Consider the following 115,343-nt stretch of genomic DNA (forward strand, 5'->3'; position numbering starts at 1 on the left):
CCGTCATCGGCGCACCGTCGGCAATATTTCCGACCGAAAATGCAAGCAAACCCGCCTGGGGCAACCAGAGCAGAGCCGGCAGGACATGCAGCAGGGCGACCGATCTTCCTACCGCGGGTGCCTTCGCGATTTCCGCCATACCGACACCCTTGTCATTGGTGGATTTACCGAAGAAGCGCCGCCGCGCCTTATCGGGAGAAACCGCCGCTGGAACTGGACAGTCTGCATCATCGCCATTGGCGGATTGCCGGATTTCTGCGGACATGCTCACGGACGATCTCCTCACCTGTCCTTCTTGGCACGGGGTCTGGCAAGAGAGACGATCTTGTCCTTGGCCTCCAGAAGCTTCGTGACCTTCGAGCCGAGTGCCAGAAGCGAAGCCAACCGCTCCGTCTCCAGCTTCTTCACATCGTCATACCAGCCGGTGAGCTGCTCGATCAGCGTTTTCATCTCATCGATGCGCTTCTGCGCATGCCGCTCCTCTTCGTTTTCCGGCTTCTCCATCAGGATTTCACGAAGCACGCTGAGTGTCGGGTCGATCTCGCGCTTCTTGCGCTCTTCGGCAAGGGTGCGCAGAATTTGCCACACATCCTCCGGCGTCGTGAAAAAATCGCGCCGGTCGCCGGGGAAATGCTTGAGAATTGCAAGGTTCCACGCCTGAAGCTCCTTCAGGCTCATCGACACATTGGAACGGGAAATGCCGAGCGACTCGACAATGTCGTCCGCGCAGAGCGGCTTCGGCGAGATGTAAAGCAAAGCATAGACCTGGCCGACCGTGCGGTTGATGCCCCAGCGGCTGCCCATCTCGCCGAAATGCAGCACGAAGGACTGAACGAGCGGAGAAAGATTGGTGGGCATTTCTTTGCTTCCTGTATTTTCAGTAATTTCTGAAATTTCGATAAAGCAAAAAATGGCAATCGGCAAATCACCTTTTTGACCTGCGTCAATATGTGCAAATCAGAAGAGGCAGCGTCTGCCGGGAATCAGGGCTGCGCCCTCTGGCACACTTTCCCGGCCCGCGACGCACGAAATGATATCGATAACATCAAAGACGTCATGTTGTAGATGGAAGCGCGCGCATGAAAAATCGGCGGGGATTAATCCACCGCCGATCAAGACGTCGACAAACCGGCGTGCGCAACAGGCGCTTACGAAAAAGCGATCTGCACCTTCATGGCACGGCTGCGGTCGGAGGCAAATTCGAAGGCCGAGATGGCGTCATCGAGGTCCACCGTCTGGGTGATGAACGGCTTGACGTCGATCAGGCCTTTGCGCATCAGTTCGACGCCCGTCGCGAATTCCTCGTGGAACCGGAAAGAGCCGCGCAGATCGAGTTCCTTGGCAGTAATCACCATCATCGGCAGGCTCATATCGCCACCAAGGCCAAGCTGGACGATGATGCCGCGCGGACGCAACGCCGTAATCCCGCCCGCAAGTGCAACGGCGGCACCGGAGCATTCATAGAGAACGTCGAAGGTTCCCTTGTTCGCGCCGTACGCCGCCAGCGCATCAGGCTCATCCTTGCTGTTTATGACGCGGTCCGCGCCCGCTTCCCGCGCCTTGGCAAGCGTGAAGTCCGAAAGATCGGTCGCGACGATTTCAGCGGCACCGGCACGGCGGGCAGACAGGATGGAGAGAATGCCGATGGGGCCGCAGCCGGTTACGAGCACGCGTTTTCCGAGCAAATCGCCGGCGCGGCGGGTGGCATGGAGTGTTACCGCCAGCGGTTCCGCCATAGCTGCCTCACCGGCACTCAAACCGTCGGCCGGAACGCATTGCAGGGCATCCGCGATGAGAACCTCGCGGAAAGCGCCCTGAATATGCGGAAACGGCATGGCGCTGCCATAAAAGCGCATGTTGAGGCACTGATTGTGCAGGCCTTCCTGGCAAAAGCGGCAGGTCCTGCACGGACGGGACGGCGAAACCGCGACCAGACCGCCAACCTTCAGCCCCTCGACGCCCTCGCCCAGCTCCTCAACAATGGCGGAGACCTCATGTCCCAGCACCATTGGTTCGCGAAGCCGTACCGCGCCGAAACCGCCGTGATTGTAATAGTGAAGATCGCTGCCGCAAATCCCGCCCCGAGCCAGACGAAGACGCACTTCTCCTGCCCCCGGCGCCTCCTCCGGCCGCTCCTCGATGCGCACATCCTTTGCCCCGTGGGCGACAATCGCTCTCATAAATATCTCCCGTTCGATATCGCGCCTTAAACGGCGCAACAAAATAATCCCTATCCCAATCATTGCCGCCGGCCGCGTCTCCGCCGCCCTGCAGCCTCCCCGCGCGCATGTTGCGTACCGGAAACAGGCGTTTAAGCCTTGACATCCACGTCTGAAAGGGATGAATGTTATCGATAACATAAACCGGCATGAAAGCAATGTCGAGAGACTGGAGGAAACAGTGGGCCTTAATTTGTTCGATCTTTCCGGCCGCCGCGCCCTGATCACCGGCTCGTCGCAGGGCATCGGCTTTGCGCTGGCGCAGGGCCTGGTGGAGGCGGGAGCCGAAGTGGTGCTGAACGGCCGCGACGAGGCAAAGCTGAAAGCAGCCGCCGCAGGCATCAAGGGTGCCAAGACGCTCGCCTTCGATGCCACCGATCATGACGCGGTGCGCAAGGCCATCGACGGTTTCGAGGCGGAAGTCGGCCCCATCGATATTCTGGTCAACAATGCCGGCATGCAGCACCGCACACCGCTGGAGGATTTTCCGGCCGACGCCTTCGAGCGCCTGTTACAGACAAACATCGCCTCGGTGTTCCACGCAGGGCAAGCCGTCGCGCGTCATATGATCAGCCGTGGACGTGGCAAGATCATCAACATCGCCAGCGTCCAGACCGCTCTCGCCCGCCCCGGTATCGCGCCGTACACCGCCACCAAGGGCGCCGTCGGCAATCTGACGAAGGGCATGGCGACGGACTGGGCGAAATATGGCCTGCAGTGCAACGCCATTGCGCCGGGCTATTTCGACACGCCGCTCAACGCGGCCCTGGTGGCAGACGAGACGTTTTCAGCATGGCTTGAAAAACGCACGCCCGCCGGCCGCTGGGGCAAGGTCGAAGAGCTTGTCGGCGCCTGCATTTTCCTGTCGTCCGATGCCTCGTCTTTCGTGAACGGACATATTCTTTACGTCGACGGCGGCATTACCGCCTCGCTTTGAAGAAGCCGTAACCACGACGCTTTGGGAGGAGACCGTGAGCACCATGACCGAGAAGAACAAAATCGCCCTCATTGGCGCTGGCGCGATGGGCGGCGCGATCGGTACGCGGCTGATCGAGACCGGCAATCACCTGACGGTTTTCGATCTGGACGCGGAAAAGGTGGCGGCTTTGACCAGCCTTGGTGCGCATAGCGCCGAGACGGCGGCGCAAGCGGCTTCGCTCTCCGATGTCGTGATCCTCAGCCTCAATTCGCCGAAAATCGTCCGCGCCGCCGTTTTCGGCAAAGATGGCGTGGCGGCGGGGGCCAGGCCCGGCACGCTGATCATCGACATGTCCTCCATCGATCCGGAAGCGACAAAAGAACTGGCGGCGGATGCGGCTGAAAAGGGGCTGCGCTGGGTGGACAGCCCGCTTTCCGGCGGCGCGCCGAAGGCACTCGTCGGGCAACTGACCCTGATGGCCGGCGGCACCGAAAAGGATGTGGCCGATGCCCATCGCGTGCTGCGGCACGTGGCCAGCAACTACACCCATATGGGTCCAAGCGGCGCAGGCCAGACGACGAAGCTCATCAATCAGGTTCTTTGCGGGCTGAACTTCCTTGCCGTAGCGGAAGCAACGCAGCTTGCGCTGGATGCCGGCGTCGATGCCGCCAAAATTCCGCAGGCGCTGAAAGGCGGCCGCGCCGACAGCGCAATCCTTCAGGAATATATGCCACGTTACGTGGCGAAGGATTACCGCCGCACTGGCCGCATCGACAATATGGTCAAGGACCTGAACGGCGCGCAGGATCTGGCTCGACGCACCAACACGGCCATGCCGCTGACGGCGGTTTGCGCCGAGGTGCACCGCATGCTGACAGCGGCGGGACTTGGCGGCCAGGATCAGGCCGCCCTAATGGAATTTTTCACCGGCGCGAAACGCACCTTCACGGAATGATTTGCGCCATGGCCAGGGCAATAAAACCTTAGAGGCCGAGCTGACGCGAGGTCATTAAGGTGTGCCACCGTCATGGCCATTGCGAAATGTCTCCGCAGCGAAGATGATCGGGCGAATCGGCGGCGCAATCGGCCCGACGGCCGCAGACGCTTGCATGAAGGACAATTTCCCGATGACCACTTCCGCAACAGGCACGGGGATTGCCAGCCTGACCGTTTCCGGAAACGGCTTCAGCGCCGAGATCGCTTATGAGGGCGCGACCCTTCTGAGCTGGCGGCCACGACTTGCCGATGGCAATGAAAAAAACCTTGTCGACGGCTATTCGTCGCTTCAGGAATTGCAGTCGCAGAACGGCGTGAGAAACGGCATTCTCGCCCCCTTCACCAATCGCATTCCTCAGGGCCAATTTAAATTTGGCGGGGAGATGCACCGTATCGAGCCGGTGCTTGCCCACGAGGACCTCGTCTTCCACGGATTTGCCCGTGCCCTGCCCTTCGCCCTCGACCGATCTTTCGAGGAAAACGACGCGCACATTATCGTCTTTCGTGCCGAGATATTGCCGGCCGAATTCAAGGGCTATCCCTACCATCTCGCCATCGAGGTGGAATACCGGTTTGCCGGCCATGCGGTTACCATCGATATACGCGGCATCAATGGCGACGACCGGCCTTTGCCCTTTGCGGCCGGCTGGCATCCCTATTTCCGTCTGCCCGGCATATCCTCCATCGACGATCTCCTTCTCACCCTACCGTCGCGAACAGCGATCGAAACGGACGAGAATTTGATACCACTCACCGACAGTGAGACGGGCATTCTCAAACGGGACGATGCAGCGTTTCTTTCTGCCGCGCCGCTCGCAGGCCATGTGCTGGATGTCTGCTTTACCGATCTGATCCCATCCGCAAACGGGCTTTACGAGACTAGGATCGAAAACCGGAACGATGGTTCGAGCCTGACCGTTTGGCAGGAGCGCGGCCACATGCATGTCTTTACCGGCGATACGCTTGCCCGCGACAGGCGAAAATCCATCGCGCTCGAACCTGTGGAAACACCGACAAACGCTTTCAACCAGCCGCAACTTGAAGCGGACATCACCCTTCAACCGGGCGAGACCCGAAGTTTCCGCTTTGGTTTCCGTTTTGAAGCCGAGCGCTGAAAAAAGACCAAATATTGCGATCAGATATGCGTCGTCGGGAGTGAAGACGACAGCTTCACCGTCTCCATGGAGATATAGGCGGACATGTCGTAAAGCTCGACCCGCCGGAGGATCTGTTTGTAGATGGTGTCGTAATATTCGACATTTGGAAGCACGAGTTTCAGAATATAATCGAAATTTCCGGTCAGCCGGTGCACCTCGACGATCTCCGGTATGGTGCTGACGGCGGCATGGAACCGGTCCAGCCAGTCCTCCGCATGCAGGCCGGTTCTCACGAGCAGGAAAACCGTGGTCGGCAGGTTGATTTTCCGCCGGTCGAGCAGCGCCATCGTGCCGGTCACATATCCTTCCGCACGCAGACGCGTGATACGGCGGGAACAGGCGGAAAGCGATAACGACACCTCATCCGCGATATCGGCGAGAGGTGTTTCTGCATTCTCCTGGAGAATTGCAAGGATTCGGCGGTCACGGTCGTCAATCATTGTTTCAGAATGCACCGGTTAACGTAGTGGCGCAAGAAATTTGCGAGCTGAGCATAATGCACGCCCATAATTTGCAATCTGTCTTCTAAATCCCTGAAAAAACGCATGCCGTTTTCATCGCGGCAATGGCATTCTTGTCATCAATCAAACTTTTATAAGGGAACGTCTATGAAACGGATCGGTCTGATCGGCGGCATGAGCTGGGAATCCACCGCAACCTATTATCGCATGATCAACGAGGCCGTTCGTGACAGCCGCGGTGGGCTCGTATCGGCCGATATCGTCATGCATTCGCTCGATTTTTCCGAGGTTGTCGCCCTTCAGAAGGCCGACCGCTGGGATGAGGCCGGCGCGCTTTTGGGCGCTGCGGGTGCGCGTCTTGCCAATGCGGGTGCCGATTGTGTGCTGATCTGCACCAACACCATGCACCTCGTTGCGGAAACCGTTGAAAAAATGTCGGGCGTCACTCTCATCGACATCATTGACGAAACTGCCACCGCATTGAAGGCGGATGGACGCCGCAAGCCGCTTCTGCTCGCCACGCGCTACACGATGGAACATGGCTTCTACACCGACCGCATGCGCCGCCACGGCGTCGATGTGGTCGTGCCGGATGAGGAAGACAGGGCCGCCATCCACGACATCATTTTTGGCGAATTGTGCCAGGGCGAGATCAAGTCGTGCTCGCGCGAGCGCTACATGTCGGTCATCGAGAAAGCCCGTGCGCTCGGCGTCGATTCCGTCATTCTCGGCTGCACCGAAATTTCCCTGCTGATCGATCCCGATGCCCTGCCTTTGCCGGGTTACGATTCGACCGCCATTCACGCCCAGGCCGCTGTCGGCTTCGCGCTCGGAAACAAGGCCCTGAACAGAGCTGCATGAATGTGCCGCCTTTTTGCCTATTCCGGTAAACCGGTCTGGCTCGACAGTCTTCTGATCGAGCCGGAAGCGTCGCTGGTCAGCCAGTCCATGGCCGCAAGGGAAGCTAAAACCGTCGTCAATGGCGACGGTTGCGGTCTTGGCTGGTATGGCGAGCGCGGAACGCCCGGCGTTTTTCGCGACACCAGACCCGCCTGGTCCGACGCCAATCTGGCCGCCCTTTGCCACCAGCTTCGCTCGGGCATGTTCATGGCCCACGTCCGCTCCGCCACATCAGGCGAAGTATCCCGTGCCAATTGCCACCCCTTTGCGCATGGTCAATATCTGTTCATGCATAACGGCCAGATCGGCGGCTACGAGCAGATCAGGCGCGACATTGATTCCCTCATACCCGATGATATTTATTCCGCCCGGCGCGGCACCGGCGACAGCGAAGCCATCTTCCTGATTGCCGCCGGCCACGGCCTTGATGCGGACCCGGTTCGGGCCATTTCCACCGCGCTGCGCCTCTGCCTGGAAAAGATGATCGCGGCGGGTGTTTCTTCCGCGTTGCGGTTCAGCGCCGTGTTGATGGATGGCGATTGCCTGCACGCCTTCCGCTGGTCAAGCGACGACAAGCCGCCAACGCTTTACTGGCGCGGGCTTGAAGAGGGCATCGCGCTAAGCTCGGAACCCTTTTCCTTCGATTGCACCCCGTGGTGTGCGGTGCCGCCAAATACCCGGGTGACGATCCGCGCCGGCGGTATGACCACTGAACCTTTTTCCCTGCCGTAAACGTCGCATTTCATGACGACCGAGGCCATTTTTTTCAGTTTGGCCGCCACCGGTGGGCGCGGCTGCGGCAGCGTCGTGTTTATTTTCATTGAATTATCTCCGCCGCGAAGGCTAGTGTGTGATCCGATAGACCGAAACAGATTTCAGGACCGGTGAACCATTTCAGAAGTGTTGCAGCCCCTCTCCCTTTCTTGAACGATGCCCTGCATCGCAAGGACCATGCAAACCCGTTCATGAATGACGGACAATGGGCAGGCAATGCCTTTGGCGATCCTCGGGACGCTGAAGAAAAAGTGTTATTTTTCATTACCCTAAGCTGTTCAAATTTCCACAAAAAATGCTGTTGCCACGCCTCCATATCGATGCATAAACTGGCATCAGTAAAGGCAAACCGGATCGACCTCATCAGACCCTCTCCTCCCACCAAGGTGCTGACCGACCAATGATCAATAATCTAAACGCCGCCGATCTTCCCCGTCCCGCCCCGCGCAGTTCCAACCCGGAAATCATGGCAGCGGAAATCATCGAGCGCCTCACCTACCGTATCGGCAAGGACGTAAAAGTTGCCAAGCCGCATGACTGGCTGACCGCGACCATTCTCGTCGTCCGTGACCGCATCATCGACAAGTGGATGGCCTCCACCCGCAAGGCCTATGCCAACAATTCCAAGCGCGTTTATTACCTGTCGCTCGAGTTTCTGATCGGTCGCCTGATGCGCGATGCGATCTCCAATATCGGGCTGATGCACGAAATCAGGGACGCGCTTTCTTCGCTCGGCGTCGATCTCGATGTCATTGCCGGACTGGAACCGGATGCGGCACTTGGCAATGGCGGCCTTGGCCGTCTCGCTGCCTGTTTCATGGAATCGATGGCAACCGTCGATATTCCCGCCTATGGCTACGGCATCCGTTATGTGCACGGCCTTTTCCGCCAGCAGATGGCGGACGGATGGCAGGTGGAATTGCCGGAGACGTGGCTGGCGCACGGCAATCCCTGGGAATTCGAACGTCGCGAAAGCTCGTATGAAATCGGCTTTGGCGGATCGGTGGAAACCATCGGTGGATATGAGGAGCCGCAGCGCTTCGTCTGGAAACCGGCCGAACGCGTCATTGCCATGGCTTACGACACGCCTGTCGTCGGCTGGCGCGGCACCCGCGTCAACACCTTGCGCCTATGGTCGGCGCAGCCTATCGACCCCATTCTGCTTGCCGCCTTCAATGCCGGCGACCACATCGGCGCGCTGCGGGAAAGCAACAAGGCCGAAAGCCTGACGCGCGTTCTCTACCCCGCCGATGCGACCCCGGCCGGCCAGGAATTGCGTCTGCGGCAGGAGTTTTTCTTCTCCTCCGCCTCCCTGCAGGACATTCTGCGCCGTCACCTGCAGCAATATCCGGATTTCACCTCGCTGCCCGACAAGGTTTCGATCCAGCTCAACGACACGCATCCGGCCATTTCCATCTGCGAAATGATGCGCCTGCTATGCGATGTCCACGGCCTTGAATTCGACGAAGCCTGGAAGATCACGCAGGGCACCTTCTCCTACACCAACCACACGCTTTTGCCCGAAGCGCTGGAAAGCTGGCCCGTCCCGCTGCTCGAGCGGCTTTTGCCGAGGCACATGCAGATCGTCTATGCGATCAATGCCAATACGCTGGTATACGCCCGCAAGGAAAAGAAGATGCCGGATCAGCAGATCCGGTCCATCTCGCTGATCGACGAAAACGGTGAGCGGCGCGTGCGCATGGGCAATCTCGCCTTCATCGGCTCGCATTCCATCAACGGTGTCTCGGCACTTCATACCGAACTGATGAAGGAAACGGTCTTTGCCGACCTGCACAGCCTTTATCCCGAGCGCATCAACAACAAGACCAACGGCATCACCCCGCGCCGCTGGCTGATGCAGTGCAACCCCGGCCTGACCGGATTGATCCGGGAAGCGATCGGCGACGATTTCCTCGACGATGCGGAAAAGCTGACAGCGCTCGACCGCTTCGCCGACGATGCCGGTTTCCGCGAAAAATTTGCCGAAGTGAAGCGTCTGAACAAGGTGCGGCTTGCCAATACGGTGGCGCAACGCATGGGCATCCGTGTCGATCCCTCGGCCATGTTCGACATCCAGATCAAGCGCATCCATGAGTATAAGCGCCAGCTTCTGAACCTTATCGAAACGGTGGCGCTTTACGACCAGATCCGTTCTCACCCGGAACTGGATTGGGTACCGCGCGTTAAGTTCTTCGCAGGCAAGGCAGCGCCGAGTTATCACAACGCGAAGCTGATCATAAAACTTGCCAACGATATTGCCCGGGTCATCAACAACGATCCGGCCGTGCGCGGGCTTCTGAAAGTGGTGTTTATTCCGAACTACAACGTCTCGCTTGCGGAAATCATGGTTCCGGCCGCCGATCTGTCCGAACAGATCTCGACGGCTGGCATGGAAGCCTCGGGCACCGGCAACATGAAGTTTGCGCTGAACGGCGCGCTCACCATCGGCACGCTGGATGGTGCGAACGTCGAAATGCTCGAACATGTCGGCGAGGATAACATCGTCATCTTCGGCATGACGGCGGAAGAGGTGTCGAAAGCGCGCGCCGAGGGCCACAACCCCCGCGCGATTATTGAACAGTCGGTGGAACTGTCGCAGGCGCTGTCATCCATCGCCTCCGGCGTATTCTCACCCGACGACCGCTCCCGCTTTGCCGGGCTGATCGACGGCATTTACAACAGCGACTGGTTCATGGTCGCGGCCGACTTCGACGCCTACGCCGAAGCGCAGCGCAAGGTGGATGCGATCTGGAGCGATCCGGAAAGCTGGTATGCGAAAACAGTCCGTAACACGGCGCGTATGGGCTGGTTCTCGTCCGACAGGACGATCCGGCAATACGCCGCCGATATCTGGAGAGCCTGATGAAAAAACCGCTCAATTCGGCCGAAGAGAAAAAGACTGGCGAAATCACGAAGGCTGAAATCGAGGCGATCAAGAGCGGTTTGCATTCCAACCCCTTTGCACTTCTCGGCGTTCACGAAACGCCGGGAGGTTTTTCTGCACGGTGTTTCATTCCGGGGGCTGAAGAAGTATCTGTCCTCACACTGGACGGATCTTTCGTCGGCGAACTGAAGCAGCTCGATCCGGAGGGTTTTTTCGAAGGCCCGGTCGATCTCACCTCGCGTCAGCCGGTGCGTTATCGCGCCTGTCGCGACGATGCGGAATGGGCAGTGACCGACCCCTACAGCTTTGGTCCGGTTCTTGGACCGATGGACGATTATTTCGTCCGCGAGGGATCGCATCTGCGACTGTTCGACAAGATGGGCGCTCATCCGCTCAAGCTTGAAGGCGTCGAAGGTTTCCACTTCGCCGTCTGGGCTCCCAATGCGCGGCGCGTCTCCGTCGTCGGCGATTTCAACAATTGGGATGGCCGACGACATGTGATGCGCTTCCGCAAGGATACCGGCATCTGGGAAATTTTCGCACCTGACGTCTATGCCGGCTGCGCCTATAAATTCGAGATTCTCGGCGCAAACGGCGAGCTTATGCCGCTGAAGGCCGACCCCTATGCACGGCGTGGTGAACTTCGGCCGAAGAACGCCTCCGTCACCGCACCAGAACTGGCGCAGAAATGGGAAGATCAGGCCCACCGGGAACATTGGGCGCAAGTGGACCAGCGCCGGCAGCCGATCAGCATTTACGAGGTGCACGCCGGTTCCTGGCGGCGTCGCGAGGACGGCACCTTCCTCAGCTGGGACGAAATGGCCACCCAGCTCATTCCCTATTGCACGGATATGGGCTTCACCCATATCGAGTTTCTGCCGATCACCGAACATCCCTACGATCCGTCCTGGGGTTACCAGACGACCGGGCTTTATGCCCCGACAGCCCGTTTCGGCGATCCGGAAGGTTTCGCCCGCTTCGTCAACGGCGCCCACAAGGTCGGCATCGGCGTGATCCTCGACTGGGTTCCTGCGCATTTTCCAACCGACGAGCACGGCCTGGGCCTGTTTGACGGGACAGCGCTTTACGAACATGCCGACCCGCGTCAGGGTTTTCATCCCGACTGGAACACGGCCATCTACAATTTCGGGCGCATCGAGGTATTGTCCTACCTCGTCAACAACGCGCTTTATTGGGCCGAAAAATTCCATCTCGATGGATTGCGCGTCGATGCCGTCGCCTCGATGCTCTATCTCGATTATTCCCGCAAGGAAGGCGAGTGGATCCCCAACGAATATGGCGGGCGCGAGAACCTGGAATCCGTCCGCTTCCTGCAGAAAATGAACTCGCTCGTCTACGGCACCCATCCGGGCGTCATGACCATTGCTGAAGAATCTACCTCCTGGCCGAAAGTGTCGCAGCCGGTTCACGAGGGCGGCCTCGGTTTCGGCTTCAAATGGAATATGGGTTTCATGCACGACACGCTGAGCTATTTCTCACGTGAGCCGGTGCACCGCAAGTTCCACCATCAGGAACTGACATTCGGCCTTCTTTATGCCTTCACCGAAAATTTCGTGCTGCCGCTTTCCCATGACGAAGTAGTGCACGGCAAGGGATCGTTGATCGCCAAGATGTCCGGCGACGACTGGCAGAAATTTGCCAATCTCCGGTCCTATTACGGCTTCATGTGGGGTTATCCCGGCAAGAAGCTGCTGTTCATGGGGCAGGAGTTCGCCCAGTGGAGCGAATGGAGCGAAAAGGGATCGCTCGACTGGAACCTTCGCCAATATCCGATGCATGAGGGTATGCGCCGCCTCGTGCGCGATCTCAACCTCACCTACCGTTCGAAAGCCGCTCTGCACGCCCGTGACTGCGAACCCGAAGGTTTCCAGTGGCTGGTGGTCGATGATCACGAAAACTCGGTCTTCGCCTGGCTGCGCTCGGCGCCCGGCGAAAAACCGGTTGCGGTTATCTGCAATCTGACCCCGGTCTACCGGGAAAACTATTATGTGCCGCTTCCTGTTGCGGGGCGGTGGCGGGAGATTCTCAACACCGATGCCGAAATTTATGGCGGCAGCGGCAAGGGAAATGGCGGACGCGTTCAGGCGGTCAATGCCGGTGGGGAGATAGGGGCGATGCTCGTCCTGCCGCCCTTGGCAACGATCATGCTCGAACCGGAAAACTGACAGACAGAACGGGAGGACAACCATGTCGGAAAAAAGAGTTCAGCCCCTGGCGCGTGATGCAATGGCCTATGTTCTCGCGGGCGGTAGAGGAAGCCGTTTGAAGGAATTGACGGACCGCCGGGCAAAACCAGCGGTTTATTTTGGCGGTAAGGCCCGCATCATCGATTTTGCACTTTCGAACGCGCTGAATTCCGGCATTCGCCGCATCGGCGTCGCCACGCAATACAAGGCTCACTCCCTCATCCGCCACCTGCAACGCGGCTGGGACTTCTTCCGTCCAGAGCGTAACGAAAGCTTTGACATTCTGCCGGCCTCGCAGCGCGTGTCCGAAACGCAATGGTACGAAGGCACCGCCGACGCCGTTTACCAGAACATCGACATTATCGAGCCCTATGCGCCCGAATATATGGTCATTCTGGCCGGCGACCATATTTACAAGATGGACTACGAATACATGCTGCAACAGCATGTCGATTCCGGCGCGGATGTAACGATCGGTTGCCTTGAAGTGCCACGCAAGGAAGCGTCGGGCTTCGGCGTGATGCATGTGAACGAAAAAGACGAGATCATCGACTTCATCGAAAAGCCGGCCGATCCGCCCGGCATTCCCGGCAATGAGAATTTCGCGCTTGCCTCGATGGGGATCTACGTCTTCCATACGAAATTCCTGATGGAAGCGCTGCGTCGCGATGCCGCCGACCCAACCTCCAGCCGCGACTTCGGCAAGGACATCATTCCCTATATTGTCCAGCACGGCAAAGCCGTCGCCCACCGTTTCGCGGACTCCTGCGTGCGTTCGGATTTCGAGCACGGACCATACTGGCGCGATGTCGGAACCATCGATGCCTATTGGCAGGCCAATATCGACCTGACGGATGTGGTGCCTGACCTCGATATCTATGACAAGTCCTGGCCGATCTGGACCTATGCGGAAATCACTCCGCCGGCGAAATTCGTGCATGACGATGAGGACCGCCGCGGTTCTGCCGTGTCGTCGGTTGTGTCAGGCGATTGCATCATTTCCGGCGCCGCCCTCAACCGTAGCCTTCTGTTCACAGGCGTGCGCGCCAATTCATACTCCCGCCTTGAGAATGCCGTAGTACTGCCGAGTGTAAAGATCGGGCGCCACGCCCAGCTCAGCAACGTCGTCATCGACCATGGAGTGGTCATTCCGGAAGGACTGATTGTAGGAGAAGACCCCGAACTGGATGCCAAACGTTTCCGGCGCACGGAAAACGGCATTTGCCTTATCACCCAATCGATGATCGACAAGCTGGACCTGTAGAGCCCATGAATGTCCTTTCGGTTTCATCCGAAATTTATCCCCTGATCAAGACCGGAGGGCTCGCCGACGTTACCGGCGCCCTCCCCATCGCGCTCGAAGCCTATGGCGTGAGAACGCGCACATTGATACCCGGATATCCGGCGGTGAAAGCCGCCGTGACGGACCCCGTCAAATGTTTTGAGTTCACCGATCTGCTTGGCGAAAAGGCCGATCTGCTCGAAGTCCAACATGAGGGGCTAGACCTTCTGATCCTTGACGCGCCCGCCTATTACGAGCGTTCCGGCGGCCCCTATCTCGGCCAGACCGGCAAGGATTATCCTGATAACTGGAAGCGCTTTGCGGCGCTCTCGCTGGCAGCGGCACGAATCGGCGCCGGTGTGCTTCCCGGCTGGCGGCCGGATATGGTGCACGCCCATGACTGGCAGGCAGCGATGACCCCGGTCTATATGCGTTATGCCGAAACGCCGGAGATTCCGAGCCTTCTCACCATCCACAACATTGCTTTTCAGGGTCAGTTCGGGGCCAACATCTTCAGCAAGCTCGAATTGCCCGCCCACGCCTTCGGCATGGAAGGCATCGAATATTATAACGATGTCAGCTTCCTCAAGGGCGGCTTGCAGACGGCAACCGCGCTCAGCACGGTCAGCCCATCCTATGCGGAAGAAATCCTGACCGCGGAATTCGGCATGGGGCTGCAAGGGGTGATCGGCAGCCGCGCCCATGTGCTGCACGGTATCGTCAACGGCATTGACGCCGATGTCTGGAACCCGGCCACCGACCATCTGATCCACGACAACTATTCCGCCACCAATCTCAAGAACCGCGCGCTGAACAAGAAGGCCGTCGCAGAACATTTCCGCATCGACCAGGATGACAGCCCGCTTTTCTGCGTCATATCCCGCCTCACCTGGCAGAAGGGCATCGATCTGATGGCGGAAGCCGTGGACGAGATCGTTTCCCTCGGCGGCCGTCTGGTTGTGCTGGGCGCCGGCGATGTGGCATTGGAAGGCGCGCTACTGGCGGCGGCATCCCGCCACCATGGCCGCGTCGGTGTCGCCATCGGTTATAATGAGCCGCTATCGCATCTGATGCAGGCGGGTTGCGATGCGATCATCATCCCCTCACGCTTCGAGCCCTGCGGCCTCACCCAGCTTTACGCGCTGCGTTATGGCTGCGTTCCCGTGGTTGCCCGAACCGGCGGCCTTGCCGATACGGTGATCGACGCCAACCATGCCGCCATCGCCAATAAATCGGCGACCGGTGTACAATTCTCACCCGTCACGCTCGACGGTCTGAAACAGGCGATCCGCCGGACCGTGCGTTATTATCACGACCCGAAACTTTGGACACAAATGCAGAAACTCGGCATGAAATCCGATGTTTCCTGGGAAAAAAGCGCTGCGCTCTACGCCGCGCTTTACAGCCAGCTTATTTCGAGAGGCCATTGAAACAATGATCAAGACCGTTCAGACGACACCCTTTCAGGATCAGAAGCCGGGCACATCCGGCCTGCGCAAGAAGGTGCCCGTCTTCGCCCAGGAAAATTATGCCGAAAACTTCATCCAGTCGATCTTCGACTCGCTTGAGGGCTTTCAGGGCCAGACGCTGGTGATCGGCGGCGATGGCCGTTATTACAACCGCGAAGTCATCCAGAAGGCGATCAAGATGGCGGCCGCCGCCGGTTTCGGCAAGGTGCTGGTCGGTCAGGGCGGCATTCTCTCCACCCCCGCCGCCTCCAATATCATCCGCAAATACAAAGCCTTCGGCGGCATCGTGCTTTCCGCCAGCCATAATCCTGGTGGCCCGACCGAAGATTTCGGCATCAAATACAATATCGGCAATGGCGGCCCAGCGCCGGAGAAGATCACCGACGCGATCTATGCCCGCTCGAAGGTCATCGACAGCTACAAGATTTCCGACGCTGCCGACGTCGATCTCGACAAGGTGGGCAGCTTCAAGGTGGATGAACTGACGGTCGACGTCATCGATCCGGTCGCCGATTATGCCGCTTTGATGGAAGAACTGTTCGATTTTGCCGCCATTCGCGCCCTGATTGCCGGCGGCTTCAAGGTTGTCGTCGATTCCATGAGTGCCGTCACCGGCCCCTATGCCGTGGAAATCATCGAAAAGCGTCTCGGCGCGCCGAAGGGCTCCGTCCGCAACGCAACGCCTCTGCCCGATTTCGGCGGCCACCATCCCGACCCCAACCTGGTGCACGCCAAGGAGCTTTATGACGATGTCATGAGCCCGGAAGGTCCCGATTTCGGCGCGGCGTCGGATGGCGACGGCGACCGCAACATGGTGGTCGGCAAGGGCATGTTTGTCACCCCGTCCGACAGCCTGGCGATCATCGCCGCCAATGCGCGGCTCGCGCCCGGTTATGCCGCCGGCATTTCCGGCATCGCCCGTTCCATGCCGACAAGTGCCGCAGCCGACCGCGTCGCCGAAAAGCTTGGGCTTGGCATGTACGAGACGCCAACCGGCTGGAAATTTTTCGGCAACCTCATGGATGCCGGCAAGGTTACAATCTGCGGTGAGGAAAGCTTCGGCACCGGCTCCAACCACGTGCGCGAAAAGGATGGCCTGTGGGCCGTGCTCTACTGGCTGAACATTGTCGCCGCCCGCAAGGAAAGCGTGAAGGACATCGTTACCAAGCACTGGGCCGAATATGGGCGCAACTATTATTCCCGCCACGATTATGAGGAAGTGGATTCGGACGCAGCAAACACTCTGGTGGCCATCCTGCGCGAAAAACTCGCAACACTTCCCGGCACCAGCTACGGCAATCTTAAGGTCGCAGCTGCTGATGATTTCGCCTATCTCGACCCGGTCGACCAGTCCGTCAGCAAGAACCAGGGTATCCGCATCCTGTTCGAAGGTGGTTCGCGCATCGTGCTGCGCCTTTCCGGCACGGGCACTGCGGGCGCAACGCTCAGACTTTACGTCGAGCGCTATGAGCCGGATGCGGCCCGTCACGGCATCGAAACGCAGGCGGCGCTTGCCGACCTTATTTCCGTTGCCGATACGATCGCCGGCATCAAGGCCCATACCGGCCGCAACGAACCGACCGTCATCACGTAAGGTTTTGCATTGCACGCACCGTTTCCGGCAACGGGCATAGCGAAAAACTTGGCAGGCGGCCATGAGGCCGCCTGAGGTTACTGACTAACCTCCCCGCCAGACTCGATATCATCATCTTCCGGAGAGAGAGACCATGCAGAAACCAGCCGTTTTCCCCAAAGGCGTAACCCAGACGGAAAACGGAACGGAATTTGCGGTCTATTCCCGGCACGCCTCACAAATCGACCTTTGCCTTTTTGATGCGACGGGCGAAAAAGAGACGGCGCGTTTGCCAATGAGGCGCGATGAGAATGACATTCACCGGCTGACAGTTGCCGAGACCGGCCCCGGTGCGCGATATGGCTACCGCGCCGACGGCATTTATGCCCCCGAACATGGCTTGTGGTTCGACCCCGCAAAACTGCTGCTCGACCCCTATGCCACGGAGATAGACCGGCCATTCCGGCATGATGCCGCGCTTTTGGCCTATGGCGAAGACACGGGCGCGATCATGCCAAAGGCGATCCTGTCGCAATATGAGCAGGTCAGGCGCCAGCCGCCACGCTTTGCCGAAGGCGGACTGATTTACGAACTCGCGGTTAAATCCTTCACCAAATTGCATCCTGCCGTGCCGGAAGAGCTGAGAGGCACGGTGGCAGCGCTGGCTCATCCTGCCATTATCGCGCATTTGAAAAAAATCGGTGTCGATGCGGTGGAGCTGATGCCGATCACCGCCTGGATCGACGAGCGCCACCTGCCGCCGCTTGGCCTTTCGAATGCATGGGGATACAATCCCGTCGGCTTCATGGCGCTCGATCCGCGCCTCTGCCCCGGCGGAGTGCGGGAGCTGCGCGACACGGTTGCAGCCCTGCACGCGCAAGGCATTGGCGTCATTCTCGATCTGGTCTTCAACCATACGGGTGAAAGCGACAGCGAAGGCTCCATCCTGTCTTTGCGCGGACTGGACAATCTCACCGCTTTCCGTCACCCGGAAGGAAAGCCGGGCGTGCTGGTCAATGACACCGGCACCGGCAACACGGTGGCCTGCGATCATCCCTATGTGCGCCAGCTCATTATCGATTCCCTGAGGCATTTCGTTCTCAATGCCGGTATCGATGGCTTCCGTTTCGATCTCGCGCCCATATTGGGACGAACGGCTAGTGGCTTCGACATGGCCAGCGAAACGCTTGCCGCCATGCACTCTGACCCGGTACTATACGACCGCGTGCTGATCGCCGAACCATGGGATATCGGCCCCGGCGGCTATCAGCTCGGCAATTTTCCGGAGAGCTTTCTGGAATGGAACGACCGCGCCCGCGACGACATGCGCCGGTTCTGGCGCGGCGATGCGGGAACGACCGGGGCGCTGGCCAATGCGCTTTCCGGCTCTTCGCCGATCTTTTCCCGCCATGGACGTTCGAAAAGCCGCAGCGTCAATTTCCTTGCCGCCCATGACGGTTTCACCCTGTTCGATCTCGTCAGCCACGAACACAAGCACAATGAGAAAAACGGCGAGAACAATCGCGACGGGCATAATGAAAATCATTCCTGGAACAATGGTTTGGAGGGATTGACGGACGATCCTGCCGTCGTGGCCGCCCGCCACGCGGATGTGAAAGCGCTGCTTTCCACGCTCTTCGTCAGTCGCGGCACGTTGATGCTGACCGCCGGCGATGAGGGTGGCCGCAGCCAGTATGGCAATAACAATGCCTATTGCCAGGACAACGAGATAACGTGGGTCGACTGGTCGTCGCTCTCCCAGGAGCTGACTGACCACACGGCATTTCTTGCCGCACTTCGCAAACGCTTCGGCGTGTTTTCGCAAACCGAGTTTTTCTCCGGCAACGGCGATGTGGCATGGCTTGCCCCCGGCGGAGAACCGATGACGGTCGCGGAATGGGAAAGGCCGGACATGCCGGCTTTCGCCATGGTGCTTGCCACGCCGGACCACGAGACCGAAAACGACGCGGAGCTTGCCGTGCTCATCAACCGCAGCCATGAGATCGTGCCCTTCACCCTGCCGGGCGACGACTGGCAAGCGATGGGCACGGATTTCGGCAATCCGGCCTTCCTGCCTGCCCGCTCGGTGGTGTTTTATCTGCGCGGTTGATCGCTTGGCCCCGGCACCTTTATAAGTTCCGAAAGGCAATCGAGAAGAGGTAACATGGCAAAGGAAATAGCGCTGGCGGAAATGAAAAATTTCGTCGGCACGGAGCTGGGCGTTTCCGACTGGATCACCGTCGACCAGACAATGATCGACGCCTTCGCAAAAGCGACGCTGGACGAACAGTTCATCCACACCGACCCGGAACGCGCCAAGGCGGAAAGCCCCTTTGGCGGCACCATCGCGCATGGGTTCCTGACGCTCTCGCTGCTTTCGGCTCTGAATTACGATGCCCTGCCCCGCATTCGCGAAACGACCATGGGCATCAACTACGGCTTTGACGCCGTCCGCTTCGTCACGCCGGTCAAAAGCGGAGCACGGGTGCGTGGCCGTTTCACTTTGGCCGAGGCGCGGTTTCGCGGCGCCGCCATGCTGGTGACGACCTATGATGTTACGGTGGAGATAGAAAACGAGAAAAAACCGGCGCTCACTGCCCGCTGGACAACCATCACCCAGTTCAACCCCGAGGACAGGCCGCAAGACGCCTGATGGCGAAGTAAATCCCAATTTGAGATCGGAGTGTCTGTGAGATTCGCATATTTGATAGAACCTCCGTTCAACTACAGGAACGAATGCGGCGATGTGACCGGGTGCGATGTGGAGTTGGCGCGAGTCATTCTAGCCATGATCGGTATTCATGACATTGAATTCATCGAAGCCGAATTCTCGCAATTGTTGCCTGGGCTGAACGAAAACCTTTGGGATATGACTACTGGCCTCTTCGATACCGCTGAACGCAGAAAGATCGTGACGTTCAGCCATCCCATCTGGGCGTTGCCTGATGGACTGTTGGTGAGGAAGGGCAACCTCAGAGATCTGGACGGATACGCATCGGCAGCAAAAAATCCGGAATGTACGCTGGTCGCGATCCGTGATCAGATCCAACATCGCGCAATTATGGAAGCGGGCGTGCCCGATGACCGCATTCTCATTTGCGAGACCTACGACGAGGCCGCTCAGGCCGTATTGGATGGGCGTGCCGACGCCTATGCCAGCGTGGCCATGGCCCATCTCGGTTTTATGCAGCAAAATCCAGAGCTCGATTTGGAAGTTGTCTCCGTTTTACCGAAAGAGAGACCAGCAGCCTCAGGCGCATTTGCTTTCCGCCAATCCGACCGGGAACTCCAGAGCGCGGTCGATGCGGCGCTCCTTTGTTATATCGGATCAGACGAGCACCGTGTGCTGATGCGCAATTTTGGTTTTGATGATCAAGCCCTCGTCAACCGCGAGGCCAGTCTGGCAAAGTAACGCCAGACTGCGCAAAGGAGACGGCCCAATGCATGATGAAGCCGTAAGAGACGCGTTTCTCGCACAGGCAAGAGCCTGCGACAGCCTCGGTTCGCCCTTTACCGCACGGCTTTGCCGCGCGGTGGCGGCGCGGCTGGATCGCCAGACGGACGTTGGCGAGATGATTTTGTCCTGGCCTGGCGATGTCGGCCCGTCCGGCGATTCCGTCCCACTGCGGCTTGCCGGTGCCCTGCATGCGCTTGTCATCGAGGACAAGATCACTCCTCTTGTCGATATAGCACCCGAAGACGAGAATGCGCTCTGGCAGGCTTGCGCAAGTGCCTTGCGCTTCCATTCGGGCTTCATCCTCGAAAGACTGAAATCGCCGCCGCAGACCAACGAAGTCCGCCGTTCCGCTGTGCTGCTGCCGGGTTTTCTTTCCATTGCGGAGCTTTTTGGCAAGCCGATGGTCCTTTCAGAGGTCGGCGCCAGCGCCGGTCTGAACCTGCAATTTGACCGCTACCAGTATCGTCTTGGCGATCTTGCCTGGGGCAGGCAATCCGAAGTGTCCATGTCGCCGGAATGGCGCGGAGACACCCCGCCCGACAAGCGGATAGAGGTCATCGAGCGCGCCGGCTGCGATCTTAACCCACTCGATCCGTCGTCTGCCGAGGACCGGTTGCGGCTGATGTCATATGTCTGGGCCGATCAGACCGACAGGCTGGAGCGCACGGCGGCCGCCCTGCGTATTGCGGTGGAGAACGGCTTGCACGTTGAAAAGGCTGACGCAATTGACTGGCTGCAACGCCGCCTTGCCGCGCAACATTCGGGCGCTGCCCATGTGGTCTACCATTCTGTCGCCTGGCAATATCTTCCCGATGCGCTGAAAGAGGCCGGCGAAACGCTGATCGCCGAGGCTGGAAGCCGTGCCACCCCTGAGGCTCCGCTTGCCCGCCTGCAGATGGAGGCAGATACGACGCCGGGAAGCGCCGCAATCACCCTGCAAATCTGGCCGACCGGTAAGAAACAGGAAATCGGCCGCGCCGATTTCCATGGGCGATGGGTGGAATGGCAGGGGTGGAAAAGCTAGACCGCCACATCCTGCGCCGCTTCCTGCAACAGGCCGCCGACATATTCGGCGAAGGAGCGCCAGCACTCTACCCGGAACGTATCGTCAGCCACGCGCAGCAGCACCACTTCCGCCTTGCCGAAAACCGTTCGCGAGCAGGCGCCGATCGGGAACTGTGCGATAGACAGATCCTGCGGGCAACCGGCGTTCAGGGCTACCTCCGCGCCGGGGCCGGAAACGATGACAGCCGTGTTGCGGTGGGAAACGTCGGTCGCCGAAAACAGGCCGGGAACGGTGGCGAGCGCCGCCATCAGGTCGCTTTCGCCCTGATCGATCACCAGCCATTCGTCCGGACCAAGCCAGAGAGCGGAGCGCAAACCCGATGTGACAGAGCTTTTCGGGCTGTTGGGCAATAACAGGCCGAGTGCATCCGAGAGGGCCGGCAGTGCGCTTTCCCTTGCGCGCAGCGACAGCCGCGACGCCGAGGCGGCGGGCTTCAGCGAGACGAAGGGCGAACCACCGTGGAAATCCTCGAGTACGGATTTGCGTTTTGCGTGAAGTGTGTCAGCCATTGAGACGGGCTCCTTCCTTGTCGAGGAAGACCATGTCGGTCACTTCGACGGCAATTGTTTTATCGGCAAGCGGGATGTAGAGCGTTTCGCCCATGCGCGCCCTGCCATCCGCCACCAGCGCAAAGGCGATGGAGTGGCCGAGATTTTCCGACCAGTAGGCGGAAGTGACATGGCCGAGCATGGTCATGGGTTTCGGCTGGTTTGGATCAGCAACGATCTGGCCACCCTCTTCGGGAACAGTCAGCCGGTCCTTCGTCTTGAGGCCCACAAGCTGCTTTCGACCGGAGCGCATGAGATCCGGGCGTTTCAGACCGCGAATACCGACGAAATCCGTCTTCTTCTTGGAAACGGCCCAGGCAAGCCCGGCATCGTCAGGCGTCACGGTGCCGTCGGTATCCTGTCCGACGATGATGTAACCCTTTTCGGCACGCAGGATGTGCATGGTCTCGGTGCCATAAAGGCATCCGCCCACCGCTTCGGCCCGTTCACGGATCGCGGTCCAGACGGCAGCGCCGTAATCGGCCGGAACGTTGATTTCGAAACCAAGCTCACCCGTGAATGATACACGGAAGAGACGCGTGGGCACACCGCAGAAGGTGCCTTCCGCGACCGCCATATGCGGGAAGGCTTCGGGCGAAATATCGATACCCTCGACGAAAGGCGCGATCACCTCGCGCGCTTTCGGTCCCTGCACCGCAATCACCGCCCATTGTTCGGTCGCCGATGTCAGCCAGACATTCAGCTCGGGGAATTCGGTCTGGAGATAATCCTCCATGTGCTGGAGAACGCGCGGTGCGCCGCCCGTCGTCGTCGTCACATGGAAACGGTCCTCGGAAAGACGACCGACAACACCGTCATCGTAAACGAAACCGTCCTCGCGCGTCATGATGCCATAGCGGCAACGGCCGGGTTTCAGTGTGTCCCAGGCATTTGTGTAGATGAGGTTCAGGAACTTAGCCGCATCGGGGCCGACCACCTCGATCTTGCCGAGCGTGGAGGCATCGAACACGCCGACGCTTGTCCGCACCGTCTTGCATTCGCGGTTGAGCGCCTCGTGCATATCCTCACCGCCGCGCGGGAAGAACCATGCGCGCTTCCAGTTGCCGACATCCTCGAAAAGGGCGCCTGCCGCAGCCTCTTCGTCATGCATCGGCGTCTTTCGGGTCGGGTCGAACAGCGCACCGCGCGAATGGTTGATGAGCGTGCCGAAGGTGACCGGCGTATAGGGTTGGCGGAAAGTGGTGAGACCGACCTTCGGCAGATCCCGCCCAAGCGCTTCCGAGGCAATGGCAAGGCCATGCATGTTGGACATCTTGCCCTGATCGGACGCCATGCCATTGGTGGTGAAGCGCTTGATATGCTCGACCGAATGCATGCCTTCACGCACGGCCAGGCGAATATCCTTGGCGCAGACATCGTGCTGGAAATCGATGAAGGCCTTGACGCCGGTGCCTTCGCCTGCCCCTTCCGCAGCGCCGATCATGCCGCCGGTCCAGGCGCGCGCATTCTCACCGGAGAATTCCGCTGCACCGCCACCTGCGGCAGCAGCCTCGGCGATCAATGCGGCGAGATCGTCCGTGCCGTTGCAGGCGCCGACTGACACACAATTCTGCACATGGATGTCAGGCAGGAACCGCTGGTTTGCCGCGTCAAACTTCAGCTTGCCGCGCGATTGCGAGAAGAGATGCACCGAAGGCGTCCAGCCCGCCGAAACGACGAGCGCGTCGATGGCGATCTTGCGCTTGTTAGAGCCGCCATTGCGGCCAACGCTCATGGAAGAAACGCGCAGCCGCCCTGACGTATCGTAAACACTGTGACCCGCCAGTACCTCGATGCCCAGCGCCCGCGCCTCGTCCAGCAGCCGCCGATCGGGGTTCTCGCGGCAATCCACGATAGCGGCGATCTTCACACCCGCTTTCTTGAGATCGAATGCCGTCTCATAGGCAGAATCATGGGCTGTGTAGACACCGACATTATTGCCGACGGTCACGCCGTAATGGTTCAGATAGATGCGCGCAGCAGAAGCCAGCATGATGCCGGGACGATCATTATTGGCAAAGACCATGTGCCGCTCGATCGCGCCTGCCGCCAGAACGACCTTCTTGGAGCGGACCTGCCACAGTCTTTCACGTGGCTGGTGTTTGGCCGGCGTGGCGAGGTGATCGGTCACACGCTCGGCCAGCGCCACGAAATTGTGGTTGTAATAACCGAACGCTGTCGTGCGGGTCAGAACACGCACATTGGGCAGCGATTTCAGTTCAGTGAAAACTTTTTGCGCCCAGTCATATCCGGACAGGCCGTCGATGACCGCACCGGTATCAAAACGCAGCGCGCCGCCAACTTCGGCATTCTCATCAACCAGAATGACGCTGGCGCCAGTTTTTGCAGCGGCGAGCGCCGCTGTCAGCCCGGCCACACCGCCACCGGCCACCAGCACGTCGCAATGGGCATAACGGCCGGAATAATGATCCGCATCCGGCTCGGTCGGCGCCTTGCCGAGACCGGCTGCGCGACGGATGATCGGTTCATAAATCTTGTGCCACGCGGCCTTCGGCCACATGAAGGTCTTATAGTAGAAACCAGCCGCAAACATCGGCGACAGGAAATCGTTGATCGCACTGATATCGAAGGACAGCGACGGAAAGCGGTTCTGCGAGGCGATGATAGCGCCATCGAACACATCCTGCACCGTGGCGCGCACATTCGGCTGCTTGCGCAGGCTGTCACGCGATACGTCGATCAGCGCATTCGGCTCCTCCGGGCCGGCGGAAAGGAAACCACGCGGGCGGTGATATTTGAACGAACGGCCAATCAGATGCACGCCATTCGCTAGAAGTGCGGATGCAACCGTGTCGCCTTCCAGCGCCTGATAGATCTTGCCGTCGAAGGTGAAGCGTGCCGCTCTGGCAGGTGTCAGGCGACCGGCGCCCTTGATACGATAATCGCCGCTCATTGCGCAGCTCCCTTTTGGGCGGAAAGAACCGCGTCGGCATCCGGTTTCGGCTCGCCTGCCTTGTAGGTCATCAGGAATTTATCGCTGACGGAATCGCGGGCGGCGTTGAAAAAGCGGCCGCAACCGTGAATGTGGCGCCAGCGCTCGAAAACGAGGCCTTTGTCATTGTCGCGAATGAAGAAATATTCGGCAAAGGCCTCGTCCGAAATATCGGCAATGTTTTCCGGCCGGGCGATATGGGCTTCGCCCGCCCAGCGAAATTCGAGTTCGGAACGGTCTTCCCGGCAATAAGGGCAATGGATCAGAAGCATCGTGGCTCCACCTTCAAAGAGAACTTTCCGGAAGCATGCTTCCGGCGGGTTGGTCACACAGCCGCTTTCCCATCGCAACGAAGGGGGAAAGCCGCTTCAAGAGCTGCTCGAAATTATCGAATGGTTTCAGCGCCGAGGCCCGACCCATATTGATGATGGCAACCGCCATCATGTCGGTGTCGATCGCGAAGGGCTCGTCCTGCGCACCATTTTCCTTCTCGCCGACGAAATAGACCAGCTTGTCCGCCAGACTCGGCGCGCAGAGCAAAAGGCCTTTTTCCGCCACGAAAGGCCAGTCGCGTTCACCCTGCATTCTCTGGATTTTCTGGCTACGAAAATCCCCCATCTCGGGGATGAGATTGCCCGCCGGCACGACCGCCGCCGCAACACCCATGTTTGCCGAAAGCATAACCGCCGCCAGCATCAGTGCGCCACGGCGGCGGCAGCGGCCTCGTCGATGAGGCGTCCGGTGCGGAAACGATCGAGCGTCAGCCCCGCCGCCAGACGGTGCGGTTCGCCGCGCGCGATGAGATGCGCAAACAGATTGGCCGAGCCCGGCGTCGCCTTGAAACCGCCCGTGCCCCAGCCGCAATTGACAAAGAGATTTGGCACCGGCGTCACACTCTGAATGGCGGAGCGATCGGGTGTGTTGTCGGTAATGCCGCCCCATTGGCGCATCATCTTGACGCGGCGGAAAATCGGGAACAGCTCGCAGATGGCGTCAAGCGTATGCGTGATGATCTGCAGGCCGCCAGTCTGGGAGTAGGAATTATACTGGTCGGTGCCAGCACCGATGACCAGCTCGCCCTTGTCCGACTGGGAGATATAGGCATGCACCGTATTGGACATGACGACACAGGGGAAGATCGGCTTCAGCGGCTCTGATACCAGCGCCTGCAACGGGTTGGAATGCAGAGGCACACGCACATCCGCCATTTTCATCAGAACGGAGGAGTGGCCGGCGGCGGAAACGCCGATTTTCTTTGCGCCAATGAAACCGCGATTGGTCTCGACGCCCGTGACCGCGCCATCAGGTCCGCGCCTGATGGCCGTGACTTCGCAATTTTGGATGATGTGCACGCCGCGATCGGAAGCCGCACGCGCATATCCCCAGGCCACCGCATCGTGACGCGCCGTGCCGCCGCGCCGCTGGAGAGCAGCACCGTTGATCGGATAACGCGCATTGCCGGAAATCTCGAGCGGCGGGCAATAGGCCTTGGCCTGTTCCGGCGTCAGCCATTCATTGTCTATTCCATAGAGACGGTTGGCATTGATATGGCGCTTGAAGGACTGCTGGTCGTGAATGTTGTGCGACAGCATCATAACGCCGCGCGCCGAATACATTACGTTATAATTGAGATCCTGGCTCAGGCCTTCCCATAATTTCAGGGAATGCTCGTAAATATCCATGCTCTCTTCATAGAGATAATTGGAGCGGATGATGGTGGTGTTGCGGCCGGTATTGCCGCCGCCTAGCCAGCCCTTTTCCAGCACCGCTATATTGGTAATGCCGTGTTCCTTGGCAAGATAATAGGCGGCCCCAAGACCGTGGCCGCCGCCACCGATGATGATGACGTCATATTCCTTGCGCGGCTCGGGTGACGCCCATTGCGCATCCCACCCCTTATGACCCCGCAACGCCTCGCGCGCCACGGCAAAAACGGAATATTTGCGCATTCGCAGTCTGCTCCTCAAGAACCGGCCAGAAGCCGAAAGCATAGCTCCGGCACATATTATACACATGGCAAATCGGCATCGGAGGCAATATCCATTTTGCGACGCCGCAATGCTTTTGTTTCGACATTGCAGGCAGAATGCCGGGATAGCTGGATTTTGGCTGTTGAATATGCGGTACCGTATGGACTTGCTGCAAATGTTCTGATATTGCACGTCACCAATCGCTAGGCTCGACGGCCGAACGAACGATTTTATTTGCGTGCGAATGCCTTTATTCTCACAGCAAGACAACCAAACAAAAGGAACGGGTTTCACGTGCAGGTACTAGTCCGCGACAATAACGTTGATCAGGCGCTTCGCGCTCTCAAGAAAAAGATGCAGCGCGAAGGCATTTTCCGTGAAATGAAAATGCGTGATTATTACGAAAAGCCTTCCCAGAAGCGCGCCCGCGAAAAGGCTGAAGCTGTTCGTCGCGTTCGCAAGCTGGCACGCAAGCGCGCACAGCGCGAAGGTCTGGTTGCAGCTCCGCGCGCAGGCCGTTAATAGGCCGTCTTTTGGACGTTTTTGAATGCTTGTTGGGCGGGGGCGATCAATTCGCCGCCGCTCTTTGTGTTTGTGGCCGGAGAATGATCTTGAGACCGGCCTGCGAGGGAACCCCCACCGAATGACCGCTGTTGATGCCTGTGTTGTGAAAAACTCCGATGCCTCCACGCGCCGGGTGCTCCTGAAAAACAACAAGAGATTCCGTGTTTCCCTTGTCGTCTGTACCGTCCTTGCCGGTCTTTCCGGCTGCGCTACGTCCAACCAGACTGACGATGTCTTCAGGATCGACCGTGCCCAGGGCTCGCAGGAAAACATTGCCTCGCTCACCTCGGTCATCAACGCCAATCCGCAGGATCCGGAAGGCTATAACGTCCGTGGCTCCGCTTACGGCCGCGCCGGCGATTCGCGCCGCGCTATCGAGGATTTCAACAAGGCGCTGCAACTGAACCCGCGCTTTTATCAGGCCTACGCCAACCGCGCCCTCGTCTACCGCAATTCCGGCCAGCAGCAGCAGGCCTTGCAGGATTACAACGCCGCTTTGCAGATCAATGCGAGCTATGACGTAGCCCTGATCGGCCGTGGCAATCTTTACCGCCAGTCCGGCCGCGTCAACGAAGCTTTCAACGACTTCTCCCGCGCCATCGAACTCGAAACCACCGATGGCCGCGCGTGGCACAATCGTGGCCTGATCTACCAGCTGCGTAACCAGCATGCCCAGGCCATCGAGGACTTCTCCAAGGCCATCTCGCTGTCTTCAACCTCGCCGGAACCCTATAACGGCCGTGGCCTTTCCTATGTAGCGCTGAACGACGACGAAAACGCTTTCGCCGATTTCAACCACGCCATTTCGCTTGATGGCAACGTCGCAGAATCATGGGCCAACCAGGCACTGGTCTATGAACGCCGCGGCGAGATGGCGAAAGCCGCAAAGTCCTATTCACATGCGGCACGGCTTGATCCGAAATATAAGCCGGCGCTCGACGGCATTGCCCGCACGCGCGGTGCCGGCGCATCCTGATCAAAAACAGATACGAACAGAAAAGCCGGCGGTGCGACACCTGCCGGCTTTTTTATGGGAAACTTTTAAGGCCTCAATGGCTGTCGCGGCGCGCCTCGGGCGTGGCATCCCCCGCCCACAACTCCGCCTGCACCGCATTTTGAAACTCCATGACCTCGCGCCGCATGGCGGCGTCCTCATAGCCGAGGCCCGTCAGATAGGCGGCCAGTTCACGGCACTCCCTGCGCCAGAAATCATTCGCCTCCACACCATGCAGCCGGTCGAGCATGGTTGCGCACCGTTTTACGTTGGCAATACGGTTCTTTGCCGGAAAGGCGATTACTTCCGAATTCGTCGTCACGCGGGCACCTTGCTCTTCGAGGAATCAATACCGACTTTTTAAAGGCTGGATGGTTAACGAAGTCTGCTACGCAGGAGAGAAGGCCGCTAACGCCTTGCAGGGACGGGTTCTGCAGCCTGTCAGACGCAAGAATCTGCGCTGCCGGAGGACACCGATTCGCGCAAATCGCCGATTACCAAGGAATTTACCAATCAAGATTACCGAAATTTCATGCCGTGGGAGATAGAAGAAGTATATGTGTGTTGAAACAACACCGGTCTCATCGTATATTCTTGCAAAGAAAAAAAATGCCGCAGCGCAGCCAAAAACGGAGAAATCGTTCTCGGGAGGAGAGCACCATGTATGCACCTCGTGTATTTTTCAGCATGATTGGTGCATTGCTTGCCTTTGCGGTCGCTACATATTTCATCCACGGGTCGTTCTATACGGCGTTCATCCAGACCCTCATCTGCGCCGTCATTCTGCAAACCGGTTATTTTATTGCACTTCTGGTTCTGGTCGCCCGGGAGAAACGCCGGATGCGCGAAACCTTCGCGCTTGATCGCAGCGCCGAGATCATGACGCCGGACACGGTAAGCAGCGCCCCGCCACATGGCGCGAAGCTGACCGATATGTGACCTCTCACGCACATTCTTTTATTGCGCCGCAAAAAAAATCACTTGCATCCACACCCCTGACACTTTCTGCTGACCAAATCCTGACGGTTCGTCACAGCAGAAGGACAACACATGGTGAGCGGTTCACAGCCCATTTGCGTCATCATCGCTGCGAAAAATGCATCTGATACGATAGATATCGCCATCCGCTCCGCCCTTGTGGAGCCGGAGGTCGCCGAAGTCATGGTGATCGACGATGGCTCCACCGATACGACCAGCGATGTCGCACATGCGGCGGATGACGGTACCGGCCGTTTGCGGGTCGTGCGATTCGACGTCAATCGTGGCCCTTCGGCCGCCCGCAATCATGCGATCTCGATTTCATCCGCACCGCTCATCAGCATTCTCGATGCGGACGACTTTTTTTTCAGAGGCCGTTTTGCCGCCATGCTGGAAAATGACGACTGGGATCTGGTGGCCGACAATATCGCCTTCATCCAGCAATCGGTTCCGGGTGCGTCGTCCATGCAGCCGGCCCGCTTCGAACCACAGGCCCGGTTTCTGTCGCTGACGGAGTTCGTGGAAGGCAATATTTCCAGACCCGGCGTGGAACGCGGGGAAACCGGCTTTCTGAAACCGGTGATCCGCCGCGCCTTTCTGGACAAACATGCGTTGCGTTACGACGAGCGCCTGCGTCTCGGCGAAGACTACGAACTTTATACCCGCGCGCTTGCCGCCGGTGCCCGTTACAAGGTCATCCGTCATTGCGGTTACGGGGCGATTGTCCGCGGCAATTCGTTGAGCGGCCGTCACAGCACGGAAGATCTTCGCCGTTTATACGAAGCGGACCGGGACATTCTCACCAGCTGCAAGCTGTCGGCCAGCGAGACGGCGATCCTGCTCGAGCACGAAAAGCACATCCGCGCGAAATTCGAGCTTCGCCATTTTCTCGATGCGAAAAAGCAGAAAGGGATGGGCGGCGCGTTGAGCCACGCTCTTGCGCGCCTGCCTGCCCTGCCGGCCATCACGCGCGGCATCTGGACCGACAAGACCGCCCGTTTTCGCAAACCGGCGCCGGTTCGGGATATTCGTTATCTGCTGGACGGTACGCCGGTTTCCTGAGGCAAAACCTCCAGCGGCGAGGATGATGGCAAGTTCGATATTCTCTCATTCGTCATGCCGCACTAGATCCGGCATCCAGTCATGGCGCGTCTGCGCCATGAAGAGAGTCTTTTGCGATCAAGGACTTGAGCGCGCTGGACCCCGGACCCAGGCCGGGGTGACTGTGTCCGGAATTGCTGAGGCAACCCGCCTTCAGAGATAATCGCGTTTGACCGTTTCCAGAACAGCGGAAAAACGCTCCTTGCGTTCCTCCAGCCTGCCATCCGGGCTGAGACGCGGTTCGGCACGGCTTGCCTGCCAGAGCGCCAGCGTGGAAGGTGCTGCCAGCACTTGCTTGGCCAGTTTGCGCAGCGACAGGGATTGGCTTGCCTGCGGCCGCACCAGCACATCGCCCTCATGCGCCGGACCGGATCCAGCCTCGGCAATGACGGGGGCTGGCGGCGGCGGGAAGCTCATACCCCAGAAACGCGATCCCTTTTTCGCCGCCTCGGCGCGGGTGGAGACTGGCACGTAACGCGGCTGATACTCCACACCGACCGTGCCTGCCCAATCGCTCCACTTGAAACTGTTGATCGAGGGAGATGTGCTCACCGCCACCCATGGCACGCGGAACGCATCGGCAAGAATGGCGCCATGCATGGATTCGGCCACGATAAATTCAGATTGGGCGATGGCGCGGATGACCGACATCGCCTCGCCGCGCGGGTCGAGATAGGTCAGTCCCGCCGGTTCGCAAACCGTTTCCCACATGCCGAATTCCGCCGATTCCCAATGGGGAACAAAGGTTTTCTTGTAGAGTTTCTGCAGGCCTTTGAACTCCGGCATCTCGGTCACCATCACGGCGGGATCGACAATGCCCTTTTCGGGAGAAAGTCCCAATTTGGCTGCGGTTTTTTCGCCGCGCACGCAGCGAATGTCCCAAAATCCGGTGCTTGTATCCGGCACCGCGCCGTAGCCATAACCGCTGCCGATCACAAGCTTGCGCTGCTTTGCGGGCAACAATGTATCATTGAGAACCGTGCCGACACCGACGAGCATCACATCGTCATGCACGTCCCGCAGCCCGGGCAGCAGAAAGTCCCACAGCCACAGATTGAGATCGTCGCCAAAATTTCCGTGATGCGATTCCCAGTGGTAAGGTTTCATGAAGTCACTCCTGGGTGAAAAACATATAAATTCTTGCAGGCAAGAATTCGATCATCTTGTCCGCACTATTTTGCCTGCGCCGAGCTCAAAAGCCGCTCGCAGGAGTGCCGGATCGCGCATCGCCCACTTCAGCAGCAGTCCGAATTCGGGCACCTTGCGCCGTTTCAGATTGCCCGCCTGGCTCCAGAGCGCCTGTTTGCGCGCCGTATTTTTATAGGAAGCGATCGAGGCCACATCGTCCGGCCGCCGCGAAAATCGCCCCTCCAGCGTATCGAGCGCAACCCAGGTATTGAACTGCTGGCGCAGGAATTCCGGCGAGGTATTGTCGATGCTGTGGAAGATATTGACGCCCATTCCGCGCATGGCACCGGCATCGTCACACAGAAGCGTGCGCTTGGATGCGAGGATGGAATCGCAGAAAAACAGCACATCTTCCGCCGCAAGCCGGAGCGCCGGATCGAAGCGTATCTTTTCAAAAAGCGGGCGGCCGATCACCATGCAGGAGAGATGCAAGAAGCTCCAGTTGCGCAGCATCACGCTCGCCAGATCCGGCAGCTCGATCACCAGAGGCCGCTCGGAAAGCCTTGCGGCGCCCTCGTTCTTCTCCAGCTCGGAAATGGCGAAATGATAATAAAATTCGTCACTTGCCTGCATGGATGCCCAATAGCACTCACCGCCAAATGTCTTCAGCGCGAAGGCCGCATTCTGGAGATGATCGGGCGTCCAGATGTCGTCCGAGTCAAGAAATGCGACGTAATCGCTGCCAGCAGGAACGTGGTCGAGACCGGTATTGCGCGCACCACCCGGCCCGCCATTGGCCTGCTTAATGACGAGAATCCGCTCTTTCTGCGCTTGCGAAAGTTCTGCAAGCTCATTGTCTATCGGATATGGCGATTCGTCATCGACGATGACAAGATCGAAATCCTGGTAAGTCTGCGCAAAAACCGATGCGAGCGCACGTCCAAGAATTCCGTGCTGCTTTTGGTAATAGGGAATGACGACAGTAAATCTTGCCATTGTTTCGCCCCTTGCGTTGATCAAGAAGTGTCGGGCCCGATCCTAAAAGCGGCCCCGATGGTATCGGCAACTCCCCACCGGCGTTCCTCCCCGCCGGCCTCCAGAAACAGGATGCTTGTATGCCCCCAGCTCCAAATGTAAAGACCATCACCACGAATGTCGGCTGGAGCGTCTTGTCTAAGACAGGGACATTCGGGCTTAAATTTGTCACCGTTCCCATTCTTGCACGACTGCTGACACCGGAAGAATTTGGTGTGGTTGCAGTCGGCTTAACGGTTGTACAATTCCTGACCATGATAGCCGGAGCGGGGCTGACCTCGGCGCTGATCGTCGAGAAAGAAGAGGATATGGATACAATCCATACCGTTTTCTGGGCAAATCTGGCGATTTCCTGCACCATGGCCGCTGCGCTCTACATTTTCGCGGAGTTCTTCGGTGGGCTTCTGGGTGCGGTGGAAAGTGCCTATCTGCTGCGTATCATGGCCTTTCTCATTCCGTTGCAACTTGCGGGTGATGTCGCCTATTCACTGCTTGCCCGGCGCATGAACTTCAGCCAGGATGCGCTGTGGAGCATGGCGTCTGAAAGCATCGCGGCGGTTGTCGCCGTGGCTATGGCGCTTCTCGGCTTCGGCGTCTGGGCGCTCATCATCCAGCTTTTCGCCGCCGCACTCATCAGGCTTGTCGGGCTATATGCCGTTTCCCGCTATTGCCCGCGTTTCGTCATGAAACCGCGCCGTCTGGTGCCGCTTCTCGGTTTCAGCTCCGGCCTGATGGGATCGGAAATCGCCAATTTCGTCACCTTCCAGTCGCCGATGGTGGTGATCGCCCGGCATCTCGGCCTTGCCGATGCGGGCGCCTATTCCGCCTCCAACCGTTTTGCCAGCATTCCCAATCAGGTCGTGCTGTCGGCCGTCATGGGCGTGCTGTTTCCCGCCTTCAGCCGTATGATGGACGATCCGCAGCGCCGGCGTGATGCCCTGATGTTCAGCACGCAGGTTCTGACCGTCCTGCTTGCGCCGATGATGTTCGGCCTCTGGGCGGTGGCCGAACCGGCCATGCTGGTGATTTTCGGGCAGAACTGGGCTTATGCCTGGCCGGTTCTCGGTCTCCTTGCCCTCTCGAAAGCCATTCTGACCCCATGCAGCACCTTTATCCCCTATCTCAAGGGTGCCGGCTATGGGCGTGTTCTGTTCTGGTCGGCCACGATCCGCGCCATCGTCACCACAGTTGCCGTCTGGGCTGCAGCCGTCTACGGCAGCCTGATCGACGCGATGATTTGGCTCTGCATCGTCAATGCGGTGACGCTGGTTGCCTACTCATGGGCGGTGTTCAAGGCAAGCGATACACCCTTTCTCAGCGGCCTCTATGTCAGCAGCAGACCGATGATTGCAGCGCTGGTCATGGCCGTTTCGGTGCGTTACCTGCTTCACATCATTGCCGAACGCATCCCCAGCGCAACGCTTCAGGTGCTCGTTGGCGCCGCAGTCGGCGGCGTCATCTATGCGGCGCTGATTTTGCTGACCGAACGCGCCCTGCTTGGAAAAATCCTCGGGATGGTCAAATCGCGGCGAATGCGTGAAAACGCAACCCAAGGTTAGTGTCTCGTAACCGAAAGCGCCTCATTTCGGCCGTTAACAGGTCTCACCCGTCACGGATATGTGTTTCGTGACGGCATGGCAAAGCCATTTTTTTGCGGTGCAATATCGCGTACAATGATAATATCGCTTCCTTTGGCGATTTTTAGTGACGACTTAAATCTAGAAAAAATTAAATATTTTCAGTTGCTTAATTTTTTAAAGTCGCACGGAATGCCGGAACGCCAGACAATCACCCGCAATATCTAAGCTTGTGTTTTTCCCGCGTCGCCACATTTTACCCTAAAGTCGAAACCAGACTTACGAGTGCGGGCTTAAGTTCGCTCTGGTTGCAACGCGGCGTGGGTGGACGCCGCCCAATAGGGGTGACTGATGTGACTGTCGATCAGAACCTATCCTCCCGTATCAATTTGATGCGTATATTGCTGATCTCTGGAATCGTGTTCGTCCATGTGCCGCACGATGCCGAAACCAGCCCTTTTCTTGGCCTTTACGGCTTCTTCGACTGGCTGCGTGTTTTTCTGGGCGACGCCCTGTTTCGCATCGGTGTGCCCTGTCTCAGCGCGATATCCGGCTATCTGCTGTTTCGTCGCGGCATGAGCGGGTTCGATTATCCGGCGACGATCCGTTCGAAGTCGAAAACGGTGCTGCTGCCCTTCCTGCTGTGGAATGGCGCGTTGTTTGCCGCAATTTTGCTTATCCAGCTGTTTGACGTTGGTGTGGGTTATTTCCCGGACCTCTGGAACGCCAGCCCGCGTGAAATCATCAGCCATGGCACGGCGCTCGAAGAACTGCCGGTAAACGTGCCGCTTTATTTCCTGCGCGACCTGTTCGTCTGCATCCTGCTGTCGCCGGTGCTCGCATTTCTCATGCGCCGCTTTGCGCTGCCAACGCTCGCTATCCTGCTCTTCATAACCGCCATGCCTGATCTGACGATCTTCATAGTCCAGAAGAAATCGATCCTGTTCAGCTTCTCACTGGGCATCGCACTTGCGCTGCACCGCGTCGATGTCAAGGCACTCGATCCCTACGCCTTCCCGATCATGGCGCTGACCTTTGTCGCTGCGGCCATGCTGGCAACAGGCCTCTATTTCACCGGCCCGGAGTTTACCTTCTGGCTGAACATGTCTCGCAATTTGCTCGCTGTTTTCGGCGCGCTCGGTTTCTGGGCGTCGTCGGCGCTTTTGATCCGCAGCAGGCTCGGCAAGCGGCTTTCCGAAACCGGAAGCCTCAGCTTCTGGATATTCTGCGCTCACTATCCGTTGCTCGTCATCATGTGGATGGTCTGGAACAAGGGCGGACCCGATTTCTACCCCGCCTTCTATGTCATCGCCACGCTGTCCGCCTTTGTCATTCTGGTGGTGAGCAATGCACAAACCCGCAAATACCTGCCGGCCGTCTATGCCGTGCTGACCGGAAGCCGGAACGGCAAACGCAAGACAACGTCCGAATTCGCTGCAAAACGGGCCTCCATGATCGGCCCGCCCACATCCGAAACACTTTATTCGCAACGACAGAGGTGAACCAATGACAACATTTGTCACCCGCGTTCAGACACGCATTCTTCTCGCCGCCGCCCTGCTGGCGACACCCTTCACGACACCGAGCCAGGCACAAGAAGGCAACGGTGCATCCTTCATCGAGAATTTCGATCAGATGGACCGGTCGTTCTGGTACGTCTCCGACGGCTGGAACAACGGTGCGCATCAGAACTGCACCTGGTCGAAGAAACTGGCCACGGTGGAAAACGGCCAGCTGACGCTTGGTTTTGAGGAAGCAAAGTCCGGCGACCGCAACTTCGCCTGCGGTGAAATCCAGACCAAGGGGCGTTATCGCTACGGCACCTATGAAGCACGGATGAAAGCCGCTACCGGCTCCGGATTGAACTCCGCCTTCTTCACCTATATCGGCCCGACCGACAAAAAGCCCCATGATGAAATCGACTTCGAGGTTTTGGGCAAGAATACGGGCAAGGTACAGCTGAACCAGTATATTTCCGCCAAGGGCGGCAATGAGAAACTGGTGCCGGTAGAAGGCGGAGCTGATGCTGGCTTCAACGATTACGCCTTCGTGTGGGAGCCTCAGCGCCTGCGTTACTACGTCAACGGCAAGCTCGTTCACGAAGTCACGGATGAGACCAAGATTCCGCAGAATGCCCAGAAGATTTTCTTCAGCCTGTGGGGAACCGACACGTTGAAGGACTGGATGGGTGCCTTTTCCTATTCCGGCGCAACACAGATGATTGTTGACCGCTTCGCCTTCACGGCGCTCGGCGACAAATGCCAGTTTCCCGAATCCATCGCCTGCGCCCTTAACTGATTGCTTTTTTAAACCTGAGCCTCGGCGTCCTTGACGTATGAAACCAACCGGAACCCATGCATGATCCATGTTCTTTATCTCGCGCATGATCTGTCGGACCCCGCCATTCGCCGGCGGGTGTTGACCTTGCTTGCGGGCGGCGCGCGGGTCACGCTGGCGGGCTTCCGGCGCGGACAGAACCGGCTTGCAGAGATCGAGGGCGTGGTGCCGGTCATTCTCGGAGAAACCGCCGATGGGCGGTTTCTTCAGCGCATGGCAGCCGTCGCCAAAGCCAGCCTCTCGCTCGGCAAAACATTACGCGGCATCCCCATGCCCGACGTCATTCTTGCCAGAAACCTGGAAATGCTGGCTCTCGCAAAACGGGCCATGTCGCTTTACGACCGCCAGCCGGCACTGGTTTACGAATGTCTCGACATTCACCGCCTGCTTCTCAATGAGGGCAAGCCGGGGCAGCTTCTCAATGCGGCCCAGCGCTATTTCGCCCGGGATGCCAAGCTGCTGGTGACGAGTTCTCCAGCTTTCGTCGAGCATTATTTCAAACCCGTTTCCGGCCTGAACCTTCCCGTGCTGTTGCAGGAAAACAGGGTGCTGGCGCTTGATGCCGCTGTAGCAGCCACCCCACAACCGCGCCCACCTGCCCCCGGCGAACCGTGGAAAATCGGCTGGTTTGGGGCGCTTCGCTGCCGCAAATCGCTCGAAATCCTCGCCGATTTTGCAAGGCGCATGGATGGCAAGGTCGAAATCATCCTGCGCGGCCGGCCGGCCTATTCGGAATTTGCGGATTTCGATGGTTTCGTGGCTGCCGCGCCGCATGTGCATTTCCACGGGGCCTACAAAAACCCTGAAGATCTGGCCACCATCTATAATGAAGTGCAGTTCACCTGGGCGATCGACTTCTTCGAGGAAGGCCAGAATTCAAGCTGGCTGCTGCCCAATCGGCTCTATGAGGGATGCCTTTACGGCACCCTGCCGATTGCACTTGCAGGCACGGAAACGGCTCGTTTCATCGAAAAGCGCAATATCGGTTTTGTTCTGCAAAATGCCGGTGCAGATGATCTGGCCGCTCTTTTCAACACTATGACTCCACAAACGTATACGGACGCCTTCGACGCCCTCTCGGCACTCGATAAGAAACAATGGCTGACCGACCGCGACGATTGCCGTCAGCTGGTCCAGCAATTGTCCTCTCTTACAAAATCCGCTTCCGGCCATGCCCGTGAAGCTGCGTTTTCACCCGTGTAGTGCGTAGGGGGCAAATCATGGAAGGTCTTGGTCATTCCGGCATCAGAACTCTGATCGTCATTCCCTGCCTCAACGAGGCAAAGACGATCGAGGCGTTGCTGCGAAAATTCACCGGCGCGATGGATGGGCGTATTTTCCGCATCGTTGTTGCCGATGGCGGCAGCACGGACGGCACGCGCGACATCGTTTCCGCCTTCGCCGTAACGGATGACCGCGTTACGCTCCTTCCCAATCCCAAGCGCATCCAGAGCGCCGGCATAAACCTGGCCGTATCCACTTTCGGCGAGGATTTCGACTACCTCATCCGCATCGACGCCCATGGCGATTATCCGGATGATTATTGCCAGCGGCTGATTGAAGACGCGGATCGCACCGGCGCGGATTCCGTCGTGGTCGCCATGGATACGGTCGGGCACGGCCTGTTCCAGAAGGCGACGGCGATTGCGCAGAATTCCAAACTCGGCAATGGCGGCTCAAAGCACCGCGAAGGCGCCAAGGGACACTGGATCGACCATGGCCACCACGCGTTGATGCGGATCGCCGCCTTCGACGCGGTCGGTGGTTACGATGAAAGCTTCAGCCACAACGAGGATGCCGAACTGGATTTCCGGCTGCGCAAATCCGGTTTCCGTATCTGGATGACCGACAAGATCCGCATGACCTATTATCCGCGCGCTAGCGTCATGCCTCTGTTCAGGCAATATCTCGCCTATGGCCGTGGCCGGGCAAAGAACCTGCTGAAACATCGCTCGATCCCGAAGATCCGTCAGATGATTCCGCTGGCTGTCCTGCCGGTCTTCGTGCTTGCCCTGCTGTCGCTTGTGCATTGGGCAGCACTTATTCCGCTTGGCCTCTGGATCGCCGCATGTGTGGGTTATGGCTTGTGGATGGCAATAGGTCAGAAAAACCCATACGGCCCGCTCGCCGCCTTTTCCGCAATGGTGATGCATCTGGCGTGGTCCACCGGCTTCTGGCTGGAACTCCTGAAATTCCGGGGAAAAAAGGCTGTCTCATGACCGACCTCATCGTCACCGAACCACACAATTCAAAGACCGTCGATATCGGCATCTGTACCTACAGACGTCCGGCGCTGGTCGCCACACTTCTGTCACTGTTCGAACTGGAAGTGCCCGAAGGCGTGACAGTTCGCCTGATCGTTGCCGACAATGATGAGGAACCAAGTGCCAAGGCAAGTGTGGATCGGCTGCGCGAAACTTCGCCTTTCGAGATCGCCTATGTCCATTGCCCGAAATCGAATATCTCGATTGCCCGCAACGCCTGCCTCTCTGAGAGCCGGGCGGACTATCTGGCCTTTATCGACGATGATGAGACCGCCCCGCCGCACTGGCTGGCCGCACTTATGGAAAAGGCAGGCGAAACCGGCGCGGATGTCGTTCTTGGCCCAGTGACGGCGGTTTACCGTGAGAATGCGCCGGGCTGGATGAAACGTGGCGATTTTCACTCGACCGTGCCCGTCTGGGTGAATGGCGAGATCATCACCGGCTACACCTGCAACACGCTTCTCAAGATGGACGCCCCATCGGTAAAGGACCGGCGTTTTGCGCTGGCGCTCGGCCAGAGCGGCGGTGAGGACACGCATTTCTTCTCGCATCTCCATGCTTCGGGCGGTCGCATCGTCTTTGCGCAAAAGGCCGTGCTCTCCGAGCCGGTGCCGGAAAACCGCGCCCGTTTCATGTGGCTTGCCAAACGTCGCTTCCGCTCCGGCCAGACCCATGGCCGTGTGCTTGCCGAAAAGAAACCCGGCGCAAGACGCGTGATGCAGGTGCTGAAGGCAGGATCGAAAGTTCTCTATTGCGCCGTCTTTGCCGCGCTGAACGGTTTCAACGCCGTGCGCCGCAACCGCTATGCCCTGCGCGGCGCCTTGCATCTCGGCTCGGTAAGCGGCGCCTTCGGAGTGCGCGAAATCCGCCAATACGGCGCGGTGGAGGCAACCTGATGGAGAACCTTAACCCTCAGCCCGATATCAGCTTCGTCATTGCCGCCTATAATGCCGCAGAGACGATCGAAGCCGCCATTCAAAGTGCGCTTGAACAGCAGGGCGTGACACTGGAGGTGATCGTCGTGGACGACCGCTCCGCCGACGAGACGATCTCGCTCGTCGAGGCCATTGCGGCCAACGATCCGCGTGTCCGGCTGCTTGCGCTTGAACAGAACCTCGGACCGGGAGGCGCGCGCAATGCCGGTATCGACGCAGCAACCGGACGCTTTATCGCAGTTCTCGATTCGGACGACGTCATCCGCCCCGACCGTTCCGCCTGCATGATGTGCCGGGCAGATGCGGCCAATGCGGTGATCGCTGTCGACAATCTCGATGTCGCCTATACGGACGGCAGGCCGATGGAAACGATGTTCGCAGAGGAGTTTCTGGAGGAAAGACCCGTCCTTACCCTTGAGGACTTCATTTCCTCCAACATCCTTTTCCGCTCCACCTTCAACTTCGGCTACATGAAGCCGATGTTCCGGCGCGATTTCCTAAATAGCGAGGGATTGCGTTTTCGCGAGGACATCCGCATCGGCGAGGATTACATCCTGCTTGCCTCGGCGCTTGCCGCCGGCGGCCTTTGCGTCATCGAGCCGAAACCGGGCTACATCTATAATATTCGCGAGGGTTCGATCTCGCGCGTCCTCGAAATCCACCACGTCGAAGGAATGATGCGGGCGGACCAGGAGTTTCTGAGCCACTACGCGCTGTTGCCCGCCGCCATGGATGCGCAGCAGGCCAGAAGCCGTAGCCTGCAACTGGCCCGTAACTTCCTGACATTGGTGGAAGACATCAAGCGCCGCTCGATTATCGGCGCGCTGAAGACAACGATCAGAGATCCCGCCGTGCTGGGGCATTTGAGAATGCCCATTGCCGTGCGGCTGAAGAGGTTGCGGAACGCGATGTTTGCGCCCGCGGCAAATACTGGGGTGAAAAGGCAGATTTCGTAAAATTTGTGAGCGGACAAATCTGTACGCGAAAAATCTGCAAGCGGACTGGGGACAGATCAAACCTTGATGAAGGAGAACGCGATGGACCTGAACAAAACTGTCAGAAAAGCCGTCATTCCCGTAGCCGGCAACGGCACGCGGTTTTTGCCCGCCACCAAGGCGATGCCGAAGGAAATGCTCACGATCGTCGACCGGCCGGTCGTGCAATATGCCGTCGATGAGGCCATGCAGGCCGGCATCGAGCACATTATTTTCGTAACCAGCCGTAACAAGACCGCCATCGAAGACTATTTCGACAGCGCGCCCGAGCTTATCAACACGCTCACCCGCTCCGGCAAGACGGTGCAGGTGCTGCAGCTTGAAAAGATGCTGCCAGTCGCAGGCACAGTCAGCTACACCCGCCAGCAGGTGCCGCTCGGCCTCGGCCACGCGGTTTGGTGCGCGCGCGAACTGGTGGGCAAGGAGCCTTTTGCGCTGCTTTTGCCTGATATGGTTTCCTATGGCGCACGCGGCTGCATTGCCGGGTTGATGGAACTCTACGACGAAGTCGGCGGCAATATCCTCGGTGTTGAGGAATGCCTGCCGGAAGAAGTGTCATCCTACGGCGTCGTTGGTGTCGGCCAGAAGGTCAATCACGGCTTTGCGGTGACCGAAATGGTCGAGAAGCCGGAACCATCCAGGGCGCCTTCGAATTATTATCTCAACGGCCGTTATATTCTGCAGCCGGAAATCTTCGACATTCTCGCCAAACAGGAGCGTGGCGCGGGCAACGAAATCCAGCTGACTGACGGCATGAAGCGGCTCGCTGAGAAGCAGGCCTTCCATGCGCAGAAGTACAGCGGTCGCACATTCGACTGCGGCAGCAAGCAGGGCTTCATCGCCGCCAATGTCGCTTTCTCGCTGATGCGTGCCGACATGGAGGCGCAGGTTCTCGCTTCCGTCAAGGAACTCGTCGCAAACCATGAAAGCCGCGTTCAGGCGGCCTGACTTTAATCGTGCTGCCGGGGAGGCGGTCGGCACATCAATAACGGGGGGCGGGAAGCCGAGCGTTGCTCGGCTTCCCGCGTACCATTTTTAATTCACAAGGTAGGTCCATGCACCACAAGACCTTTAAATCCAGCATCGGTTTTCCGGATCCCGGCAAGGATGCCGACACATTTATTGACCTCGATCGCCTCTGGGCAGCCGTGGTGCGCCGCGCCAATGTCATTGCCGCCTCGGTCATCGCCGCTGTGGTTCTGGCCGGCCTTTATCTGGTGCTTGCAACCCCCGTTTACACCGCGATGACTCAGGTGCTTCTGGATGAAAGCCTTTCCCGTTACGCGGAAGAGGAATCGCCGGTACCTGCCGCCCAGATCGTCGACAACCGTATCGCCAGTGCTGTGGAAATTCTGAAATCCAAGGAAATGGCGCTGACCGTGGTCGACAAGGCCAAGCTCGACGAGAACGACACCATCGTCAATCCGTCGCTGTCGCCGGTCGATCTCGTGAAATCTTCCGTGCGCGGTATCGTCGATCTCATCCTGCCCGGAGATCCGCCGGCCTCCGAAGCGGCAATCCGCGCCGGACGCCGCGAAAAGGCAGCCGCCGTGCTGCAACAATCGCTGATCGTAGAGCGTGTCGGCCGCAGTTCGGTCATCGCCATTTCCACCCGTTCGACGGATCGGCAGCTTGCCGCGCTCATCGCCAAGACCTATGCGCAGGCCTATCTGACCGAACAGCTGAACGCCAATTTCGACGCCAGCGAGCGCGCTTCTGTGTGGCTTCAGGAGCGCATGAGCGACCTGAACCAGCGTGCGCAGGCCGCCCAGCTTGCCGTCGAAAAATTCAAGACGGACAATAATATCGTTTCTTCGCGCGGCGAGCTCATGTCGGAAGGCCAGTTGGCCGATCTCAACGGCCAGCTGATTGCCGCGCAGGCGGATGTCGCGACGGCTGCTGCACGTTATGGCCAGTACAAATCCATCATCGACCGGGGACCGGATGCAGCGGTTGACAATGCAGTCGTTTCCGCACGGGATGCCGATAACTCGGTCATTCAGGACCTTCGCAAGCGCTACATCACGATCTCTGACCGATTGCAGGGCGTCGTCCAGCAATTCGGCGCCGACCACCCTCAGGCGGTAGCGCTGGAGAGTGAGAAGAAAGAAATTGCAAGGCAGATATTCCAGGAACTGCAGCAGGTTACGGGCAGCCTGAAGAACGAATACGACGTCTCCAATTCCCGTGTGCAATCGCTTCGCGACAATATCGACCGCGTGGCGGGCCGCAATTCGCAAGCCAATATCACTATGGTGCAATTGCGTGAGCTGGAGCAGCGGGCAACCGCTCTGCGCACACTCTACCAGTCCTACCTCGGCCGCTTCGAAGAAGCATCCCAGAAGCAGTCGCTGCCGATCGCCAAGGCCCGCATCATCTCCGAAGCGGGTCTGCCGACAGCTCCGTCCAGCCCGAAAAAGACGATGACCATGGCGCTTTCCGTCATTCTCGGCCTTATGCTGGGCGGCGGCATCGCAGCGCTTCTTGAGTTCCGGGATCGCTTTTTCCACACCGGCAACGATGTGCGCGACAATCTGCGCATGCGTTTTCTGGGCTACCTGCCCTTTATCGGGGAACGGGGTGCAGAAACCGCAAAGTCGGGTACCCCTGCCGCCACCCCCGGCAGCGAGAGCACGACCATCGACGAAAACGGTCAGGTCTCGTTCCAGAAAATGCTGCGCCTTGCCGTCGACAGCCCGCGCTCAAGCTTTGCCGAGACGCTGCGCAACGTGAAGCTAACGGCTGATGTCGTTATCCAGGAACGCCAGTGCCGGGTAATCGGCGTCATCTCATGCCTGCCGAACGAGGGTAAATCGGTCGTGGCGCTCAATCTCGCCGGTCTGATCGCCTCCACCGGCAAGCGCACGCTTGTGGTGGATGCCGACATCCGCAACCCCGGCCTCAGCCGCATGCTGACAACGCGGCAATCCGCCGGTCTGGTGGAGGTCGTGCTTGACGAGATACCGTGGACGCAGGCAGTGAAGGTCGATACCCGCACGAAAATGGGCATCCTGCCGGTTTCCACCAGCAACCAGTTTGCCCATTCAAGCGAGCTTCTTGCCTCCTCCGGCATGCGCAAATTCATCGAATCGGCGCGTGAGGCCTGCGACTACATCATTGTCGACCTTGCACCCGTCGTTCCCGTCATCGACGCTAAAGCCTTCGCACCGCAGGTCGATGGTTTCGTCTTCGTTACGGAATGGGGCAAGACGCCGATCCAGATGGTGCAGAACCTGATGGCCAACGAACCGCAGATTGCCAACAAGACGTTGGGGATCGTGCTCAACAAGACCGATATGACGGAATTGCAGCGTTATGCAGGCCCCGGTGGTTCTGAGCACTATCACGAGACATTCGCGGCCTATTACGGCGACGCCAAACCGCCGGTGAAGGAAAACGCCTGAATGGTGTAGCGGCCCGGTGCAAACCGGGCCGCTTTTTTTTGCAGCTCAAATTTTGCTATCCAGCCTATGGCGTTGCCCGCAAAATTACGCATTGATGGCGACCAACCAATCGCCAGCAAGCAGGACCAGTTTCATGCCATCACCCATCGCCCTTGTTTCGCGGATGAATGCGCAAGCGGAAGCCATCTGGAAGCAAGCGCTTCGCGACGCCATGCCGGAAGAGGAAATCCTCTCCTTTTCCGAATTAAGCGGGGAGCAGAAACGCGCGGTGGACTTCGCCATCGTCGCCAATCCCGATCCAGCCGATATTGCAGCCTTGCCGGGTCTTTCGTGGATTCACAGCCTGTGGGCGGGTGTCGAACGGCTCGTTCTGGAACTGGGAGACAAGGCGCCGCCGATCGTGCGGCTGAAAGACCCGGAGCTTTCACGCGTGATGGCGGAAGCCGTGCTGGCATGGACATATTACCTGCAACGCGACATGCCGGCCTATCGCGTAAACCAGCAAAAAGCCCTCTGGCAGGAACTCGATTATCGGCATCCGGGCGAGATGACCGTCGGCCTCCTCGGCCTCGGCGCGCTCGGAACGGCTGCGGCGCAACGCCTGCTTCATGCAGGCTTCAACGTTTCCGGCTGGAGCCGCTCGGCCAAGGCAATCGAGGGAGTGGCAACGCTGACGGGCGATGACGGGCTGGGGGACTTGCTGGAAAAAAGCGACATTCTCGTCTGTCTGGTGCCGCTGACCGATGCGACGCGCGGCCTTCTGAATGCCGACCGTCTCGGCGCCATGAAAAAGGGAGTCGCACTCATCAATTTCGCCCGCGGAGCCGTCGTCGTCGCCGATGACCTGATCGCGGCGCTTGATTCCGGCCAGCTTTCGCATGCGGTTCTCGATGTCTTCGAACAGGAGCCGCTACCTCACGCTTCCGCATTCTGGCAGCACCCGAAAGTGACCGTCCTGCCACATATTTCCGCGCCGACAAGCCGGGAAAGTTCAGCGAAAATAGTGGCAGGCAATGTCAAGACATGGCGTGAAACAGGTACGCTGCCGGAAACGGTCGATATGACGCGCGGTTATTGAGACAGGATGGCGGGCGGTTTATTCGCCCGCCATCGTGTTTGCCGTATGGGCCAGTTCGACAGCTGAGACGATCTGCTGTTCGTCATAGGGCTTGGTCAAAAGCACTGCCGTTTCCGGCGCCCCGTTCGGCAGTTGGTTGTCTCCCGTGGCAAACACGATGGCTAGTCCCGGTTTCCGGCGCAATGCCTCAACCGCCAGCTCGCCGCCCTTCATGTCCGGCAGGCCTATGTCGGTAACGAGAACATCGATCTCTTCCGTCTCGATCGCCTTTAGCGCCTGCACAGCATTTCCGGCCTCGACGACGGCAAAGCCGTTATCGGCCAGCATCTCGGTCGAATTCATCCGGATCAACTCGTCATCCTCAACAAGAAGCACGCAAACCGATCTGGTCTCGTCTCCGACGACCTGCGCGGATTCGGGGGTTTTGGAATGACGCGGTGATGATACCGGCCTCGTCTTGGCGAGAGAAACCTGCTTGCGATTGGCGATGACATGGCGGATGCGCCGCGCCAGCGCTTCGCGCGTGTAAGGCTTGGAGAGCAGTTCCACCCCGGAATCCAGCTTGCCGCCATGCACGATGGAGTTTTCCGTATAACCGGATGTGAAGAGAACGGCGAGATTAGGCAACCTTTCCTGCGCCCGGCGCGCCATTTCCCGGCTTTTCAAAGGTCCCGGCATCACCACATCGGTGAAGATTACGTCAATCGGAATGCCGCTTTCGACCACCGTCAAACCAGCCTGCGCATCGCGGGCAGTGAGCACGCGGTAACCGAGATCGCTCAGTGTCTCGACGACGGTGCTGCGCACCTCCTCGTCATCCTCCACCACAAGGATCGTTTCCGTGCCACCCTCGACGGGGCCGGTCGGTATCACCACTTCCCTGTCCTCGTCGGCGGCGGATCGCGGTAGATACATCTTCACCGTCGTGCCCTGCCCCACCTCGCTATAGATGTTGACATGGCCACTGGACTGTTTTGCAAAACCGTAAACCATCGAAAGGCCGAGACCGGTGCCCTTGCCTTCCGGTTTCGTCGAAAAGAACGGCTCGAACACCTTTTCCAGAATGTCCGGCGACATGCCCGATCCGGTATCGGTAACAGCCAGCATGACATATTGCCCCGGCGAGACTTCCGAATGCTTGCGCGCGTAATCGCGATCGAGAACCGCATTGCCGACCTCGATTGTCAGCTTGCCGTGCCCTTCCATGGCATCACGCGCATTGATCGCCAGATTAAGGAGAGCGTTTTCCACCTGGTTGGGGTCGGCATAGGTATTCCACAGGCCGCCGGAGGTGATGACCTCAACCTCGATCGCCTCACCAAGCGAACGGCGCAGGAGATCGTCCATGCCGGTAACGAAGCGGGAGATGTTGATAACGCGCGGTTCCAGCGCCTGACGACGGCCAAAGGCCAGAAGCTGGCTTGCAAGCTTGGCACCGCGATGAACGCCGGCCAGCGCATTTTCCAGCCGCCGTTCGGCACGCTCGTTGCCAATCACGTCCTTTGACAGCAATTGCAGATTGCCCGCGATTACCTGAAGAAGATTGTTGAAATCATGCGCGACGCCACCGGTCAACTGGCCGATGGATTCCATTTTCTGCGCCTGCTGCAACGCTCTTTCGGTCTGGCGGCGCTCGGCGATTTCCGTCTCGACCCGCGCTTCCAGCCCTTCATTCAATTGGCGAAGCTGCTCTTCCGCTCTTATGCGGTGGCGAATCTCGCGTTCCAGATTGCTGGCATGTTCTTTAAGCGTGTTCTCGGCCAGCCGCTGTTCGGTGATATCCGTGTGGACACCCACCCATTCCGCAATATCACCGGAATTGTCGAAAATCGGAACGCCACGGATCGCAAATGTGCGGTAGACGCCGTCATGGCGGCGAACGCGATGCTCCCAAATATAGGTCGCCCGCGCGGAAACGGCTTTTGTCCAGCTTTCCAGCGAATGGTCCCTGTCTTCGGGATGAACCGCTTCGACCCAGCCGAACCCCTGATACTCGTCGAAGCTCTGCCCGGTAAGTGCACCCCACGCAGGCTGCTCACCCAGCATCATGCCGTCGGCGGTATTGGTCCAAAGCACGCCGTGGACCGCATCAACAGCGGCGCGGAAACGGTTATTGCTAAGCACGATTTCGTGCTCGGAACGTTTCCGGTCCTCGATATCGATGATCAGCACATAAATGCCGTCAACCGAACCATCTGCGATATAGCGGGGAACATAACGGATTTCGGCGGCTCGCTTGCTGCCATCCGGTCTGCTGATCACCGTATCCGAAACGATCTTTTCGCCGCCGAGCGCACGATCGAGATAGGCCCTGCGCGAACTGAAGAACGCGTCTCCAACAATTTCCGGAACGCTACGGCCGATCACCTCCTCGGCGCTGCGGCCGAACCACTCCAGATAACCGTCATTGGCGAATTTATAGACATAGTCGCGATCGACATATCCCACCAGGATTGGCAGGGCATTGGTAAGCCGGCTCAGCTCCTTGCGGCTCTGCTCCAGCGCCTCCACGGCCTTCACCTTTTCGGTGTTTTCAAGCACCGTGCACAGGACGCCGTCCACCGCGCCGCCATCATTGTAGATCGGCGTATAGAACAGATCGAAGATCACCTCTTCCGGCTGACCGTGCCGCATCAGCGTCATCGGCTGGTCGCGATAAGCCATGACCTCGCCACGAAAGCCAGCCTCCAGAATGCGGCTGTTCCAGTCCCAGATCTCGGGCCAGATACCTGGCACCGTTCCGCCCAGCGCCCGCGGGTGATAATTGCCGGCAATTTCCGCATAGCCGTCATTGTAGATCATCACATGATCCGCACCCCACATCAGCACCTGCGGAATGGGAGAGTTGACGACGGAATTGGCCTTCTGCCTCAAATTCTGCGGCCAGTCGCTAATCGGACCGAGCGATGTCTTCGACCAGTCGAAGCCACGCACAAGCTCACCCGTTTCACCGCCGCCGATCGGCCATACCGGGGCAGCACGAAGATTGGTCATTCAATATCACCACAAAAAAGAGACGAAATTTTCCGTAGTACAGAACGGAATAAATGTCCAAGAAAACAGAAACTTCTGCTTGTTGTTCACGGCTTTTCAGAAGCGCGACCGGCAAGACTGGGGAATTCGCACGCCGCAAATTTCGCAGAAGCACCCCACAAGCGTGATGATTGATTGACGATTGCCATCCTCAATACGCCAAAAACTGCCGCAAACGGAACGGCAACAAAGTAATTATTAACGCTCAATGCGGGTGCTGGCGGTCGCGGTGCCGTCAGCGCCCGGGTCTTCGCACACCGCGACCAGAGGGAACAAAAATGAAAATACTTTTGGGTGCCACAATTCTTTCCGCCGGCTTCGCCCTTACAGGCGGTGCAGCCTTTGCTGCGGACTGTGGAAACGTCACGATCGCCAGCATGAACTGGCAATCCGCTGAAGTCGCCGCCAATCTCGACAAGATCATTCTGGAAAAGGGTTACGGTTGCAGCGCTGAAATCGTCACAGGCGACACCGTACCGACATTGACCTCCATGGCCGAAAAGGGCCAGCCTGATATCGCGCCGGAGGCCTGGGTCAGCCTGCAGCCGGAAATCGTCAAACAGGGACTTGAGGGCGGCAAGGTCGTGGCGGCCGCCAAGATTCTGTCGGACGGCGCTGTGCAGGGATGGTGGATCCCGAAATATGTCGCCGATGCCAACCCCGATCTCAAGACCATTCCTGATCTCTTCAAACATCCCGAGCTCTTCCCCTCGCCTGAAGACAAGGCAAAGGGCGCCGTCTTCAACGGCCCGCAGGGCTGGGGCGGCACCGTCGTCACCGCCCAGCTTTTCAAGGCTTTTGGTGGTGAAAAGGCCGGCTTCACCCTGGTGGACACCGGTTCCGCCGCAGGTCTCGACGGCTCGGTCGCCAAGGCTTACGAAGCGAAACAGCCGTGGGTAGGCTATTACTGGGCTCCGACCTCGCTGCTCGGCAAATATGAGATGGTGAAGCTCGGCTTCGGCACGGAATATGACTCTGCCGAATGGAAGCGCTGCACCTCGGTTGCCGATTGCGCGGACCCGAAGCCCAATGCATGGCAGGTTGACGACGTGCAGACGCTGGTCAGCAAGACCTTTGCCGACCGCGCCGGCCCGGCCATGGACTATCTGAACAAACGCGCCTGGACCAACGACACCGTCAACAAGCTGATCGCCTGGATGACCGACAATCAGGCAACCGGCGAAGATGGCGCGAAACACTTCCTGAAGGAAAACGAGGCTCTGTGGACGGGCTGGGTTTCCCCCGACGTCGCGCAAAAGGTCAAGGCTGCCCTCTAAAAGGGTGGCACGACATATGTGGTCGACAGCTTGGCCCGCCAATGGCGGCGCCCGGCCGTTTTTAAGTTCCGGAGCGCGGCGGATATTGCCCGCCGGCCCCGGTTCGTCGTGGAGAACAGGATATGGATTGGCTTTTCAAATTTCCGACCATGAATGACGATGCCCTGCGTGCGCTGAAGAAAGTGATCGACGAGGGGTTTCGGGGTTTCACCAGAGCCTATGGCGGCACGATAGAGGGGCTGTTCACACCGCTCCAAAGCTTCCTCATCTGGGCGGAAAGGCTTTTGATCGGCACCCCCTGGCCGGTCGTTATTCTTATTGTCGGCGTACTCGCCTGGTTTGCCAGCCGCAGCGCCACCATTGTTGGACTATGTTGCGGTATTCTCTTTGCCATCGGCTGGTTCGGCATGTGGGAAGACACGATGAAGACGATCTCGATGATCTTCGTCTGCGCCGTGCTCTCGATCGTGATCGGTTTGCCGATTGGCATCGCCATGGCGCGGTCCAACCGCCTGCAGAGTATCGTGAACCCCGTTCTCGACGTCATGCAGACGATGCCGAGTTTCGTCTATCTCATTCCCGTCGTCATGCTGCTCGGCATCGGCCGTGTCCCGGGCGTCATCGCCGTGGTGATCTACGCCATTCCGCCGATGATCCGGCTTACCAATCTCGGCATCCGCATGGTTGACCGGGACGTGCTGGAAGCGGCAGACGCTTACGGTTCCTCGAAGCGCCAGAAGCTTTTCAAGGTGCAGCTGCCGCTTGCACTCCCCACCATCATGGCGGGCATCAACCAGACAATCATGATGGCGCTCGCCATGGTCGTCATCGCCTCCATGATAGGTGTTCAGGGCCTTGGCCAGCCGGTTCTGAAGGCCATCGCCAACCAGTATTTCACGCTCGGTGTGTTCAACGGCCTGGCAATCGTCGGCATCGCCATCATCTTCGACCGCATCAGCCAGGCCTACGGCCTTCGCCTGCAAAAACACCGGGAAGTGGCGCATGGCTAGTCAATCGATCGAAATCCGCAGCCTTTACAAGATTTTCGGCTCCAAGGCGGAGAACTACATCGACGCCGTGAAGGGCGGCATGTCCAAGGCGGAACTGAACGCCAAGCACGGCCATGTGCTCGGCCTAAGCGACATCAACATCACCATGCCGGGCGGGCAGATCACCGTGATCATGGGCCTTTCCGGCTCGGGAAAATCGACGCTGATCCGCCACGTCAACCGCCTGATCGACCCGACAGCGGGAGAAATCCTTTATGGCGGAACGGATGTCTGTCGCCTCAACGAAGCGGAACTTCTGGAATTCCGCCGCCACAAGACGGCGATGGTATTCCAGAAATTCGGCCTGCTGCCGCACCGCAACGTGCTGCAAAACGTCGTCTATGGCCTTGAGGTGCAGGGCGTCGACAAGGGCGAGCGGGAAGAAAAAGCCGACGTCTGGATCAAGCGGGTGGGGCTGGAAGGCTTTTCGAGCCATTATCCGAACCAGCTTTCAGGCGGCATGCAGCAGCGCGTGGGTCTCGCCCGCGCGCTGACCAACAACGCCGAAATCCTGCTGATGGACGAGGCCTATTCGGCACTTGATCCACTCATCCGCGTCGACATGCAGACAGTGCTGCTGGAATTGCAGAAAGAGCTGAAGAAAACCGTCGTCTTCATCACCCACGATCTGGATGAGGCTCTTCGGCTGGGAGACAAGATCGCCATTCTGCGCGACGGCGAGATCATCCAGCAGGGTACGGCCGCCGAAATTGTCATGAGTCCGGCAGACAGCTATATCGAAGCCTTCGTGGAAGAGGTCAACCGTGGCCGGGTCATTCGTCTCGGCGCCATCGTCCAGCCGGAGTTTACCGGCCAGTCGCGTCTTCAGCTCGATGCGGACATGACCGTCGAGGAAGGCTTGCGCGCGCTCGTCAGGGAGGATGTCGGCAGTGCCGTGATCATCGGCGAAAACGGCAAGTCACTCGGCTCCGTCACCACGGATGCCATCATGCGCTGCCTCGTCAGGACCACGCCAAGCGCGGAAAAAAAACTGGCCGAGGCCGGTTAGGCCAAGCCGTCGAGCCATTTGGTCATGCCCTTGGCGGCGGCCTTGCCAGTGGCAAAACAGGCGGTCAGCAGATAACCGCCGGTCGGCGCCTCCCAGTCCAGCATTTCCCCGGCAGCAAAAATGCCGGGGAGTTTTTTCAGCATGTAGTTCTCATCGATACCTTGCCAGTCAACGCCCCCAGCCGATGAAATCGCCTCGGCAATCGGTCTCGTCCGTGCAAGCGGTATCTCCGCATGTTTGATTCTTGCGGCGACCAGATCATCCGGCATCGCCGAGATATCGTGAAAGATTTCCCGCAGAAGTCCGACCTTGACGGCGGAGAGGCCCACGGCCTTCCGCAACCGGTTTGCAAAACTCTCCTTGCGGCCAAGCTTTGCCAGATCCCGGCCAAGGCGCTCCACGGTACGTCCCGGCGCCAGATCGACAGCGAGTGTCGCCTTTCCCGTGTGTTCCAGCTGGTCGCGAAGTGCGGCGGAATGGGCATAGATGACGCTGCCCTCAATGCCGTGCTGCGTCACCACGAACTCACCCTGAAACGCTCCGGCCGGGGAAATGGTGGTGACGGATTTCAACGCCTCACCGGCAAAACGCTGCCGGAAGACATCGCTCCAATCGACATCAAAGCCACAATTGGCGGGGCGGAAAGGGTTAAGCTCCACGCCTTCAGCCGCGAGTGCCGGCACCCATGCCGCATCCGAACCCAGACGCGGCCAGCTTGCGCCGCCGAGCGCCAGAAGAACGGCATCGGCCTTCATGAAGACATCGCCCTCCGGTGTCGCGAAAACCAGCCCGTCTGCGGAAAAACCCATCCAGCGATGCCGCGTCTTGATGATAACGCCGTGTGCCTCCAGCCGGGCAAGCCATGCCCGCAACAGCGGCGAGGCCTTCATGACCGTCGGAAACACCCGACCTGACGTGCCGACGAAGGTCTCCTGCCCCAGACCTTGCGCCCAGTGACGCAGCGCGCCGGGCGTGAAATCATCGAGGGCGGCGCGCAGCTTTTGCTCCGCGTCGCCAAAACGGTGGAGGAAAATGTCGTAGTCTTCGGCATGGGTGATGTTGAGACCGGATTTTCCGGCCATCAGCAATTTGCGCGCGACGGTCGGCATGGCCTCGAACACCGTTACGGCATGGCCAGCCGCAGACAGCACTTCGGCCGCCATCAGGCCCGCTGGCCCGCCGCCGACAATCGCGACCTGCCTTGCCTTCTTCAAAACCCGCTCCATCGCATCTTCGCCATTGTGGCCTTATACCGATTTCCGCGCGCGAATATATGCGATATTGAAGCGCGCATGTTCACGCTCGACCGACCCGTCACCTTTTCGCAGGATATCAAGAAAAGCCGCTTCATTGCCTTTGCAGCACCTGTCACTGGCGAGGAGGATGCGAAAAGCTTCCTTGCGGCGCATTCTGACTTCGACGCAAACCACAATTGCTGGGCATGGCGAACCGGCCAGACCTATCGTTTCAGTGACGACGGCGAGCCTTCCGGCACGGCGGGAAAGCCAATCCTTCAGGCTATCGACGGTCAGGCCCTGGACAATGTCGCGGTCCTCGTCATCCGCTGGTTCGGCGGCATTCTGCTCGGCAGCGGCGGCCTCATGCGCGCCTATGGCGGCACGGCGGCGGCCTGCCTTCGGCTTGGCGAGACGTCACCGGTCATCGCCTATGTCAGCGCGACCTTGAGCTGCCCGTTCTCCGATCTGGCCCTGGTAAAATCGCGCCTCGCCGCCACGCAAAACCTGCGAGTGGAAAAGGAGGACTTCACCGGCACCGGCGCGGATATGCAGCTTTCGGTTCCCGTAGAGGAAGCCGAGCGTCTGACACGGCTCATCAGCGATCTGACCAGTGGCCGCGTCAATCTTCATATTCCGGACTAATCATATTGCGCGGTGGGCATCTGGCCCCATGCCCGATTTGTGCTAAGGAAGCGCAATGTCATCTGAGCTTTCCAACCCCGTCTATAATCCGCCGCTCGAACCGTGGCTCACTATCGTGCACCGGGATGACGATCTACTGGTGCTGGACAAGCCGAGCGGACTTCTTTCGGTGCCGGGACGCGATCCCGCGCTCTCCGACAGTCTTTTGACGCGCGTGCAGAAACAGTTTCCAAAAGCACTGATGATCAACCGGCTGGACAAGGATACATCAGGCATCGTGTTGATGTCCCTGAACCGCAAGGCGCACGCGACCGTCGCCGCCCAGTTCGAGAACCGCCAGACCCGCAAATCCTATGTTGCCGTCGTCTGGGGTGAAGTCGAGGGTGAAGAGGGCAAGGTGGACCTGCCACTTGCGATCGACCCCGAGAACAAGCCCCGCCACCGGGTGGACCACGACCATGGCAAGCCGGCGCAAAGCCTTTGGCGCGTGCTGGAAAGATTGCCGCTTCCCGCTACGAGGCTCGCACTTGCCCCTCTCACCGGCCGCACCCATCAATTGCGGGTGCATATGAAGGCTCTCGGCCACCCTATCCTTGGCGATGAATTTTATGCAGAAGGTGAAGCGCTCGCCGCCGCGCCGCGTCTTATGCTGCATGCCGAGGCGGTGGGCTTTCGTCACCCGGATGGCCGCGACGTCACCTATACCGTGCCCTGCCCCTTCTGAGGCCTGCGATGAAAGAACAAGACGAAAGCTTCGTGGTGGATTTTGTTGGCGGTGCGGTCGGTCACCGTTTCCGCTCCGGCGAGGGGCGCGGACAGGCTCTGCCGAAGGCCGCGGGCTTCACCAAAGGCCGCACGCCAAAAATCGTCGATGCTACGGCAGGGCTCGGGCGCGATGCCTTTCTGTTGGCGTCACTCGGAGCCGAAGTTACGCTGATAGAGCGTTCACCCGGTATGCACGCCCACCTTGCTGACGGCATTCGCCGCGCATTGGAGGCGGGTGGAGCCTATGCCGAGGCTGCCTCCCGCATGACGCTGCTGCAGGGCGATTCCCGGCTTCTGCTGAAAGAACTTTCACCGGAGGTGGTGATCGTCGACCCAATGCATCCGCCGCGCCACAACACGGCGCTGGTGAAAAAGGAGATGCGGGTGCTGCGGGAACTGGTGGGATCCGATCCCGATCAGGTAGAGCTTATGGAGGCTGCGCTTGAACATGCGACGAAGCGGGTGGTTCTAAAATGGCCTCTGCGCGCCGAACCTATGCCCGGCATTCGCAAGCCTTCGCACCAGATAACGGGAAAGAACACCCGATATGATGTTTTCATGATTTTCGGAAAATCTCTCGATCCGGAGGACTGATCAGCGGAAGTTCGGCTTGCGCTGAGCGTTCATTAAAAGCTCGTGCCGGGATGCGAATTCTCCGAACAGCCTTCTCAACCGTGTCTCCTCGGCCTTGTCCAGCCGGTAACGGCGGCAAAACTCCGCAACATTGAGAATTGGCTTGGCTCTGTTCCCGTCTATGTTCTTGTTGTCGATGATCTGCATGGCGGCGCCCTCCGTGTAACCAGGGGGAAAACGTAGGCGTGGGCTTGCGGTTCCCTGTAAGTTTACATGGATGAAAAAAGAGGATGCCGCCCGTACACGGCCTCATCAAGTTTTCTTGAAACTATCGCAAGAAACGAATTCCTCCCCAAATGGTTCTCTGCCCGATGCAGACAAAGGAAGGGAGACCCATGTTCCGCAACAACCGATTTCTGAGTTCGACGATGCTATTCGCGCTGCTGGCCGTACCACTTGCCGGCGGCGCCCACGCACAGACCGCCCCGGCAGTCGAGACGAAACGGCCCAATGCGCCGGATCAGAAACCGGCTTTCGAGGGTCAGACCCGTGCGCCGCAAGCCGCCACTCAGCCGGATGTCGAAAAAACCGTCATTGCCGAGGGCCTACCGCATATCTGGTCGATGGAATTCCTGCCCGATGGCCGCATGATCGTGGCGGCCAAGGAAGGCGCAATGCACATCGTCGCAGACGGCAAAGCTGGCCCAGCGATCGAAGGCGTGCCGGAGGTAGCGTCCGACGGACAGGGCGGTCTGCTCGACATCGCGCTGGCTCCCGATTTCGAAACCTCCCGTAAAATCTTCTTCTCTTTTTCCGAGCCACGGGATGGCGGCAACGGCACCTCCGTCGCATCGGCCAAGTTGACCGAAGAGGGTGGAGCAGCAAAACTGGAAGACGTCTCGGTGATCTTCCGCCAGATGCCGACCTATGATGGCGATAAGCATTTCGGCTCCCGCCTGGTCTTCGGCCAGAACAACGAGCTCTACGTCACCGTCGGTGAACGTTCAGACGCAACGCCGCGTGTGCAGGCGCAGGACCTGTCGAGCGGGCTTGGCAAGGTCTTCCGCATTGATGCCGAAGGCAAGGCCTTCGAGGGCAACCCCTTCGCCGGCCAGCAGAACGCCCTCCCCGAGATATGGAGCTATGGCCACCGTAACCTCCAGTCGGCAGCACTGGATGGACAGGGCAGGCTCTGGACAGTGGAACATGGCCCGAAAGGCGGCGACGAGATGAACCTGCCGAAGGCGGGCCTCAATTATGGCTGGCCGGTCATCACCTACGGTGTCGAATATAGCGGTCGGTCCGTTGGCGAAGGTGCCACCGCCAAGGAAGGCATGGAACAGCCGGTTTATTATTGGGACCCCGTCATCGGCCCGTCCGGCATGGCCTTTTACGACGCCGACCAGATTTCCGAGTGGAAGGGAGCCTTCATCGTAGGCGGTCTGGTGAGCCAGGGCCTCGTCATCCTGCACATTGACGGCGACAAGGTTGCGACGGAAAGCCGATTGCCGCTGGAAGCGCGCATTCGTGATGTGAAAGTGGGTCCGGATGGCGCCGTCTATGCCGTGACCGAAGAGCGCGGCGGCGGCAACTCGCAAATTTTGCGGATCGCCAAGGCCGGCTGAGAAAGTCATGACCGGAACAGCAGGCCGCCGGAACGAAGGCGGCCTGTTTCTCGTTTCCTGCAATCTTAAACCTGCCGGAAAAAACGATGCCACAACCGCCCACCCGCCTTCTTGCCAAAATCGGACTTGCCTATGTCAACGATCAGGAGCCGGGCATAGCCCGAGAAAGGCGCGGGCGCGGTTTCTGTTACCGGTTGCCGGGCGGCGAACTTCTGTCCGATAACGTGGAGTTGAAGCGCATCAAATCGCTCGGCGTCCCGCCTGCCTACAAAGATGTCTGGATATGCATCGACCCATCCGGGCATTTGCAGGCAACGGGCTTTGATGCGCGCGGGCGAAAGCAATATCGTTACCATCCCGACTGGCACGCATTGCGCGGTGAGACGAAGTTCTTTCAGCTGAAAAGCTTCGGCAAGGCGCTGCCTGCCATCCGGCGACGCGCCATGGCTGACATTGCAAAACAGGATCACGGTCAGGACATGACACTGGCGGCCCTGACGCTGCTTCTCGATGCCGCCTATCTGCGCGTCGGCAACCGTTCTTATCTTGAAACCAACGGTACCTATGGCGCAACCACATTGCTCAAGCGCCACGTGTCCTTCGGCGCGACAATCGAATTGCGCTTTGCAGCCAAGGGCGGGCAGAAGGTGAAACGGCAATTGCGCCACCCGCGCCTTCAAAAAATCCTCGAGGAAATCGCCGATCTGCCCGGCAAGGAGCTGTTTGTCTGGCAGGACAGTGAAAACCGGGTTCACTCCGTCGATTCAAGCGATCTCAACGCCTATCTTTCCCGCGTCGGCGGACAAGGCATTTCTGCCAAGACTTTCCGTACCTGGGGCGGAACGCTTGCGGCCTTCTGTCATGCGATGGAACATGTGGCTGCGGGTGAAAAACCCAGCATCAAGGGTATGTGTCAGGCAGCGGCGACGGAACTGTCCAACACACCCGCCATTTGCCGCAAGAGCTACGTACATCCTACCGTTCTCGATATAGCGACGGAGGAGAAGGCGCAGAAGAAGCTTGGCCGTATTCTGAAGGTGGGCGCAAAGCCGGTCTCGGGCCTCAGGGCCGATGAAAGACGTCTGCTTGCCTTCCTGCCGTGATAATCAGCGGCCAGTCGCCCATTCGCCCAATTCCCGCTCGGCCCTTTCGAGCGCGCTGTAATTCAACAGCTTGCGCAGGAAAGCGACGGTGACGGCGCGGGTTCGAAGATTATAACGGCCTTCCGCCTCGTCATCACCGGCCGCCTGATGGACGTTCAGCTTTTCGTAGAGGCTTTGCAGCCGGTTCTGCACGCTGCGCAACGAAAGGTTACGGCGGCGCGCAATCGCCTTGTCCGTCAGGCCCAGCGCAACATCAACAAGGATTTCATATTCGGAATCGGTGAAGCCATGCGCCTTGCCAAGGCTTTTTTCCTGTAGGCCGCGCACTTCCCTGTCGATCACGCATTGCGCCTCGATGAAGATGCTGCGCAACGCCAGCCGCAACCGGTCGTCAGATGCTGATTTCAGCACGTAGCCATAGGCAGCACCTTCGGGCACGATGCGGGAAACACCGCGCACATAGGCCTCGTCGGAATAGTTGGACCAGAACAGGATGCGGGTGTCCGGCCGCTCCTTCCAGATGGTGCGCGCCGCCTCGATGCCGTTGCGTTCGTTCATCTGCAAATCCATGACGATATGGGCGGCGCGGTTTTCCCGCGCCAGCTTTTCGCCGGTTCTGCCGTTTGCCGCCTCCAGCACCTTGTCGCATTCCGGCAGGGCGGCTCTCACCGCCTCGTTCAGATAGGCGCGGTGTAGCGCATCGTCCTCAACGATCAGCACATCCATGTCATATTTCCTCCCGCCGGTCGAAAGCGCCTTCCGGCAACGTCACGGTAATGCGGGTTCCAGCGTCTTTGCCATTGCCACCAATATCGAATCTGGCTGAAATCAGCCGTGCCCGCGTCTTCATGTTGCCGATGCCTAGTCCACCAGAGACAGCCCCCTCGCCACGGCCGCTACCGTCATCGCTCACGGTCACCCGCAACCCGCCATCCGTTAACGACAGTGTCACCGCAATCGTTTCCGGCTGCGCGTGACGGATGGCGTTGTTGACCGCCTCCTGCACGATGCGGAACAGCGAGATGGCAACGGTCTTGTCGAGTGTCTCAACAAGACCGTCCGTCTCGTCCGTAACCGACCAGTCGATAGAAGAGCCGCTGTCGCGCACGGAGCGATCCACATAGGTCTCGATGGCCTGCACGACGCCGAACAATTGCAGGATGGAGGGTTTCGCCTCCTCAATGATCTCGCGCAGATCCTGCATGCAGTGCTGCAGGCTGCGCACCACCGGTTCCAGCATCTCGCCCGACACGTCCGGTGCGTGGCTCATCCGCTCGATGCGCCGTGCAAGCCGCGTCAGGTCCGCCAGCGTCTGGTCGTGCAAATCCATGCCGATCCGCTGTCGCTCGGCCTCCAGCGCTTCGGTCAATTGCAGGGCACCCAGCCGCAACCCCTCCTCGCGAGCATTGGCGCGCGCCTCCTCGATCGCAGACCGTTTGGCCTGTTCGGCGGCGCGGATGGCGTAAAAATAGGGCGCCAGCAAATCCGCAACCGCGCGGGCATTGGCGACATCCTCCATCGTATAGGCATCCGACTGGTGCGAGGAGCAACTGAGCGCGCCGATAATGTCGCCATGCACCTTCATCGGCACGTGCAGGCGGCTATGCAGATCAAGCTCGATGATCGGGCTGGAAAATGCGCCTTCGAAATGGAAGCGCGGATCGGCGCAGGCATCGCCGCTCAAAAGATATTCCACCTCGCCCGAGAGCACGGAACGGATGGGACTGCCGGACAGAAGGGCGGGCGGCTGGCGGCTCCAGGCGCTTGCCAGACCGCTTTCATAGGCGATGTGAAATTTGTCATCCAGCTGCTTGATGCAGACATCCATGTGGACGTGAGGAATTATATGGGTGATTTCGGTAGCGACCGCCTGAATGATGGCGTTGAATTCGAGCTGCCCGGCGAGCAGCCGCGAAATGCCCATGTAGTGATGGAAAAGAGCGCTTTTCGGCGTATCCAGCATGTGCGGACACCCTCCCAAGCGCCTGCCTTGTCAACTTGTGGCGGCGCGACCTGCCCCGTATCGGCTATTCTGCGCCCGGCGGTGGCGTTTCGTCCTGCGGGTTCCCGCATCCTTTCTGCGGAAACCCGCAGGAAGATTGCCGTTATCCGCCTGTACAAGCCAAACCTTCTTGGTCATTCTCGCTTTTACTGGGGAAAGGAGCTCCAGTGCAAAGGAATTCCGCCTGCCGCCGAGGAGATTTGCGGGAAAGCGGGTTCCGAGCTCAAAAAGGGCAAGCCACCAGGGAGGAAAATCAATGGCTTTCAGAAAGATGCTTCTGGCATCGGCCGCTGTCGCATGCGCAGCTTTGCCGATCACCGCTCACGCCGATACCTCGGCTAAAAAAATCGCGCTTTCGAACAATTACGCGGGCAATTCCTGGCGTCAGGCAATGCTGACGAGCTGGGACAAAATCACCAAGCAGGCAGTTGCAGACAAGCAGGTCGCTGCCGCTGACGCCTTCACGACAGCCGAAAATCAGGCGACCGAACAGGCGGCGCAGATCCAGAACCTCATTCTTCAGGGTTACGACGCCATCGTCATCAACGCCGCCTCGCCCACCGCTCTTAACGGTGCTGTCAAGGAAGCCTGTGACGCCGGCATTACCGTCGTCTCGTTCGATGGCATCGTCACCGAGCCTTGCGCCTGGCGTATCGCCGTTGATTTCAAGGCGATGGGCGCAAGCCAGATCGACTATCTCGCCAAGGCGATGCCGAAGGGTGGCAACCTGCTCGAAATCCGCGGCCTCGCGGGCGTTTCGGTGGACGATGAAATCCATGCCGGCATCGTCGACGCCGTCGCCAAGAACCCGCAGTTCAAGATTGTCGGTTCGGTCAATGGCGACTGGGCGCAGGACGTCGCACAGCGCGCTGTCGCCGGCATTCTGCCGAGCCTTCCCGAAGTTGCGGCAGTCGTGACGCAGGGCGGTGACGGTTACGGTGCAGCACAGGCTTTTGCCGCCGCCAAGCGCCCGACACCCACCATCGTCATGGGCAACCGCGAAGACGAGTTGCAATGGTGGAAGCAGCAGAAGGATGCCAGCGGCTACGAGACCATGTCGGTCTCCATCGCCCCCGGCGTTTCCACGCTCGCTTTCTGGGTGGCGCAGCAAATCCTCGACGGCAAGGATGTCAAAAAGGATTTGACCGTACCTTTCCTGCGCATCGATCAGGGCAATCTTGAGGAAAACCTCAAGAACACCCAGAAGGGCGGCGTCGCGAATGTGGAATATTCACAGGAAGACGCCCAGAAGGCCATCGCCTCCGCCAAATAGGCCGGACAATTTCCGGACACAAGCGATTGCGGCGCTCCCTGAACGGGCGCCGCAACTGCCACCTATATTATCCAAGTTTCAGATCACTGGCGTGAATGCTCATGAATGACATCATCGAGGCGGAAGAAGTCGTTGCCGCGCGCGGCGTGAAGGTCGTGTTCGGCGCGGTAAGGGCGCTTGATGGGGCCGATCTCGTCATCCGTTCGGGCGAATGCCTGGGGCTCGTCGGCCATAACGGTGCGGGAAAATCCACCATCGTCAACGTCATCAATGGCGGGCTGACGCCGCATGAGGGGTCCATTTCCTATCGCGGCGAACAAGGCCGTCAAGGAATCGCGGCAGCACGCGCCAGCGGCGTTCGCTGCGTGTTTCAGGAATTGTCGCTCTGCCCGAACCTGACGATCAGCGAAAACGTCCGCATCATGCATGCCGCGATGAACGGGCGGAACTGGCGCGGACGTGCGCTCGCCATGATCCGGCATACGCTGGACGAGATTTTTCCCGGCCACGGTATCGATTGCGAATTGACGATCGCGGAACTCTCCATCGCCGAGCGGCAGATGGTAGAAATCGCCATCAATTTTTGTCGAATCCCGGATGCGCCGAGACTGGTAATCCTCGATGAACCGACTTCCTCGCTTGATGCGGGTCTTGCGGAACAATTGATGGATTATGTTCGCAGTTTCGTGCGCACCGGCGGCTCCGTGCTGCTGATCTCGCATATTCTCGGCGAGATTCTGTCGACAGCAACCCGCATCGTGGTGATGAAGGACGGCCGAGTGGTCGCTGATCGGGCAGCGGGCGAGTTCACGACGCGCACGCTGGTGGAAGCCATGGGCAGCGTCGTCAAGGAACAGGACAGGCAAAAGGGCGAAAACCGCAAGGCGGGAGAGAAGGTGCTTTCGATGCCGGCGCGCCGGGGCGAAGGCCTCGCCTTCGAGGCTTTCCGCGGTGAAATCATCGGCCTTGCCGGTCTCGGCGGCCACGGGCAGACCGAAGCGCTACTCGATCTCTACCTTGCCCGCAACAGCAGCTGGCTGCCCGCGCGCAAGACCGACATCGCCTTCGTGGCGGGTGATCGCAGTCTGAACGGCACCTTCCCGCTGTGGAGCATCCTCAAAAACCTTTCCATCGCCTCGCTGCGGGATATTTCATCCGCCGGCATGGTGGACAGGGGCAAGGAAACCGAGCTTGGCGCGCAGTGGAAAAAGCGCATCGAAATCCGCACGCCCGACATGGGCAACAAAATCCTTTCGCTCTCCGGCGGCAACCAGCAGAAGGTGCTTTTCGCCCGCGCGCTCGCCACCACGGCTAGCACCGTGCTGATGGACGACCCGATGCGTGGCGTCGATATCGGCACCAAACAGGAGGTCTACGATATCTTGAGAACCGAAGCCTCCCACGGCCGCACCTTCATCTGGTACTCCACCGAGATGGATGAAATCCGCCTTTGCGACCGGGTCTATGTTTTCCGCGACGGCGCCATTCAGGCGGAACTGGTGGGAGAGGACATCACCGAACAGAATGTGCTGGCCGCTTCCTTTTCCGGAGAGGACCACGCATGAAACTCTCCGCCAGTGCCCTTCGTCTCATCATTCCCGCCGCCTCGCTCGCCTTCCTGCTCGCCGCCGTCTTTTACATGCAGCCGCGCGCCATGAGCTATAACGGACTCAACTTGCTGTTCAATCTGGCGGTGCCGATTGCACTTGCCACCATTGCGCAGATGCTGATCATGTCCGTCAACGATCTCGATCTGTCGATGGGTACCTTCGTCAGTTTCTGCGCCTGCGTCACCGCCACCTTCCTGCAAACGACGCCACTGCTCGGTATCGCGATCTTCGCCGGTGCGATTGCGGTTTATGCGATGCTGGGCGCCATCATCCACATCCGCGCCCTGCCCTCAATCGTCGTCACGCTTGGCATGAGCTTTGTCTGGGGCGGCCTTGCCGTCCTCATCCTCCCCTCACCCGGCGGCCAGGCGCCAGCCTTCATCCGGGCGCTGATGACAGCAAAACCGCCGCTCGTGCCAATTGCCATCGTTGCCAGCATCGTGATTGCGGTCGTCGCCCACTACATCGTCATGCGCTCCTCCTTCGGCGTGCTGATGCGCGGCGTCGGCGGTAACTTCCGCTCCGTCGAGCGCTCCGGCTGGTCGGTCATCGGCATACGTGCTGCCACCTTCGCGCTGGCCGGTTTCTTCGCGGTGTTGTCGGGCATAGCGCTCGTCGGGCTAACGACATCGGCAGATGCCAATATCGCGCTTCGCTACACGCTGCTGTCGATTGCCGGCGTTATTCTGGGCGGCGGCGAATTCGTCGGCGGTCGGGTCTCGCCCATCGGTGCTGTCATCGGCGCGCTGACGCTCACCCTTGCCGGCTCGTTCCTGTCCTTCATGCGCATTTCGCCGGACTGGCAGATAGGCGCACAAGGGGCGATCCTCATCATCGTGCTGGCGCTCCGCATCCTGCTCAACCGTCTCGAAAAGCGGGAGAAAAACCAATGAACGGGCTTTCGTCTCTCTCGAAAAAACCATGGATCTGGTCGTTCGCCGCAACGGCCGCGGTCTGGATCGTTACCGTCATGTTCACCGGCGGCGCCAGCTCCTTCGGCCTGTCGCACGCAGCCCTGACCTTCGCGGCCTTTTCCGTGATCGTCGGTATCGGCCAGATGTTCGTCATCACGCTCGGGCCGGGTAATATCGACCTCTGCGTTCCCGCCACGATGACGCTATCAGGCACGCTGGCGCTCAAATTCATGGATGTGTCCGATGGTCTCATCCTGCCGGGATTGCTGATCGCCATCCTGATCGGCATCGCCATCGGCATCGGCAACTATACGTTGATCAAGCTTCTGCGCATCCCACCGATCATCGCGACGCTTTCGATGAGCTTCATCGTGCAGTCTATCGCCATCTGGTCCAACCGCGGCCTGCGGATCAAGCCGCCGGAAACACTCGCCACCTTTGCCACGTCGAGCTCTCTCGGCATTCCGAATGTTGCCCTCGTCGCCCTTGTCCTCTCGGTCATCGCCTGGCTGCTGCTCGACCGCACCTTTTACGGACGCTGGATTTCCGCCATCGGCCAGAGCACTTTCGCCGCCCGCATGACCGGCATTCCGGTGGATGGAGCACGCTTCGTCACCTATGTGCTCTGCGCGGTACTGGCGGCGATCGCGGGTTATCTGCTCGCCAGCTTCTCCGGCGGCGCAGCACTCAACATGGGATCGGAATATCTGCTGATGTCCATCGCGGTGGTGGTGATCGGCGGCACGGCGGTTGCGGGCGGCGATTCCAACGTACCCGGTATCTGGGGCGCTTCGCTGTTCATGTTCCTGGTGGTCTCGATGCTGAACACCTATGGTTTCGGCGCGGGCATCCGCCTCATCCTCACCGGCCTCATCATCATTTCCGTCATTCTTCTGGCTAGCGGCCCCAAGGCCACACGCTGAACCCCGAACGAAAAGCCCTCAAGCGGACCACGCTCATGACCACAGACAACGCCTCCCCTTACGAAATCCACGATGAACGCTTCCGCCTTCTGATTGTCGGCAATGCGGAACTGGAAGAGCTTTATTCCGGCTGCCGCTGGGCGGAAGGCCCGGTGTGGTTTTCTGATCTGAGCTGCCTGCTGTTCAGCGACATTCCCAATGAGCGCATGTTGCGATGGGTGCCGAATGGCGGGATTTCGGTATTCCGCCACCCCTCCAACTTCACCAATGGCAATACGCGCGACCGGCAGGGACGGCTGGTTTCATGCGAACATGGCGGCCGTCGCGTCACCCGCACCGAAGTCGACGGCTCGATCACCGTTCTTGCCGACAGCTACGGCGGCAAGCGGCTGAACTCGCCTAATGACGTGGTGGTGAAATCCGATGGCAGCGTCTGGTTTACCGACCCCACTTACGGCATTCTTTCCGATTATGAGGGCTACAAGGCGGAACCCGAACAGAAGACGCGCAATGTTTACCGGCTCGATCCCGCAACCGGTGAAATCAAGATCGCCATCGATGACTTCGTGCAGCCAAACGGTCTGGCTTTCTCGCCTGATGAAACCAAGCTCTATGTCGCAGACAGTTCCTACAGCCATGATGTATCCCGCCCACGCCATATCCGCGTTTTCGATGTCGTGGACGGCGTGAAGCTCACAAACGGCCGGGAATTCTGCAATCTCGACAATGGCTTGCCTGATGGATTCCGTCTGGATACAGCGGGCAATCTCTGGACCAGTGCCGGCGATGGCGTGCACTGCTTTTCGCCTGACGGTACGCTGCTTGGCAAGATCAAGGTGCCGCAGACGGTCGCAAACCTCACCTTCGGCGGCCCGAAGAAAAACCGCCTGTTCATCACCGCAACGAAATCGCTCTATTCGGTCTACGTCGCCGCAACCGGCGCGCAGACGCCCTGATACGCTGGAAAAACCGGAGGGCATGTAGCAGACGGGAACTGGCAAGACGGCTTCACTGCGCTATAAAAGCGGGATGACCGATGATTCCAGCCCCTTCCTGACCGACGACATGGCACTGGATGGCGAAACGCAGGCTATCGAACCCACCAGCCGCATGCTGTCATGGGCGCGCAATTCCGCTCTCTACCGGCTGGAACAGCGCATGATGACGGAAAAGCAGCTGCGCGATGCGATCACCCGCAAGGCGCGGGAAAAATTCGAGGATATCAGCCCCGCTCAGATAAAGGCGCTTGGCGAATTCGCCGTGACCTTCGCCTATGGCATCAAGGCGCTCGACGATACGGCTTATGCAGAAATTGCCGTGCGAAGTGGCCAGCGCAGCGGCAAGTCGAAGCGCGGGCTTGCGCAAAAACTTCAGATCAAGGGCATTGATCGGGAAACGGCCGCAGTCGCACTGCAGGAAACCAACGATCTGGTGGCGGCCGTAATCTTTGCGCGCAAGCGCGCCTTCGGCCCCTTTCGCCGTGTCGAGCTTGATGAAAAACGCAAGTCGAAGGAATTTTCTGCCTTCGCCCGCAACGGCTTCGGCTTCGAAATCGGCGCGAAGGTGATGGCGATGACGGTGGAAGAGGCAGAAGAGATCGTCTCGGAAGCACCGCTTTAAAGGTTATTGCGGCATCGGATGCGTTTTCAGATAAGCGATCAGATCCGCGATATCCGTTTCGCTCCACAGCCCGAAAAAGCGCATCGAGGTTCCAGGGATCGCCTTTTTTGGGCTCGAGATAAAACTTTGCAGCTCCTCCTCCGTCCACACCCGACCCGCGGCACCGGCATCCTTCAGCGCCTGCGAATAATGGCCGTAACCAGCCACGGAGGCTATCGGCCTGCCCACCACGCCCATCAGATGCGGTCCCATGCGGGTGCGCGGCGCATCGATACTGTGGCAGGTGGAACAGCGGCTGAAAACTTTTTCCCCGTGCACCGCATCGCCTTCGGCCAATGCCGGCGCAGCAATACAGAGGAAAAAAGCCATTGAAGCCGGAAGCGTTCTGAATGCCGAGATCATCATGCCCCGCATAATACAACGCCCTCCCCGTCTGACAACGAAGAGGGCGTTTTTTGACATGCGACAGAATGCCCGGCGTTATAAGCCGGGCAGTACGTCGATGATCAGTTCATCGCAGTGAGCGTCACGGATGTACCGGTTGCGGCGAGGTTGAGGCCAACCTGACCCGTCACGCTGACCGTCTGAAGCTGGATGGAGCCCGAGGTGCCGCCAACGAGGATGTTGGTGCCAACGCCGAGGCCAACGGTTACTTCAGCCGTGGCGCCCTGATAAAGGCCACCGAGCGAACCACGGTGGTAACCCGCTGTCGGGGCGAAAACGGCCCAGACCAGACGGCCCTGCGTGGTGAAGCCAAGGTCAACGCCCATCTTGCGGATGGCGCCGGTATAATGGTCGGTGCGACGCGCGCCCATGGTGGACTGGAAGGTGCAATCCAGTTCCTTGGCCGAGCCGATTACGTAACCGACGCCACCGCCGATATCGCAGGTGAGGTAACCGATCTTGACGCCATTGCGTTCGTCCTGCTCCTGCGGAGCCGGCTCATATCTTGCAAGGTCGGCAGCGAGTGCGGACACGGTTCCACCGAGACCCATCGTCAATGCGGCAAAAGTTACGGCAACAGCCTTTTTCATCTGATTTTCTCCTGTTTTATTCCTACCCGCAGCAGCCCTTCTTGCCCTCTCCGGATATTGAATTCCGCACTGTTAACGTTTGTTCCCCGAAATCGATCCAAAACAACTGAATTGGGTGCAAGGAAAGCAAAACGGTTAACAATGTCTACTGGCGGTAGGATGCCATTAAGACATTGTTAGGGCGGGAAACGCCTGCGGAATTCCTGTTAAAGGCGAGTACGTCAGGGCGTTGTTTTGCTGCAACGATGTCAAAGCGGCAGTGCTACGGGAAAGCCGGTCGCAGCATGGGTCATGACATCCATACGGACGCCATAGATACGCTCCAGCGTTTCCGGCGTCATGATTTCGTTCGGCGTTCCCCTTGCGATAAGCCTACCGGAATGCAGTGCGACGATCTCATCGCAGAACCGCGCCGCCATGTTGACATCGTGCAGCACCACGATGACGCCGAGACCCTTTTCCCGCGACAGTCTTTGCACCAGCGAGAGAACCTCGAGCTGGTGTGCCATGTCGAGCGCCGATATGGGTTCGTCGAGAAGCAGGCTTTCGGCGTTCTGGGCAACCAGCATGGCCAGCCACACGCGCTGGCGCTCCCCGCCGGAAAGCGTGTCCACCAGCCGGTCCCTGAAGGCCACGGTGTCGGTCAGCTCTATAGCCTCGTCCACCCTCTCCTGATCCGCCTTGGTGAATTGGCCGAGCGCGCCGTGCCAGGGGTAACGGCCAAGCGCCACCAGTTCCTTGGCCAGCATGCCGGACGCAGCCGGCGTATATTGCGGAAGATAGGCGAGCTTTCGCGCAAATTCGCGGTTGCCCCAGCTCCCCAGCGGCTGCCCCTCGAACGACACCTTGCCCGCCGTCGGCTCGTGCATGCGCGCGAGAATCTTAAGCAGCGTCGATTTTCCCGAACCGTTATGGCCGATAAGACCGATGGTCTTGCCGGTGGCAAAGCTTGCCGTCAGCGGATGCAGCAATGTCCTGCCCGGAACCTCCATGGTTACCGCTTCCAGAAAGAAAAGCGGGATATCGTCGTAATCTACGGCAGGTGCGGCCTGACCCATTGTTCTCATCTCCGTAAATCGTTCAGAAAAATCATCATCGCCTGCCTGAAAGCCAGATCAGATAGGGCGCACCGGCCAGAGCCGCAAAAAGCCCAAGCGGCAACTCGTAAGGAAAGGTCACGGTTCTTGCCCCGAGATCGGAAAGCGCCATCAGCACCGCACCGAACAGGAACGATGCAAACAGGTGGTCGCGCGGTGTGGTGAAACCGGCCCGAAGCGCAATGTGCGGTGCCATCAACCCGACGAAGCTCAGCGGACCGACCAGCAGTGAGGCCGCACCGGTGGCAATGCCGGCCACGGCGATGACTGCAATACGCGCCGTAGCGAGCGGCAGACCTAGTGAGAGCGGCACATCCCGGCCAAGCGGCAGGATCACCAGCCAGCGCGTCACCGACAGGGCAGCGGCCAGGAGCACGACGGAAAGCACCGCAAGAAAGATCGCCGAACCTGATGTCGCCGTCGAACCCGAGCCGCTGAGCCAGGAGAGAATTTGCCAGGCCCGCTGATCACCAATGGCAAGCAGTGCCGAAAGTACCGCCGAGCAGAGCGAACTGATGGCAATGCCGGCGAGCAGTATTTTTTCAGGCGCCAGATGCCGGCGCACCGAAAAGAACAGAACGAGCATCATGACGGCTGCCGAGCCGAGGCCGGCGCCGCAAAACAGTTCGAACAGCCCGGCGGCCGGAAAGAGCGTGATGGCGGCGGCAAAACCAAGACCCGCGCCACCGCTGACGCCGATCACCTCCGGGCTTGCCATGGGATTTCCGGTCAGCCGCTGCAGAAGCGCGCCCGCCATCGCCAATAAACCACCGGCAGCACAAGCCGCCATCAACCGCGGCCAACGAAAGGGCAGAAGGCTTTGCAGGTCGCCAGCTTTCAGCACCGTCCAGCCCTCCGGCCCCTTGCCGATGGCGAGGGATGCAAAAACCAGCCCGGCCATGATGACAAGCACCGGCAGCAGGGAGGCAAGCCTGCGTCTGATCGCGAGATCGCCGCCCTCATTGCGATGGATATTCGTAGGCGGGATTTTCGGCAGCAGCCAAAGCAGCAAAGGCCCGCCGATGAGAGCCGTGACCGCACCCGTCGGAAACACTTCCGCTGTCGTACTCGCCAGAAGCTGCACGAGACCGTCGCAGAACCAGAGCAGCAGACCGCCCAGAAGCGGCGAAACGAACAGCACGGAAGATGCACGTCGCACACCCAGCGCACGGGTAAGCGCAGGTGCTGCAAGTCCGATAAAACTGACGAGACCGACGGCGGCGGCGACGAATGCCGACAGCATCACGGCGACGGCAGCCACCGCCAGCCTGATCGAAAAGAGCGATACGCCGAGCGATCGCGCACTGGAATCGCTGAGACCCAGAACCGTCAATGGCCTTATCAGTAGCCCGGTGAGAACCAGACCAGCGAGAAGTTGGGCGGCAAGCAGAAACGCATTCGACCAGTCCTGCTGGCTGAGGGAACCGCCATTCCAGACCACAAGCGACATTAGATATTCGCCTCGTGCAAGCGTCAGCGCGGCGGCAACGGAAGCGGCGGTGATGCCGACCAGCAGTCCCGACACCACCATGGTGACGGGCTCGAAGGACCGCCGCCAGCCGAGAAGAAACACCACGGAGGCCGCAGCGGTACCGCCGGCGAGCGCCACCCATGCGCGGTTGCCATCCAGCACCGAGGGGAAGAACAGGGTCGCGATGACGATTGCCAGCTGGGCGCCGGCAGAGATGCCAAGGGTGGAGGGGTCGGCAATCGGATTGCGCAGCAATTGCTGGAAAAGCGCACCCGACAATCCCAGCATCGCCCCCGCCAGAATGGCAACCGCCACACGCGGCATCAGGCTGAAGGCGAAAATGACCTGATCCATCGACATGGACGCGGCATCGAACGGCAGGCCGGGCCAAGCGCCGAGGGGTAACCGCAGCAATCCGGCATGCAGGGAAAGCCCGCAGGCCAGAAGAAAGACGAGGCCGAAGAAAAGCTGGAGAGGCCGTGCCGTCACAATGCCTCTCCGTGGGTTGCCAGAGCCTCGGTCAAAAGCCGCGCAAAACGCATGGCTGCGGTGATACCGCCATAGGGGCTGACATTACCGAGGGTGACCACCCGGTTTTCCCGCACGGCCGGAAGCGCACGCCAGATGGCACTGTTGCGCAGAGTTTCCCGCGCCTCCACCGGAATATCGGAGACGATGACGATGCGCGCATCGGATGAGGCGGCGAGGTTTTCAAGCGGCACCGGGGCCGCGAAGGTGAATTGCGACCGATCCACCCAGGCATTGGTCAGCCCCAGACGGCCAAGAACATCCCCGAACATGCTATCCGCACCAAAGGCACGAAAATGCCGGGCGTCGCCTATGTTGATGACATAGGTCGGCCGTGCGGAAAACCCGGCAAGACGGGCCCGCATGGCGTGCAGTGCCGCTTCCGTTTCACCCAGAACCTTGCGCGCCTCTTCGGCCCGCCCGAGCTTTTCACCAAGCGCGGTGACCGCCGCCAGCGCCTTTTCGAAAGGCGGCTCACCCTTCACGTAAAAGGGCAGTGAAAAGACGGGGGCGATCGCTTCCAGCCTGCCGGTATAACGTGTGTAGAAAGGCGAAATCAGAATGAGCTCCGACCGGGTGAGCTGCAGAAGCTCGAAATTCGGAGCGCCGCGCAGGCCGAGATCGGCGACGGTTTCAGGGATATCAGGCTCGACCGCGCCGGACCGGAACTGGATGAGTTCGGTCGCCGCCACCGGCATGACGCCGAGCGCCACAGATGTTTCCAGCATGGCCCAGTCGATGGCGGCGATGCGCGGCGTCACTGCTGCCCGCGCCTTGCCCGCAAGAGCCGAGGCGGCGAGCAGGCTTAAAAATTCCCGCCGCCCCCAGAGGGGGGAAATCCATCGATCCTTACGCGTCATGCCCCTGCTGCTTCACTTTAATATGGCGTTACCACCGGTAGGTCAGCTTGCCCATAACGGTTCTGCCGTCACCGTAATAGCATCCGAAAGTGGAGCAACTAGAAATATATTCTTTATCAGTCAAGTTTTGCACCAGAAGCGAGGCGCGGTAGCCGTTCTTCTCGTAATGCACGCCGAGATCGAGCAGGGCGAGGCCCTTCATTTCGAAGGCATTGGCCGCATCGCCATAACGTTTTCCGACATAACGGACACCGCCGCCGATGCCGAAACCTTCAAGCGCCGTATCTTCCGGGAAGGTGTAGTCGAGCCAGAGGCTGGCGGCGTGCCGGGGCGTACTATCCAGCTCCTTGCCGTTGTTCACACGGCCGGAGACCTCGCTGTCCATGTAGGTATAGGCCGCCCGCAGGTCGAGCCCGTCTGCAAGGCTTGCGACGCCTTCCAGTTCGAGGCCTCTCACATGCGCCTCGTCCATCTGCTGCGTCACCCCGCCCACCGTCGTCGTGACGTTCTTCTGTTTCAGATCGTAGATCGCCGCGGAAAAGAAACCGTCAAAGCCCTCGGGCTGATATTTGATGCCCGCTTCCCATTGTTCGCCCGTGGTCGGTTTCGGCGCATCACCGACAGCCGGCTGCGGCACGGGCTCGAAGGAGGTCGCGTAGCTGACATACGGCGCGATGCCGCCATCGAAGAGATAGCTGACCCCGACACGGCCCGTCAGCTTATGGTCGTCCTTGTCGAGAGTGCGGTAGGTCGTTCCGTTGAACGTCGTGCCGCCGGTGCTTGCCCAATCCTGCCGCAGACCGGCGGTGACCCGCCAGTTCTCAAAGGCCATCTCGTCCTGCGCATAAAGACCGATCTGGGAAATATCCGTCTTCACATCGGCATAAAGCGTGCGCGAGGTGAGACTAATTGGCCCGCCATAAACAGGATTGACGGGATTGAGCGGCGTTGCGGCCCAGAATTCGGTTTTGACGTTATTGTCGAAATAGCGGTAATCCAGCCCGACAAGCAGGGTGTGGTCGACTGGTCCCGTGGAGAACTCCGCCTGCAGGCTGTTGTCGATGTTGAAGGTGTTCAGCAATTCGTCCTGGAACGTCGCATTGCGGCGGATGAGATTGCCGATCATGCCGCCGCTGGTCGAAGACATGCCGAGCGCGCGGTAGGACCAGTCGAAATTGGAATAACGCGCATTCTGCCGGAAGGTGAAGGTCTCGTCGAAACGGTGCTCGAACTCATAGCCGATATTAGTGAACTTGCGGCTTGAGGTATCGAAAGAGGGATCGCCGACATAAAAGCTGCGGTCCAGCATATTGCCTGGTCTCAGATAGGTCAGCGCCGGCGGCAGGCCAGACGGCGAACTCGGATTGTCGTGCTGATAGGAGGCGAGAACCGTCAGTTTCGTATCCTCGTCGGGCTGCCATGTCAGCGCCGGGGCGATGAAATAACGATCGTTCTGCAGATTGTCCGTCTGAAGATGGGCGTTGCGGGCAAGGCCGGTCAGGCGATAGGCAAAACTGTCGCTATCCGCGACCGGCCCACCAATATCGAACATCGATTGGTAATAATCGAAGCTGCCGATCTGCGCTCCGACTTCGCCGAAACGCTCGAAAGTCGGCCGCTTGCTGATGAGATTGATGAGGCCACCGGGATTACCCTGACCGTAAAGCACCGAGGCCGGCCCGCGAATGACTTCCACCCGCTCCAGACCGTAGACCTCATAAGACGGCGCACCGGCCGTGCGCATCAGCCGCAGACTGTTGAGGAACTGCAGCTGGTTACCCTGAAAGCCGCGAATGCGCGGCGCATCGAAACGTGGATCCGCCCCAAACGGCTGCGCGACGACGCCAGGCACATAATTCAGCACCTCGCTGAGATTACGGACATTCTGCGCATCCATTTGATCCCTGGTGATGACGGAAACCGATTGCGGCGTCTCGATCAGGGATCGCCCCGTCTTGGTGGCGCTGGCGCTGGTTTTTGCCACATAGCCCTTCACCGGCGCCTTGGAGTCCTGATTTTTCGCGCCGTCCACGGTGATGGTCTGCAGCACCGTCGTTCCGGCTTCCTGCGCAAGGGCAACGCCGGAGGTCACGAACGCCACATAGGCGATGGCAGCGCAACCGCCCGCCAGAATGGAAATGTGTTTAGATTTTCCCTGCACGCCAAGACCCTTCATCAACCGCGCCGCCATGAGACGGTTATTTTTCTGGAGAATTGAAGTCATCTTATTACGCAAGGAGCGGATTGTGATCCAATAAGTGAAACTGGATTTTTTCAGAACTACTGATTATGAAAATTCTTACGGATAATAGCTTGGAATTATTCAAATCCGTCAGGAAAGGCAGTGATGATGGGCAGGAAACCGGCAAACCGGGCGGACGCGTTCGAGCTGCGGCACCTGCGCTATTTCACCACGCTGGTGGATGAGCGCAATTTCGAGCGCGCCGCCGCCCGCCTCGGCATTGCCCAGCCGGGTTTGAGCCAGCAGATCATGGCGCTCGAGCAGATCGTCGGCATGCCGTTGCTTGACCGGACACGGCGATCGGTGAAGCTCACCACGCCTGGCCAGCTTCTTTATGAGGATGCCCGCAAAATTCTCGCCAATGCCGAGGCGACACTTGCGGCGCTTAAACGCGTCGATCGCGGCGAGACGGGCCGCATCTCCATCGGTTATGTCGCTTCGGCCGCCTATTCCGGCCTGATGATCCAGTCCATCGCCAGTTTCCGCGCCTCTCATCCCGATGTGGAACTGCAACTGATCGAGATGGAGATGCGGCTGCAACTCGCCAAGATCGCCGACGGAAATCTGGATTTTGCCTTCATCCGCCCGCCTGCGCCCGTTCCGGAAGGTGTCACAACCCATGTGGTTCTGCGCGAACCGCTGGTGGCCGCACTTCCTGAAAACCATCCCCTGGCCTTTGCGCTGCAGGTCGACCTCAAGAACCTTGCCGACGAGACCTTCATCACACCGCGGCAGCCGCCGGATGTCGGCTTTCATTACAATACGATAGAAGCCTGCAACGAGGCCGGGTTCCAGCCAACGATAAGCCCGGAAGGCCGGGATTACACCACCATTACCAGCATGGTGGCGATCGGCCTCGGTGTGGCGCTGGTGCCGCGCTCGCTCGATTGTCTGCGGTTGCCCGGCGTGCGCTACGTGCCGCTTGCAGCAAGCGCCACGACTTCCGACCTCGCCATCGCCCACCGGAAAACGGAAGCCTCTCCCGCCGTCAGGGCCTTCATTCTCCATACCCGCAATTGACGCGACCGCACCCGCCCATGCGCTGAATATCCACGACCCGGCTGCCGATCCCGTGGACGAAAAACCCGTCATCGTCCGTTTCCGCGGCATCGGTGGCAACAGGCCAAGCGACGCAACCACATGAGATTACGGAAAGAATGGCGCTCTTTTCGGCAAACCGGAAGCAAGGCCTAAATCCCGTCCGGATATTTTCTGTTCCCGCTTTTCCCCGCAGCCGCGGCGCACCGTATAATCGCGGCAGATTTCGATTTACGGGAGACAGCAATGGCTGAGACTTACGAACACCACGCCGCAGGCCTCGAATCCCCGGCATCCCATGCTTTCGAGGTTGTTCCTGATGATACGAACCCGCTTCCTTCCCCCACGCGCGCCATCTATGTGGGCAATGGTGGTCATCTCTGCCTGACCCTGCTTTCCGGCGCGACGGTGACCTTCCAGAACCTGCCCGCAGGCAGCCTGCTGCCGGTCAGGGCCACCCGCATATTTGCAACCCGCACCACCGCCACAGGCATTCTGGGGCTCAATTGAGCGCTCCATCGCCGGCTGATCTCCTCGATCTGAAACGCAGCCCTCGCCAGAAGCCCACCAAGGAGTGTGACACTTTCATGACAAGCTTTCAGGTTGATGTCAGCAAAATGAAGCATCCGCCATTGATCGGCCCATGCGGCAGCTTGGACAGCGGCGTTCCCGCCCCTTTTTCGTTGCCGCCGGCCTATCGGAAATCTGGTGGATCTGGCAGTGGCTCTTTTTACCGCGAAAGCGACGGGAACAATAACGTATCGTCCGGAGATCGGCAGCGTGCCGCTCAGCCTGCTGACGGCGGCCTATCTGCTGTTTTTCACGAACCGGACATTCTGGTCGAAGGTTCACACCTATCTTTCCGCCTATCCGGTTGCCATCGTCGCGCTTTATGTCGCCATAGCGGCGCTTTTCGGTGCGCTCATCACCATTCTTTCCGCCAAATATCTCATCAAGCCGTTTCTTATCTTGCTGATATTCGCGGCCGCGGCGGCTTCATGGTTCATGGACCGCTACGGCATCATCATCGACAGCGACATGATCCGCAACGCCGTGGAGACCACGCGCGCGGAAGCGGGCAATCTGATGACACCTGGCCTTTTCTGGCATCTGACGATCTATGGGCTGGTGCCGTCGCTCGTCATCGCCGCCGTCCGGGTTCGGCATCGGCCGATCATCGACAAGTTGCTGTGGAACACCGTCAGCATCCTGATCTGCCTCACCGTTGCCGGCATCATCAGCTTTGCGAATTCCAAAACATTCACCACCGCCGTGCGCCAGCACAAGGATATCGTCAAAAGCGTCAATCCCTTGTCGCCGATCATATCCACCATTCACTATCTGACGCAGGCGGAAAAGGAAGTTGACATACAGGTGAGCCCGATCGGCAAGGATGCGAAAATCCTGCCGGCGCTGGGTGGCATCCACAAGCCACGCATCACCGTCATCGTGGCTGGTGAGACCGCGCGCGCTGCGAACTTTTCCCTGAACGGCTATCGGCGCGACACCAACCCGGAACTGGCAAAGCGCGACGTGATCTATTTCCCTAATACAACCAGCTGCGGCACTGCGACGGCGATTTCCATTCCCTGCATGTTCTCGAAATTCCCGCGTTCTGAGTATAGCCACAACAAGGCGCTCGCCAACGAGAACGTCATGGATGTTCTTGTCCATGCCGGTGTCGGTGCAACCTGGCTGGACAACAACACCGGCAGCAAGAACGTGGCCGACCGCATTCCCTTTTTCGACCTGCCTTCCACCAACGACACCCGCTTCTGCACTGGCGGAGAATGCCGCGACGATATCTTCTTCGACAAGCTCGACGCATGGCTCGATAACGTCAAGAAGGACAGTGTCATCGTGTTGCACCAGATGGGCAGCCATGGGCCGACCTACTATCTGCGTTACACCGACGAATTCCGGAAGTTCACCCCGGACTGTCGAACCGCTGAGCTTGGCAATTGCACGGACGCGCAAATCGTGAATTCCTATGACAACACGCTTCTCTACACCGATCATTTCCTGTCGACCGTGATCGACAAGCTGAAGGCACGTTCCAACACGCTGGCAACGGGGATGATCTACGCCTCGGACCATGGTGAATCGCTTGGCGAGAACGGCGTCTATCTGCACGGCGCACCCTATCTGCTGGCACCCGACCAGCAGACCCATGTGCCGTTTCTCGTCTGGTTCGATGATGATTTCGCCAAATCAATGGGGCTGGATCGCGCATGCCTTGCAAAAGGCGCAGCAAAGGGCGGGCGCTCGCACGACAATTATTTCCACAGTATCCTTGGAATGATGAACGTCTCCACCTCCGTCTACGATTCCGCGCAGGACGTGTTCGGCGGCTGCACCCAGCGCCAGAATAGCTGAACATACAGTGCTTGACGCTTATCCCGTGAAAGCGATACGCAAGACGACGCGATAAAGGAGCTGTCTTGCGGGTTCTGCTTGTTGAAGACGATCATGTGCTGGGAGAGGCGCTGCGAGACCATGTCGCCGCGGCAGGCCACGCCGTTGACTGGTTTAAGTTGCTCGACGACGCCACGGCGGCGACGCTGACCATGGCTTACGGGCTCATCCTGCTCGACATGCGGCTGCCGGACGGCGATGGCATCACCCTTTTGCAATCACTGCGCAATCGCGATGACTCGACGCCGGTGATCATTCTGACGGCGCACGACCAGGTGTCCGACCGGATTGCCGGACTGAATGCCGGAGCGGACGACTATCTGGTCAAGCCCTTCGATCTCAACGAGCTTTCGGCACGCATGCTGGCGGTCTCGCGGCGGTACGAGGGGCGCTCCGCCCCCGTCATTCGCCTGCCCGGCATCGAAATCAACCAGGTGGCGCGCAATATCGTCGTTGACGGAACAGCGCAAACGCTCAGCGCCAGAGAATGGGCCGTGCTGGAAAAGCTGGTCGAGCATCCCGGTGCGGTCGTCTCGAAATCTCAACTGCACGACACGCTCTACGAATTCGGCGCGGAAATAGAAAGCAATACGGTCGAGGTCTATATCAGCCGGCTGCGCAAGAAGATCGGCCATGACCGCGTCGAGACCGTGCGCGGCGTCGGCTACACCATCAGGTAGACAGAAATGGCCAGACCAACCAGCATGACCCGCAAGCTCGTCACGGCGCTGACGAGCGTTGTCGCCATATCCTGGTTTATCGCCTGCGGGTTGGGCGTCATGGTGATGCAGGACGAGTTCGCTGAAATTTTCGACGCTGGCGTTGAGGAAACAGCCGAAAGACTGCTGCCACTGCTGGTGGACGATCTCAGGGAAAACAACACGGGCCCCGCCTCGCAAAAACTCAACCAGTCTGCACATGCGGCGGAATATCTGACCTATCAGGTTCGCGACCGGGAAGGACAGGTCGTCCTGCATTCGCATGACAGTTCGACCGAACCTTTCGAAGTCTCTCTCGACCCCGGTTTTTCTGAAACGGCGACCCAGCGCATCTACACGGTGGCGACACCGGACGGGAATTACTTCCTTCAGGTCGCAGATGCCTTCGCCAACCGGCGTGAGGCAATCGAGGAAGCCGGCACAGCAATTTTGCTGCCCGTTCTCATTCTTATCCCCGCCAGCATCTTTGCCGTTATCTTCGTGGTGCGCAAAACCCTGCAACCGATACAGACCTTGCGCGACGAGATCGGGAAAAAAGACGGCGGCAATCTCGCGCCGCTGGAAACCCTGCCGTTTCCGGCTGAACTTCACCCGATTGCCCGCTCGGTCAATCTGCTGCTGAGGCGGCTGCGATCGACAATCGAAGCGGAAAGGGAGTTTACCGCCAACAGCGCCCATGAATTGCGCACGCCGATTGCCGGCGCGCTGGCGCAGGCGCAGCGACTGCACGCCGATATTCCGCCTGAACTTGCACCGCGCGTGGAAAATATCGAGAAAGCCCTGATGCATCTCGGCCATCTCGCCGAAAAACTGCTGCAGATGTCGCGCGCGGAAGCAAGGATCGGGGTAACAGACACGGCGACCGACCTCATCCCCATTCTCGAGCTCATCATCGACGATATGAGCAGAACGGCGATCGGCACGTCCCGCATCCGCTTCACCAATCGCTGCGAAGGCGGCCTGAACTGCAAGCTGGGCACGGATGCCTTCGGCATCATCATCCGCAACCTTCTCGAAAACGCCCTGATCCACAGTCCGCCGGAAAGCCCGGTGCACATACTGGCCGAAGAGAACGGCACGATCCGCGTCGTCAATTCCGGCGCGGCGATCGACAAAGCGCTTCTTCCCAAACTGACGACGCGCTTTGTCCGAGGCCCGTCCAAGGCTGATGGCACCGGGCTTGGCCTCGCTATCGTCAGAAGCCTGATGGAACAGATTGGCGGCGAACTCGTGCTATCCTCCCCTGCACCCGGCAGACAGGACGGTTTTGAGGCCCGCATCGTGCTTCCGGTCGAAGACGCCTGAATCCGCTGAAAACAAAAAGCCCCGCCAGGGGGCGGGGCTTTCGCTGGTATAATTTTGGCCGCTCAATCCTCGTGAATATGGCTATGGTCGCGCGTATCGCGCATCTTCACATAAACCACCAGCGACAGCGCAATCATGATCGTAACGTACCAGAAGAACCAGTTTTCGTGGCCGATCTGCTTGAACTTCAAGGCTACGAATTCTGCCGTTCCCCCGAAAATCGTGTTCGCCAGCGCGTAGGGCAGAGCCACACCGAGCGCCCGGATGTGGGCGGGGAACATTTCCGCCTTCACCACCGCATTGATGGAAGTGTAGCCGGTGACGATCAACAGGCCGACCAGAACGAGAGCAAAAGCCATGATCGGGTCGGTTGTCGTCGCCAGCGTCGTGAAGATGAGATAGGTGAACAGCGTTCCAAGAATGCCGAAGCCGACCATCAGCGGCTTGCGACCCACCTTGTCCGACAGTGCACCGGCAATCGGCTGGCACAGCATGAAGACGAAGAGGGCTGCCGTGGTGATTTCGGTCGCGCTTTCCTTGCTGAAGCCGGAGGTATTGACGAGGAATTTCTGCAGATAGGTCGTGTAGGCGTAAAAGGCGAGCGTGCCGCCTGATGTCAGCGCCATGACCATCATCGCTTCCCGCGGGTAGTGCTTGAAAAGCGCCCATCCGCTCGATTTCGGCTTGTCCGCGTTGCCCGCCTTGGCATTTTCAAAGGACTGCGTCTCGGCAAGGCCGCGACGGATGTAAAACACCGCAATTGCAAGAACGCCACCGATGAAGAAGGGAATGCGCCAGCCCCAGGCGCCGAGCTGCTCGGGTGTCAGAACCCGTTGCAGAACCAGCAACACCGCCAGCGCCAGAAGCTGGCCGGAAATCAGCGTCACATACTGGAAACTGGAGAAAAAGCCGCGACGATTCTTGCCGGCCATTTCGCTGAGATAGGTCGCGCTGGCGCCATATTCACCGCCGACACTGATGCCCTGCAGCAGGCGGGCAAACACCAGAATGGCAGGCGCTGCAATGCCGATCGTCTCGTGGCCGGGTGTAATTGCGATCAACAGCGAGCCGAGGCACATCAAGGTAACGGACAAGGTCAGGCCGGCCTTGCGGCCCTTGCGGTCGGCATAGGTTCCCATGAACCACGCACCGATGGGCCGCATCAGAAATCCGACGGCAAAAACGGCGGCCGCGCTCAGCAATTCAGCGGTCTGGTTTCCGGAAGGGAAAAACACCGGCGCGAAATAAAGGGTGAAGGCCGAATAAACGTACCAGTCGTACCATTCGACGAGGTTGCCCGCCGATCCGCCGATAATGGATTTCAAACGGGTTTTCTGATCCGGTGCCGTAGCGGGACCATTTGCCATAATATTCACGGTAAACTCCAATTCATCTCGCCTGGAGGTGGAAGGGCGAACGGAAGGTGTGATAATTTGTCGCTCTCGGAGGGGGTATATACCCGCCATATTGCAATGCGCAAGTTTACGCCGCATCGCAGCATGGCAATGGCAGCGTCTACTCGCCATCTTCCGCGCCGGACCATTCTAATACGCCTTGTCACCCGGCCGTGCTCAAACTAAAAAATATCAATGATTTACGATACATCGGACATCTATATCGAAAAGCTTCTCATCCCCGCCGCGCGCGCGGGTGAAGCGCTGGCACGACTGGACGAGAGGATAAGCCGGTCGCCGATGAAACACGGCTTCATCGAAAGGCAGGACTTTACCGACGCGATTTCCTCCATGTGGGTGGATGGCGAACTTGTCCATATGGAAGATCTGGTCCTGCATGACGCCCATATGGATGTGCGGGCGCCAACCCATGAAATGACGGCGGCGCACCGGATCGTCCGCTCAAGGCGGCTGATTTTTTCAAACGCGCCAGGCTGGGCCTTCACTGCACCAGGCCTTTCCCGTCTGCGCGGAAGAATGGGAATTGCCGCCGACGCGACGGCATTTACCCCGGAAACGGTGGATCATTCCGGCAACGAAGAGTCTGATGCAGACGGCGAGACACCGCTGGATGGGGCCTTTTCAGAGCTGGACGCACTTCTGGCGCGAAGCGCCGCGACCTTGGACGCGATCACCGCCGGCACCACCCTTGCGCCGGTGACACATCGGGAGGAGGCCCATCCGATGATCAACGATCCCGATTGGGACGAGGAGGAAAGGCTGAAGGAATGGCGGCAGGTCCTTGGCCAGACGGAGGAGCTGCCCCCAATCCTGCGCACCGCGATCCTGCTGGATGCCTGGAATATGATCGAGGTTCTGCAACGCAGCCCCTGGCTCGGCAGGCTCATGGCCGCCGCTTTTCTGCGCGACGGGGCTGTCTCTCCCGACCACCTGCCGGCGCTCAGCGCTGGTCTTCGTGCCGTCCCGCGCGAGCGCCGGCACGCCAGAAACCAGACGCAACGCCTAGTCGCCCTTCTCGACAGCTTTTACGAGGCGGGACTGGCCAGCATGAAGGAACATGACAGGCTGACCCACGCCAGAGAACGCATGATGCGCAAGCTGGCCGGCCGACGCTCGTCTTCGCGTCTTCCAGACCTGGTGGAGCTTGTCGTCTCCCGGCCGGTGGTTTCGGCGGCCATGATCGTCAGGGAACTCGGCACCACGCCGCAGGGCGCGATAGGGCTCGCCAATCAACTGGAGTTGAGGGAGGTTACGGGCCGCGGCCGCTTCCGTGCCTGGGGCATGCTATAGCACAAGCCGCCAGTCTTCATCCGCCTAAACCCCGGAAAAATAGTATTTTTCTCAACCCCTTGTTCCTGCGATGAATCCCGCAGGAATCCTGCGATCACGAATCTTAACAAAATTTAACTATTGCGTAGGTGGATGAAGCGGCTATGTTCTCGCTGCGTTGCAACACGATTTTTCTCCGGTAACGCGGTCGCATTCGGCTCCGGCAACCTTTCTTTGCCATCCGCATTAAAGTGTCCACCATGAGGGAGATGCAAAAAATGACAATTTCAGTCTCACAACTCGATTCCGATCGGGAAACAGATGCTCCTTTCGCCCGAAAAGTCCTGATGGCGCGCAATCTCGCCGGATATACGGTCGATCAGCTTGCCATCACCTGCGGCCTGACAGCCAATGAAATCCGCGCCCTGGAAGACGGCTCAGACAGCGATCCTCTGCGCATCAGGCGCGTTGCCGCCGCCCTGCATATTCCAGTCGAAACCGTTATCTGATCGTTCACAACGATCCGAACCAAATCTCAGCGCCGCCGGGGACGATGTTCACGCAACATCCGGGCGGCGCGCGTAACGGTTTGAACGCTACAAGTCTCTCCGGAACATTTTCCGCTCCGCTCTCTTAACATTTCCGTTATCCGGCACCACATGATGTCCGCACGGGACATGTTCGCCATGTGGCCCGCCTGCGCGAGAGCACCAATAATTTCCGGAATCCTGCCATGACACTCAGCCTTAACACCGAAGAACGGGTTTCTTCAGCATTGGATGAATTGTGGCCAACGGAGAAAACGGAAATTCTCGACTGGCTCGTCACCGGCACGAAGGACGAGCGCTTTATCGATGAGATATTCTTCGAGCTGTGTAGCAGGTTGCGCGAAAGTGGAATTTCCATAGCGCGGGGCGCACTTGCCTTCCGCATTCGTCACCCGCAATGGCTTGGCGCGCGCATCCTGTGGAAGGCCGGCATATCGTCGGCCGAGATCACCACCTATGGCTATGGGGCGGAGAGCTCGCCCGAATATCTGAACAGCCCCATCAACGACATCCATCAGGGCGCAACCGAAATCCGCCACCGGCTGACCGGCGACGAAATCGAGCCATCCGCTTATCCGATCTATGAGGAATTGCGCGCCGACGGGCTGACGGATTATTTCGCCTGGCCGATCGAACATACGTTCGGCAAGCGCCATGTCGCCACTTTTTCCAGCGATCGGCCCGGTGGCTTTTTGGAAGCGGAAGTCCTTGCGTTGAAAAACCTGCTACCGGCGCTCGCGCTGGTCAGCGAAATTCGCCTGAAAAACCGCATGACGCGCACCCTGCTGGAGACCTATGTCGGGCCGCATGCGGGCGAAAAAATCCTCAATGGCGCAACGACGCGCGGCAGCGGCATAACGGTCGGCGCGGCGATCCTGATCTGCGACCTGCGCAACTTCACCCATATTTCCGACCTCTGGCCGCGCGATGATGTGATCGAATTGCTGAACGGTTATTTCGACGCGATGTGCGATCCGATCGAGGAATTCGGTGGTGAAATCCTGAAATTCATGGGCGATGGGCTGCTGGCGATTTTCCCGCTCAGCGATCCGCAGGCTTGTGAAAACCTGCTGAAAGCCATTGCCAGCGCACAGAAAAGTCTCGTTGCCCTCAACGACATCAATTGCCAGAAAGGCCATGACCCTCTGGGTTACGGCATCGGCGTCCATGTCGGCGATGTCATGTATGGCAATATCGGCTCGAAAACCCGCCTCGATTTTACCGTCATCGGTCCGGCCGTGAACATCGCATCACGGCTTGAAACCCTGACCAAGGAAACCGGCCGCAACGTCCTGTTTTCCGAAGAATTCGTCCGTATGGCCGGACATGAGGACAAGCTGGACAATCTTGGCCCATGGCTCCTGCGCGGCCTTGAAACCCCGGTCGAGGTTTATGCGCTTCCCCAACAGGAGGTCCTCGCACCCCCTGTCGACTGACTGCCGGTCAGGACTTTGTTCCCGTTTCAACGCTTTCTCAACGCAGCGCTCACCCGTGCTGCACAACCTCCGGAAGAGATGATTTCGGCTGCCCTGCCCGTCGTCAAAACGCTTGACACGCCTCCGATGTCGATCTAGCAAAATAGAACATATATTCCATATCGAAACATTGTTTGCGTTCATATTCTGTCTTTCCGGGAGTGGAAGACGGGTGTGAGGAACCGGAGGAAAGATGGTTACGAAATTGGCACTGCTCGGCGCTGGACGGATCGGCAAGGTCCACGCCAAGGCGATCACCACCGACAGCCGTGCGAAGCTGGTGGCCGTTGTGGACGCCGTTGCCGGTGCTGCGGAAGCAATCGCCCGCGAAGCGCAGTACAAGGTCAGCACAATCGACGAGGTTCTGGCTGACAAGACGATCGATGCCGTCATCATCTGCACGCCGACCAACACCCATGCCGATCTGATTGAGCGTTTCGCCCGTGCCGGCAAGGCCATCTTCTGCGAAAAACCCGTCGATCTGGATGTGGCCCGTGCGGAAGCCTGCGCCAAGGTGGTTGAGGAAACCGGTGCAAAGGTGATGCTCGGTTTCAACCGGCGTTTCGATCCGCATTTCCAGGCCGTGCACAAGGCAATCGAGGATGGCCGCATCGGCAAGGTCGAAATGGTGACCATCACCAGCCGCGATCCCGGCCCGCCGCCAGCCGAATACATCAAGGTTTCCGGCGGCATTTTCCGTGACATGACTATTCATGATTTCGACATGGCGCGGTTCCTGCTCGGCGAGGAAGTGGAAAGCGTATTCGCCACCGGTTCCGTTCTCGTCAATCCGGAGATCGGTGCACTCGGCGATTTCGATAGCGCCAGCATCATTCTGACGACGAAAAGCGGCAGGCAAGCCAGCATTTCGAATTCGCGACGCGCGACCTATGGGTACGACCAGCGTATCGAAGTACATGGTTCGCTCGGTTCGGCTGCGGCCGAGAACCAGCGGCCGGTCTCCATCGAGATCGCCAATGCTGAGGGCTACACCCGCCCGCCGCTGCATGATTTCTTCATGACGCGTTATACGGCGGCCTACGCGGCGGAAATTACCGCTTTCATCGATTGCATCGAAAACAATGTGGCTCCTTCACCCTCCATCAAGGATGGGCTGATCGCATTGAAACTGGCCGACGCTGCGCTGAAATCCGTCACCTCGAAGGCGGCCGTGACGATCGGCTGATCGACGCAGAAATCACTCCGTAACCGACATCCTGTCCGCGGTGCGTTAACGCATGGCGGACAGGAAAACAGCTATTCGCAAAGCTTCCGCCAGCATCGGCGCCACCCGTGAACTTGACCGGGCAGAGGCAGTCTTCGGACTTGCATGGCAGCTATTCGGAAAATAAGGTTGTCTGACAAGATACGGCCAGACCATATGGCTGCTATTCACCTTATTCACGCCGAATCCTCTTTTTGCCGGCAACAGCCGGACAGTGGTTTATTTATGCCATCACCCAAGACCGGTTATCTTTATGCGCTCATAGCATTCACGATCTTTGCAGCGCAGGATGGCATATCCAAACATCTTGGCGGTTCTTATCCGCCCGTTTTCGTCGCCATGCTTCGATACTGGGCCTTCGCCGTCTTCGTTTTGTTGATGGCTGCAAGGTCCTCTGGCGGCATTCGGGGCGCTGTCATGGCCAACCGTCCGTGGCTGCAGATCAGCCGCGGCGTCCTTCTTGCCGTACAGATTGTTTTTTCCATTTTCTCCTTCGCCGTTGTCGGCTTGGCGCACAGCCACTCCATCCTCGCTTCGGCGCCGCTGATCGTCGCCGCACTGTCCGTGCCGTTGCTTGGCGAACATGTGGGCTGGCGGCGCTGGTGCGCCATTTTTGTCGGCTTCATCGGCGTTCTCGTCATTCTGAAACCTGATGGCGAAGGGTTCGACAACCGCCTGCTGATCACTTTCATCGCCGCCTTCATGCTTGCGCTCTACAGCGTCCTGACCCGCCTTGGCAGCAAGAGCGATTCAGCGATGACGAGCTTCTTTTATACCGGCGTGGCCGGTGCGGCAGCACTGACGCTGGTGGGTCCGTTTTATTGGGTTAGCCTCGCACCCCAGGATTGGGGCTGGATGCTGGCGCTGTGCATTACCGGCATGAGCGGCCATTATTGCCTGATCAAAGCATTCGAGCTGGCGGATGCGGCCTCCGTGCAGCCGTTTTCCTATTACCAGCTCGTGCTCGTCTCCATCATCGGCGTTACCATCTATGGCGAGGTCGTGACATCCAACATGGTTCTGGGTGCTGCAATCGTGATCGCCGCCGGTCTCTTTACCATCTGGCGGGAACATGCCGTTGCCCGCAGGGAACGCAGGCGGGCTGACTGACGTCATTCCCGTTGAACGTCCTCTCAGGCGAGAGTCGCCTCGCAACGCAGCAGCATTCCAAACAGGTCGCGCGGCTCATCCGGATCGGCCAGCAGATCCAGTTCCGTATAAAGCCCGGTGGCGGCCAGTTTCGAGCGCACATAACGCAGCGCCGAAAAATCCTCGGTCGCGAAACCGACGCTGTCGAACAGCGTGATCTGCCTGTCGTTTACCCGCCCGTGCTTTTCACCCGATATGACCTGCCATAGCTCAGTGACGGGGTAGTCTTCGGGCAATTGCTGGATTTCACCTTCGATGCGCGTCTGCGGTGGGTATTCGACAAAAATGTCCGACCGCAGCAGAATGTCCCGGTGCAGTTCCGTCTTGCCGGGACAATCGCCGCCGACGGCATTGATGTGAATGCCGGGACCAACCATGTTGTCGGTCAGGATTGTCGCATATTGCTTGTCAGCCGTGACGGTGGTGATGATATCTGCACCCTCCACTGCGCTCTGCGCACTATCGCAAATTTCGATGGTAAAGCCCTGCCCGGCAAGATTGCGGGCGCATTTTTCACTGGCGGTCCGGTCGATATCGAAAAGCCGCACCGTGTCGATGCCGAGAATGGCCTTGAAGGCCCGCGCCTGGAACTCGCTCTGTGCGCCATTGCCGATGATGGCCATCGAGCGGGCATTTTTGCGGGCAAGGTGTTTTGCAGCGACAGCCGAAGTAGCAGCGGTGCGCAGCGCCGTCAGAATGGTCATTTCGGTCAATAGCAGCGGATAGCCGTTGCCGACATCGGAAAGCACCCCAAAGGCGGTCACCGTCTGGCGGCCCTCCTTCATGTTTTTCGGATGGCCGTTCACATATTTGAAGCCATACAACGTTCCATCACTGGTCGGCATCAGCTCGATGACGCCCTCTTGGGAATGCGATGCGATGCGCGGCGTCTTGTCGAAACTTTCCCAGCGACGGAAATCCTCTTCAACCACGTCGGCAAGCTCGCGCAGAAACGTATCGATCCCCACGCGCAGAACGAGTTTCATCATATGATCGACGCTGACGAAAGGTACGATATTAAGGTTCGGTATAATCGTCATTGCATCATCCCCCTCAGCCGGCCCGTGTCGGGCGGTCCATAACCCGCTTGCCCATCAGGCTGGCAGCCAGATCGACCATCAGCGTCGCCGTCCTGCCGCGCTCATCGAGAAACGGGTTAAGCTCCACGAGATCAAGACTGCACACAAGCCCGCTATCATGCAGCATCTCCATCACCAGATGCGCCTCACGGAACGTCGCCCCACCCGGAACCGTGGTGCCGACCGCAGGCGCGATCGACGGTTCGAGGAAATCGACATCGAGACTGACATGCAACAGGCCGTTTGCCGCCTGCACCCGCGCAAGGAACGCGCGCAGCAGAACCGCGACACCATGCTCGTCTATCGAGCGCATGTCGTTAACGGTGATGCCGCTGTCTTCCAGTGCGGCTCTCTCGGCTGGATCGACGCTGCGGATGCCGATCATGCCGATATTTTCCTCAGGAACCGCATGCGAGAGCGGCGGAAAGTAACCCGAAAATCCGTCGCGACCACTGAAATAGGCGACCGGCGTGCCATGCAGGTTGCCGCTGCGCGTCGTTTCAAGCGTGTGGTAATCGGTATGGGCATCGAGCCAGAGCACGAAAAACGGCCGGCCACTCTGCGCCACCCGCCGCGCCATGCCGGCGACGGTTCCCGCGGAAATTGCGTGGTCGCCGCCAAGAAAGATCGGAACGGCGGCAGCACTTTCGCGATAGGCGGCCTCCGTCAGCGCCTCGGTCCAGGCCACCGTCTCAGCGAGATGATGCACCGCCGGATTGGGGTGGCTAAACTCCCTCAGCGGCGCCGGCGTCACATTGCCGGTATCCACCACCCGATGGCCCAAATCTTCGAGCGCCCGCGTGAGACCGGCGATGCGATACGCACTCGGCCCCATCTCACACCCCAATTGCCCGGCTCCGATTTGCAACGGCGCACCGATCAGCCTGATATCCATTTGAGCCCTCGCTTTTATCAACCGATAACCTCACTAAACCACACAGACATGGCGGAATGAACATCAAATATTGGCAATATTATCGAAATAGGCTATCGATTTGGTCAAATCTATTTATCAGAATGGCTACCAATGGATGATCTCGACGAACGGCTCGTGACCCTTTTGAGGCATAACGGCAGACGCAGCATTTCCGATCTGGCGATCGAGACGGAAACCTCGCGCGCAACGGTACGCTCACGCATCGAAAAAATGGAAAATGACGGCACTATCATCGGTTACACCGTCATCCTGCGTGCCGATGCGGTGGAGGCGGCGATCCGCGGCATCATGATGATCGAGATTGAAGGCCATGTGACGGACCGCGTCATCCGCACGCTCGGCGGTTTCCCGGAAATATCCGAAATTCACAGCACGAACGGTCGCTGGGACCTGATCGTAGAACTTAACGCCGCCACTCTCAGCGATTTCGACGCGGTGCTCCGCCGTATCCGCCTTGTCCCTGGCATTACCGGCAGCGAGACCAGCCTTCTGCTCTCCACCCCACGCTCCACCCGTGCGCGGCTCTGACGCAGGAGACAGACGCAAAAGAGCGACGAAAACGCATTTTTCGATTTTTTCGACTTGCGCCTCGCAAGAAATCATCTATATGACGACCCACCAAAGCGAACGCGGTAACCCGCTTCGGGCTTTTGGGGAATAGTTCAATGGTAGAACGACGGACTCTGACTCCGTTAATCTTGGTTCGAGTCCAGGTTCCCCAGCCAAATTTCTCCAAACAAAATCAAACTGTTTCGAGCACTTGAGCTGCATCACCGCGCTCTGCCTATATCTGCCAACGTTGTACGCGCGGCTCGATCCGAATCAGACATTTCCGTATCCAGCTGGCCTAGCCTCGATACACCACCGCCCCCCCAGTCATCCCCGCCCCTGCCGCCGTCAATAACAGCGTTTCACCCTCCGTGATGGGCCGCTCAGCATTGGAAACGGAAAGCGAAAGCGGAATAGTGGCGGCAGAAGAGTTGCCGAAGGTTTCGACTGTACGTACCGTCTTTTGCCGGTCGATGCCGATATTGCCGCAGACGGCATCGAACATGCGGGCATTGGCCTGATGCGGCACGAATCGATGGATATCGGTGGCCGTCATTTCTGCGCGTTGCAGAGCGCGCTGTGAGGTCTGCGTCATTGTTGCGACGGCACGGGAAAAGACCTCGCGGCCGTCCCGCATCGTCATAAGGGTATCTTCAGCCTCTGTATCATTGGAAAAAGGCTGGCTGCTGCCGCCCGCCGCGATCTGGATCAGGTCGTAACCGCTCCCATCCGAAACGAGATCGGCAGACAAAAAGCCGCGCTGCGCATCCCGGCAGGGGACAAGCACGACGGCGCCGGCAGCATCGGCGAACAGAACCGCAGTTGCCCTTTCCGCCGGATTGATACGACGGCTTAAGATATTGGCGGCAACAACCAGCACCGCGCGGCCGTGGGTGCGGACAAAACCATCCGCAAGAGTGAGCGCATAGAGAAAACCGGAACAGGCCCCGGCAAGATCGATCGCCCCGGATTGTGTGAGGCCCAACCGGTGCGCAAGCAGCGGGGCCGAAGGCGGCAAAAGATGGTCTGGTGTGGAGGTCGCAAGCAATGTCAGTGCGATATCCTTGGCGCCAATTTTCGCGTTTTCCAGTGCCATGCGGCCGGCTTTTTCGGCAAGGCCGCTCAGCGTCTCGTCCTCTTGCGCCCAATAACGTGTGCGGATCCCCGTCCGACGCTCTATCCAGCCAGCCTCCAGCCCAAGACGCGTCTCAATCTCGGCGTTGCGGACACATCGCGCTGGCACGGCATGCCCGAAGCCAGCCATGCGGGAAGAACGGGTCTGCATTGTCAGGCCTTTCGGAGACGGTTTTTGATCGCGGCCGCGCCGGGTTCCCCCGGAGCGGCTTCAGTCACGATCGAGGCCACTTCGTCCATCGCGTCGAAGGCACGGGTGAGGTCTTGCGCCGTCGAACAATAGGGCGGCATCAGATAGAGCACATTGCCGAGCGGGCGGATGATGAGCCCGCGCTCGCGGAACAATTGCCGCATGCGTGGCCCCGCCTCCGCGAGATAACCGCCAGAGGGCACGACGAGGTCAAGCGCTGCGATGGTTCCAATCTGGCGTATGTTGGTGAAGCGCCTGTCATCCGCAAATCGCCCGAGATTGTCGCGCAGCACTTCTTGCAGTTGGCCGATGCGCTGTACCACTGGCTCATCGCGCCAAACCTGCAGATTGGCGACAGCGGCAGCGCAGGCAATCGGATTGGCGGTGTAGGAACTCGAATGGAAAAAGGTCTTGCGGCGATCGGTCGAGAAGTGCGCGTCGAAGATTTCGCCACTGCACAAGGTCGCTGCCAACGGCAGGGAGCCACCGGTCAGCCCCTTGGAGGTGCACAGAATATCCGGTGAAACTCCCGCCTGCTCGCAGGCGAACATGGTTCCTGTCCGGCCCCAGCCCGTCATCACCTCGTCGGCGATGACAAGGCAACCGTAGCGTTCGGCAATTTGTTTCAGTCCGGCGAGAACGTCCGCGCGGTAAATCTTCATGCCACCGGCACCTAGAGCAAGCGGCTCGATCAGCAAGGCGGCGACTCGGCCCGAACGACAAAAGCTTTCGAACATGTCGAGCGTCTCCTGCTCACAATCCGCTTCCGGAAAAGCAAGTCGGTCGACGCCGAATAGCAGTGTTTCATACGCAGCATTGAACACGCCGCGTTCGCCCGTCGACATGGCGCCGATCGTATCACCGTGGTAGCCGTGCTCCATGACCACGATGCGATCTCGCTTTTCACCGCAATTGTGAAAATAACCGAGCGCCATTTTAAGCGCCACTTCCACCGAGGTCGAACCGCTATCGGAATAAAACACATGTTCCAAGCCGGCAGGCGCGAGTTCGATCAGCCCTTTGGCCAGCGTTTCGGCCGGCTCGTGCGAAAACTCGGCGAAAATGATCTGGTCGAAGGTCTCGGTCGCTGCGCGGATGGCGGACATGATTGCCGGGTGCCGGTGGCCGTGAGTGATGACCCACCAGGATGAAATTGCATCGAACAACCGCTGGCCATCCTCATCGACCAGATAGGCGCCCTCCGCCGAGACGATGCGTTTCATCGGCGGTTCCAGCCCGTGCTGGGTGAAAGGATGCCAGACGCGGGAACGGCTCATGCCGGCACCTCCAGGAAATCGGCGAGATCGAATTGTTGAGCGAATGCATGGTGCAGCGCCTCGGCAGTCATCTCCGGTATGCGAGGCAAGCGGCCAAGCGAGCGAACTCGGCCTATATCGGCGATAATGCGCTGATTTTCCCGGTTCTCATCACCGATGAAGACCACGCCGTGCACCGGAATGGCTCTCAGCCGCAGCGCCTCGAGCGACAGCAGCGTGTGGTTGATGGTGCCGAGTGAGGTTCTGGCGCACAGGATCAGCGGAATTCGCCAGCGGGCGAAAATATCGACAAACAGCAATGTGTCGGTCAGCGGCACCAGCAGACCGCCCGCCCCTTCGATCACCAGCGGCCCATCCGTTTCCGGCGGCAGCAAAAGCTCGGGCTCGATCGTGACATTGTCGAGGCGGGCCGAAAGATGCGGTGAGGCCGGCATTTTCAGGCGATAGGCCTCCGGCAAAATGCGCGTGCGCGGCACGCCACCCATCCGCTCCACCACCTCGCTGTCGGTCTCTTCCTCGAGCCCGGATTGCACCGGCTTCCAGTAATGGGCTTGCAATGCGTGAGTAAGCGCCGCAGAAAAAACCGTCTTACCGATACCCGTATCGGTGCCCGAGACGATGAAACGGAGGCTCATCGTTCCTCCTCCATGGCGAAGGCGAGCAGCCCGACCATATCGGCGATCTGGCTTTCCTCGACATTGAGCGTAATGGATATGCGCAGGCGTGCCGTGCCTTCCGGTACCGTTGGCGGGCGGATGGCGCGCACGTCGAAGCCGCCGTCTCGCATACGCGTGGCGATTTTCAGTGCACGCGCATTGTCACCAATCATCACCGGCAATATCTGCGAGCCGCCGGGCGTCACGCCCAGCCGGGATCGTAATTGTTCGCTGGCCAAATTTATCAGTTCTTCCAGACGGATGCGCCGCCAGGGCTCGTCGGCGACGATCCGCAAGGCCTCACGCACAGCCGCCGGCATCAGCGGTGACGGCGCGGTCGAATAGATGAAACCGCGGGCGCGGTTGGTGAGGTAATCGGCGAGAACCGCAGGCAGACTGATAAGCGCGCCGGAAAGACCAAGCGCCTTGCCGCAGGTGTGCAGCGCCACGACATTACCCCGACCTTCCAGTTCAGCGGCCAGGCCGCGCCCGCCCGGCCCGAACACGCCGGTGGCATGCGCCTCATCGACGACGAGAAAGCCGCCATGTCGCCCGGCGAGGTCGGCAAGGGCAGCAACCGGCGCCCGGTCACCATCCATGGAATAGAGGCTCTCCACCGCGATCCACGGGCGACCTTTGCCGCCCGCCTGCCGCCATCGGTTTATTTCCCGTTCGAATGCCTCAACCTGATTATGCGGCACAGCGACCGCCTTCGCCTTGCCGGCGGCAATGCCGTCATGCACGCTGGCATGGATCAGCGCATCGTAGAGAACGAGGTCGTCCCGCAGCGGCAGTGCGGAAAAAAGTGCGACATTGGCGGCAAATCCGCTACCGAAATAGATCGCCCTCTCAGCGCCGAAAAATACCGCCGCCTCCGTTTCAAGCGCCTCATGTTCGGGATGGTTGCCGCGAAGCAGCCGCGAACCACCGGCACCCACAGGCACGCCGCTCTCGATTGCGTCAGTGATCGCCGCCTTCAGCCGGGGTGCATCGGCAAGCCCGAGATAGTCGTTGGAGGTGAAGTCGATACCCTGCCGGGGCGCTAGCGCCCGCAGGCGCGACTTGCGGTGCAGACCGGCAAGCTTCAGCTCATAGGCGGAGAGCGCCGACGAATTCACCGGGTCTCTCCCGCTTCCGCCGTTTGCAACGCCATCGGCTTCAGGCCCAGCCGCCGGAACAGCGCCGTATCGTGATCTTCCCCCGGATTATCCGCCGTCAGCAGCGTCTCGCCGACGAAGATGGAATTCGCCCCGGCCAGAAAACAGAGCGCCTGCGTCTCATCACTCATTTCGGTACGTCCGGCGGAAAGCCTCACATGCGAACGGGGCATGAGGATGCGCGCAAGCGCAATGGTGCGGACGAAGTCGATCGGATCAACCGGAGCGGCCTTGGCAAGCTTCGAGCCGGGGATCGGGATCAGCATGTTGATCGGCACGCTTTCCGGCGGAACCGGCAGATTAGCAAGGGTTACCAGCATGGAAATACGGTCCTCGACCGTTTCTCCCATGCCGAGAATGCCGCCGGCGCAGACCTTCATGCCGGCATCACGAACATTGGCGAGCGTTTCCAGCCGATCCTCGAAGGTGCGGGTGGTGATGATCTCCGAATAGAACCGCTCCGACGTATCGACATTGTGATTGTAGTAATCTAGCCCGGCGTGAGCGAGACGTTCGGATTGTTCCGGCGTCAGCATGCCGAGCGTCATGCAGGTTTCCATGCCGAGCGCCTTGACGCCTTCGACCATGGCCACCACCGCCTCCATGTCGCGCTCCTTAGGGTTGCGCCACGCCGCCCCCATGCAATAGCGCGTCGCCCCGCCCTCTTTCGCCTTGCGCGCCTCTGCCAGTACTCGCTCCACCTCCATGAGTTTGGAAGCCTTCAGACCTGTTGGATTGCGGGCGGACTGGCTGCAATAACCACAATCCTCCGGGCAGCCGCCGGTCTTGATCGATAAAAGCCGGCTCATCTGGATGGCGTTGGCATCGAAATGGCGACGATGCACCTGCTGTGCCCGGAACAGGAGGTCATTAAATGGTAAATTATAGATAATTTTTGCTTCTTCGAGTGAAGAATCCGCTTTGATTGAGGGAATCTGCGCCTGATTTTGTTCAATTTCTGTGATAATCTGATTCATCCGGCGATTTTCCCTTCAAATAAATAGATAGAACTTATTTTTATCTATTTTTTTATCGGACCCTTTTGCAAGGACTTTTTTCGAGAAAAACGTCAGGCACCGGAGATCGAAGAAATATGCGGGATAAGACTGCGGCGTTTGGCTGCGGGGATTTAGCGAATGGGAAAACGCCTTGCGAAAAGACCCATGGCGCAAAAACGCCGCAATTGCTAAGGGTGAGGGATGATCACATTTCGTCCCGCCAACGCTCGCGACACGGCCCGCATCCTTGAAATATGGCGTAAGGCCGTAGACGCTACCCATGATTTTCTTCACAGAGCGGATCGCGCCGCAATCGAGGAAGAAGTGACGGCTTTTCTTCCCGAGGCCGCTTTGATGCTAGCCGTCGATGCGTCGGATAAGCCTCTCGGGTTCATGTTTCTGCATGAAGGGCACATGGAAGCGCTTTTCATCGATCCGGATTATCACGGCAGAGGCATCGGCAAGGCGCTCGTGCAGGCAGCGCTTACCGCACACCCCGCGCTGACAACCGATGTCAACGAACAGAATACGCAGGCCATGGGCTTTTATCGCCGGCTCGGGTTCAAGCCGACGGGACGCTCCGACCTCGACGGGCAGGGACGGCCCTATCCGCTCGTCCATCTTGGGTTTCGCGCAACCGAACAATAAGCCGCGGGGACATGGCTCATCTGGGGGGAGCAAGCCACGAACACCATCATCCGTTTCGCAACCGAGGATTTTCGGCCCGAGCACCGCTTCGACCAATGGCGCGAAGTGCGCGGCAAAAGCCTGTTTGGCGTAACGATCGAGCTTGCGCCGGATCGCCGCCGGGCCTTCAGCGGGTCTTTTCAGGCGCGCTCTGTCGCAGGCGCCGTCGTAAGCGAAATGCGCGCTTCCTCATACCGGGTCAACCGCACGGAAGCCGATATTGCCCGCATTGCCGGCGACAGCCTCTGCATTGGCTTGCAGGTGAAGGGTTCGGGGTTGCTGCATGCCGGTCGAGACAGGATCCATGCCGTCAGCGGCGGTGATTTCACCATCAACTATTCGGACTTGCCCTATGACGCGATACCCGGCGGTGAGGCGGATTTTCACTACAAGATGCTCAAGATCCCTGTCGACGACGAAGTCATGCTTGGCCGACCGGCTGATGACCTGTTTGCCACGCGTTACGCCGACAATACCGCCTTCTCCCGGCCGTTCCGGGCGCTCTTCAACGCGCTGAACGCCGAACGCGGCAGGCTCATCGATCCCGTGCGCGATGTGACGCATATCGCCCGATTAGCCATGACGGCGCGTGGACGGCTTTCGCCTGCAATGCCGGAAGTGCGCGCCGCACTCCGCACCGGGCTTTGTTATGCGGCCCAGGACATCATGATGCGCAAAAAGTCCTGGCAGAACCTCACGCCTGCCGCAGTGGCAAAGGAACTGGGCATTTCGCTTCGGCAACTGCACGTCGTTTTCGAAGGCGCGGAGCTGTCTTTTTCCCGCACGCTCGCCTCCATGCGGATCGAGGAAGCGCGACGCCTGCTGCTGGAATCTCCCGCCTTGCCAATCACGCAGGTCGCGTATGGCTGCGGCTTCGACAGTCTTCCAACCTTTTACCGGGTGTTCAGCGGCACCTATGGCATGACGCCCGGCGAAGCCCGCGCCACGGGCATGCCGACGGCCTAAAAGTGTCACCTCTGCGCGCAATGAGAAGACGCCTCATCCCGACCCCTGTAAGGCCGATGGATCATCCAATCCTCATTACACTCCGCAAGGAGGGTGGTGCCGGCAATTCGAGGAGCGCTGCCCATGACCAATTTTTTCGATTTCGCGATCTCCGGGTTGCCGGACGCCTCTACCGTTGGCCGCAGGCTACCACCCAGCGAAATCGACCGGTTGCTTCAAACGGGTGCTTTCGCGGCAGCACTACGGCTGCTGGCGGGAAGTTTCATCACCCTCTACGAAGGTTCACCCGACATGACCGCGCTTTTCGCCACGCGCCAGAGCCGGCTTCTTTGCCACGCGCTGTTGGCGCTCTATTTTCAAAAGTGCAAGACCAGAACGGACGAACACGCCCTGACGCGGGAAGATTTCGGCCAACTCGCGCTCCAACACGGCCTTGCAAGCCATGATGTCGCCTATGCCTTCTTCAAAGAGGCGCTGAAACGCGGCCTGACGAGACCGGCGCACCAAGCCGGCGAAAAGCCGGCCGATGGCGTGGTGCCTTCACCGTCCACCCTGGCGATGCTTGCCAAATGGTACGACGTGCATTTTCAGGCGCTGGACCTCATCGATGAGGGGTTCAGGGCCTCTCGGTTCATCGAGCGGTCCGAAACCATGCTCGCACACATCCATCCCCGCGTGGCGCAGGCGCTGCTTTCCAATCCGGAGGTACGTTGCCCGGGCCCGCTGTCCATCATCTTCAACTGGTTCGACGCGGGCGGGCTGCTGATGGACCGCCTGATCGCCGGGATCGACTGGGAAAAGCCGACAGAACAGGGCAGACACCTGACGGATGTGAAAACAGCATCGCAACTGGCGGCATCGCTCTCCCTTTCCCGAATCCATGTCAGGCGCAAGCTTGGCGCGGCCGAACTGATCGGCGGCATCGGCTGGAGCGGACGGAAGGGGCGTTCCGCTCTCTGGATCTCCACGGGCTTTTACGAGGAATATGCCCGCATGCAGGCACGTAAACTCCTCATTCTCGACGATGCCTTTATGGAGACAATGTAAGGTTTAAGAACCGGCAGACGTGCTATTTATTGATGGTTATGAGCGATATCCATTGACAAACTTCAGGACTGCGGCTCTTCTACAGGGCATGCGTGGGATGTTGCGAACATCGAAATTGACGGCACTGCTGTTTCGACTGGTGATGATATTGTCACTGGCGGGATACAGCGTTTCCACCGTCAATGCCGCAATGCATGGTCCCGATACCGCGGAAATGCAGACCACCCAATCCGCCATGATGATGGATCATGGCGCGATGATGGACCATGGCGGTTCGGCCATGATGTCCAGCGACCACCATAATATGGATACGGCAGACCACGACAGCGGCGTCAAAAAGCCCGTGAAGCCGGAATGCTGCAACGATTTCTGTCTCGGCATGGCGGTACTGATTGCGCATGACGCCCTTGGCGGACCAGTCGTCAATTCCATCCGTTCCTTCCTTGACGACAGCAAGACCGTGGGCCAGATCCCGCTGCTTCACCGTCCACCGAATATCTGAACAGGCAAAGCCCGCCTCTCGGGCAATGATCGTGCGTGAACGGCTTTAGCGCCGTCGCGCCGTTGCATCTCCTGTTCGGAAATTACCATGAACCCTATCTACATCGTGGTTGCAGCGCCCCTTTTGCTGGGCGGCTGCACAGCCACATCCTCGATGAACGAGGCCGCCTCGTATGAAGACGCGGCAAACCCGTCGCTCGGCGTCACCCCTCTGCGTTATCAGACACCGGTCACAGGTTACTCGCACCGTGCTCCGGTGGACCCGAAGCCCTGGCGTAATCAGAACGATGCGCAGGCTCCGAAAGGAGACGCATCATGACGCTACGCGTGATCAAACTCACGGCCGTCCTTTCCGTCCCGCTCGTTCTTGGCGGCTGCGTCACGGCCACCGACTACACCTCGAAGAACGCAGGCTTCACCACCGTTTCGGCCAGGGCGACCGAGGCGACAGGAAAGCAGACTGTCTGGATACAGAACCGGGCCGAGGCGCAGGCAACCGCAACCCGCGTCAAATCGCTGATGTCAGCGAAAACAATCGATGTCGAGACGGCGGTTCAGGTCGCGCTCCTCAACAACAAGGGCCTTCAGGCGGCCTATGCCGATCTGGGTGAATCGGCCGCAACCGCCTGGCAATCGACCATGCTGGTCAATCCGAGGGTCGGCATCGGATTGACGGGGATCGGCACTCCGGGGCTCCGGGCCTACAAGGCGATCGAGGGTGTGATCGTCACCAATATTCTGGCACTGGCCACGCTCAAACAGAATGTCGAGATTGCCGATACCGGCTTCCGAAAGGCGCAGCTCGCAGCCGCGCTGAAGACGTTGCAATTGGCGGCAGATACCCGCCGCGCCTGGATCACGGCGGTTGCTGCCTGGGAAAATGTCGGCCAGCTGGCGCAGGCCCAGACAGCCGCGGATGCCGCCTCGGAACTTGCGAGGAAGCTTGGCGAAGCAGGCTCGCTGAACAAGGAAGGCCAGGCTCGCGAGCAGGTCTTCTATGCCGAACTGACCGGCCAGATCGCCAAGGCGCGGCTTGAAGCCCGGCTTGCGAAGGAGGAACTGACAAGGCTGATGGGCCTGTGGGGCGCGGACATAGACTACTCCATCCCCAACCGCCTGCCCCAGCTTCCAAAGGATCTGGCCAAACGTGAGATGATCGAGGCTGAGGCGCTGCAGCGCCGGGTGGATTTGCAGATGGCGAAGCTCGATCTGGAATCGACCGCCCGGTCGTTCAAACTCACAGAAGCCACCCGATACGTCACCGATCTAGAACTTCGTTCCGGCTTCGAGACCGAACGCGAACTTGAAGACGGCGAAAAACACAAACAGACGACGGGCAATGCCGAGCTGGAATTCGTCATTCCGATCTTCGATTCCGGTCGGGCAAGAATGCGGGAATCCGAACTCGCCTATATGCGCGCAGCAAACCTGCTGGCCGAAAAAGCGGTCAATATCCGCTCCGAAGCCCGCTCCGCCTATCAGGCCTATCGCTCGAACTACGACATCGCCCGGCACTATCGCAACAGCGTGGTGCCGCTGCGGACCAAGATCGAGGAGGAGTCGCTGCTGACCTATAACGGCATGCTCACCAACACCTTCGAACTGCTCGCCGACAGCCGCGAAAAGGTCAATTCGAACCTGCTCGCCATCAATGCCAAACGTGACTTCTGGCTCGCGGAAGCCGGCCTTGCGCCCGCCATCTACGGCGGTGGCGCGGGTACGGCAGGCGCGGAGACCGAAGTTGCCGCCACTGGTGGTGGCAGCGGTGGCGGACACTGAGAGAGGAAACGACCATGTTCAATAGACGAAACTTTCTGGGCGTCGGCGCCGCAATGGTCTCCACGGCGGCCTGGGCAAAGACATCGAATAGCAGCCTGCCGGAAGCTGCCGTGATGGAAACGGCAGCAACGCAAGCCCCCGTCAAGCCCACTACCGGTCCCGATTACAATCCGGTCGTCACCCTCAACGGCTGGACCCTGCCTTTCCGGATGAACAATGGCGTCAAGGAATTCCACCTTGTCGCCGAGCCAGTGGAACGCGAGATGGCGGAGGGCATGACCGCCCGCCTCTGGGGCTATAACGGCCAGTCACCCGGCCCGACCATCGAGGCCGTAGAAGGCGACCGGGTGCGGATTTTCGTGACCAACAAGCTGCCGGAACATACAACGGTCCACTGGCACGGCATGATCCTGCCATCAGGCATGGACGGTGTCGGCGGCCTGTCGCAACCGCATATCCCCGTTGGCAAGACCTTCGTCTACGAGTTCGATCTCGTGAAGTCCGGCACCTTCATGTACCACCCGCATTCAGACGAGATGGTGCAGATGGCGATGGGCATGATGGGCTTTTTCGTGGTCCATCCAAAGGACCCGACCTTCATGCCTGTTGATCGCGACTTCGTGTTCCTGATCAACGCCTTCGACATCAATCCCGGCTCCTACGTTCCGAAAATCATGACCATGACGGACTTCAATCTGTGGTCATGGAACAGCCGGGTATTTCCGGGCATCGATCCGCTGGTGGTCTCCAAGGACGACCGGGTGCGTGTCAGGGTCGGCAACCTGACCATGACCAACCACCCGATCCACATGCACGGCTATGATTTCGAGGTGACGTGCACGGATGGCGGCTGGGTGCGGCCCGAGGCCCGGTGGCCGGAGGTCAGCATCGACATCCCCGTCGGCGCCATGCGGGCCTATGAATTCGACGCCAAATATGTCGGCGACTGGGCGATCCATTGCCACAAGTCGCACCACACGATGAATGCGATGGGACACGATGTCCCAACCTTCATCGGCGTCGACAAGAAGACCGTCACCGAAAAGATCCGCAAGGTGCGGCCGGAATACATGCCGATGGGTACAGCCGGCATGGCCGATATGGGCGCGATGGAGATGGAAATCCCTGAGAACACCGTTCCCATGATGACCGGCTGGGGTCCGCACGGCCCCATCGAAATGGGCGGCATGTTCTCCGTGGTGAAGGTCCGCGAAGGCATTTCCGCGGGCGATTACTCAGATCCCGGCTGGTACCAAAACCCGCCCGGTACCCAGGCCTGGGAATGGACCGGCGACGTGCCGGATACCGAAAAGACCAATGATCCGAAAACACAGATCACGCCGAAACCGATGAAACACGGCTGATCGTGCAGACCATATCCCCACCAGAACCAAGGAAAAATTCGATGACCAGACTGAAACTTGCACTGCTTCTCACCGCTCTTGCCACACCCGCCTTCGCATCGGGCACCCACGGCGGCGGCCATGAAGCGATGGCGATCGGCGAACCCGGCGACAAATCCAAGGTAACCCAGACCATACAGGTCACCATGAAGGAAACGCCTGATGGCAAGATGCTGTTCACGCCCGCCAAGTTCGAATTCAAGAAGGGCAAGACCGTTCGCTTTGCCGTGAAGAATGTCGGCGAGCTGGACCATGAATTCATTCTCGACGAACAGAGCGCAAATCTGGAGCACAAGGCCGCCATGGCAAAGGCCCCGGAGATGGAACACGACAATCCGAACGCAATCAGCCTTGCGCCGGGCGAAAGTGGCGAAATTATCTGGAAATTCACCAATGACGGCATGTTCGAATTCGCCTGCCTGAAGCCCGGACATTACGAGGCCGGCATGCGCGGCGATCTCAAAGTTTCGGCCAAGTAACCAATCGAAAAAAGGAATCTGACCATGAAGACGATCGTTAAAATTACCCTTGCAGCCGCTCTGTTGCTTACAGCCCCCTTTGGCGCATTCGCACAGGAATTCACCAAGGGTACGGTGAAGAAGGTCGACGCTACCGCCAAGAAAGTCACCATCATTCATGAGGAACTGAAGAACCTCGACATGCCCGCCATGACGATGGTGTTCCGCGTCAAGGACGATGCCCTGCTCGCCAAGCTCAAGGAAGGCGCGAACATCGAGTTCATCGCCGAACGTGCGGATGGCAAGCTGGTCGTAGCCCAGGTGAAATAAGGCAGTCCTCGTCTGCACATGCCCGTACCAGACCACAGGCACGGGCATGTGCGATTTGAGCAGGCGGCGGACGAACCCCGAACACAAATTTATTGCTCAGGGCATGACCTTTGTTCGGCGCTATGCCGTATTCCCATGAATTAGCGCAGAAACGCAGTGTCGATTGTGTCCGCATGCTTCGTGAACAGCCGATGCAGTGAGAGGAACACGGCGAGCATCAGTGGCCATGCAATCAGGACATCGGAGAGAAAATGTGCGCCCATAGCTGCCCTGTTTAGGGAGCAAAGCACGATGAACGGCATCAAGATCGCCGTGGCGCTCAGGCGGAATTTTTCCGGCAGGAAGATGATGAACGCCAGCAGGGCGATTGCGGACGCGCTTTCGCCGGACGGAAAGGAGCAGTTGCGCGAACAGCTGCCATCGAGGGAAAGAACGGGCGTAAAAAACAAATCTGCCCCGAATTCACTGATATGCCGCGGTCTGGCACGTCCGAACAGGTTTTTCAGCACATGCACGGTCGCACCCGGCCCAAGCGCATAAAAGGTGAGAACAAGTAGCAGTTTGTGAGGGCGGATGGCACGCCGCACGCCGGAGACAAATGGCGTTGCAAGGAGCAGGCAGACAAGCGTGGACAATAAAATGGCGGGAAGTGCGCGGTTCAGATCGCGGACGGAAATCAAGAATTGATCCTCGCCAAGACGAAAACCATCTGTCCAGAACCAGCGACTGGCGTCAAGATCGATATCCGGCCTGACAGTGAAGAAGACCATCATTGCAAGCGTGGTCGAAAGCGCGAGCAGAGATGGGCTGCCGGAAACCCATGCGAAAGTCTGGCGCGCCGTGGGGATGACGGCAAAGCGGAACTTCGGCTTTTCGGGCCGGCCTGGCCATTTCTGTTCGGTCTTATGGGAGAGATACTGGTGCATGGCCAGCTTTCTTCCGTAGAAATGTCAAGGTTCTGCGGAGGAAGTCCCAAGACTGAGAGGAAAAGCGTGCCTGCCGCATCTATCTCGTGAGACGGCTCTTGCCCGGCGCTTTGCGTCGGCTTAGCGTCCCGGCAATAAAGCGGTAATATCAGTAAGTTCGTAAGGTCAGCATGGACAAAGGTCTCATTCTCATCGTCGAAGACGACCCCGACATCATGCAGATTCTGGACGCCTATCTCATTCGTGACGGATACAGAACCGTTAGAGCCGGGGATGGCGAGACGGCCATGACGCATTTCTCCATGCTGCGGCCGGATCTCATTCTTCTCGACATCGGGCTACCGAAGCTCGATGGCATCGATGTGCTGACACGCATCCGGCGGGAGCGTGATACGCCGATCATCATGGTCACCGCCCTTGCCGAAGATATGGACAAGCTGACCGGTCTGCGCCTGGGTGCCGACGACTACATCGTCAAACCTTTCAACCCGCAGGAAATGGTCGCCCGGGTAAATGCCGTTCTAAAACGCTCGCGTCAGCCAACTGGCGGAGGGATCCTGCGTTTCGGCGCCATCGAAATAGATACCGAAGCTTACATCGCGGCTGTTTGCAGCGATGCGGGACGAACCGTTCTGCCGTTGACGCTCAGCGAATTCAGAATTCTTGCCCATATGACGCGTCGCCCCACCTATGCCTTTCAGCGGGCCGATCTTCTGGATGCCTGCCTGCCGGAAAGCGATGCGCTGGCACGCACGGTCGATACGCACATCGCCAATCTGCGTAAAAAACTGACGGATCACGGTGCTGGCGGTTATCTGGTGTCGGTGCGCAGCATCGGCTACCGACTTGCCAGGGAGCAGACATCATGAGGTTCCGGCGGCTCCGCCTGCGCACGATGACGGCGATCACAATCACCACAATGCTCATCTTTGCGGTTGCGTTGGTCTATTTCGGCGTTTCCTGGTATTCGGACACCATTGAGGAGCGCATCCTTGCCCAACTGTCGCCTGATGCCGCCAAGGCTTTCTCGGATATTGACCGGGGCGTGATGCCGGATCAGCGCCAGCTTCAGGCCCTTATCGAGGTTTTACCGGGCCTGGAGGACCAGGCAGATAGCGAACTTCTCAAATCGGTGTTCCTCTTCGGATTGCTCGGTGTCTTCCTGTGCAGCTTGCTTGGTTATTTCATCTCCCGGCGCATTGCAGCACCTCTCGGCGAACTTGCCGACGCGGCGCGGCGCATGGCGACGGGCGACTTCAGCGGAGGCGCAAAGATCAAGGCGAGCCGCATCGCCGAAGTCGGATTTCTGGTCGACAGTTTCGAGACTTTGACGCAGGAGCTTCAGATGATGGAGCGCCGGTTGAAGTTCAACACCATGGCGGTAGCCCACGAGCTGCGCACCCCGCTGACCATCCTGCAAGGCCGTTTACACGGCATTGCCGATGACGTCTTTCCGCTCGACAAGCAGGCCATTCGCCACCTAATCGGCCATGTGGAAGGACTTGCGCGTCTCGTCGACGATCTGCGGACGCTTTCGCTGGCAGAAACCAACAGTCTCGTTACGGAGATGCGGCCACTCGATCTCGCTACCGAATGCGCGGCCGTGGCGGAGGCGGCACGGCCTCTTCTCGAAGAGGCAGGAATTCGTCTCGATATGTCGCTGCAGACGGCTCCAATTAGCGGCGACCCTCAACGCCTTCAACAGCTACTGCTCATCCTGATGGATAATGTACGCCGCTATGCGGCGAGCGGGAAGAGCCTCTTCTGCTCGACCGGAGTCCGGGAAGGACGTCCCTTCATAACAATCGAAGACAAGGGGCCGGGTTTTCCCCCCGGCATCGAGGCACACGGCATCGAACTCTTCTGGCGCACAGAGCCGTCGCGTGCACGTAAGACCGGTGGCACCGGCCTCGGCCTGTCGATTGCTCGAGCGATCGCAAGCGCGCATGACAGCGATTTGCAGATAGATCCGCGACAAGACGGCGGAACCGTCGTCACGGTTCTCTTCAAGGCGGCCTCCTGAAAAATCCCGGCGAGTTGATGCTCTCCCATGCGCGCTGACGGTGTGCTTCGTTGGGGCTTATTCCAGGGTTTCACCGCGCCAGGACTGCTGTCGGGAATAAGGTGATCGCAAATTTTCCCTACGCCGAATTATTTTCTATAAAATAGATAGAAAAAGAACGACCTGTCTTTCTTGAGGCGCTCCTCATGCCTAGTTTAGCTGTCATCATTGGTCGCCGTCAGGGAGGACCGATGTTGAGCGAAATCCCGTATCGATCCAGCAAACTGCACCGCTGCAATTGATACTGGCGCATTATCGGCCCGGTAGAATTGGAGGAAAAGGTGACACGATACGTTATCATTGGCGCAGGCGCGGTTGGCGCAAGCCTTGCCGCACAGTTCGAGCTTTCCGGCATCAAATATGCTCTGGTCGGACGCGGCGCACAAATTGCCTCCATCATTGAACAGGGGCTGAGCTACCAACGCCCCTCAGGCACGCAGCAAATAAGGCTGAACGCCTTCGACGTATCCGCTCCGCCGGACCTGGCGCCCGACGATATCCTGCTGCTGACCGTCAAAACGCAGGATGCGGCAGCCACTCTGGCAGACTGGTCATGGCGACAGGTATCCGGCGTGGAAGGTCTAACAGCCACGCAGTTGCCGGTGGTTACCTTTCAGAACGGTCTGGCGACGGAAGCGCTGGCGCTCAGGACCTTCGCCAATGTCTACGGCGCCAGTATTCTGACCCCTGCCCGGTTTACACAAACCGGCGCGGTTGCGGCGGCCGGCAATCCGCAGGTCGGCGTGGTCACGATCGGGCGCTTCCCGGCCGGTTCCGATGAAACGGCGAAGGAGATTGCCGCAGACCTCACACGCGCCAATTATCTTGCGGAAACCAGCAGCGATATCCGCCGCTGGAAATCGGCAAAACTGCTTCATAACGTCCGCAACGCGCTGGATCTGTTCGACGGAGAAGACGATCTGCGAGCATCGATTGCCGAAGCGCTGGTCAATGAAGCCCGCCAGACGCTTGAGATAGCAGGCTACAATCTCGCCTCTCCCTCTGAACGGGCTGTCGATATTTCAGGCTGGAGCATCGCTCAAAACAGCGGCATTCAGCCCGGCCAGCAATCGACCTGGCAGAGCTTTGCCCGGGGCGCTTCCAGCGAGGTCGACTTTCTCAACGGTGAGATTGTGCTGCTCGGCCGTCTGCATAACGTCGCGACACCGTATAACGAGGCTATCCAGTCTCTTGGCGGCAGGCTGGCGCATCAGGGCGGCTTCTCGAAGGCGGTGCCGCTTGACGCGATCCTTTCTTTTGTCGGGCAGCTCCACGAGCGCGACAAAACCGGTCTCGCCGCCGCGCAATGATGCGTGCGACCCGTTCTTCCCATGAAACCACCAAGCTGAAGCGATAAAATGAGAGAAGCCATTCCAGACCAGATTCTCACCGCCGCCGGCGCGCTGTTTTATACCGAAGGTATCCGGGCGGTCGGTATCGACCGCATCATCGAAGAAGCGAAGGTCGCAAAAGCTACTCTCTATCGGCATTTTCCGTCCAAGGATCATCTTGTCGCGGCCTATCTTCAGGATCGCCACGATCGTGTCATTCGCTCGCTGAAGGATGTTCTGACGGCGACGATTGATCCAAGGGACCAGCTGCAGGTGATTTTCGAGCGGCTTTACGAGAAGGCCGACAGCCCTGAATTCAGGGGCTGTGCCTTTGCACTCGCGGTTGCCGAACACGGCGATTCCGAACGCGTCGTCACCGTGGCTCGAACCCACAAAAGAATGGTGCGGGATATTTTCGAGACCGTCATGTCGAAAGCGGGGGTGCGACTGGATCAGGCCGCCTCCCACCTTTCGCTTCTTTACGAAGGCGCACTTGCCACCGTCGAGGTCGGGCGCGATCCGCATGCCGTACTCATCGCCCGGGACTGTGCGCTCTCGGTATTCGATCTCGCCACCGGCGAGATATCCTCAGGAGACAAGATATGACCAAGACCATCGACTATTTCTTCGGCATCGGCTCCCCCTGGGCCTTTCTCGGCCTGGAGCCTTTCGCCACGCTCGCTAACGAGCACAACGCCACGATACGGCCCTATGTCATCCCGCTGATCGAGGATAATGGCGCCATCTACTCACGCAACCGTCCGGAAGCGCGCCGCGCCTATTGGACGAAGGATTTGAAGCGATGGGCGGCGTTGCGCGGCAAGTCCCTTAACTTCGACAATCGCGCCGCCCTTTCCGATCCCACGCCGGCCGGCTTCATGGTCATTGCCGCGATCGATGCGGGCGAGGACTGGTTGAGGCTGACCAAGGCGCTTCAGGAAGCTTTCTGGGAAGGAGGCCAAGATATTGGCAATGCCGAAGTTCGCCGCGCAATCGCTGACAAAGCCGGTTTCGACGGGGCGGCGCTGGACGAACGCGGCGGAAGCGATGCCGTGGAAGCCATCCGGAAAGCCAATTATGAGGCCGCAAAGGCAGCCGGTGTGTTCGGGCTTCCGACATTCCGCTACGAGGACGAACTGTATTGGGGACAGGACAGCCTGCCCTTCCTCGAACGTCATCTCAAGGGCGAAAAACTGGCCGCCTGATCCCCGCCGAAAACCGGGTGACTGTCACGCCGTGGCCGCAACCCGGCCATGGCTCTCTCCAGACCATTCCCGTGGAGTTTCTCATGTCTCTTTTCCCGCCCTCTTCGCGCGGAGTATCGCGATGAGCGCACTGCCTCCCGCTCTCTCGGACGCTTTGCGCAACCGTTTCGGCGAGCGTTTTTCCACCGCGCAGGCATTGCGGGAACAACACGGCCGTGGCGAATCCCACCATACGCCGTCGATCCCGGATGCCGTCGTTTTCGCCGAGAGCACGGATGATGTGGCGGAAGCCGTGCGGCTTTGCGCCGCTGAAGGTGTTCCCGTTATCGCCTTCGGCACCGGCACTTCGCTCGAAGGCCATCTGACGGCAGTGCGTGGCGGTGTCTCCGTCGATCTGTCGCGCATGTCGAAAATCGTCCGCATCAGCGCCGAGGATCTCGATTGCACGGTGGAGGCCGGCGTCACGCGCGAGCAACTGAACACGCATCTGCGCGACATGGGCCTGTTCTTTCCGATCGATCCTGGCGCCAATGCGTCCATCGGCGGCATGGCGGCAACCCGCGCTTCCGGCACAAACGCCGTGCGTTACGGCACAATGCGAGAAAACGTGCTGTCGCTGACAGTCGTCTTGCCGAACGGCCAGGTCATCCGCACCGGCGGGCGGGCGCGTAAATCATCAGCAGGTTATGACCTAACGCGGCTGTTCGTCGGCTCCGAGGGGACGCTCGGCATCATCACGGAAGTGACGTTGCGACTCTACGGAATTCCCGAAACCATCTCGGCTGCACTTTGCTCCTTCGAAAGCGTCGAACAGGCAGTTGCGGCAGCCATTACGGTCGTGCAGCTCGGCATTCCAGTTGCGAGAATGGAATTAATGGACCGTGGCCTGATCGAGGCCGTCAACGCCTATTCCAATCTTTCCCTCAAGGTCGAGGACACGCTCGCCTTCGAGTTCCACGGCTCGCCTGCTGGCGTGAAGGAGCAGGTCGAGATGGTCGCTGCCATAGTGGAAGACAATGGCGGCAGGGATTTCGAATGGGCGAATGCGCCGCAAGATCGCAACCGCCTCTGGAAGGCGCGCCACAACGCGTTTTACGCCGTGGTCTCGCAGCGCCCGAACGCCAGGGGCTGGTCTTCCGATGTCTGCGTGCCGGTATCCGAGTTGAGCGGCTGCATCGTCAGGACCCGGGAATTGCTACGCGACTGCAGCGTGCCCGCCGCCATTCTCGGCCATGTCGGCGATGGCAACTATCATGTGGTCTTCGCCGTAGACCCTGCAAATCAAGCCGAACTCGACGAGGTGGCGGCAATCAACAAGAAGATGGTGCAGCACGCCATCTCGGTTGGCGGCACTTCCACCGGCGAGCATGGGGTTGGCACCGGCAAGATCGCTTATCTGCGGCAGGAACACGGCGACGCGGTGGACCTCATGGCCATAATCAAAAACGCCATAGATCCGGCCGGCATCATGAACCCGGGCAAGATCCTGCCGAGCCAAGACTTGCCCAGCCGCCGAGAAACGCTTTGACCGTGCGGGATTTCGCAGATGGATAATTACAAGACCCACAGCTCCCACTGGGGCGCCTTTTCCGGCAGCTACCGGAATGGCAAGCTCGATATCCGTCCGCATCCGGACGATCCACACCCCTCGCCCTTGCTCGCCAATCTGCCGGCAATCGCCGATAGCGCCGCGCGCATCCGGCGTCCGGCGGTCAGGCGCGGCTGGCTGGAGGGAAAACCGGGCAACGCGCAGATACGCGGGGCGGACGACTATGTGGAGGTCGATTGGCCGCAGGCGGCGGACCTCGTCGCGAAGGAACTTCAAAGGGTTTACGGCGATTACGGCCCACAGGCCGTGTTCGGCGGCTCCTACGGCTGGTCGAGCGCCGGACGTTTCCATCACGCGCAAAGTCAGGTCCACCGTTTTCTGAATACGCTTGGCGGATATGTGCGCTCCGTCAACACGTATAGTTCCGGCGCGGCGATGGTCATTATTCCGCATGTTCTCGGACCCTATGATCATTTCGACCGCAAGAGCGTTACCTGGGATGCAATCGAGCGCAGCAGCGAATTGATCGTCGCCTTCGGCGGCATGGCGATCAAGAATACGGACGTGCATGGCGGCGGCAACAGCGTGCATATCGTGCCACAGAAGCTGAATGGCGCACGTGCACGCGGCGCGCGATTCGTGCTGATCAGCCCGCTAAAAGACGATTTTCCGAAAGACCTCAATGCGGAGTGGCTGCCGGTCATACCCGGTACCGATGTCGCGCTGATGCTCGGACTTGCGCATGTTCTCGTCACCGAGGGCCTGCACGATCGGGCGTTTCTTGACCGCTATGCCGTCGGCTATCAGCGTTTAGAAGACTACCTGCTCGGCCGGACCGATGGTGTGGCGAAAAGCCCCGAATGGGCTTCCGGGCTCTGCGGCATCGGCACGGAAACTATTAGGGAACTCGCCCGCACCATGGCGCGCGCGAGAACATTGATCACTGTCAGCCATTCGCTTCAGCGCGCCGATTATGGTGAGCAACCCGTCTGGCTGGGGATCGTTCTTGCCACCATGCTCGGTCAGATTGGCCTCGACGGCGGCGGATATTCCTATTCCCTCGGCGCTTTGGGCAATGTCGGCAAGAACCTGCTGGCCGTTCCCCTGCCGACACTTAGCCAGTTCAAAAACCCGGTCGCGGATTTCATTCCGGTCGCGCGTATTGCCGACATGCTGCTCAATCCTGGTGGGGAATTTCACTATAACGGCCAGAGGATGCACTATCCCGATATCCGCTTGGTTTACTGGGCGGGTGGTAACCCGTTCCACCACCATCAGGATATCAACCGGCTACGGGCAGCGTTCAGACGGCCCGAGACCATCATCGTGCACGAAACCGCATGGACATCATCCGCGCGGCATGCCGATATCGTGCTGCCGGCGACGACAACTCTGGAGCGCGACGACATTGGCGCCGCCGACCGCGATCCTCTGATGATCGCGATGAAAAAGCTGATCGAACCGGTTGGTGAGGCGCGCGACGACTACGAAATCTTCTCCGAGATCGCGCGCCGGCTCGGCAAATTCGAAACCTTCACCGAAGGCCGCAGCAGCCGGGAATGGCTTGCCTTCCTCTATGAAACAACGCGTGGGGCGCTTGCCGCCGGTGGGCATGAGGCTCCCGATTTCGAAACGTTCTGGGAACGTGGAGAGATAGGTCTGCCGCTCAAGCCGGATGACGGAGGGCCTGCGCGTGCCTTCCGTGATGATCACCTAGCCTTCCCTCTGAAGACACCATCCGGTAAAATCGAAATCTTCTCCGAGACGATCGAGGGTTTCGGCTATGACGATTGCGGCGGCCATCCGCAATGGTATCCCGGCAGGACGAAACCGGAAGACGAAGCGCTCTATCCGCTGCATCTGGTCTGCAATCAGCCGCATCAGCGTCTGCACAGCCAGCTCGACTATGGCGCCTTCAGCCGCTCCACCAAGATTAAGGGCCGGGAACCCGTGCGCATCAACCCCGAAGATGCAGTCCGCCGGGGCATTGCCGATGGCGATATCATCAGGCTGTTCAACAGTCGTGGCAGCTGCCTCGCCGCAGCCGTCCTGAGCACGGATGTGCGCAACGGCGTGATGCAGCTGGCGACGGGTGCGTGGTTCGAACCGCATGACCGGCATGCAGAGCAAGCGATGTGCATTCACGGCAATCCGAACATCCTGACGCGCGACATCGGCACCTCGAAACTGGCGCAGGGATCGACCGGTCAGATTACCAGAGTGGAGGTGGAACGTTTTGCCGGTGAGGCGCCTCCGGTGCGGATTTTCGAAAAGATGACATTTGCAAAATAAGTGAGGGATGGGTGTTCCGGCACTACCTGAAAAATCGCACCGCCAACGTATTTCGGGCGTCGGAAAAGCTGATCCTACCACCTTCGGAAACCGCGGCAAAATAATCCATTAATTCGATAGAAAAAGAACAACTGGTCTTTCTCCTTCTGGCCACCCTGCTACGTTAGACATCAAGAACCGAATTTCGAAACAAGGGACCGCGTCATGACCGCACGATGTATCAGCAAGCACGGCCTGCGATCGAACGAGCCGTCAATGGCTGAAAGTAACGGCTAAGCCGTGACATCGGTCGGACCCTCCAAGAGGTAACGCAGGCACATTTTTCCCGATTTCAGGACATTGAAACCACCGGCAAGGCTGTCGTGTGAAGCCTTTCGTGTGCCCGCAAAAGACCAGCCAGAGCGGCGATAGTTCCTGAAATCACAAAGACAAGAAACAACGCGACCAATCAGGATTTCTTAATGACGATACGTTCTTCGCTTTTTTCCTTCTCCCGTCGGGGTCTGCTGACCACCACTCTCGCAGGGGCAATCGCGCTTCTGACGACGATGGCGCCTGCTCCGGTTGGGGCAGCAGATACCCCCCGCAATGGCGGCGACATCACCTTCCTCATCGATTCTCTCGGCGACACCTGGATCCCGAATAACAGCGCCATTTCCAGCTTTCAGGGCCATATCTGGGGCCATGTCGCCGACAAGCTGCTTTATGTCGATGCCGATGGTAAGGTCAGCCCCTGGCTTGCCGAGCGCTGGGAGCAGAACGACAATGCCACAGAATTCACGCTTCACCTCAAAAACGGCGTGACCTTCTCCGATGGCACACCGCTGGATGCAGCGGCGGTCGTCGCCAATCTCGACATCTGGTATGCCGGACGCAAGAGCGAAGGCATCAACCCGATCGGTCTTTTCCCCAAGACCTACGACCATGCTGAAGCGGTGGACGCATCCACGGTGAAGGTCTTCTTCAAGAAGCCGACGCTCGGCTTTATTCCGACGCTCGGTTACCACGGCTCGATCCTGATCTCGCCGAAGACCATCGCCCAGCCCGCCACCCAGCAGGCCGATCTCAGCAAGACTTCCGGCAGCGGCCCCTATGTGGTCGAATCCTGGAAGGAGGGAGATTACGTCAAGCTGGTCAAGCGCAAGGACTACAATTGGGGTCCTGCCGCCGTTGGCCACACCGGCCCAGCCTTCCTCGATTCCATCACCTATAAGCTGGTGTCGGAACCGTCGTTGCGTGTCGCCTCGGTCCAGTCCGGCCAGGCCGATGTCGCCTATAATGCTTCGCCGCAGGAGCTGAAGTCACTGCACGAAGAGGGCTTTACCGTCGCAACGCCGCGTTATCTCGGCTTCGTCAACGGCTGGGCGGTCAACACCAAGCTTCCGCCCTATGATGATGTGAAGGTTCGCCAGGCACTTCAGGCCGGTGTAAATCGTCAGGAAATCATCGACACCGTCTATACGCCGGACTGGAAGCTCGCCACGTCCTTCATCCAGAGCAACGTGCCGGGCGCGACCGACCACAGCGCACTTCTCGCTTACGATCCCGCCAAGGCCGAAAAGCTGCTCGACGAGGCGGGCTGGGTCAAGGGCGCCGATGGTATCCGGACCAAAGACGGCAAACCGCTGTCGCTGACAATCCACTCCAATCCCTATCTCGCGACATCCAAGTCGGTCGATGAACTCATCGCCCAGCAACTCGGCAAGCTCGGCTGGAAAGTCGCTATTCGCGCTTACGACGTCGTGACCTTTGGTGAAAAGGTCAAATTCGGCGGTGCGGCCATCCCGACCTATGAGGTGACGCGCAGCTTCATCGATGCAGGCACCGTCGCCAGCATTCTCACCAACGCCAACAATGGCGAGAACTGGTTCGCCCTTGACGACCGCGACGCGACGCTCAACGGATTGCGCGACAAGATCGCCGGCGCCGGCTCTGTCGACGAGCGCAGCCCGCTTCTCGATGAGCTGCAGAAATATGTCCTTGAGCAGGGCTATTTCATTCCGCGAACGCAGATCGTGCAGCGGATCTACGTGCAGTCCCCGAAGCTGAAGGGCGAAGTGTATAACGGCGTGGCTTATGCCAGCTACTATACCGCCTCCATCAGCGACTGATGCGCACAACAGGGCAACGTTGAAGGAGGTCACCGGCATGAGCAATGCCTACCTAACCTACGCCGCAAAGCGGCTTGGCCAGGCGGTCGTCGTCATACTGCTGGCCTATGTCTTCACCTTCGTGGTCGTCAGCATCCTGCCTGGCGACCCGATCACCAGCGTGCTCAGGAACCCGCAAAACGGGTTCACCGAGCAGGAGATCGCGGAAATCATCGCCGCGCAGGGCCTCGACAGACCGGTTCTCGTGCAGCTGTGGTCGTCCCTGTCGGGGTTTCTGACTGGTGATCTGGGCATGTCGATGCGCTCCAACCGGCCGGTGGCGACCCTCATCGCTGAAGTGCTGCCATCGACACTGATCCTTGCATCCACGGGACTTGCCGTCGCCTTGATTCTCGCAATGGCCGTTGCTTACGGAACCCAGGTGGTACCAAAGCGCTACGGCCAGGGATTGCTACGAGCTTTCCCATCGCTGTTTCTCTCGACACCTAATTTTGTGATTGGCCTGATACTGATCCATCTCTTCGGCTTTCAGCTGCGCCTCTTCCGCGTTATCGAACCAGATAGCTTCTGGGCAACGGTGTTTGCCGCAATCACAATCGGAATTCCTTTCTCTGCGCAAATCGCCGAGGTACTTATAGCGAACCTCGACAGGGAGGCAGAACAGGAATACGCGGCCGTCGCCCGCAGCCGCGGCATCGGACAGGCGCGGCTGTTTGCACAGCATCTGCTCAAGCCTGCTTCGTTGCCCGTCGTCACCGTGATCGCCATCACCGTCGGTGAACTGCTTGGCAATTCACTGATCACCGAGTCTGTCTTTGGGCGAACCGGTCTCGGCAGCCTGGTGCAGCGCTCCGTGAGCACGCAGGACCTGCCCGTCCTGCAAGCGATCGTTTCGCTGGGAGCCGTGGTGTTCGTGCTCGTCAACCTGATTGCCGATCTTCTTTATCCCCTGCTCGATCCACGCGTGCAAATTCTCGGCGCGCGAAAGCCTCGCTTGGCCATTACAGAGGATTCCTCCACCACCACCAAGGCGGTGACACCATGACTTTCGCCTCGAACGCCTCCCTGCCGGGTGCGACCCCTGCAAACAGGCTGACAGGCCTGCGGATACCGCTGACCGTCGCCTTGTCCTTCGCCATTATCGCGCTCGTCGTCGCCTGGTCACTGGCGCCCGGCCTTTTTACCAGTCACAGCCCGGTCGTCGGGGTGCCGACGGACAAATTGCTCGGCCCAAGTCTTGCGCATTGGTTCGGCACCGACCACCTCGGCCGCGATGTCTACGCACGCGTCGTTTATGGCACGTCCTCTTCCGTCTCCAGCGCACTCGTCGCGGTCGTCATCGGCGTTTTCGCCGGCGGTCTCATCGGGCTTCTTGCGGGCTTTCTCGGCGGCTGGGTCGATATCACACTTGCCCGGCTGGTCGATGTGCTCTTGGCAATTCCAAAGTTTCTGCTGGCGGTGATCGTGGTCACCGCCATCGGTTTCGAGACCATCAATGCCGCCATCGCCACCGGCGTCTCCGCCGTAGCGGTCTTTGCCCGCGTCACGCGTGCGGAGGTCATCAAGACCAGACAGGCGACATTCGTGGAGGCTTCGTACCTGCTCGGCGGCTCGCGCTGGTTCATCCTTCTGCGCCACGTTCTGCCCAACGCGTCACGCTCGGTGCTGCCGCTTGCCGTGTTGCAGTTCGGCGAGTCGATCCTCGTGATCGCAAGCCTTGCCTTTCTCGGATACGGCGACCCGCCGCCCGCCTCGGACTGGGGCCTGCTGATCTCGATCGGCAAGGATTACCTCAAATGGCCGTGGCTCGTATACGCCCCCGCCTTCGTCACAATCGCGACCGTCCTCTCTGTAAACAGGATCAGCCGATGGCTACGCAAGACAGACTGACCACCACTATCGCCCGCCCCGTTACCTTTGCGGCCAGACCGCAGCCGCAGCAGGCTCCTGTCCCGCTTCTCCGGGTCAACGATCTTTCGGTTGCCTATGGAGGCCAGGAGGTCGTCAGCAATGTCGGTTTCGAACTCGGCCGTGGCAAGAGCCTTGCCCTCATTGGCGAGTCCGGTTCCGGCAAATCGACAATCGCCCGCGCGGTCCTTCGGCTTTTGCCAAGCGGGGGACATGCCACCGGCCACGTCACCTTTGGTGATCAGGAGATATTGGGACTGCCAGAGCGCAACTTCCGACCGCTGCGGGGACGCGCCATCGGCTTTGTCCCGCAGGATCCAGGCAATTCGCTCAATCCGGTGCGGACAATCGGCGCGCAGGCCATGGAGGCGGCCGCACTTCTCGACGAGCCTGACAAGGCGATCCGCAAGGCCCTCATTCTCGAGACCTTCGCGCAGGTGGGATTGGAAAACCCGGGTGTTGTCTACGAGTCCTACCCGCACCAATTATCCGGCGGCATGTTGCAGCGGGTGCTCATAGGCCTTTCGGTTCTGCCGCGCCCGTCACTTCTGGTCGCAGACGAGCCAACGTCTGCGCTCGATGTGACGATCCAGAAGCGGATCCTCGATCTGCTCTCGCGGTTGCAGCACGAGCTGGATATCAGCATGCTCCTCATCACACACGATCTGGCGATCGCCGCCGAACGGGCGGATTCGCTGGTAGTCCTGAAGGGTGGCAAGGTTCAGGAAGCCGGAAGCACCGCATCGGTGTTTTCCGCACCGGCCTCTGCCTATGCAAGGAAGCTGCATGCGGACGTGCCGGCACTCAATCCGGATCGCTACGCCCGGCTGCGCGATCCGGGTTTCCGTCTGCTGAAGGCAGAGTCCACGACGACGCCAAAGATCGCGGTCAATGCCGTCACCAAGAATTTCAGGGTCGGCGACAGGGTGCTGACGGCGGTCAACAACGTCTCCTTCAACGTGCCTGCAGGTACCACCCATGCGCTGGTTGGTGAGTCCGGCTCTGGCAAGACGACAACCATTCGGCTGCTGCTTGGCCTGGAGGAACCCGACACCGGCACGATATCGGTAGCCGGCGAAGAATTGACCGGCCGCTCCCGTACGTCGCTGCGTGCAACCTGGCGCCATCTTCAGTTCGTCT

General features: G+C 59.2%; 105 protein-coding genes and 1 tRNA gene (2 of these 106 cut by a window edge). 74 read left to right on the forward strand and 32 right to left on the reverse strand.

Going from position 1 to position 115,343, the window contains the following annotated elements:
- The 3 genes from cydD to GH784_RS11615 form a co-directional block, all read right to left on the reverse strand.
- Positions 1-265: the beginning of a thiol reductant ABC exporter subunit CydD gene (gene cydD / locus GH784_RS11605; protein WP_065702957.1), read on the reverse strand. The gene continues 1,520 nt to the left of window position 1, outside the view; 265 of the gene's 1,785 nt are visible here — the first part of the coding sequence; its start codon is at positions 263-265; the stop codon falls past the left edge of the window.
- 17 nt (positions 266-282) lie between these two features.
- Positions 283-858 (reverse strand): GbsR/MarR family transcriptional regulator, encoded by a 576-nt coding sequence (locus GH784_RS11610; RefSeq protein ID WP_013762080.1) that lies wholly within the window; start codon positions 856-858, stop codon positions 283-285.
- 290 nt (positions 859-1,148) lie between these two features.
- Positions 1,149-2,180, reverse strand: a complete 1,032-nt coding sequence (locus GH784_RS11615) for an L-idonate 5-dehydrogenase (RefSeq protein WP_065702955.1) — start codon at positions 2,178-2,180, stop codon at positions 1,149-1,151.
- Positions 2,181-2,400: 220 nt separating this feature from the next.
- On the opposite strand from GH784_RS11615, the gene GH784_RS11620 reads away from it, so the two are divergent.
- The 3 genes from GH784_RS11620 (at position 2,401) to GH784_RS11630 (ending at position 5,249) form a co-directional block, all read left to right on the forward strand.
- Positions 2,401-3,156 carry an SDR family oxidoreductase gene (locus GH784_RS11620; RefSeq protein WP_025595224.1) on the forward strand — a complete coding sequence of 252 codons (756 nt, stop codon included), beginning with the start codon at positions 2,401-2,403 and terminating at the stop codon, positions 3,154-3,156.
- A 43-nt stretch (positions 3,157-3,199) separates the two neighbouring features.
- Positions 3,200-4,093 (forward strand): NAD(P)-dependent oxidoreductase, encoded by an 894-nt coding sequence (locus GH784_RS11625; RefSeq protein WP_065702953.1) that lies wholly within the window; start codon positions 3,200-3,202, stop codon positions 4,091-4,093.
- Between the two features lie 172 nt (positions 4,094-4,265).
- Positions 4,266-5,249: an aldose 1-epimerase gene (locus tag GH784_RS11630; RefSeq protein ID WP_065702988.1), complete on the forward strand. Its 984-nt coding sequence runs from the start codon at positions 4,266-4,268 to the stop codon at positions 5,247-5,249.
- A gap of 20 nt (positions 5,250-5,269) precedes the next feature.
- Here GH784_RS11630 and GH784_RS11635 read toward each other — a convergent pair whose 3' ends face one another.
- Complete coding sequence (locus tag GH784_RS11635; RefSeq protein WP_003498392.1) at positions 5,270-5,731, reverse strand: Lrp/AsnC family transcriptional regulator; 462 nt, start codon at positions 5,729-5,731, stop codon at positions 5,270-5,272.
- Positions 5,732-5,899: 168 nt separating this feature from the next.
- Here GH784_RS11635 and GH784_RS11640 point away from each other — a divergent pair, with 168 nt between their 5' ends.
- The 11 genes from GH784_RS11640 (at position 5,900) to GH784_RS11695 (ending at position 21,322) form a co-directional block, all read left to right on the forward strand.
- On the forward strand, positions 5,900-6,613 hold the full coding sequence (locus GH784_RS11640) for an aspartate/glutamate racemase family protein (protein WP_013762076.1): 714 nt from the start codon (positions 5,900-5,902) through the stop codon (positions 6,611-6,613).
- Entirely contained in the window at positions 6,614-7,384 is a 771-nt protein-coding gene (locus GH784_RS11645) for a class II glutamine amidotransferase (protein ID WP_004431819.1), read from the forward strand.
- A gap of 442 nt (positions 7,385-7,826) precedes the next feature.
- Positions 7,827-10,289 carry a glycogen/starch/alpha-glucan phosphorylase gene (locus tag GH784_RS11655; RefSeq protein ID WP_004431815.1) on the forward strand — a complete coding sequence of 821 codons (2,463 nt, stop codon included), beginning with the start codon at positions 7,827-7,829 and terminating at the stop codon, positions 10,287-10,289.
- Positions 10,289-12,496, forward strand: a complete 2,208-nt coding sequence (gene glgB / locus GH784_RS11660; protein WP_004431812.1) for a 1,4-alpha-glucan branching protein GlgB — start codon at positions 10,289-10,291, stop codon at positions 12,494-12,496. The genes GH784_RS11655 and glgB overlap by 1 nt, the downstream gene beginning before the upstream one ends.
- 22 nt (positions 12,497-12,518) lie before the next feature.
- Positions 12,519-13,781, forward strand: coding sequence for a glucose-1-phosphate adenylyltransferase (glgC, locus tag GH784_RS11665; RefSeq protein WP_004431809.1), 1,263 nt, complete (start codon positions 12,519-12,521; stop codon positions 13,779-13,781).
- A 5-nt stretch (positions 13,782-13,786) separates the two neighbouring features.
- Positions 13,787-15,229: a glycogen synthase GlgA gene (glgA, locus tag GH784_RS11670; RefSeq protein WP_004431807.1), complete on the forward strand. Its 1,443-nt coding sequence runs from the start codon at positions 13,787-13,789 to the stop codon at positions 15,227-15,229.
- Between the two features lie 4 nt (positions 15,230-15,233).
- Positions 15,234-16,862, forward strand: a complete 1,629-nt coding sequence (locus GH784_RS11675) for an alpha-D-glucose phosphate-specific phosphoglucomutase (RefSeq protein ID WP_004431805.1) — start codon at positions 15,234-15,236, stop codon at positions 16,860-16,862.
- A gap of 133 nt (positions 16,863-16,995) precedes the next feature.
- Positions 16,996-18,951, forward strand: coding sequence for a glycogen debranching protein GlgX (gene glgX / locus GH784_RS11680; RefSeq protein WP_035199926.1), 1,956 nt, complete (start codon positions 16,996-16,998; stop codon positions 18,949-18,951).
- A 54-nt stretch (positions 18,952-19,005) separates the two neighbouring features.
- Complete coding sequence (locus tag GH784_RS11685; protein WP_004431798.1) at positions 19,006-19,494, forward strand: MaoC family dehydratase; 489 nt, start codon at positions 19,006-19,008, stop codon at positions 19,492-19,494.
- Positions 19,495-19,530: 36 nt separating this feature from the next.
- Positions 19,531-20,253: a transporter substrate-binding domain-containing protein gene (locus GH784_RS11690; protein WP_076844613.1), complete on the forward strand. Its 723-nt coding sequence runs from the start codon at positions 19,531-19,533 to the stop codon at positions 20,251-20,253.
- 28 nt (positions 20,254-20,281) lie between these two features.
- On the forward strand, positions 20,282-21,322 hold the full coding sequence (locus tag GH784_RS11695; RefSeq protein ID WP_035199923.1) for a DUF2332 domain-containing protein: 1,041 nt from the start codon (positions 20,282-20,284) through the stop codon (positions 21,320-21,322).
- Here GH784_RS11695 and GH784_RS11700 read toward each other — a convergent pair.
- The 5 genes from GH784_RS11700 to GH784_RS11720 are packed head-to-tail and all read right to left on the reverse strand — an operon-like array spanning position 21,319 to position 26,814.
- Positions 21,319-21,873, reverse strand: a complete 555-nt coding sequence (locus tag GH784_RS11700; protein WP_004431791.1) for a sarcosine oxidase subunit gamma — start codon at positions 21,871-21,873, stop codon at positions 21,319-21,321. The two genes, GH784_RS11695 and GH784_RS11700, sit on opposite strands and share 4 nt — an antisense overlap.
- Positions 21,866-24,826: a sarcosine oxidase subunit alpha gene (locus GH784_RS11705; protein WP_153793425.1), complete on the reverse strand. Its 2,961-nt coding sequence runs from the start codon at positions 24,824-24,826 to the stop codon at positions 21,866-21,868. The genes GH784_RS11700 and GH784_RS11705 overlap by 8 nt, the downstream gene beginning before the upstream one ends.
- Positions 24,823-25,137, reverse strand: coding sequence for a sarcosine oxidase subunit delta (locus GH784_RS11710; RefSeq protein WP_004431787.1), 315 nt, complete (start codon positions 25,135-25,137; stop codon positions 24,823-24,825). Before GH784_RS11710 ends, GH784_RS11705 begins: the two co-directional genes overlap by 4 nt.
- Before the next feature lie 13 nt (positions 25,138-25,150).
- Complete coding sequence (locus tag GH784_RS11715; RefSeq protein ID WP_004431784.1) at positions 25,151-25,561, reverse strand: hypothetical protein; 411 nt, start codon at positions 25,559-25,561, stop codon at positions 25,151-25,153.
- A complete protein-coding gene (locus tag GH784_RS11720; protein WP_004431781.1) occupies positions 25,561-26,814 on the reverse strand; it encodes a sarcosine oxidase subunit beta family protein in 1,254 nt (417 codons plus the stop codon). The genes GH784_RS11715 and GH784_RS11720 overlap by 1 nt, the downstream gene beginning before the upstream one ends.
- Positions 26,815-27,129: 315 nt before the next feature.
- Between GH784_RS11720 and rpsU the strand changes: the two genes are divergently transcribed.
- Positions 27,130-27,357, forward strand: coding sequence for a 30S ribosomal protein S21 (gene rpsU, locus GH784_RS27395; protein ID WP_003498359.1), 228 nt, complete (start codon positions 27,130-27,132; stop codon positions 27,355-27,357).
- A gap of 121 nt (positions 27,358-27,478) precedes the next feature.
- A complete protein-coding gene (locus GH784_RS11730) occupies positions 27,479-28,375 on the forward strand; it encodes a tetratricopeptide repeat protein (RefSeq protein WP_004431770.1) in 897 nt (298 codons plus the stop codon).
- A gap of 73 nt (positions 28,376-28,448) precedes the next feature.
- Here GH784_RS11730 and GH784_RS11735 read toward each other — a convergent pair whose 3' ends face one another.
- Positions 28,449-28,715, reverse strand: a complete 267-nt coding sequence (locus tag GH784_RS11735; protein WP_004431768.1) for a DUF6074 family protein — start codon at positions 28,713-28,715, stop codon at positions 28,449-28,451.
- Positions 28,716-29,053: 338 nt separating this feature from the next.
- Between GH784_RS11735 and GH784_RS11740 the strand changes: the two genes are divergently transcribed.
- Together GH784_RS11740 and GH784_RS11745 are read left to right on the forward strand one after the other, a co-directional pair.
- A complete protein-coding gene (locus tag GH784_RS11740) occupies positions 29,054-29,332 on the forward strand; it encodes an exopolysaccharide production repressor protein (protein WP_019566541.1) in 279 nt (92 codons plus the stop codon).
- 111 nt (positions 29,333-29,443) lie between these two features.
- A complete protein-coding gene (locus GH784_RS11745; RefSeq protein WP_112492814.1) occupies positions 29,444-30,433 on the forward strand; it encodes a glycosyltransferase family 2 protein in 990 nt (329 codons plus the stop codon).
- Positions 30,434-30,625: 192 nt separating this feature from the next.
- On the opposite strand, the gene GH784_RS11750 is transcribed toward GH784_RS11745, so the two are convergent.
- Both GH784_RS11750 and GH784_RS11755 read right to left on the reverse strand, forming a co-directional pair.
- Complete coding sequence (locus GH784_RS11750) at positions 30,626-31,579, reverse strand: polysaccharide pyruvyl transferase family protein (RefSeq protein WP_004431759.1); 954 nt, start codon at positions 31,577-31,579, stop codon at positions 30,626-30,628.
- Between the two features lie 51 nt (positions 31,580-31,630).
- On the reverse strand, positions 31,631-32,596 hold the full coding sequence (locus tag GH784_RS11755) for a glycosyltransferase family 2 protein (protein ID WP_004431756.1): 966 nt from the start codon (positions 32,594-32,596) through the stop codon (positions 31,631-31,633).
- Between the two features lie 119 nt (positions 32,597-32,715).
- On the opposite strand from GH784_RS11755, the gene GH784_RS11760 reads away from it, so the two are divergent.
- The 10 genes from GH784_RS11760 (at position 32,716) to GH784_RS11805 (ending at position 45,225) form a co-directional block, all read left to right on the forward strand.
- The gene (locus GH784_RS11760; RefSeq protein ID WP_025595239.1) at positions 32,716-34,194 is read left to right on the forward strand and encodes a lipopolysaccharide biosynthesis protein; all 1,479 of its coding nucleotides are present in this window, start codon (positions 32,716-32,718) and stop codon (positions 34,192-34,194) included.
- A gap of 371 nt (positions 34,195-34,565) precedes the next feature.
- A complete protein-coding gene (locus GH784_RS11765; RefSeq protein ID WP_004431750.1) occupies positions 34,566-35,714 on the forward strand; it encodes an acyltransferase family protein in 1,149 nt (382 codons plus the stop codon).
- 4 nt (positions 35,715-35,718) lie between these two features.
- The gene (gene exoK, locus GH784_RS11770; protein ID WP_004431747.1) at positions 35,719-36,510 is read left to right on the forward strand and encodes an endo-1,3-1,4-beta-glycanase ExoK; all 792 of its coding nucleotides are present in this window, start codon (positions 35,719-35,721) and stop codon (positions 36,508-36,510) included.
- Positions 36,511-36,570: 60 nt separating this feature from the next.
- On the forward strand, positions 36,571-37,752 hold the full coding sequence (locus tag GH784_RS11775) for a glycosyltransferase family protein (protein WP_004431744.1): 1,182 nt from the start codon (positions 36,571-36,573) through the stop codon (positions 37,750-37,752).
- A gap of 17 nt (positions 37,753-37,769) precedes the next feature.
- Complete coding sequence (locus tag GH784_RS11780) at positions 37,770-38,768, forward strand: glycosyltransferase family 2 protein (RefSeq protein WP_153793427.1); 999 nt, start codon at positions 37,770-37,772, stop codon at positions 38,766-38,768.
- Positions 38,765-39,709, forward strand: coding sequence for a glycosyltransferase family 2 protein (locus GH784_RS11785; protein WP_004431738.1), 945 nt, complete (start codon positions 38,765-38,767; stop codon positions 39,707-39,709). Before GH784_RS11780 ends, GH784_RS11785 begins: the two co-directional genes overlap by 4 nt.
- Positions 39,709-40,704: a glycosyltransferase family 2 protein gene (locus GH784_RS11790; protein ID WP_004431734.1), complete on the forward strand. Its 996-nt coding sequence runs from the start codon at positions 39,709-39,711 to the stop codon at positions 40,702-40,704. The genes GH784_RS11785 and GH784_RS11790 overlap by 1 nt, the downstream gene beginning before the upstream one ends.
- A gap of 81 nt (positions 40,705-40,785) precedes the next feature.
- Positions 40,786-41,691, forward strand: coding sequence for a UTP--glucose-1-phosphate uridylyltransferase (locus GH784_RS11795; RefSeq protein WP_004431732.1), 906 nt, complete (start codon positions 40,786-40,788; stop codon positions 41,689-41,691).
- Between the two features lie 107 nt (positions 41,692-41,798).
- Positions 41,799-44,147: a polysaccharide biosynthesis tyrosine autokinase gene (locus tag GH784_RS11800; RefSeq protein WP_004431729.1), complete on the forward strand. Its 2,349-nt coding sequence runs from the start codon at positions 41,799-41,801 to the stop codon at positions 44,145-44,147.
- A 133-nt stretch (positions 44,148-44,280) separates the two neighbouring features.
- Positions 44,281-45,225, forward strand: a complete 945-nt coding sequence (locus GH784_RS11805; RefSeq protein WP_025595240.1) for a 2-hydroxyacid dehydrogenase — start codon at positions 44,281-44,283, stop codon at positions 45,223-45,225.
- Between the two features lie 18 nt (positions 45,226-45,243).
- Here the strand turns inward: GH784_RS11805 and GH784_RS11810 are convergent, their stop codons facing one another.
- Positions 45,244-48,219 carry a PAS domain-containing protein gene (locus GH784_RS11810; RefSeq protein WP_004431725.1) on the reverse strand — a complete coding sequence of 992 codons (2,976 nt, stop codon included), beginning with the start codon at positions 48,217-48,219 and terminating at the stop codon, positions 45,244-45,246.
- 317 nt (positions 48,220-48,536) lie between these two features.
- On the opposite strand from GH784_RS11810, the gene GH784_RS11815 reads away from it, so the two are divergent.
- The 3 genes from GH784_RS11815 (at position 48,537) to GH784_RS11825 (ending at position 51,593) form a co-directional block, all read left to right on the forward strand.
- Complete coding sequence (locus GH784_RS11815; RefSeq protein WP_004431723.1) at positions 48,537-49,535, forward strand: ABC transporter substrate-binding protein; 999 nt, start codon at positions 48,537-48,539, stop codon at positions 49,533-49,535.
- A 122-nt stretch (positions 49,536-49,657) separates the two neighbouring features.
- On the forward strand, positions 49,658-50,545 hold the full coding sequence (locus GH784_RS11820) for an ABC transporter permease (protein WP_004431720.1): 888 nt from the start codon (positions 49,658-49,660) through the stop codon (positions 50,543-50,545).
- Positions 50,538-51,593 carry a quaternary amine ABC transporter ATP-binding protein gene (locus tag GH784_RS11825; RefSeq protein ID WP_025595241.1) on the forward strand — a complete coding sequence of 352 codons (1,056 nt, stop codon included), beginning with the start codon at positions 50,538-50,540 and terminating at the stop codon, positions 51,591-51,593. Before GH784_RS11820 ends, GH784_RS11825 begins: the two co-directional genes overlap by 8 nt.
- Here the strand turns inward: GH784_RS11825 and GH784_RS11830 are convergent.
- The gene (locus GH784_RS11830) at positions 51,590-52,819 is read right to left on the reverse strand and encodes a TIGR03862 family flavoprotein (protein ID WP_013762049.1); all 1,230 of its coding nucleotides are present in this window, start codon (positions 52,817-52,819) and stop codon (positions 51,590-51,592) included. The genes GH784_RS11825 and GH784_RS11830 overlap by 4 nt on opposite strands.
- Before the next feature lie 66 nt (positions 52,820-52,885).
- Between GH784_RS11830 and GH784_RS11835 the strand changes: the two genes are divergently transcribed.
- Genes GH784_RS11835 through GH784_RS11845 form a run of 3 tightly spaced genes read left to right on the forward strand, consistent with a single transcriptional unit; the run spans position 52,886 to position 54,832 of the window.
- The gene (locus tag GH784_RS11835) at positions 52,886-53,473 is read left to right on the forward strand and encodes an IMPACT family protein (RefSeq protein WP_019566553.1); all 588 of its coding nucleotides are present in this window, start codon (positions 52,886-52,888) and stop codon (positions 53,471-53,473) included.
- Between the two features lie 55 nt (positions 53,474-53,528).
- Positions 53,529-54,197: a pseudouridine synthase gene (locus GH784_RS11840; protein WP_004431711.1), complete on the forward strand. Its 669-nt coding sequence runs from the start codon at positions 53,529-53,531 to the stop codon at positions 54,195-54,197.
- Positions 54,198-54,205: 8 nt separating this feature from the next.
- Positions 54,206-54,832, forward strand: coding sequence for a class I SAM-dependent methyltransferase (locus GH784_RS11845; protein ID WP_004431708.1), 627 nt, complete (start codon positions 54,206-54,208; stop codon positions 54,830-54,832).
- On the opposite strand, the gene GH784_RS11850 is transcribed toward GH784_RS11845, so the two are convergent.
- Positions 54,833-55,018, reverse strand: a complete 186-nt coding sequence (locus tag GH784_RS11850; RefSeq protein ID WP_004431706.1) for a hypothetical protein — start codon at positions 55,016-55,018, stop codon at positions 54,833-54,835. It lies immediately after the preceding gene.
- A 188-nt stretch (positions 55,019-55,206) separates the two neighbouring features.
- Here GH784_RS11850 and GH784_RS11855 point away from each other — a divergent pair, with 188 nt between their 5' ends.
- The gene (locus tag GH784_RS11855; RefSeq protein WP_004431704.1) at positions 55,207-56,436 is read left to right on the forward strand and encodes a PQQ-dependent sugar dehydrogenase; all 1,230 of its coding nucleotides are present in this window, start codon (positions 55,207-55,209) and stop codon (positions 56,434-56,436) included.
- Between the two features lie 86 nt (positions 56,437-56,522).
- Positions 56,523-57,539, forward strand: coding sequence for a DNA topoisomerase IB (locus GH784_RS11860; RefSeq protein ID WP_153793428.1), 1,017 nt, complete (start codon positions 56,523-56,525; stop codon positions 57,537-57,539).
- 3 nt (positions 57,540-57,542) lie between these two features.
- Here GH784_RS11860 and GH784_RS11865 read toward each other — a convergent pair whose 3' ends face one another.
- Complete coding sequence (locus GH784_RS11865) at positions 57,543-58,265, reverse strand: response regulator transcription factor (RefSeq protein WP_004431697.1); 723 nt, start codon at positions 58,263-58,265, stop codon at positions 57,543-57,545.
- A 1-nt stretch (position 58,266) separates the two neighbouring features.
- Positions 58,267-59,502, reverse strand: coding sequence for a GAF domain-containing sensor histidine kinase (locus GH784_RS11870; RefSeq protein WP_019566558.1), 1,236 nt, complete (start codon positions 59,500-59,502; stop codon positions 58,267-58,269).
- Positions 59,503-59,797: 295 nt separating this feature from the next.
- On the opposite strand from GH784_RS11870, the gene GH784_RS11880 reads away from it, so the two are divergent.
- From GH784_RS11880 to recX, 6 genes are all read left to right on the forward strand, one after another.
- Entirely contained in the window at positions 59,798-60,814 is a 1,017-nt protein-coding gene (locus GH784_RS11880) for an ABC transporter substrate-binding protein (RefSeq protein ID WP_004431691.1), read from the forward strand.
- 101 nt (positions 60,815-60,915) lie between these two features.
- Positions 60,916-62,379 carry an ATP-binding cassette domain-containing protein gene (locus GH784_RS11885; protein WP_153793429.1) on the forward strand — a complete coding sequence of 488 codons (1,464 nt, stop codon included), beginning with the start codon at positions 60,916-60,918 and terminating at the stop codon, positions 62,377-62,379.
- On the forward strand, positions 62,376-63,317 hold the full coding sequence (locus GH784_RS11890; RefSeq protein ID WP_004431684.1) for an ABC transporter permease: 942 nt from the start codon (positions 62,376-62,378) through the stop codon (positions 63,315-63,317). The genes GH784_RS11885 and GH784_RS11890 overlap by 4 nt, the downstream gene beginning before the upstream one ends.
- On the forward strand, positions 63,314-64,261 hold the full coding sequence (locus GH784_RS11895; protein ID WP_004431681.1) for an ABC transporter permease: 948 nt from the start codon (positions 63,314-63,316) through the stop codon (positions 64,259-64,261). Before GH784_RS11890 ends, GH784_RS11895 begins: the two co-directional genes overlap by 4 nt.
- A gap of 35 nt (positions 64,262-64,296) precedes the next feature.
- Positions 64,297-65,217 (forward strand): SMP-30/gluconolactonase/LRE family protein, encoded by a 921-nt coding sequence (locus GH784_RS11900; protein WP_004431678.1) that lies wholly within the window; start codon positions 64,297-64,299, stop codon positions 65,215-65,217.
- A 73-nt stretch (positions 65,218-65,290) separates the two neighbouring features.
- Positions 65,291-65,881, forward strand: a complete 591-nt coding sequence (gene recX, locus GH784_RS11905; RefSeq protein ID WP_004431673.1) for a recombination regulator RecX — start codon at positions 65,291-65,293, stop codon at positions 65,879-65,881.
- 3 nt (positions 65,882-65,884) lie between these two features.
- Here recX and GH784_RS11910 read toward each other — a convergent pair whose 3' ends face one another.
- From GH784_RS11910 to GH784_RS11935, 6 genes are all read right to left on the reverse strand, one after another.
- Positions 65,885-66,295, reverse strand: coding sequence for a c-type cytochrome (locus GH784_RS11910; RefSeq protein WP_004431671.1), 411 nt, complete (start codon positions 66,293-66,295; stop codon positions 65,885-65,887).
- Positions 66,296-66,387: 92 nt separating this feature from the next.
- Positions 66,388-66,915: a DUF992 domain-containing protein gene (locus GH784_RS11915; RefSeq protein ID WP_004431668.1), complete on the reverse strand. Its 528-nt coding sequence runs from the start codon at positions 66,913-66,915 to the stop codon at positions 66,388-66,390.
- Between the two features lie 248 nt (positions 66,916-67,163).
- Complete coding sequence (locus tag GH784_RS11920) at positions 67,164-67,973, reverse strand: ATP-binding cassette domain-containing protein (RefSeq protein WP_004431665.1); 810 nt, start codon at positions 67,971-67,973, stop codon at positions 67,164-67,166.
- 34 nt (positions 67,974-68,007) lie between these two features.
- On the reverse strand, positions 68,008-69,972 hold the full coding sequence (gene fhuB, locus GH784_RS11925; protein ID WP_323131472.1) for a Fe(3+)-hydroxamate ABC transporter permease FhuB: 1,965 nt from the start codon (positions 69,970-69,972) through the stop codon (positions 68,008-68,010).
- Complete coding sequence (locus tag GH784_RS11930; protein WP_004431662.1) at positions 69,969-70,871, reverse strand: iron-siderophore ABC transporter substrate-binding protein; 903 nt, start codon at positions 70,869-70,871, stop codon at positions 69,969-69,971. The genes fhuB and GH784_RS11930 overlap by 4 nt, the downstream gene beginning before the upstream one ends.
- Before the next feature lie 28 nt (positions 70,872-70,899).
- Positions 70,900-73,062: a TonB-dependent siderophore receptor gene (locus GH784_RS11935; RefSeq protein ID WP_004431660.1), complete on the reverse strand. Its 2,163-nt coding sequence runs from the start codon at positions 73,060-73,062 to the stop codon at positions 70,900-70,902.
- 156 nt (positions 73,063-73,218) lie between these two features.
- Here GH784_RS11935 and GH784_RS11940 point away from each other — a divergent pair, with 156 nt between their 5' ends.
- From GH784_RS11940 to GH784_RS11960, 5 genes are all read left to right on the forward strand, one after another.
- A complete protein-coding gene (locus GH784_RS11940; protein ID WP_004431656.1) occupies positions 73,219-74,133 on the forward strand; it encodes a LysR family transcriptional regulator in 915 nt (304 codons plus the stop codon).
- 264 nt (positions 74,134-74,397) lie between these two features.
- Positions 74,398-74,661, forward strand: a complete 264-nt coding sequence (locus GH784_RS11945) for a spike base protein, RCAP_Rcc01079 family (RefSeq protein WP_003508451.1) — start codon at positions 74,398-74,400, stop codon at positions 74,659-74,661.
- Between the two features lie 198 nt (positions 74,662-74,859).
- Complete coding sequence (locus GH784_RS11950) at positions 74,860-76,527, forward strand: phosphoethanolamine transferase (protein WP_323131473.1); 1,668 nt, start codon at positions 74,860-74,862, stop codon at positions 76,525-76,527.
- A gap of 65 nt (positions 76,528-76,592) precedes the next feature.
- A complete protein-coding gene (locus tag GH784_RS11955) occupies positions 76,593-77,246 on the forward strand; it encodes a response regulator transcription factor (protein ID WP_004431644.1) in 654 nt (217 codons plus the stop codon).
- A 6-nt stretch (positions 77,247-77,252) separates the two neighbouring features.
- Positions 77,253-78,590 (forward strand): sensor histidine kinase, encoded by a 1,338-nt coding sequence (locus tag GH784_RS11960; RefSeq protein ID WP_035252629.1) that lies wholly within the window; start codon positions 77,253-77,255, stop codon positions 78,588-78,590.
- A gap of 62 nt (positions 78,591-78,652) precedes the next feature.
- On the opposite strand, the gene GH784_RS11965 is transcribed toward GH784_RS11960, so the two are convergent.
- Positions 78,653-79,957 (reverse strand): MFS transporter, encoded by a 1,305-nt coding sequence (locus tag GH784_RS11965; protein ID WP_004431639.1) that lies wholly within the window; start codon positions 79,955-79,957, stop codon positions 78,653-78,655.
- 222 nt (positions 79,958-80,179) lie between these two features.
- Between GH784_RS11965 and GH784_RS11970 the strand changes: the two genes are divergently transcribed.
- The 5 genes from GH784_RS11970 to GH784_RS11995 all read left to right on the forward strand — a co-directional run bounded on the left by GH784_RS11970 (position 80,180) and on the right by GH784_RS11995 (position 85,632).
- On the forward strand, positions 80,180-81,295 hold the full coding sequence (locus tag GH784_RS11970) for an RHE_PE00001 family protein (RefSeq protein WP_004431636.1): 1,116 nt from the start codon (positions 80,180-80,182) through the stop codon (positions 81,293-81,295).
- Positions 81,296-81,552: 257 nt separating this feature from the next.
- Entirely contained in the window at positions 81,553-81,783 is a 231-nt protein-coding gene (locus tag GH784_RS11975) for a helix-turn-helix domain-containing protein (protein ID WP_153793430.1), read from the forward strand.
- A gap of 224 nt (positions 81,784-82,007) precedes the next feature.
- Positions 82,008-83,258, forward strand: a complete 1,251-nt coding sequence (locus tag GH784_RS11980) for an adenylate/guanylate cyclase domain-containing protein (RefSeq protein ID WP_004431631.1) — start codon at positions 82,008-82,010, stop codon at positions 83,256-83,258.
- A 232-nt stretch (positions 83,259-83,490) separates the two neighbouring features.
- Positions 83,491-84,483 carry an inositol 2-dehydrogenase gene (gene iolG / locus GH784_RS11990; RefSeq protein ID WP_112492818.1) on the forward strand — a complete coding sequence of 331 codons (993 nt, stop codon included), beginning with the start codon at positions 83,491-83,493 and terminating at the stop codon, positions 84,481-84,483.
- A gap of 264 nt (positions 84,484-84,747) precedes the next feature.
- Positions 84,748-85,632: a DMT family transporter gene (locus tag GH784_RS11995; RefSeq protein WP_004431626.1), complete on the forward strand. Its 885-nt coding sequence runs from the start codon at positions 84,748-84,750 to the stop codon at positions 85,630-85,632.
- Positions 85,633-85,655: 23 nt separating this feature from the next.
- Here the strand turns inward: GH784_RS11995 and GH784_RS12000 are convergent, their stop codons facing one another.
- Together GH784_RS12000 and rocF are read right to left on the reverse strand one after the other, a co-directional pair.
- Positions 85,656-86,711, reverse strand: coding sequence for an ornithine cyclodeaminase (locus GH784_RS12000; RefSeq protein ID WP_004431625.1), 1,056 nt, complete (start codon positions 86,709-86,711; stop codon positions 85,656-85,658).
- 13 nt (positions 86,712-86,724) lie between these two features.
- Positions 86,725-87,645, reverse strand: coding sequence for an arginase (gene rocF, locus GH784_RS12005; RefSeq protein ID WP_112492819.1), 921 nt, complete (start codon positions 87,643-87,645; stop codon positions 86,725-86,727).
- Between the two features lie 132 nt (positions 87,646-87,777).
- On the opposite strand from rocF, the gene GH784_RS12010 reads away from it, so the two are divergent.
- Both GH784_RS12010 and GH784_RS12015 read left to right on the forward strand, forming a co-directional pair.
- Complete coding sequence (locus tag GH784_RS12010; RefSeq protein ID WP_004431612.1) at positions 87,778-88,215, forward strand: Lrp/AsnC family transcriptional regulator; 438 nt, start codon at positions 87,778-87,780, stop codon at positions 88,213-88,215.
- Between the two features lie 123 nt (positions 88,216-88,338).
- Positions 88,339-88,412 (forward strand) — tRNA-Gln (locus GH784_RS12015).
- 122 nt (positions 88,413-88,534) lie between these two features.
- Here GH784_RS12015 and GH784_RS12020 read toward each other — a convergent pair.
- From GH784_RS12020 to bioB, 5 genes are read right to left on the reverse strand one after another with little or no spacing between them, the layout of a single operon-like run.
- Positions 88,535-89,521 (reverse strand): beta-ketoacyl-ACP synthase III, encoded by a 987-nt coding sequence (locus GH784_RS12020; protein WP_004431611.1) that lies wholly within the window; start codon positions 89,519-89,521, stop codon positions 88,535-88,537.
- Between the two features lie 2 nt (positions 89,522-89,523).
- A complete protein-coding gene (locus tag GH784_RS12025) occupies positions 89,524-90,837 on the reverse strand; it encodes an adenosylmethionine--8-amino-7-oxononanoate transaminase (RefSeq protein WP_004431606.1) in 1,314 nt (437 codons plus the stop codon).
- Positions 90,834-91,472, reverse strand: coding sequence for a dethiobiotin synthase (gene bioD / locus GH784_RS12030; protein ID WP_004431604.1), 639 nt, complete (start codon positions 91,470-91,472; stop codon positions 90,834-90,836). The genes GH784_RS12025 and bioD overlap by 4 nt, the downstream gene beginning before the upstream one ends.
- Positions 91,469-92,611: an 8-amino-7-oxononanoate synthase gene (locus GH784_RS12035; RefSeq protein WP_004431602.1), complete on the reverse strand. Its 1,143-nt coding sequence runs from the start codon at positions 92,609-92,611 to the stop codon at positions 91,469-91,471. Before GH784_RS12035 ends, bioD begins: the two co-directional genes overlap by 4 nt.
- Positions 92,608-93,627, reverse strand: a complete 1,020-nt coding sequence (gene bioB / locus GH784_RS12040) for a biotin synthase BioB (RefSeq protein ID WP_004431599.1) — start codon at positions 93,625-93,627, stop codon at positions 92,608-92,610. The genes GH784_RS12035 and bioB overlap by 4 nt, the downstream gene beginning before the upstream one ends.
- A 222-nt stretch (positions 93,628-93,849) precedes the next feature.
- Here bioB and GH784_RS12045 point away from each other — a divergent pair, with 222 nt between their 5' ends.
- From GH784_RS12045 to GH784_RS12085, 9 genes are all read left to right on the forward strand, one after another.
- A complete protein-coding gene (locus GH784_RS12045) occupies positions 93,850-94,296 on the forward strand; it encodes an acetyltransferase (RefSeq protein ID WP_004431596.1) in 447 nt (148 codons plus the stop codon).
- Between the two features lie 105 nt (positions 94,297-94,401).
- Positions 94,402-95,301, forward strand: coding sequence for a helix-turn-helix transcriptional regulator (locus tag GH784_RS12050; protein WP_004431594.1), 900 nt, complete (start codon positions 94,402-94,404; stop codon positions 95,299-95,301).
- A gap of 123 nt (positions 95,302-95,424) precedes the next feature.
- Positions 95,425-96,348, forward strand: a complete 924-nt coding sequence (locus GH784_RS12055; RefSeq protein WP_112492820.1) for a hypothetical protein — start codon at positions 95,425-95,427, stop codon at positions 96,346-96,348.
- A gap of 88 nt (positions 96,349-96,436) precedes the next feature.
- A complete protein-coding gene (locus GH784_RS12060; RefSeq protein WP_035252624.1) occupies positions 96,437-96,850 on the forward strand; it encodes a hypothetical protein in 414 nt (137 codons plus the stop codon).
- Positions 96,851-96,937: 87 nt separating this feature from the next.
- Entirely contained in the window at positions 96,938-97,168 is a 231-nt protein-coding gene (locus tag GH784_RS12065) for a hypothetical protein (RefSeq protein ID WP_004431588.1), read from the forward strand.
- A complete protein-coding gene (locus tag GH784_RS12070) occupies positions 97,165-98,628 on the forward strand; it encodes a TolC family protein (protein ID WP_004431586.1) in 1,464 nt (487 codons plus the stop codon). Before GH784_RS12065 ends, GH784_RS12070 begins: the two co-directional genes overlap by 4 nt.
- 14 nt (positions 98,629-98,642) lie before the next feature.
- Positions 98,643-99,992 carry a multicopper oxidase family protein gene (locus tag GH784_RS12075; protein ID WP_004431584.1) on the forward strand — a complete coding sequence of 450 codons (1,350 nt, stop codon included), beginning with the start codon at positions 98,643-98,645 and terminating at the stop codon, positions 99,990-99,992.
- Positions 99,993-100,033: 41 nt separating this feature from the next.
- The gene (locus tag GH784_RS12080; protein WP_004431582.1) at positions 100,034-100,510 is read left to right on the forward strand and encodes a cupredoxin domain-containing protein; all 477 of its coding nucleotides are present in this window, start codon (positions 100,034-100,036) and stop codon (positions 100,508-100,510) included.
- 24 nt (positions 100,511-100,534) lie between these two features.
- Positions 100,535-100,819, forward strand: coding sequence for a copper-binding protein (locus tag GH784_RS12085; RefSeq protein WP_004431579.1), 285 nt, complete (start codon positions 100,535-100,537; stop codon positions 100,817-100,819).
- A 140-nt stretch (positions 100,820-100,959) separates the two neighbouring features.
- On the opposite strand, the gene GH784_RS12090 is transcribed toward GH784_RS12085, so the two are convergent.
- Positions 100,960-101,745, reverse strand: a complete 786-nt coding sequence (locus tag GH784_RS12090) for a phosphatase PAP2 family protein (protein WP_004431576.1) — start codon at positions 101,743-101,745, stop codon at positions 100,960-100,962.
- Between the two features lie 170 nt (positions 101,746-101,915).
- Here GH784_RS12090 and GH784_RS12095 point away from each other — a divergent pair, with 170 nt between their 5' ends.
- The 11 genes from GH784_RS12095 to GH784_RS12145 all read left to right on the forward strand — a co-directional run.
- Positions 101,916-102,614, forward strand: coding sequence for a response regulator (locus tag GH784_RS12095; protein WP_004431575.1), 699 nt, complete (start codon positions 101,916-101,918; stop codon positions 102,612-102,614).
- On the forward strand, positions 102,611-103,768 hold the full coding sequence (locus tag GH784_RS12100; protein WP_004431573.1) for an ATP-binding protein: 1,158 nt from the start codon (positions 102,611-102,613) through the stop codon (positions 103,766-103,768). The genes GH784_RS12095 and GH784_RS12100 overlap by 4 nt, the downstream gene beginning before the upstream one ends.
- Positions 103,769-104,088: 320 nt before the next feature.
- Positions 104,089-105,117 (forward strand): ketopantoate reductase family protein, encoded by a 1,029-nt coding sequence (locus tag GH784_RS12105; protein ID WP_004431571.1) that lies wholly within the window; start codon positions 104,089-104,091, stop codon positions 105,115-105,117.
- A gap of 48 nt (positions 105,118-105,165) precedes the next feature.
- Positions 105,166-105,744, forward strand: a complete 579-nt coding sequence (locus tag GH784_RS12110) for a TetR/AcrR family transcriptional regulator (protein WP_112492821.1) — start codon at positions 105,166-105,168, stop codon at positions 105,742-105,744.
- Positions 105,741-106,343 carry a 2-hydroxychromene-2-carboxylate isomerase gene (locus GH784_RS12115; protein WP_025595255.1) on the forward strand — a complete coding sequence of 201 codons (603 nt, stop codon included), beginning with the start codon at positions 105,741-105,743 and terminating at the stop codon, positions 106,341-106,343. Before GH784_RS12110 ends, GH784_RS12115 begins: the two co-directional genes overlap by 4 nt.
- Positions 106,344-106,464: 121 nt before the next feature.
- A complete protein-coding gene (locus GH784_RS12120; RefSeq protein ID WP_025595256.1) occupies positions 106,465-107,871 on the forward strand; it encodes an FAD-binding oxidoreductase in 1,407 nt (468 codons plus the stop codon).
- Positions 107,872-107,889: 18 nt separating this feature from the next.
- Complete coding sequence (locus tag GH784_RS12125; protein ID WP_112492822.1) at positions 107,890-110,184, forward strand: molybdopterin guanine dinucleotide-containing S/N-oxide reductase; 2,295 nt, start codon at positions 107,890-107,892, stop codon at positions 110,182-110,184.
- 461 nt (positions 110,185-110,645) lie between these two features.
- A complete protein-coding gene (locus GH784_RS12130) occupies positions 110,646-112,295 on the forward strand; it encodes an ABC transporter substrate-binding protein (protein WP_025595258.1) in 1,650 nt (549 codons plus the stop codon).
- Between the two features lie 37 nt (positions 112,296-112,332).
- Positions 112,333-113,340, forward strand: a complete 1,008-nt coding sequence (locus tag GH784_RS12135) for an ABC transporter permease (RefSeq protein ID WP_003518071.1) — start codon at positions 112,333-112,335, stop codon at positions 113,338-113,340.
- The gene (locus GH784_RS12140; protein ID WP_003518068.1) at positions 113,337-114,185 is read left to right on the forward strand and encodes an ABC transporter permease; all 849 of its coding nucleotides are present in this window, start codon (positions 113,337-113,339) and stop codon (positions 114,183-114,185) included. Before GH784_RS12135 ends, GH784_RS12140 begins: the two co-directional genes overlap by 4 nt.
- Positions 114,164-115,343: the 5' portion of a dipeptide ABC transporter ATP-binding protein gene (locus tag GH784_RS12145; RefSeq protein ID WP_153793432.1), read on the forward strand. Its footprint extends 560 nt past the window's final position; the window shows 1,180 of its 1,740 coding nt (coding positions 1-1,180); it begins with the start codon at positions 114,164-114,166; its stop codon lies beyond the right edge, outside the window. Before GH784_RS12140 ends, GH784_RS12145 begins: the two co-directional genes overlap by 22 nt.

It is taken from the genome of Agrobacterium tumefaciens, from assembly GCF_009649785.1.
GTDB classification, from domain to species: Bacteria; Pseudomonadota; Alphaproteobacteria; order Rhizobiales; family Rhizobiaceae; genus Agrobacterium; species Agrobacterium tumefaciens.

What these genes read in the sequence shown, in the direction of transcription:
- GH784_RS11610 (WP_013762080.1), bottom strand. Translation starts at nt 858, where the DNA reads ATGCCCACCAATCTTTCTCCGCTCGTTCAGTCCTTCGTGCTGCATTTC.
- GH784_RS11615 (WP_065702955.1), bottom strand. Translation starts at nt 2,180, where the DNA reads ATGAGAGCGATTGTCGCCCACGGGGCAAAGGATGTGCGCATCGAGGAG.
- GH784_RS11625 (WP_065702953.1), top strand. Translation starts at nt 3,200, where the DNA reads ATGACCGAGAAGAACAAAATCGCCCTCATTGGCGCTGGCGCGATGGGC.
- GH784_RS11630 (WP_065702988.1), top strand. Translation starts at nt 4,266, where the DNA reads ATGACCACTTCCGCAACAGGCACGGGGATTGCCAGCCTGACCGTTTCC.
- GH784_RS11635 (WP_003498392.1), bottom strand. Translation starts at nt 5,731, where the DNA reads ATGATTGACGACCGTGACCGCCGAATCCTTGCAATTCTCCAGGAGAAT.
- GH784_RS11640 (WP_013762076.1), top strand. Translation starts at nt 5,900, where the DNA reads ATGAAACGGATCGGTCTGATCGGCGGCATGAGCTGGGAATCCACCGCA.
- GH784_RS11645 (WP_004431819.1), top strand. Translation starts at nt 6,614, where the DNA reads ATGTGCCGCCTTTTTGCCTATTCCGGTAAACCGGTCTGGCTCGACAGT.
- GH784_RS11655 (WP_004431815.1), top strand. Translation starts at nt 7,827, where the DNA reads ATGATCAATAATCTAAACGCCGCCGATCTTCCCCGTCCCGCCCCGCGC.
- glgB (WP_004431812.1), top strand. Translation starts at nt 10,289, where the DNA reads ATGAAAAAACCGCTCAATTCGGCCGAAGAGAAAAAGACTGGCGAAATC.
- glgC (WP_004431809.1), top strand. Translation starts at nt 12,519, where the DNA reads ATGTCGGAAAAAAGAGTTCAGCCCCTGGCGCGTGATGCAATGGCCTAT.
- glgA (WP_004431807.1), top strand. Translation starts at nt 13,787, where the DNA reads ATGAATGTCCTTTCGGTTTCATCCGAAATTTATCCCCTGATCAAGACC.
- GH784_RS11675 (WP_004431805.1), top strand. Translation starts at nt 15,234, where the DNA reads ATGATCAAGACCGTTCAGACGACACCCTTTCAGGATCAGAAGCCGGGC.
- glgX (WP_035199926.1), top strand. Translation starts at nt 16,996, where the DNA reads ATGCAGAAACCAGCCGTTTTCCCCAAAGGCGTAACCCAGACGGAAAAC.
- GH784_RS11685 (WP_004431798.1), top strand. Translation starts at nt 19,006, where the DNA reads ATGGCAAAGGAAATAGCGCTGGCGGAAATGAAAAATTTCGTCGGCACG.
- GH784_RS11695 (WP_035199923.1), top strand. Translation starts at nt 20,282, where the DNA reads ATGCATGATGAAGCCGTAAGAGACGCGTTTCTCGCACAGGCAAGAGCC.
- GH784_RS11700 (WP_004431791.1), bottom strand. Translation starts at nt 21,873, where the DNA reads ATGGCTGACACACTTCACGCAAAACGCAAATCCGTACTCGAGGATTTC.
- GH784_RS11705 (WP_153793425.1), bottom strand. Translation starts at nt 24,826, where the DNA reads ATGAGCGGCGATTATCGTATCAAGGGCGCCGGTCGCCTGACACCTGCC.
- GH784_RS11710 (WP_004431787.1), bottom strand. Translation starts at nt 25,137, where the DNA reads ATGCTTCTGATCCATTGCCCTTATTGCCGGGAAGACCGTTCCGAACTC.
- GH784_RS11715 (WP_004431784.1), bottom strand. Translation starts at nt 25,561, where the DNA reads ATGCTGGCGGCGGTTATGCTTTCGGCAAACATGGGTGTTGCGGCGGCG.
- GH784_RS11720 (WP_004431781.1), bottom strand. Translation starts at nt 26,814, where the DNA reads ATGCGCAAATATTCCGTTTTTGCCGTGGCGCGCGAGGCGTTGCGGGGT.
- GH784_RS11730 (WP_004431770.1), top strand. Translation starts at nt 27,479, where the DNA reads ATGACCGCTGTTGATGCCTGTGTTGTGAAAAACTCCGATGCCTCCACG.
- GH784_RS11740 (WP_019566541.1), top strand. Translation starts at nt 29,054, where the DNA reads ATGTATGCACCTCGTGTATTTTTCAGCATGATTGGTGCATTGCTTGCC.
- GH784_RS11745 (WP_112492814.1), top strand. Translation starts at nt 29,444, where the DNA reads ATGGTGAGCGGTTCACAGCCCATTTGCGTCATCATCGCTGCGAAAAAT.
- GH784_RS11750 (WP_004431759.1), bottom strand. Translation starts at nt 31,579, where the DNA reads ATGAAACCTTACCACTGGGAATCGCATCACGGAAATTTTGGCGACGAT.
- GH784_RS11755 (WP_004431756.1), bottom strand. Translation starts at nt 32,596, where the DNA reads ATGGCAAGATTTACTGTCGTCATTCCCTATTACCAAAAGCAGCACGGA.
- GH784_RS11760 (WP_025595239.1), top strand. Translation starts at nt 32,716, where the DNA reads ATGCCCCCAGCTCCAAATGTAAAGACCATCACCACGAATGTCGGCTGG.
- exoK (WP_004431747.1), top strand. Translation starts at nt 35,719, where the DNA reads ATGACAACATTTGTCACCCGCGTTCAGACACGCATTCTTCTCGCCGCC.
- GH784_RS11775 (WP_004431744.1), top strand. Translation starts at nt 36,571, where the DNA reads ATGATCCATGTTCTTTATCTCGCGCATGATCTGTCGGACCCCGCCATT.
- GH784_RS11780 (WP_153793427.1), top strand. Translation starts at nt 37,770, where the DNA reads ATGGAAGGTCTTGGTCATTCCGGCATCAGAACTCTGATCGTCATTCCC.
- GH784_RS11785 (WP_004431738.1), top strand. Translation starts at nt 38,765, where the DNA reads ATGACCGACCTCATCGTCACCGAACCACACAATTCAAAGACCGTCGAT.
- GH784_RS11790 (WP_004431734.1), top strand. Translation starts at nt 39,709, where the DNA reads ATGGAGAACCTTAACCCTCAGCCCGATATCAGCTTCGTCATTGCCGCC.
- GH784_RS11795 (WP_004431732.1), top strand. Translation starts at nt 40,786, where the DNA reads ATGGACCTGAACAAAACTGTCAGAAAAGCCGTCATTCCCGTAGCCGGC.
- GH784_RS11800 (WP_004431729.1), top strand. Translation starts at nt 41,799, where the DNA reads ATGCACCACAAGACCTTTAAATCCAGCATCGGTTTTCCGGATCCCGGC.
- GH784_RS11805 (WP_025595240.1), top strand. Translation starts at nt 44,281, where the DNA reads ATGCCATCACCCATCGCCCTTGTTTCGCGGATGAATGCGCAAGCGGAA.
- GH784_RS11810 (WP_004431725.1), bottom strand. Translation starts at nt 48,219, where the DNA reads ATGACCAATCTTCGTGCTGCCCCGGTATGGCCGATCGGCGGCGGTGAA.
- GH784_RS11815 (WP_004431723.1), top strand. Translation starts at nt 48,537, where the DNA reads ATGAAAATACTTTTGGGTGCCACAATTCTTTCCGCCGGCTTCGCCCTT.
- GH784_RS11820 (WP_004431720.1), top strand. Translation starts at nt 49,658, where the DNA reads ATGGATTGGCTTTTCAAATTTCCGACCATGAATGACGATGCCCTGCGT.
- GH784_RS11825 (WP_025595241.1), top strand. Translation starts at nt 50,538, where the DNA reads ATGGCTAGTCAATCGATCGAAATCCGCAGCCTTTACAAGATTTTCGGC.
- GH784_RS11830 (WP_013762049.1), bottom strand. Translation starts at nt 52,819, where the DNA reads ATGGAGCGGGTTTTGAAGAAGGCAAGGCAGGTCGCGATTGTCGGCGGC.
- GH784_RS11835 (WP_019566553.1), top strand. Translation starts at nt 52,886, where the DNA reads ATGTTCACGCTCGACCGACCCGTCACCTTTTCGCAGGATATCAAGAAA.
- GH784_RS11840 (WP_004431711.1), top strand. Translation starts at nt 53,529, where the DNA reads ATGTCATCTGAGCTTTCCAACCCCGTCTATAATCCGCCGCTCGAACCG.
- GH784_RS11845 (WP_004431708.1), top strand. Translation starts at nt 54,206, where the DNA reads ATGAAAGAACAAGACGAAAGCTTCGTGGTGGATTTTGTTGGCGGTGCG.
- GH784_RS11850 (WP_004431706.1), bottom strand. Translation starts at nt 55,018, where the DNA reads ATGCAGATCATCGACAACAAGAACATAGACGGGAACAGAGCCAAGCCA.
- GH784_RS11855 (WP_004431704.1), top strand. Translation starts at nt 55,207, where the DNA reads ATGTTCCGCAACAACCGATTTCTGAGTTCGACGATGCTATTCGCGCTG.
- GH784_RS11860 (WP_153793428.1), top strand. Translation starts at nt 56,523, where the DNA reads ATGCCACAACCGCCCACCCGCCTTCTTGCCAAAATCGGACTTGCCTAT.
- GH784_RS11865 (WP_004431697.1), bottom strand. Translation starts at nt 58,265, where the DNA reads ATGGATGTGCTGATCGTTGAGGACGATGCGCTACACCGCGCCTATCTG.
- GH784_RS11870 (WP_019566558.1), bottom strand. Translation starts at nt 59,502, where the DNA reads ATGCTGGATACGCCGAAAAGCGCTCTTTTCCATCACTACATGGGCATT.
- GH784_RS11880 (WP_004431691.1), top strand. Translation starts at nt 59,798, where the DNA reads ATGGCTTTCAGAAAGATGCTTCTGGCATCGGCCGCTGTCGCATGCGCA.
- GH784_RS11885 (WP_153793429.1), top strand. Translation starts at nt 60,916, where the DNA reads ATGAATGACATCATCGAGGCGGAAGAAGTCGTTGCCGCGCGCGGCGTG.
- GH784_RS11890 (WP_004431684.1), top strand. Translation starts at nt 62,376, where the DNA reads ATGAAACTCTCCGCCAGTGCCCTTCGTCTCATCATTCCCGCCGCCTCG.
- GH784_RS11895 (WP_004431681.1), top strand. Translation starts at nt 63,314, where the DNA reads ATGAACGGGCTTTCGTCTCTCTCGAAAAAACCATGGATCTGGTCGTTC.
- GH784_RS11900 (WP_004431678.1), top strand. Translation starts at nt 64,297, where the DNA reads ATGACCACAGACAACGCCTCCCCTTACGAAATCCACGATGAACGCTTC.
- recX (WP_004431673.1), top strand. Translation starts at nt 65,291, where the DNA reads ATGACCGATGATTCCAGCCCCTTCCTGACCGACGACATGGCACTGGAT.
- GH784_RS11910 (WP_004431671.1), bottom strand. Translation starts at nt 66,295, where the DNA reads ATGCGGGGCATGATGATCTCGGCATTCAGAACGCTTCCGGCTTCAATG.
- GH784_RS11915 (WP_004431668.1), bottom strand. Translation starts at nt 66,915, where the DNA reads ATGAAAAAGGCTGTTGCCGTAACTTTTGCCGCATTGACGATGGGTCTC.
- GH784_RS11920 (WP_004431665.1), bottom strand. Translation starts at nt 67,973, where the DNA reads ATGGGTCAGGCCGCACCTGCCGTAGATTACGACGATATCCCGCTTTTC.
- GH784_RS11930 (WP_004431662.1), bottom strand. Translation starts at nt 70,871, where the DNA reads ATGACGCGTAAGGATCGATGGATTTCCCCCCTCTGGGGGCGGCGGGAA.
- GH784_RS11935 (WP_004431660.1), bottom strand. Translation starts at nt 73,062, where the DNA reads ATGGCGGCGCGGTTGATGAAGGGTCTTGGCGTGCAGGGAAAATCTAAA.
- GH784_RS11940 (WP_004431656.1), top strand. Translation starts at nt 73,219, where the DNA reads ATGATGGGCAGGAAACCGGCAAACCGGGCGGACGCGTTCGAGCTGCGG.
- GH784_RS11945 (WP_003508451.1), top strand. Translation starts at nt 74,398, where the DNA reads ATGGCTGAGACTTACGAACACCACGCCGCAGGCCTCGAATCCCCGGCA.
- GH784_RS11960 (WP_035252629.1), top strand. Translation starts at nt 77,253, where the DNA reads ATGGCCAGACCAACCAGCATGACCCGCAAGCTCGTCACGGCGCTGACG.
- GH784_RS11965 (WP_004431639.1), bottom strand. Translation starts at nt 79,957, where the DNA reads ATGGCAAATGGTCCCGCTACGGCACCGGATCAGAAAACCCGTTTGAAA.
- GH784_RS11970 (WP_004431636.1), top strand. Translation starts at nt 80,180, where the DNA reads ATGATTTACGATACATCGGACATCTATATCGAAAAGCTTCTCATCCCC.
- GH784_RS11975 (WP_153793430.1), top strand. Translation starts at nt 81,553, where the DNA reads ATGACAATTTCAGTCTCACAACTCGATTCCGATCGGGAAACAGATGCT.
- GH784_RS11980 (WP_004431631.1), top strand. Translation starts at nt 82,008, where the DNA reads ATGACACTCAGCCTTAACACCGAAGAACGGGTTTCTTCAGCATTGGAT.
- iolG (WP_112492818.1), top strand. Translation starts at nt 83,491, where the DNA reads ATGGTTACGAAATTGGCACTGCTCGGCGCTGGACGGATCGGCAAGGTC.
- GH784_RS11995 (WP_004431626.1), top strand. Translation starts at nt 84,748, where the DNA reads ATGCCATCACCCAAGACCGGTTATCTTTATGCGCTCATAGCATTCACG.
- GH784_RS12000 (WP_004431625.1), bottom strand. Translation starts at nt 86,711, where the DNA reads ATGACGATTATACCGAACCTTAATATCGTACCTTTCGTCAGCGTCGAT.
- rocF (WP_112492819.1), bottom strand. Translation starts at nt 87,645, where the DNA reads ATGGATATCAGGCTGATCGGTGCGCCGTTGCAAATCGGAGCCGGGCAA.
- GH784_RS12010 (WP_004431612.1), top strand. Translation starts at nt 87,778, where the DNA reads ATGGATGATCTCGACGAACGGCTCGTGACCCTTTTGAGGCATAACGGC.
- GH784_RS12020 (WP_004431611.1), bottom strand. Translation starts at nt 89,521, where the DNA reads ATGCAGACCCGTTCTTCCCGCATGGCTGGCTTCGGGCATGCCGTGCCA.
- GH784_RS12025 (WP_004431606.1), bottom strand. Translation starts at nt 90,837, where the DNA reads ATGAGCCGTTCCCGCGTCTGGCATCCTTTCACCCAGCACGGGCTGGAA.
- bioD (WP_004431604.1), bottom strand. Translation starts at nt 91,472, where the DNA reads ATGAGCCTCCGTTTCATCGTCTCGGGCACCGATACGGGTATCGGTAAG.
- bioB (WP_004431599.1), bottom strand. Translation starts at nt 93,627, where the DNA reads ATGAATCAGATTATCACAGAAATTGAACAAAATCAGGCGCAGATTCCC.
- GH784_RS12045 (WP_004431596.1), top strand. Translation starts at nt 93,850, where the DNA reads ATGATCACATTTCGTCCCGCCAACGCTCGCGACACGGCCCGCATCCTT.
- GH784_RS12055 (WP_112492820.1), top strand. Translation starts at nt 95,425, where the DNA reads ATGACCAATTTTTTCGATTTCGCGATCTCCGGGTTGCCGGACGCCTCT.
- GH784_RS12060 (WP_035252624.1), top strand. Translation starts at nt 96,437, where the DNA reads ATGCGTGGGATGTTGCGAACATCGAAATTGACGGCACTGCTGTTTCGA.
- GH784_RS12065 (WP_004431588.1), top strand. Translation starts at nt 96,938, where the DNA reads ATGAACCCTATCTACATCGTGGTTGCAGCGCCCCTTTTGCTGGGCGGC.
- GH784_RS12070 (WP_004431586.1), top strand. Translation starts at nt 97,165, where the DNA reads ATGACGCTACGCGTGATCAAACTCACGGCCGTCCTTTCCGTCCCGCTC.
- GH784_RS12075 (WP_004431584.1), top strand. Translation starts at nt 98,643, where the DNA reads ATGTTCAATAGACGAAACTTTCTGGGCGTCGGCGCCGCAATGGTCTCC.
- GH784_RS12080 (WP_004431582.1), top strand. Translation starts at nt 100,034, where the DNA reads ATGACCAGACTGAAACTTGCACTGCTTCTCACCGCTCTTGCCACACCC.
- GH784_RS12085 (WP_004431579.1), top strand. Translation starts at nt 100,535, where the DNA reads ATGAAGACGATCGTTAAAATTACCCTTGCAGCCGCTCTGTTGCTTACA.
- GH784_RS12090 (WP_004431576.1), bottom strand. Translation starts at nt 101,745, where the DNA reads ATGCACCAGTATCTCTCCCATAAGACCGAACAGAAATGGCCAGGCCGG.
- GH784_RS12095 (WP_004431575.1), top strand. Translation starts at nt 101,916, where the DNA reads ATGGACAAAGGTCTCATTCTCATCGTCGAAGACGACCCCGACATCATG.
- GH784_RS12100 (WP_004431573.1), top strand. Translation starts at nt 102,611, where the DNA reads ATGAGGTTCCGGCGGCTCCGCCTGCGCACGATGACGGCGATCACAATC.
- GH784_RS12110 (WP_112492821.1), top strand. Translation starts at nt 105,166, where the DNA reads ATGAGAGAAGCCATTCCAGACCAGATTCTCACCGCCGCCGGCGCGCTG.
- GH784_RS12115 (WP_025595255.1), top strand. Translation starts at nt 105,741, where the DNA reads ATGACCAAGACCATCGACTATTTCTTCGGCATCGGCTCCCCCTGGGCC.
- GH784_RS12120 (WP_025595256.1), top strand. Translation starts at nt 106,465, where the DNA reads ATGAGCGCACTGCCTCCCGCTCTCTCGGACGCTTTGCGCAACCGTTTC.
- GH784_RS12125 (WP_112492822.1), top strand. Translation starts at nt 107,890, where the DNA reads ATGGATAATTACAAGACCCACAGCTCCCACTGGGGCGCCTTTTCCGGC.
- GH784_RS12130 (WP_025595258.1), top strand. Translation starts at nt 110,646, where the DNA reads ATGACGATACGTTCTTCGCTTTTTTCCTTCTCCCGTCGGGGTCTGCTG.
- GH784_RS12135 (WP_003518071.1), top strand. Translation starts at nt 112,333, where the DNA reads ATGAGCAATGCCTACCTAACCTACGCCGCAAAGCGGCTTGGCCAGGCG.
- GH784_RS12140 (WP_003518068.1), top strand. Translation starts at nt 113,337, where the DNA reads ATGACTTTCGCCTCGAACGCCTCCCTGCCGGGTGCGACCCCTGCAAAC.